Origin of the sequence: Chloroflexus aurantiacus J-10-fl, from assembly GCF_000018865.1 — a bacterium.
Classification (GTDB): domain Bacteria; phylum Chloroflexota; class Chloroflexia; order Chloroflexales; family Chloroflexaceae; genus Chloroflexus; species Chloroflexus aurantiacus.
The window spans coordinates 749730-865072 of sequence record NC_010175.1 but is presented as its reverse complement, the minus strand read 5'-3'; the positions used below and the strand labels follow the sequence as shown (position 1 = coordinate 865072).

The 115343-nt window shown below is 57.0% G+C and carries 72 protein-coding genes, 3 rRNA genes and 4 pseudogenes (2 of these 79 cut by a window edge); 44 read left to right on the top strand and 35 right to left on the bottom strand.

Annotated features, from left to right (window positions below; all coding sequences use genetic code 11):
- On the bottom strand, positions 1 to 7 hold the 5' end (the start) of the coding sequence (hemN, locus tag CAUR_RS03350) for an oxygen-independent coproporphyrinogen III oxidase (RefSeq protein ID WP_012256540.1). The gene continues 1367 nt to the left of window position 1, outside the view; the window shows 7 of its 1374 coding nt (coding positions 1-7); it begins with the start codon at positions 5 to 7; the stop codon falls past the left edge of the window.
- 940 nt (positions 8 to 947) lie between these two features.
- Here hemN and CAUR_RS03345 point away from each other — a divergent pair.
- The 6 genes from CAUR_RS03345 (at position 948) to CAUR_RS03320 (ending at position 10072) form a co-directional block, all read left to right on the top strand.
- The gene (locus CAUR_RS03345) at positions 948 to 1811 is read left to right on the top strand and encodes a class I SAM-dependent methyltransferase (RefSeq protein WP_012256539.1); all 864 of its coding nucleotides are present in this window, start codon (positions 948 to 950) and stop codon (positions 1809 to 1811) included.
- 53 nt (positions 1812 to 1864) lie between these two features.
- Complete coding sequence (locus CAUR_RS03340) at positions 1865 to 3133, top strand: glycosyltransferase family 4 protein (RefSeq protein WP_012256538.1); 1269 nt, start codon at positions 1865 to 1867, stop codon at positions 3131 to 3133.
- A gap of 39 nt (positions 3134 to 3172) precedes the next feature.
- A complete protein-coding gene (locus tag CAUR_RS03335; RefSeq protein WP_012256537.1) occupies positions 3173 to 3943 on the top strand; it encodes a LamG domain-containing protein in 771 nt (256 codons plus the stop codon).
- Between the two features lie 26 nt (positions 3944 to 3969).
- The gene (locus tag CAUR_RS03330; protein WP_012256536.1) at positions 3970 to 6309 is read left to right on the top strand and encodes a flagellar hook protein FlgE; all 2340 of its coding nucleotides are present in this window, start codon (positions 3970 to 3972) and stop codon (positions 6307 to 6309) included.
- Between the two features lie 567 nt (positions 6310 to 6876).
- Positions 6877 to 7650 carry a LamG domain-containing protein gene (locus CAUR_RS03325; RefSeq protein WP_012256535.1) on the top strand — a complete coding sequence of 258 codons (774 nt, stop codon included), beginning with the start codon at positions 6877 to 6879 and terminating at the stop codon, positions 7648 to 7650.
- Between the two features lie 79 nt (positions 7651 to 7729).
- A complete protein-coding gene (locus CAUR_RS03320; RefSeq protein WP_012256534.1) occupies positions 7730 to 10072 on the top strand; it encodes a sialidase family protein in 2343 nt (780 codons plus the stop codon).
- Between the two features lie 118 nt (positions 10073 to 10190).
- On the opposite strand, the gene CAUR_RS03315 is transcribed toward CAUR_RS03320, so the two are convergent.
- The 3 genes from CAUR_RS03315 to CAUR_RS03305 all read right to left on the bottom strand — a co-directional run bounded on the left by CAUR_RS03315 (position 10191) and on the right by CAUR_RS03305 (position 14651).
- Complete coding sequence (locus CAUR_RS03315; protein ID WP_242605044.1) at positions 10191 to 11099, bottom strand: nitroreductase family protein; 909 nt, start codon at positions 11097 to 11099, stop codon at positions 10191 to 10193.
- 27 nt (positions 11100 to 11126) lie between these two features.
- Entirely contained in the window at positions 11127 to 13475 is a 2349-nt protein-coding gene (locus tag CAUR_RS03310; protein ID WP_012256532.1) for an FTR1 family protein, read from the bottom strand.
- Between the two features lie 99 nt (positions 13476 to 13574).
- Entirely contained in the window at positions 13575 to 14651 is a 1077-nt protein-coding gene (locus tag CAUR_RS03305) for an EfeM/EfeO family lipoprotein (RefSeq protein ID WP_012256531.1), read from the bottom strand.
- Between the two features lie 260 nt (positions 14652 to 14911).
- Between CAUR_RS03305 and CAUR_RS03300 the strand changes: the two genes are divergently transcribed.
- On the top strand, positions 14912 to 16366 hold the full coding sequence (locus tag CAUR_RS03300; protein WP_012256530.1) for a glycosyltransferase family 39 protein: 1455 nt from the start codon (positions 14912 to 14914) through the stop codon (positions 16364 to 16366).
- Positions 16367 to 16523: 157 nt separating this feature from the next.
- On the opposite strand, the gene CAUR_RS03295 is transcribed toward CAUR_RS03300, so the two are convergent.
- Positions 16524 to 17165: a histidine phosphatase family protein gene (locus CAUR_RS03295; RefSeq protein WP_012256529.1), complete on the bottom strand. Its 642-nt coding sequence runs from the start codon at positions 17163 to 17165 to the stop codon at positions 16524 to 16526.
- Between the two features lie 109 nt (positions 17166 to 17274).
- On the opposite strand from CAUR_RS03295, the gene CAUR_RS03290 reads away from it, so the two are divergent.
- A complete protein-coding gene (locus tag CAUR_RS03290) occupies positions 17275 to 17670 on the top strand; it encodes a diacylglycerol kinase family protein (protein ID WP_012256528.1) in 396 nt (131 codons plus the stop codon).
- A gap of 98 nt (positions 17671 to 17768) precedes the next feature.
- Entirely contained in the window at positions 17769 to 19442 is a 1674-nt protein-coding gene (locus CAUR_RS03285; RefSeq protein ID WP_012256527.1) for an ABC1 kinase family protein, read from the top strand.
- Positions 19443 to 19468: 26 nt separating this feature from the next.
- Here CAUR_RS03285 and purN read toward each other — a convergent pair whose 3' ends face one another.
- Entirely contained in the window at positions 19469 to 20092 is a 624-nt protein-coding gene (gene purN / locus CAUR_RS03280) for a phosphoribosylglycinamide formyltransferase (protein WP_012256526.1), read from the bottom strand.
- A gap of 3 nt (positions 20093 to 20095) precedes the next feature.
- Positions 20096 to 21340 carry a phosphoribosylamine--glycine ligase gene (gene purD / locus CAUR_RS03275; protein ID WP_012256525.1) on the bottom strand — a complete coding sequence of 415 codons (1245 nt, stop codon included), beginning with the start codon at positions 21338 to 21340 and terminating at the stop codon, positions 20096 to 20098.
- A gap of 1211 nt (positions 21341 to 22551) precedes the next feature.
- On the opposite strand from purD, the gene CAUR_RS03270 reads away from it, so the two are divergent.
- Positions 22552 to 23013, top strand: a complete 462-nt coding sequence (locus CAUR_RS03270) for a GIY-YIG nuclease family protein (protein ID WP_012256524.1) — start codon at positions 22552 to 22554, stop codon at positions 23011 to 23013.
- Positions 23014 to 24823: 1810 nt separating this feature from the next.
- On the opposite strand, the gene CAUR_RS03265 is transcribed toward CAUR_RS03270, so the two are convergent.
- From CAUR_RS03265 to CAUR_RS03235, 7 genes are all read right to left on the bottom strand, one after another.
- A complete protein-coding gene (locus tag CAUR_RS03265) occupies positions 24824 to 25162 on the bottom strand; it encodes a hypothetical protein (RefSeq protein WP_012256523.1) in 339 nt (112 codons plus the stop codon).
- Between the two features lie 18 nt (positions 25163 to 25180).
- Positions 25181 to 26416 (bottom strand): hypothetical protein, encoded by a 1236-nt coding sequence (locus tag CAUR_RS03260; RefSeq protein ID WP_012256522.1) that lies wholly within the window; start codon positions 26414 to 26416, stop codon positions 25181 to 25183.
- Positions 26417 to 26434: 18 nt separating this feature from the next.
- Positions 26435 to 27052 carry a c-type cytochrome gene (locus CAUR_RS03255; protein ID WP_012256521.1) on the bottom strand — a complete coding sequence of 206 codons (618 nt, stop codon included), beginning with the start codon at positions 27050 to 27052 and terminating at the stop codon, positions 26435 to 26437.
- 9 nt (positions 27053 to 27061) lie between these two features.
- A complete protein-coding gene (locus CAUR_RS03250; RefSeq protein WP_012256520.1) occupies positions 27062 to 27601 on the bottom strand; it encodes a DUF3341 domain-containing protein in 540 nt (179 codons plus the stop codon).
- Positions 27602 to 27614: 13 nt separating this feature from the next.
- Entirely contained in the window at positions 27615 to 29075 is a 1461-nt protein-coding gene (gene nrfD / locus CAUR_RS03245; protein ID WP_012256519.1) for an NrfD/PsrC family molybdoenzyme membrane anchor subunit, read from the bottom strand.
- Positions 29076 to 29077: 2 nt separating this feature from the next.
- Positions 29078 to 32167: a TAT-variant-translocated molybdopterin oxidoreductase gene (locus CAUR_RS03240; RefSeq protein WP_012256518.1), complete on the bottom strand. Its 3090-nt coding sequence runs from the start codon at positions 32165 to 32167 to the stop codon at positions 29078 to 29080.
- A 72-nt stretch (positions 32168 to 32239) separates the two neighbouring features.
- Positions 32240 to 32899 carry a cytochrome c3 family protein gene (locus CAUR_RS03235; RefSeq protein ID WP_012256517.1) on the bottom strand — a complete coding sequence of 220 codons (660 nt, stop codon included), beginning with the start codon at positions 32897 to 32899 and terminating at the stop codon, positions 32240 to 32242.
- 630 nt (positions 32900 to 33529) lie between these two features.
- On the opposite strand from CAUR_RS03235, the gene ychF reads away from it, so the two are divergent.
- The gene (ychF, locus tag CAUR_RS03230) at positions 33530 to 34612 is read left to right on the top strand and encodes a redox-regulated ATPase YchF (RefSeq protein WP_012256516.1); all 1083 of its coding nucleotides are present in this window, start codon (positions 33530 to 33532) and stop codon (positions 34610 to 34612) included.
- Positions 34578 to 35966, top strand: coding sequence for a glycerate kinase type-2 family protein (locus CAUR_RS03225; protein ID WP_242605043.1), 1389 nt, complete (start codon positions 34578 to 34580; stop codon positions 35964 to 35966). Before ychF ends, CAUR_RS03225 begins: the two co-directional genes overlap by 35 nt.
- Before the next feature lie 1823 nt (positions 35967 to 37789).
- On the opposite strand, the gene CAUR_RS03210 is transcribed toward CAUR_RS03225, so the two are convergent.
- A complete protein-coding gene (locus CAUR_RS03210) occupies positions 37790 to 38962 on the bottom strand; it encodes a diphosphomevalonate decarboxylase (protein WP_012256513.1) in 1173 nt (390 codons plus the stop codon).
- Between the two features lie 576 nt (positions 38963 to 39538).
- Positions 39539 to 41020: an IMP dehydrogenase gene (gene guaB / locus CAUR_RS03205; protein ID WP_012256512.1), complete on the bottom strand. Its 1482-nt coding sequence runs from the start codon at positions 41018 to 41020 to the stop codon at positions 39539 to 39541.
- A 329-nt stretch (positions 41021 to 41349) separates the two neighbouring features.
- Here guaB and CAUR_RS03200 point away from each other — a divergent pair, with 329 nt between their 5' ends.
- Positions 41350 to 41787 (top strand): hypothetical protein, encoded by a 438-nt coding sequence (locus CAUR_RS03200; protein ID WP_012256511.1) that lies wholly within the window; start codon positions 41350 to 41352, stop codon positions 41785 to 41787.
- A 395-nt stretch (positions 41788 to 42182) separates the two neighbouring features.
- On the opposite strand, the gene CAUR_RS03195 is transcribed toward CAUR_RS03200, so the two are convergent.
- Positions 42183 to 44243 (bottom strand): hypothetical protein, encoded by a 2061-nt coding sequence (locus tag CAUR_RS03195; RefSeq protein WP_012256510.1) that lies wholly within the window; start codon positions 44241 to 44243, stop codon positions 42183 to 42185.
- Between the two features lie 410 nt (positions 44244 to 44653).
- On the opposite strand from CAUR_RS03195, the gene pcs reads away from it, so the two are divergent.
- Complete coding sequence (gene pcs / locus CAUR_RS03190) at positions 44654 to 50122, top strand: propionyl-CoA synthase subunit Pcs (RefSeq protein WP_012256509.1); 5469 nt, start codon at positions 44654 to 44656, stop codon at positions 50120 to 50122.
- Positions 50123 to 50206: 84 nt separating this feature from the next.
- Here the strand turns inward: pcs and CAUR_RS03185 are convergent, their stop codons facing one another.
- The 3 genes from CAUR_RS03185 to recN form a co-directional block, all read right to left on the bottom strand.
- The gene (locus CAUR_RS03185; RefSeq protein WP_012256508.1) at positions 50207 to 51229 is read right to left on the bottom strand and encodes an MraY family glycosyltransferase; all 1023 of its coding nucleotides are present in this window, start codon (positions 51227 to 51229) and stop codon (positions 50207 to 50209) included.
- Positions 51230 to 51317: 88 nt separating this feature from the next.
- Positions 51318 to 54551: an O-antigen ligase family protein gene (locus CAUR_RS03180; protein WP_012256507.1), complete on the bottom strand. Its 3234-nt coding sequence runs from the start codon at positions 54549 to 54551 to the stop codon at positions 51318 to 51320.
- A gap of 49 nt (positions 54552 to 54600) precedes the next feature.
- Positions 54601 to 56361 carry a DNA repair protein RecN gene (gene recN / locus CAUR_RS03175; RefSeq protein ID WP_012256506.1) on the bottom strand — a complete coding sequence of 587 codons (1761 nt, stop codon included), beginning with the start codon at positions 56359 to 56361 and terminating at the stop codon, positions 54601 to 54603.
- Positions 56362 to 58374: 2013 nt separating this feature from the next.
- Between recN and CAUR_RS03170 the strand changes: the two genes are divergently transcribed.
- Together CAUR_RS03170 and CAUR_RS03165 are read left to right on the top strand one after the other, a co-directional pair.
- Complete coding sequence (locus tag CAUR_RS03170; protein ID WP_012256504.1) at positions 58375 to 58755, top strand: EamA family transporter; 381 nt, start codon at positions 58375 to 58377, stop codon at positions 58753 to 58755.
- A gap of 16 nt (positions 58756 to 58771) precedes the next feature.
- Positions 58772 to 60574, top strand: a complete 1803-nt coding sequence (locus CAUR_RS03165; RefSeq protein ID WP_012256503.1) for an SLC13 family permease — start codon at positions 58772 to 58774, stop codon at positions 60572 to 60574.
- 187 nt (positions 60575 to 60761) lie between these two features.
- Here CAUR_RS03165 and CAUR_RS03160 read toward each other — a convergent pair.
- Positions 60762 to 61760 (bottom strand): annotated as a pseudogene (locus tag CAUR_RS03160) (IS701 family transposase).
- A 343-nt stretch (positions 61761 to 62103) separates the two neighbouring features.
- Here CAUR_RS03160 and CAUR_RS03155 point away from each other — a divergent pair.
- The gene (locus tag CAUR_RS03155) at positions 62104 to 62301 is read left to right on the top strand and encodes a hypothetical protein (RefSeq protein WP_044233428.1); all 198 of its coding nucleotides are present in this window, start codon (positions 62104 to 62106) and stop codon (positions 62299 to 62301) included.
- Positions 62302 to 63195: 894 nt separating this feature from the next.
- Here CAUR_RS03155 and CAUR_RS03150 read toward each other — a convergent pair.
- Complete coding sequence (locus CAUR_RS03150; RefSeq protein WP_012256502.1) at positions 63196 to 65862, bottom strand: tetratricopeptide repeat protein; 2667 nt, start codon at positions 65860 to 65862, stop codon at positions 63196 to 63198.
- A gap of 810 nt (positions 65863 to 66672) precedes the next feature.
- On the opposite strand from CAUR_RS03150, the gene CAUR_RS03140 reads away from it, so the two are divergent.
- The 5 genes from CAUR_RS03140 (at position 66673) to CAUR_RS03120 (ending at position 69081) form a co-directional block, all read left to right on the top strand.
- A complete protein-coding gene (locus tag CAUR_RS03140; RefSeq protein WP_012256500.1) occupies positions 66673 to 67191 on the top strand; it encodes a RipA family octameric membrane protein in 519 nt (172 codons plus the stop codon).
- A 251-nt stretch (positions 67192 to 67442) separates the two neighbouring features.
- The gene (locus tag CAUR_RS03135; RefSeq protein ID WP_012256499.1) at positions 67443 to 68273 is read left to right on the top strand and encodes an ester cyclase; all 831 of its coding nucleotides are present in this window, start codon (positions 67443 to 67445) and stop codon (positions 68271 to 68273) included.
- The gene (locus CAUR_RS03130) at positions 68270 to 68413 is read left to right on the top strand and encodes a hypothetical protein (RefSeq protein WP_157866372.1); all 144 of its coding nucleotides are present in this window, start codon (positions 68270 to 68272) and stop codon (positions 68411 to 68413) included. Before CAUR_RS03135 ends, CAUR_RS03130 begins: the two co-directional genes overlap by 4 nt.
- 134 nt (positions 68414 to 68547) lie before the next feature.
- The gene (locus CAUR_RS03125; protein WP_012256498.1) at positions 68548 to 68832 is read left to right on the top strand and encodes a cupin domain-containing protein; all 285 of its coding nucleotides are present in this window, start codon (positions 68548 to 68550) and stop codon (positions 68830 to 68832) included.
- A 39-nt stretch (positions 68833 to 68871) separates the two neighbouring features.
- A complete protein-coding gene (locus CAUR_RS03120) occupies positions 68872 to 69081 on the top strand; it encodes a nuclear transport factor 2 family protein (protein ID WP_157866370.1) in 210 nt (69 codons plus the stop codon).
- A 278-nt stretch (positions 69082 to 69359) separates the two neighbouring features.
- Here CAUR_RS03120 and CAUR_RS03115 read toward each other — a convergent pair.
- Both CAUR_RS03115 and CAUR_RS03110 read right to left on the bottom strand, forming a co-directional pair.
- A pseudogene (locus CAUR_RS03115) lies at positions 69360 to 70358 on the bottom strand (IS701 family transposase).
- 135 nt (positions 70359 to 70493) lie between these two features.
- Positions 70494 to 70982, bottom strand: a complete 489-nt coding sequence (locus tag CAUR_RS03110; RefSeq protein ID WP_012256497.1) for a pyridoxamine 5'-phosphate oxidase family protein — start codon at positions 70980 to 70982, stop codon at positions 70494 to 70496.
- A 555-nt stretch (positions 70983 to 71537) separates the two neighbouring features.
- Here CAUR_RS03110 and CAUR_RS03105 point away from each other — a divergent pair.
- Entirely contained in the window at positions 71538 to 72065 is a 528-nt protein-coding gene (locus CAUR_RS03105; RefSeq protein WP_012256496.1) for a hypothetical protein, read from the top strand.
- Positions 72066 to 73412: 1347 nt separating this feature from the next.
- Here CAUR_RS03105 and CAUR_RS03100 read toward each other — a convergent pair.
- From CAUR_RS03100 to CAUR_RS03090, 3 genes are all read right to left on the bottom strand, one after another.
- The gene (locus CAUR_RS03100) at positions 73413 to 74144 is read right to left on the bottom strand and encodes a winged helix-turn-helix domain-containing protein (RefSeq protein ID WP_012256495.1); all 732 of its coding nucleotides are present in this window, start codon (positions 74142 to 74144) and stop codon (positions 73413 to 73415) included.
- 1285 nt (positions 74145 to 75429) lie between these two features.
- Complete coding sequence (locus tag CAUR_RS03095; protein ID WP_012256494.1) at positions 75430 to 76206, bottom strand: winged helix-turn-helix domain-containing protein; 777 nt, start codon at positions 76204 to 76206, stop codon at positions 75430 to 75432.
- A gap of 310 nt (positions 76207 to 76516) precedes the next feature.
- Positions 76517 to 77560 (bottom strand): saccharopine dehydrogenase family protein, encoded by a 1044-nt coding sequence (locus tag CAUR_RS03090; protein ID WP_012256493.1) that lies wholly within the window; start codon positions 77558 to 77560, stop codon positions 76517 to 76519.
- A gap of 143 nt (positions 77561 to 77703) precedes the next feature.
- Between CAUR_RS03090 and CAUR_RS03085 the strand changes: the two genes are divergently transcribed.
- From CAUR_RS03085 to CAUR_RS03055, 7 genes are all read left to right on the top strand, one after another.
- Positions 77704 to 79125, top strand: a complete 1422-nt coding sequence (locus tag CAUR_RS03085; RefSeq protein ID WP_012256492.1) for an amidase — start codon at positions 77704 to 77706, stop codon at positions 79123 to 79125.
- Between the two features lie 45 nt (positions 79126 to 79170).
- On the top strand, positions 79171 to 80241 hold the full coding sequence (locus tag CAUR_RS03080) for a hypothetical protein (protein WP_012660479.1): 1071 nt from the start codon (positions 79171 to 79173) through the stop codon (positions 80239 to 80241).
- Positions 80219 to 80896 carry a class II aldolase/adducin family protein gene (locus CAUR_RS03075; protein WP_012256490.1) on the top strand — a complete coding sequence of 226 codons (678 nt, stop codon included), beginning with the start codon at positions 80219 to 80221 and terminating at the stop codon, positions 80894 to 80896. The genes CAUR_RS03080 and CAUR_RS03075 overlap by 23 nt, the downstream gene beginning before the upstream one ends.
- 17 nt (positions 80897 to 80913) lie before the next feature.
- Entirely contained in the window at positions 80914 to 81195 is a 282-nt protein-coding gene (locus CAUR_RS03070) for a DUF507 family protein (RefSeq protein WP_012256489.1), read from the top strand.
- A gap of 83 nt (positions 81196 to 81278) precedes the next feature.
- Entirely contained in the window at positions 81279 to 81932 is a 654-nt protein-coding gene (locus tag CAUR_RS03065) for a DUF6962 family protein (protein WP_012256488.1), read from the top strand.
- Positions 81929 to 82327: a FixH family protein gene (locus tag CAUR_RS03060; protein WP_012256487.1), complete on the top strand. Its 399-nt coding sequence runs from the start codon at positions 81929 to 81931 to the stop codon at positions 82325 to 82327. The genes CAUR_RS03065 and CAUR_RS03060 overlap by 4 nt, the downstream gene beginning before the upstream one ends.
- A 13-nt stretch (positions 82328 to 82340) precedes the next feature.
- Entirely contained in the window at positions 82341 to 83243 is a 903-nt protein-coding gene (locus CAUR_RS03055; protein ID WP_012256486.1) for a TlpA family protein disulfide reductase, read from the top strand.
- Here the strand turns inward: CAUR_RS03055 and CAUR_RS03050 are convergent.
- Complete coding sequence (locus CAUR_RS03050) at positions 83227 to 84228, bottom strand: CaiB/BaiF CoA transferase family protein (protein WP_012256485.1); 1002 nt, start codon at positions 84226 to 84228, stop codon at positions 83227 to 83229. The two genes, CAUR_RS03055 and CAUR_RS03050, sit on opposite strands and share 17 nt — an antisense overlap.
- A gap of 437 nt (positions 84229 to 84665) precedes the next feature.
- Here CAUR_RS03050 and CAUR_RS03045 point away from each other — a divergent pair.
- The 3 genes from CAUR_RS03045 (at position 84666) to rrf (ending at position 89480) form a co-directional block, all read left to right on the top strand.
- Positions 84666 to 86151 (top strand): 16S ribosomal RNA (locus tag CAUR_RS03045).
- A gap of 180 nt (positions 86152 to 86331) precedes the next feature.
- A 23S ribosomal RNA gene (locus tag CAUR_RS03040) occupies positions 86332 to 89271 on the top strand.
- A gap of 94 nt (positions 89272 to 89365) precedes the next feature.
- A 5S ribosomal RNA gene (rrf, locus tag CAUR_RS03035) occupies positions 89366 to 89480 on the top strand.
- The 16S, 23S and 5S rRNA genes sit together here, the layout of an rRNA operon.
- A gap of 201 nt (positions 89481 to 89681) precedes the next feature.
- On the opposite strand, the gene CAUR_RS03030 is transcribed toward rrf, so the two are convergent.
- Complete coding sequence (locus CAUR_RS03030; protein ID WP_012256484.1) at positions 89682 to 93266, bottom strand: CHAT domain-containing protein; 3585 nt, start codon at positions 93264 to 93266, stop codon at positions 89682 to 89684.
- Positions 93267 to 93438: 172 nt separating this feature from the next.
- On the opposite strand from CAUR_RS03030, the gene CAUR_RS03025 reads away from it, so the two are divergent.
- A complete protein-coding gene (locus CAUR_RS03025) occupies positions 93439 to 94983 on the top strand; it encodes an aldehyde dehydrogenase family protein (RefSeq protein WP_012256483.1) in 1545 nt (514 codons plus the stop codon).
- A gap of 24 nt (positions 94984 to 95007) precedes the next feature.
- Positions 95008 to 95856, top strand: coding sequence for an ABC transporter ATP-binding protein (locus CAUR_RS03020; protein WP_012256482.1), 849 nt, complete (start codon positions 95008 to 95010; stop codon positions 95854 to 95856).
- 214 nt (positions 95857 to 96070) lie between these two features.
- On the opposite strand, the gene CAUR_RS03015 is transcribed toward CAUR_RS03020, so the two are convergent.
- Complete coding sequence (locus CAUR_RS03015) at positions 96071 to 96259, bottom strand: hypothetical protein (protein WP_162015842.1); 189 nt, start codon at positions 96257 to 96259, stop codon at positions 96071 to 96073.
- A gap of 825 nt (positions 96260 to 97084) precedes the next feature.
- Positions 97085 to 98464 (bottom strand): annotated as a pseudogene (locus tag CAUR_RS03010) (IS4 family transposase).
- A gap of 885 nt (positions 98465 to 99349) precedes the next feature.
- Between CAUR_RS03010 and CAUR_RS03005 the strand changes: the two are divergent.
- The 8 genes and pseudogenes from CAUR_RS03005 (at position 99350) to CAUR_RS21430 (ending at position 108000) form a co-directional block, all read left to right on the top strand.
- On the top strand, positions 99350 to 99622 hold the full coding sequence (locus CAUR_RS03005; RefSeq protein WP_012660478.1) for a metal-sensitive transcriptional regulator: 273 nt from the start codon (positions 99350 to 99352) through the stop codon (positions 99620 to 99622).
- An 18-nt stretch (positions 99623 to 99640) separates the two neighbouring features.
- A complete protein-coding gene (locus tag CAUR_RS03000) occupies positions 99641 to 99865 on the top strand; it encodes a heavy-metal-associated domain-containing protein (protein WP_012256480.1) in 225 nt (74 codons plus the stop codon).
- Positions 99866 to 99981: 116 nt separating this feature from the next.
- Entirely contained in the window at positions 99982 to 102534 is a 2553-nt protein-coding gene (locus tag CAUR_RS02995; RefSeq protein ID WP_012256479.1) for a heavy metal translocating P-type ATPase, read from the top strand.
- A gap of 879 nt (positions 102535 to 103413) precedes the next feature.
- On the top strand, positions 103414 to 104052 hold the full coding sequence (locus CAUR_RS02990) for an HD domain-containing protein (protein WP_012256478.1): 639 nt from the start codon (positions 103414 to 103416) through the stop codon (positions 104050 to 104052).
- Positions 104049 to 105353 (top strand): diaminopimelate decarboxylase, encoded by a 1305-nt coding sequence (lysA, locus tag CAUR_RS02985; RefSeq protein WP_012256477.1) that lies wholly within the window; start codon positions 104049 to 104051, stop codon positions 105351 to 105353. The genes CAUR_RS02990 and lysA overlap by 4 nt, the downstream gene beginning before the upstream one ends.
- A gap of 69 nt (positions 105354 to 105422) precedes the next feature.
- On the top strand, positions 105423 to 106325 hold the full coding sequence (locus CAUR_RS02980) for an ROK family protein (protein WP_012256476.1): 903 nt from the start codon (positions 105423 to 105425) through the stop codon (positions 106323 to 106325).
- 26 nt (positions 106326 to 106351) lie between these two features.
- Positions 106352 to 107269, top strand: a pseudogene (locus tag CAUR_RS21435) (amidohydrolase); the annotation flags it as partial.
- A complete protein-coding gene (locus CAUR_RS21430) occupies positions 107263 to 108000 on the top strand; it encodes an amidohydrolase family protein (protein ID WP_338067504.1) in 738 nt (245 codons plus the stop codon). The pseudogene CAUR_RS21435 and the gene CAUR_RS21430, both read left to right, overlap by 7 nt.
- Before the next feature lie 534 nt (positions 108001 to 108534).
- Here the strand turns inward: CAUR_RS21430 and CAUR_RS02970 are convergent.
- The 3 genes from CAUR_RS02970 to CAUR_RS02960 all read right to left on the bottom strand — a co-directional run bounded on the left by CAUR_RS02970 (position 108535) and on the right by CAUR_RS02960 (position 111756).
- Positions 108535 to 109953 (bottom strand): tyrosine phenol-lyase, encoded by a 1419-nt coding sequence (locus CAUR_RS02970; protein WP_012256475.1) that lies wholly within the window; start codon positions 109951 to 109953, stop codon positions 108535 to 108537.
- A 237-nt stretch (positions 109954 to 110190) separates the two neighbouring features.
- Positions 110191 to 111330, bottom strand: coding sequence for an NAD(P)/FAD-dependent oxidoreductase (locus CAUR_RS02965; RefSeq protein ID WP_012256474.1), 1140 nt, complete (start codon positions 111328 to 111330; stop codon positions 110191 to 110193).
- A gap of 180 nt (positions 111331 to 111510) precedes the next feature.
- Positions 111511 to 111756 (bottom strand): sulfurtransferase TusA family protein, encoded by a 246-nt coding sequence (locus tag CAUR_RS02960; RefSeq protein ID WP_012256473.1) that lies wholly within the window; start codon positions 111754 to 111756, stop codon positions 111511 to 111513.
- 694 nt (positions 111757 to 112450) lie between these two features.
- Here CAUR_RS02960 and CAUR_RS02955 point away from each other — a divergent pair.
- Entirely contained in the window at positions 112451 to 113644 is a 1194-nt protein-coding gene (locus tag CAUR_RS02955; RefSeq protein ID WP_012256472.1) for a GNAT family N-acetyltransferase, read from the top strand.
- 22 nt (positions 113645 to 113666) lie between these two features.
- Here the strand turns inward: CAUR_RS02955 and CAUR_RS02950 are convergent, their stop codons facing one another.
- A protein-coding gene (locus CAUR_RS02950) for a carbohydrate-binding domain-containing protein (protein WP_012256471.1) crosses the window boundary here: on the bottom strand, positions 113667 to 115343 show its 3' portion. It continues 51 nt past the right edge of the window; 1677 of the gene's 1728 nt are visible here — the last part of the coding sequence; its start codon lies off the right edge, out of view; the stop codon is at positions 113667 to 113669.

Below are 115343 nucleotides of genomic sequence, written 5' to 3'. Positions count from 1 at the left end.
CACTCATAACAGCCCCTCTTGATAGTTCATTGTAGTACTGTTTTCAAACTACAGCAACCAGACAAAATACCTCTTCCGCACTTTTCTTTTCAGGCCCATGATAGTTTTCATTTTAGCATGATAGTCAATCTTTTGAATGTTCAGGCAAAAAGCCTCTCGGCAGTAGATTTGCGGTTTCTGCTGATAGAAATGGGTAAAAGTGTAGTTCCTTCTTTGCGATATTGGTTGCGAAAGTGCAACCATCATCTACCGATTTTTCCTGGATGATGGGTGAATCCAATCGCTCAGGGCGTTATGCTAGATGCACCTGTCAGACGGGTAGAAGCCAGAAGCTCTTTTCGTCCATCCACGGTGCAATTGTGTGCTGGAATGAAAACCGTTCCCGCTCAATGGGCGCGTGTGCGTGGTTTGGCAGCAGCCGGGATGCCACACTCACCGTGCGCACGCTCAGGTGCGTATCGTATCGCTTACCCTGCAGGCCGTAGCAACACTCACCATTGGGTGTAATCCCCGCTATTAGAACTTATTTCATAAAAGCTGTGCTATCGTGCTCCCGACCACCGCCTTGCCAATCACCAACGAAAGCCTATCCTGATCCTGGCCTGTTGGCAGAGCGCAGCTTCGGTCATGCCGGCATACGCTGGATTGGTTGCTTTGCCCTTCTGTCATACCTGTGTCGCACTGTTCGGAGTGCGGCAGCCATGCTCACGATCCGGCACGTGGCACGCGGTTGACCCTGCTGGTCACGCGGATGCTGGGTGTGTCTGTCACGATCATAGAGTCGGTCAGGCATGTAATGAGATACCTTCTGGCAAACGTTTTTGAAATAGGTTCTACTATCGGATTTCCAGCCTGATCAAATTGAGTTAGGGTTATCCTCAGCTCTCGCTTCTCATGCTATACTGTGATGCCGCATCTGGGCGGTAATCAATGTGATGGTGAGTTTCATGAAACGTTCTCAACGACGACCAATTCGGCTGAGCGCGTTGCGCTGTATTGCGTATGAGGTGGCGCTCAATGGCTGGCGTATTTTGCGCCGTACTGTTAACGATTTCAGCCTCTGGCGATTAATTGAATACCCCTGGGCAACCAAAGCCCTCGATGTCCGGCGTGGTGATCTGGTGGTCGATATTGGTTCGGGTACGTCATCGTTTCCCCATATGCTGGCCAAGGAGGGGGTAGACGTTGTGGTGCTTGAACTCGATCTTGATCGGGTGCGCTGGCAGAAGCAGAAACGAGCAGCGACGGCCCGCCCCGGTGATGGTCGGTTCTTTCCGCTGGTTGCCAGTGCCACAGCGATGCCGCTGCGCTCTGATTCGGTTGCACGCATTGCTGCGGTCTCTACCCTTGAACATATCCCGGATGATGAGGCGGTTGGGCGCGAGATCGGTCGCGTGTTAGCGCCTGATGGTATTGCTGTTATTACCATCCCGTATACCAGCGGCGAGCGTACCGGCTTCTTCGAGGGCATCCGACGTTTCAAGCGCGTGGCCCGTAACGCTTTTGTCCAGGAAGGTAAAGCCGGTTCCTTTTTCCGTTTCTACAACGAGGCGGATATTCATCGGGTATATGTGCAGCCGGCAGGTTTGCAGATCAGTCCTCTGCGTGGTTTTGGCCGTTCAATTCTCAACTGGCGCTACCATGAAACCCGGCTGACTCGATTCTGGCGTACCTTCATTCTGAAGGATTTACTCCTGGCCTGGATTGTGCACCCACTGGAAGAACGCTTTGATCGCAGTGATCCTCTCTATGTGATGTTTACGCTGCGAAAACCATCCTCAGCCTCCCTCAAACAGTCGGGAACAAAATGACTCCCGCCAGCGTCTTCATCATGGTAAGATGGGTCTGGAAGTGACATCGGCTTATGCGCATTCTGTATATCTTACCGCGCTACGATAGTGCGGCGATGGGTAATCGTATTCACACAGAGGTTATTCACGCCTGGCGTGAGTCAGGAATTACTGCTGAAGTGCTCAGTCTGGCGGCCAATCAGGCGCAACCCACCCGCACGGTTGAAGATGATATTGTTGTGCATCGTCTGCCTTCACGCGGCACGTTTGTGACCCAGGTGGTTAATCGGGTGGTGAATCCACTCTTCTCCTATCCGTATCTGGCGAGTGCAATCGTTGGCTTGCGCCGGTTTTTGGCAACGACGCCGCCATTTGATCTGTGTCACATCGAAACGGCGTTTCCGCTGGGGGTTGCCGCGCTGTTTGCCGGCAGGTATGCTCCACCGTTAGCTGTGACCTTGCCCGGTGCTGATGTGATGGCTGAACCAGAGTACGACTATGGCTATGCCCGGTTTCGGGCGGTACGTGCCTTACTACCGTTGGTGTTCCGGCGTGCTCTGGTGATCCGCGCCGACTCGCCGCAGATTCGCGAGCTGGCCATTGTCCGTGGTGCTCCCGCATCAAAGGTCACAGCAATTCCGTACAACATCACCGAAGATAGTTTTCCGCCTGCTGATATGCCGTTGAGCGAGATGCGTGCGCGCAGTCGCGCAATCATCGCGACTCGTCACGGCCTTGATCCAGAACGTCCGATCATTGTCAGTCTCAATCGTCTCCACCCATTCAAAGGGATCGCGTATCTGGTTGAGGCAGTACCGACAATCCGTGCTGCCGGTCTGGCACCGCAGGTCGTGATTGTCGGACCAAATCGCTCGACGCCACGCTTCGGCGATTACGGAGAATTTCTCCGTCGCCGGGCGCAAGCATTGGGAGTAGCGGCTGATGTTATCTTTACCGGCGCTATTCCCCACCACGATGCCCGCACCTATCTGGCTGGCGCTGATGTCGCTGTCGTTCCCTCGGTCGCCGAGTCGTTTAGTCGGGTTGTGATTGAAGCCTGTGCTGTTGGAACGCCGCCGGTGGTAACCCGCACCACCGGCGCCAGTGCGTATGTGGCGGCAGCACAGGCCGGCATTGTGGTAGAGCCACGTTCCGGGCCGGCTATTGGTGAGGCAATTGTTTCGTTGTTAAAAGATCGGGCTGTATGGCAGGCGTATAGCGCACGTGCCGCAGCACTGGCACCGCAGTTTTCTTCACAGCGGATCGCTACCGAACTGGCCGATCTCTATCGGAACGCCTTACGCAGTAAGGCGTTCCCTGAAACGGTTGCTACTGGCCGCTAAGGTGCGGGTTTTGCCATCCGTCATTGAGGAGGATTTTTCATGGCACAACGAAACCGTCTACTCTCGCTGCTGGCAGTGGCCGCGTCGCTGATCGCGGTGAGTGCTGCCCTGTTCGTCGCCTTTCGTCCCGGTCAGGCCGAGGAGGGTGGGCCGATTTTGCAATATCCCCCTGAGCCACCGGCCCCGACCATCGGCCCGAATCCCACGGTGCCGGCTGGTCTGGCCGCCGGTCCGCAGTTCGTCGCCGATTTTGCGACCGCTGATAGTCTCGCCGCCTGGCAATCCGTCGCCCTCGATTTTGTTTTGCCCGAAGATAGCCCCAACTGGGTTATTGACAATGGCCGTCTACGCCAGGACTTTGCCGGTGAGCTGCGCAACAGCTCGCTGGCTCAGGTCGCCTTGCTGGCTGAGCCTGTGGTGGGCGACGGTGTGGTGCGGGTCAGCTTTTACGACGAGTTTAACGGTGTGGCCGGCATCGTGGCACGCTACCAGGGCGAGGTTGGCTACGAGGCAAACTATTACCGGGTACGCCTGCTGAAGAGGGAGTACGAAGCGACACCGAAATACGTCCTGGAGAAGGTGGTCGATGGGGTAGCCACACCGCTGGCAGCGGTGGAGGGGCCGGGCTTCGCACCGAGCCAGTGGCACGTGATCGAGCTGGAGCTGCGCGGCGGAACGTTACAGGTTCGTCTCGACGGTAAGCTTCTGATGGAGGCAACCGATGGACAGCCGTTGCCAGCCGGACAGGCTGGTGTGTATACCCGTGCCATCGGTGGCATGCTGTTTGATGACTTTATCATCGCCCCGTAAGTAGCACATACCTGAGGAGTAGATCCATGTCGATGCTCGTTCGCACCTTGCTCGTGCCGCTCTGTCTGCTGGCACTTCTTGCCGGCATCTTGCCATCGGCAACGCCATCAGCCGCCCAAAGTGGTGCACGATTATTAGTCGAAACCGTTCTTCCCAACAGCTCAAATCTCAAGCTGCCACAGGTTGCAACCTACGGTGATCAGGTTCATGTCATAGGGATTGCTGAGTCGAGTGGTGCCTCCGAAGGGAAAGCCCGTGTCTGGTCAAAAACCGAGACTGCACTGGCCTTCCCTACCCCGTATACGTTAGGAAACACGTCACGCACGACACTTAATGCCGAGTATATCAACAGCGCCATTGCCACCTCACCGGTTGGTGATGTGTTAACCCTCTGGATCGATCAGGCGGCCAAGGTTATTCGGTTTCGGAAACGTGATGTTGCCGGTAACTGGGGACCCGTCACCGAAGTGACGCGAAACGTCGCTTTTCCGGTACGTCCAGCCATGACTGTCGTGAACGGTGGGAGTCAGAGTGGTCGCATCATTGCGGTTTGGCGTGATGATTTTACCGGCAGTGATGCCTCAATCTATTACACCTTCTCAGATACCGGTGGAGCTTCATGGGCGCCAGTAACCCGTGCTTTTGGTGTGGAAGCGTATCGGGCTGTGGTGCAGCTTGCTTCAGGTACGAATGGCGAGGTTGCCCTGACGTTCACCCGTGATACACCACGACCGCTGCACGTGATGGTGTCAATCTGGCAGGGGAATGGTTTCAGTGTGCCGGTTGATGTCAATCTTGGTGATCCTGCCCCCTATGCCGATAGCAGTGTCGCTATTCACAATGGTACCATCTACGTCGGTTACCGTCACGCCGATAGCGGCATCTTCTACGCCGAGAAAAATATCAATAATCTGTTCGACAATCAACCCTGGTCCACTGCACGTTTGACAGGCGAGAAAGGCGATGGGCAGGTCTCGGTAAGTACCGATCTCTACGGCAATTTACATATCTCCTTCATCAGGACGCCGGGTAGTCGCAGCCAGAATCGGTTAAACTATGCAGTACGCCTAGCCAATGGCACCTTTCTGGGACCGATTGAGTCGGCAAGCTCTGGACCGCTGTTTAACGCCTGGGGTGTCAGCAGTGCAAGTAATGGCTTCTACATGCACGTAGCCCACGAGTTCTTCAATGGTGATACCCCATTTCTCCGCTACGCTCTTTTCCAGGCCCCCGGCTCGCCATTCGGCTCAGATCCGCTCATCGAAGGTGGGGCAGCACGGGTTGGAGGAGACGGCCGCACGTCGGTGAAGGTAACGTTCCCCGGTTTGGGTACAAACCCGCAAAATATCAGTGTACGCTGGCGGTGGGAAGCGCCACCAACTGATACCGAGAATGACTCGGGTGGTTGGGTATTGCTGAGCGAAAACGCAACTGCCAGCACCGAATTGACGGTGCCGATCCCCGCTGCGTTTCTCAATGTCAACGATTGTACACCGCGCACGTTGTACACTCAGTTGCGACGGAATGGCACCGCTTCAGTCATTGATACAACCGAACGCAAGGCGAGTGTGATCATTGATACCAGCGTCGTTGCCACCGCCGGTGTAGCTAATCCGTTGTTGTACGACTCGTCGAGCTGGTATGCCGGTAACTATCGAGTTTACGATCTCGATCCCGGCAGTACACCAGTGTCACAGATATTGCTTTCAGTAACAGATGGCGGTGATTGTTCACAAATCAGTCGGGTGCGCGTTGCCAGTAATGTGGCTGCCCTTGCTGCAACCAGCGATCTTGACGTAGAGGGTACGTTAAACGCGATTATTCCGCTCCCTGGTGTCACCTTCTCGCCACCGTCACCGGATGGTAATTACCCGGTTGTGATAAGAATTTATGACCAGGTAGGTAATTCGCAAACGGTGACCCGTACCATTCGACTTGATCGGACGCCGCCGCAAATGTCGTTGAGCGGAAGTGAGATCATTACCGCTACTGACTCGCCGCTGGGAGACATTCTCCAAGACCTAACGTTCGATCTCTCAACTGCAACGATTACCGAGGCGAACGGTATTCAGGGTGTCTTGATTGCCGTCAGCCCAAGCGCAGTGTCTAATCCAGCTACTGCATCGACCCTGCAATGGATTGAAGCTCCGGTTGACTTCAACGGTGGTCAGTTCACAGTGTCGAGCTGGAGTATGGCGAATGCCCCCGGAGTAACAATGGCAATGACCAGTGTTACTGAACAGACCTTCTATCTCTACATTCGCCTGATTGACCGTGCCGGTAATATTGGTGATGCGGTGGTAGAGACGACGGCAACCAGCACGCTCACGCCTGTCCGAACCTATGTACCCTTAGTAACGCGCTAGTGTTTGTACGTAGGAGATAGAAAATAGGAGATGGTGGTGGTATCACGCGCTTGTACCACCATCACCGTTCGGGGCGGCTACCAGAGCCGCCCCGCTATATTACGACCCTCTGTGTTTTCGGTGTCGCTGTTGTGCCATGCAAACCGCGAAGATACCATACATACCCACTGTGAAGTCCTGATGGCCACCCAGTTGCTACTATTCTCTGTGTCCTCGGTGTCGCTGTGGTGCCATTAAAAACCATAGCCCCTGGATACATTCACTGTGACGTGCTTGCCCAACAGAGGAATACTCCTGTCTTTTTCGCTGCTGTCATCGATTTGAGAATAAACAAGACAAATCCACCAAAATCCCGCGTTACTTTTGGCCGCTCAGAACGGTTTTATACATGAGCAGGAGGGAAAACGGGTGTCTTGTACTACGATACTTTATCGTATCGTTGCCTGAATACAGTTGGCGCAAAAATTTTACCATTTTCAGTACTTTTTCGTTATATCCTATCCCTATCAACATTGCCGGCTACGTTGTACAATGCAGGTAGTCTTCATGTGTAAGGAGGAGTCTACGATGTGGTATCGCCAACCTCACCTGTTACTCACATCACTGCTGTTGGTGATGGTGGCAGTTTTCGGTGGTTTTTGGCTGGCACTCCGTCCCGGTCAAGCCGAGGAGGGTGGACCAATCTTGCAATATCCCCCTGAACCACCGGCCCCGACTATTGGCCCGAATCCAACGGTGCCGGCAGGTTTAGCCACCGGTCCGCTGTTCGTCGCTGATTTTGCTACCACTGATAGCCTCGCCGCCTGGCAATCCGTTGCTCTCGATTTCGTCTTGACCGAAGACACCCCTAATTGGGTCATTGACAACGGACGCCTGCGTCAGGATTTTGCCGGCGAACTGCGCAATAGCTCATTGGCCCAGGTTGCCCTGTTAGCAGCCGCGCCTGTGGTGGGCGATGGCGTGGTGCGGGTCAGTTTTTACGATGAGTTTAATGGCGTGGCCGGCATCGTCGCACGCTATCAGGGTGAGGTCGGTTACGAGGCAAGCTACTACCGGGTACGCCTGTTGAAGAGGGAATACGAAGCGACACCAAAATACGTCCTGGAGAAGGTGGTCGATGGGGTAGCTACACCGCTGGCAACAGTAGAGGGGCCGGGCTTTGCGCCTCGCCAGTGGCACGTGATCGAGCTGGAGCTGCGTGGCGGAATGTTACAGGTTCGTCTCGACGGCAAGCTTCTGATGGAGGTAACCGATGGACAGCCATTGCCTGCCGGGCAGGCTGGTGTCTATACCCGTGCCATCGGCGGGATGCTGTTCGATGATGTTATCATTGCGCCTTAGCCGATTGGATGTGGATAAGGTGAGGCGTGACCATTACTCAATAGAGCAAAATCACCGAACCCATCAGGAGAACGTTCCCATGTTGCGTACAACTTCGCTGATTACTGTTATCTGCTTCATTGTTGTTACGTTGGCCGGGTTGCTCCCTATTCCATCGCAGGCACAAGAAGGGGCCAGCTTCATCCGCGAAATTGATATTGCAGCCAGTAATACCAAATACCCCCAACTGGCTGTTGATGCCAATGGAGTGTATGTTAGTGCAACCGATGGCATTTCTGGCAGTGAAGACGGCACTGTAAAACTGTGGGTCAAGGGTGAAGAAGATGCCGCTTTTCCCGCACCATTATCGCTTGGTACTGTTGCTGCCGGGATTGCCCAGGACTGGGTGCAAACCGCGGTGGCAACTGCACCAACTGGCGAGGTCTACGTGTTGTGGATCGATCAGGTTGCCAAGACGATCAAGTTTCGTCGCCGTGAGCCGGGTGGAGCCTGGAATCCGGCAACATTTGAAATAATGCGTGGTCATATCTTTGCCGTGGAACCTGCAATGGCAGTCCGCACCAACGGCCAGATTGTCGCAGCGTGGCGTGATGATAAAAATATTAACTATGCCTTCTCGAATGATCGTGGCACTACCTGGTCTGCCGTAGGTTCAGTACCAGGTGCACTGGCGTATAAGTCTCAAACGGCAATGGCGGCTGGACCCAATGGTGAGCTGGCAATTACCTTCACTCGCGATACGCCACGTCCATTACACGTCATGGTTTCGCTCTGGACTGGTACAGGTTTTGGAACGCCTGTTGATGTGAACGGTAGCACGTCGGCGGTGTTTGCTGATGCCAGTGTTGCTTTCAGTGCCGATCCGGCACCAAATACGCGAATCGCGGTTGCATTCCGGGGAGCTGATGATGGCATCTTCTTCGCGGAAAAGCTGGTCAGTAATTTCAGTGGCCCCTGGTCGGCTTCTACACTGATCAGCGGAAAAGGTGATGGCCGAGTCAACATTGACTACGACCAGCGTGGGAATCTCCACATGGCATGGATTCGTCAGGGCACCAGCCGAAGTGTCAATCAACTCTTTTATGCCGTCAGGCCGGCGAATCAGGGCTTCTTGCCGGTGGTCAGTGCGCCGACCGTCGCGCCGGTCTTTAATGCGTGGGCTGATGCCCGGGTTGGTGCGCGAAGCTATATGCATGTCGTGCACGAATTCTTCCAGGGTACGGCTCCGCGTCCTCGCTATGCCCTCTTCCAGGCTCCAGGTGCTGCGTTCGGCTCACGCCCGCTCATCGAAAATGATGTTGCAGTGGTTGGTGGCGATAGTAAAGTGACGGTTAATGTGACCTTCCCTGACCTGACCACCTCGAATCTCCCCGATCAGGTGCGCTGGCGCTGGGGAGCACCTCCGACTGATACTGAAAATGACTCTGGTGGATGGCAGCCGTTCAACCCTAGTGGTCCAACCAGTGTGTTGACGGTGCCAATTCCCGAATCCTTGCGTACCGATGCCGGTTGTGTTGAACGTGTTCTCTACACGCAGTTGCGTCGGAGTGAGAATAATCTGATCGATCAGGTTCGCTCTGATGCGGTGATTATCGATGCCGGTGTTCTAGCCAGCGCTACTGTCGGAAACCCCTTCTCGCGCTTGAAGACCTCACCGTTTACCGGCATTACAACCGCTGATACGATTGGAGAAGGTGGGGCCAGTGATGGTCATCCTGACTACACTCGTGTGCCGGCAATCTACGTCGAACTGCGGAGTGTTGGTGATTGTAGTGGACTGCAAAATTTTGCGCTGGCTCCAAACGCAACGGCACTCAATAGCGTGAGTACACTGACCATTAGCGGCAATCGCTTTGCCAATATCCTGCCCTATCCTGATACGGTAGCTGAAGGACCGCTCCCGGTTGTCGTGCGTATGCGTGATACACTGGGCAATTCGATGCATCTTACGCGCACATTGATCTACGATGTCACACCGCCGGTACTCAATGGTGGTACCTTGCAGGTGCAGCCGATCCCGGGCAGTGCAACAATTATCGTGAATCTGGAGTTTAGTAATATTGCTGTAACCGATAATCTCTACCCTGGTCGCGGCTTCTGGGGCGTCTGGCTGGCCAATAGCCGGGTTCCGGTAGCTAATCCGGCAACTGATCCGAGCCTGGTCTGGTTCCCGGTTGCTGCCCCGGGTGACACCAATAGCTTTAACGTGGTCTGGAGTCTGGCTAGTGGCTTGCCGGAAGAACAGCTTACCCCTGGACCTTACTATGTCTATGCTCGCATCCTTGATGGTGCCGGCAATCCGAGTGTCAGCGGTAGCCCGACGACGACTGCTCAGCCCGCTGCGTCAGTCTTGCCCGCAGGTGTCATTACACTCGATCAGGTGACCTTCCCGCAGGTCTACGTGCCGTTACTGAATCGGTAACAGTGCGCTGACAGTGTTTAAAGCGCACAAATGACAGGGGCGCACAGATGTGTGCCCCTGTTATGCTGTATCAGCATACAACCGATAGTAAACACCAGCTCGCGAGACTGGCCTATCCCTATTCCTCGTGCCAGACGACTTTGTTTACCAGTGAACGACGGCGACCGCGTGGCCACTCATGAGCCGCAGGATGCCCAACGTAGAAGAAGCCGAGTAATCGGGTGCCAGGGGTAAATCCGACAACCTCTGCCACGTGCGGGTGTGTCGCACAGGCACCACTCGTCCATTTGCCGGCCAGACCCAGCGCACTGGCCATCAGGTGCATATTCTGGACTGCACAGCCGACGGCAATCAACTCTTCCCATTCGGGTCGCTTCGGATGGGCTTGCATGCCGATTGCAATCCAGACTGACGCCTGCCACACCCGGTTGCGTTGCCCCTCTTCACCGGGACTCCCGGCGGGCAGGTTGGGGTTGAGCAGACGAAATGCTGTACCAAAGGCTTCACTGAGGATTTGGCGTGCAGCACCGCTATAGACCACGAAGCGCCAGGGTTCTGTCTGGCCGTGGCTCGGTGCCCAGTTCGCCGCTTCGAGCATCAGCGTCACCGCCTCTCGTGCAATCGGCTCGGCGGTTAAATCTTGCAGCGCAAAACTGCGGCGATTGGCAATGGCATTGAGCAACAGATGGGGAAGTTCAGCATTGCGTATCGGCACTGGAGCCTCTACCTGAGCGCCGGCTTCCAGATGGTGACGTGCTTTCTGGGCCAGAGCAATGAGTGCCGGTCGAAGCTGTTCCGGGTGGGTGAGTGGTGGCTCAAATGGGATCAGGACGCTCGTTGTTCGTTCGTCGCCACTGACCTGTATCTCAATACCACCTGCTTCGAGGCGCGTTATCAGCGCTTGTTTGGCCCAGGCTATACCGGCCAGGCCACGAGCGTAGGCCAGTACAGCATCGGCGTGATCGCTATTCATGTGTTCGATTGCTGCCGCAGCAATCGGCGCAATCGGATCGGGCATCATGGTCATAGTCTCCTCTGCTTTTCTGTCTGATCGTCACGAATGGGCGATTACGTAGCGCTGTTGCTCACGTCGCTGCAAGTACTCGGCCAGATAATAACTGCCAATCACAAAGACCGCTGCTGCTGCTTGCAGACCAATCCCTTCCCAGGTAGGATACAACCCAAACCAGAATCCCGTCCAGTAGGGCAGGTCGAGCCAGCGAATCGGATGCAGCGGTAGCCAGCCGATCACCTGCAAGACATTGACCGTGTGACCAACCATTTGCAACAGCACTGCCCCAATCAGAATCCCGGTAACAATCAGCATCTTCTTGTGGGGCAGCTTTGCCTGCATAACAAAGACGGCCAGTCCCACGAACAGGGTGAGTGTCAGGCCGATACCGACACCAGCCAGAACAGTTGTAATGGAGCCTTCGAGGGTCAGTGCCTGCAAAAAGAGCACCGTCTCAAATCCTTCACGGTAGATACTGGCGAACCCCAACGTGATCAGGCCGAGCCATTGACCGGTTTGTCCACCGAGAATATGCTTTTTCTGCTGGTGGAAGGATGCCATCCAGTCTTTCCAGTAGACATCGTGAAAGAACCAGTTGGTGATCAAGAGCAAGACGGCAATTGCAATCAAGGAAACGATAGCCTCCAGCGTCTCACCCAGCCGGGCCATCGCCATTAATGCACTCTGCGCCAGAATCCACGTCAATACGGTTGCCAGCATCGCTACGCCGGCACCGATCCAGAGGGGGCGGCGGAAACGGCGTTGTCCTGGCGCTTTGAGACTACCCATCAGCGACGCCAGAATAAGTACTGCCTCAAGCCCTTCGCGGAAGACAATCACTGCTGCGTTGGTTGTGATCGCCAGTGGGGCATTGCTCCCGGCCAGTGCCTGTTCGGCTTCGGCTAATGCCTGGTCGAGCGCGGCACGGGTGGCGGCAATCTCAGCCGGACTTGCCCGTTGCTCGATGAGATAGGCCAGACCTTTGTGGTCATTCTGTCCGTACCAGAAATAGCCCTCGATAATCGGTTTGTACTGAGGAGCGAAGGCGATCAGCTTGGCTTCCGGGCCAATCTCCATAATCGCGTAGGCTTCCAGACGCGCCGATTCGGCAAGTGCATACTCGCCGGCACGTACTGCCTGTTCCATCTGATCAAGAGCTGACCGAATCACATCGAAGTCAGCACCGCTGGTTTGCTTTTGCCATTCGGGTGGCAAGAGAGTGCGTAAATCGCTGAGCAGCGCTTCTGTCGTTGAGCGAATTGTCGCTGGTTCGGCAATCTCCGTGCGGTTGCCGGTGTTGGCCAATGCGTTACCCAGCTCTGTGAAACGAGCGGCAACCGTGGTGGTCAGATCGGGATTGCGCTGTTCGAGCAGATCACGCAGGTCGCTAAAGGCAGCCATCGCACCGGCGTGAAAGGTGATCGCTTCGCGAATCTCTAAATCGACGGTAACCTGACCGTTTCGCACCCCTCGCTCGTACTCAATCGGCACGAGTTGCAAAAAGCGCAGCATTTGACCGCTCCGTCGCACCTGTTCGGCAGGGCTGAGTGGTGCAGCACGAAAGCCACGCAGAAGGTCTTGCACCTCTGCCAGCAGTGATGCAATCGGTTCACCGCGGTACGCTGCCTCTTGCAATGCGGCAAAGGCTGCCTGTGCTCTCATCGCTGCCGCTTCGCCACGCTGTTCAGCATAAGCAGGAGTCAGAATGGCGAAGTAGCCGGCGGCCAGCGCTGCTGTTTCAGCACGCCGGCTGGGAAAGCCTTGCTGATCGGCGGCGATGAGTGCCTGAAGTGCTTCATTGAGCCGGGCCTGATACGTGTCGAGCAGATCGGCGTTCACTGCGGCCAGCGCCTCCTCGGTTGAAAGCGCGCCGTTCGCGGCGGCGTATACCGCTTTCGTGGCATCGGCATTCGGGCGAGCAAACCGATTGGCATGGCGAAATTCACGCACTACCAGCCATTGTCGGGCGGTGAGTGTATCACCTTCGTGCAAAGCACCGCTCACCACGCCGTACCCACCGTTCAGAAGTGCCGTCCAGATTTGGGCGCGTGCCATTGCAAAACCGGGCATATCGGCAGTAGCCAGCGCATTTCCGGCAGCACGAAATCCGGCACGGATAGCGCTGTCTGCGCTGGTATTGTAGTGACCGATGGTTGGTGCCAGGGCGGTGTATTCGCCGTACAGTTCGTTCAAGTGTGCCTGGGCAGTTGTGGGATCGCCGGCTTCGTGGAGTTGAATGGATACCAGGGTCGCTCGAATATGCTCGGCGATCTGACCGGGTGATCGGGTTTGCGCTGATACTGTCGGTGCAATCAGGGCGAGAGCTATTCCCATCAGAGCCAGCAATATCAGTCCGTAGCGGGTAGTGGCACATACCGGCTTGAGCTTCATACAGGAACCTTCCTGATTCTCTGGCTGAACGTCTATCGGAATATTTGGCGCAGGCATGACCTGCGCCACCAGGCTTTCTCAGATAAGCGCGTGCAGGGCTTATTCCGCCAGGGTGACCCCAAGGGCGCCGGCCATCTGGCTGATCTGACCGGTAATGGCAGTGGCCCGATTTTGCGCCTCAGCGCCTAGCGTGTCCGCCTCTTCCGGGCTAAAGCGTCGCCCATTGCGCTCTTGCGTGTAAATATCGGCCACAAAGGCGCGCAGATCACGCAGACCGGTTGCGATCTGCTCTGCCTGGGCAGGATCGACCGCCTCTACCCGTGGGCGCACTTGCGCATAGACAACCTCAAGCCCGCTTAGAATATCTTGAATATCGGCCAGACGCGAAATGACATTAAAATCACGCTGCGTTGAAGCGTCACCCAGGACAAAGCGCGAATCGCGCCACGAAGCAAAGTATTCGCTCATAGTAGGAACCATCACCACCAGCGCGGTAAAGGCATCCGATTCGGTTGGTGTCCAGTTCTGTGCGGTGCTATCCAGATCGTTCGCCATTTGGGCCAGCAGATCGGCACTGGCTTTCAACACATTGGCATCGGGCAGGGTTTCGCCGAATTCAATCGTGCCATCGCCGTTCCAATCCGCGCTAACCGGCGCGGCAAAAGCCGGATCAGTACCCCATAGCGTGCTTTCAGTCACACCAAACAGGTTTCCTGGCTTGGGCAGGGTGCGTCCATCGGGCAAGACGAGGTCGAAAGAGACCGCGTTTTCAGGGTCTTCACTGCCGGCGGCACCGGCATCGAGATCAACGTCGAATTGAGCGAGTGCCGGTGTACCGGCGACGATACCTTCCATCTTCTCGTAGATTGGGCTGGCAGTAATCCACGCTTCACGAGCTGCGTTAAGGGCTGCAATCACCTCACGCTGCTGGTTTTGCCAGAGGCTGGCATAGTCAAAATTGGTCGCCTGCGCAAGGTCGTAGTAACGGTTACTGGCTGTTTGCAGGTCAGCGGTAGCCGTGACCAGCGCACGTGTCTGGCCGAGCAGATAATCTTTGATGCCGCTGAGGTTGCTGGTGACGGGAGCGGTAGTGGGGGTTGGTGTGGTGACAGCGCTACATCCGCTGAACAACACAATCCACACCACGAGCAAGGCAAGCCGTAACTGGCGCGCCATAGTTCCTCCTTTGTATTCGACAGGACACAGGCATCTGGGGTTTGCTCTTCATCGAGCACGTGTGAATGTTTGCGGTTAGCATACTCTAATAAAAGAAGTTTGTCAACTTAAAACAACAAAAATCCCTTTACCTTATTCCTGTCAGCAAAAACAGCGCTTCGAGCGTGTCTGACGATTCGTCGTACAATAGCAGCGGGCAGCCGTGGTGCTGTCGGAGGAAGATATATCAAAAGAATCTACAATCAGGAGTAGCGGGACGTATGCGCACGTTTTTTGCCGGCCGCGACCTGGGACCACTGGTCATTATTCTCATGTTTCTTATCCTCTTGCCATTTAGCCTGCCGCGCATTGCGCTGAGCGATGAGGTGCAGTATTACGCCTATCTGCGTTCGTTCTACTTTGATCGTGATCTCAATTTTTACAATGAGTATCAGCACTTTGCCGAGATTGGCTTGAAAAACGATGATCCGGCAGTATCTAATGCGCTGCTACGTTCTGATGATGCGAATCCCAATCCGGTAACCGGTAAGCTACGCAACGTGGCGCCGATTGGCTCGGCGTTGCTGTGGGCACCGGGTTTTGTGGTTGCCGATCTGTGGGTGCAGATAGCAAATGCGGGCGGGGCGGCAATTCCGCGTGATGGCTATAGTCAGCCGTACATCGTTGCCGTTTGTCTGATGTCGGCGCTGTACAGCTTGCTTGGGCTGTTATTGACCTATCGTCTGGCCCGCATCTACACCGGCCAGTTGCCGGCCCTGATCGCGACCATCGCCGTGTTTTTGAGTACACCACTGGTCTTTTACACCTATCTTGCGATGGCCTGGTCGCATGCCAATGGCTTTTTTCTCTTTACCCTCTTCCTTACGATCTGGATGCGGGGTCGCGAAGGCAATCTTGGCCTCAGCGATGGCCAACGCCACTGGAGTGTCTGGCTGGCACTGGGTGTCGTGGCCGGTTTGATGGTGATGACCCGCGAGCAGTTAGGTTTGCTGCTCCTCATCCCCGCCGTTGAGGCACTGGCGGCCTACATTGGTGCCCTGCGCCGTCGGCAATGGTCGCTGCTGCGCAGGCTGTTTGCCGGTCATCTCCTGTTTCTTGCCGTCTTTGTTGTATCCATCACACCGCAACTGGCGACCTACTGGGTGCTCAATGGGCGGATTGGCCCCTCTTCAACCGTGGGTGGTAAACTGGCGTTCGTGCAATTGGGACCATTACCGATCCTGGTGAGTCCCCGCTTTTGGGATACGCTGATCCATCCGGCTCACGGTGCGCTGCTCTGGAGTCCAATCCTGTTTCTGGCCTTGGCCGGTCTCGCCTGGCTATTTCGCCGCGATGGCCCGTTGGCTTTACTGCTACTGATCGGTTTTCTCGGTCAGGTATATATCAATGGTGCATTCGGCACCACCTGGCACCTGAGCGGCTCATTTGGTTTTCGGCGCCTGATTGAATGCACGCCGATCTTCGTCTTGGGGTTATCGGCACTGCTGGCCTGGTTACAGCCACGGCTGGGGTGGAAGCCACTGGTTGTTGGCGCTGCGCTGTTTGTGGCCTGGAATGTAGGTCTGATTGCGCAGTGGACGTTCGTTAGAACCGAGTTGCGACGTGGTTTGATTTGGGATGATATGCTCTGGTATCAGCTTCAGGTACCGTTGCAGATACTAAGTCGTCTGGGCGATATTTTGTTCAACCGCTGCCGTCTGACGACCAATTGCTGAAGCTGGTAGTGTCATCGGTCTGGGTGAAGGGATTGGGCGCGGCAGCATCGTTGCTGCCGGTGTCCGACAGATCAGGGTCGGGCTGCCGGAAATATGGCCGCTACCTCGCATGTGGAGTCAGTCTTTGAGGTTGCTCCCCAGTATCCTCTGCACGTGCCTACAGCGCGTGCTGCTGTTCACGGGTGGTGGCCAAATGACCGAGATGGCACGCCTCGCTCAGGCTCACCAGGTAGGGCAGATCATCACCGTATTCAATCACGCTGATGCTGGCGTTGGTAACCCAGATGCGATTGATGCGATCCATATTCATTCCCAGAGCATCGGCAACCAGAATCTTAACGATGACATCGTGGGTACTGATCAAGACCGTCTGTCCGGCGTGTTGGACACAAATCCGCTCGCGGAAGTCGAGTACCCGCTTGAGTACGTTCGAGAAGCTCTCGCCACCCGGCATCTGCGAACGGGTGGGATGCTGCCGCCATTCGCGCAGACCATCGGCGTAACGCTCCAGAATCTCGTGCAGATACTTCCCTTCCCATTCTCCGTGGTTGATCTCAAGCAGCGCGTCGTCGTAGATGATCTCAAGACCGGGATGGTGGGCTACAATCGCCTGCGCAGTGTGGGCTGCGCGTTGCAGGCGGCTGCTATACACAACGTCAATCTTTTCGTGTCGTAAACGCTCACCCAACGCTGCTGCCTGCTTGCGCCCCAATTCAGAGAGTGGCGCGTCCTGCTGGCCCTGATAACGGTTGATCCGGTTCCATTCACTCTCGCCGTGGCGAACAATGATCAGTCGCATACGCTTCATTACCTCACTGTGGAAGAAGTAGTTTTTGCAAGCGCCATTATAGCCGAGATGGTATCATTCGCGGCTGAGGATAGTCGCTGTCTGAACGAGGAAGAAACCTATGGCTGCGCCGATTGATCGGAGTACCCGCCGTCTCATTGCCGCCTTTCGCTATGCCTTTGCCGGGATCGGTCATCTGGTGCGTACCCAGCGTAACGTGCAGATTCATCTTTTGATCGGCGCGATTGCAGTCGCATTGGGTGTGACCTTACGTATTGCGCATTGGGAATGGGTGGTATTGACGCTGACGATTGGCCTGGTGCTGGCGGCTGAAGGCTTTAATACTGCCATTGAGGCGACCGTTGATTTAGCGACTCGTGATCGTCATCCGCTGGCCCGGATTGCGAAAGATGTGGCAGCCGGCAGTGTGTTGATCTGTGCGCTGACCGCGGTGGTGGTCGGAGTGCTGATCTTCGGGCCACGCCTCTGGGCACTCTGGCTGATTCTGAGTACGTGAAGCCGGTTTGCTCACCTCTTGGTCTCGAAACCGGGGTATACTACACTTACTGCTGCGTTGTTCGCACGAGTTTCTGCCTGTAGATAGCTGGTGTTCTCATGTGGCCACTTGTTCGCCAGGCCCGTCATCTTGGACGCTACCGCGAAATTGCTCAGGTGCTGGTGCATCACGGTTTTGGCTATCTGGTCGATCAGCTTGGGTTGAGTGGGCTGTTGTCGTTGCCCCGCCGGGTCATTTTGCGGGCACCGGCACCGCCACCACTCGGTAGTGCAGCCCGGCTGCGCGAGGCGCTGATCGAGCTGGGGCCGACGTTCGTCAAGCTGGGCCAGGCTTTGAGCACTCGTCCCGATCTTCTTCCAGCCGATGTGGTTGCCGAGCTGAGTAAGTTGCAGGATACGGTGCCGCCGTTTCCCGGCGATCAGGCGGTGGCCCTGATCGAAGCAACCTTTAATCGGCCACTTGATCAACTGTTTATTGCCTTTGATCGTCAGCCCTTTGCCGCTGCCTCGCTTGGTCAGGTACACGCTGCCGTTCTGCCTGATGGAACGCAGGTGGTGGTCAAGGTGCAACGCCCGGATATTGCCTCGCGCATTCAGACCGATCTGGCAATCCTGGCCGATCTGGCAACACTGGCACAGGAACGTCTGGCCTTCGCCGCCCAATACAACCTGAGCGAGATTGTGTGGGAGTTTAGCGCCATGTTGCGCGCCGAGCTTGATTACGTCCGTGAAGGGCGCAATGCCGAGCGCTTCCGCCAGATGTTTTGCACAAATCCGCATATCTATATTCCGCGGGTGTATTGGGAATATACCGGTAGCCGTATCTTGACCACGGAGCGGATTGTTGGGGTTAAGCTAAACGATATGGCAGGATTGCGTGCTGCCGGGGTTGACATGTCGCGCCTGGCGCGGGCAAGCCTTGATATTACGCTGGAAGAGATTTTTACCCACGGTTTCTTTCACAGCGATCCCCATCCGGGCAACTTCTTCGTACTCGATGGTGACGTATTGGGAGTAGTTGATTTCGGGCAGGTAGGCACGCTTGATCACGCCACGATGCAGGGCTTGCTCTGGCTGATGGGTGCGCTGGTCAATCACGATAGTCAGGGGCTGCTCAGATCACTCGAACGCCTGGAAGTCATACCCCGGCGAGCGGCAAATCTGGCGTTGCGTCGCGATCTGGAACGGTTCGTCGAGGGATTTGTGGATCGGCCCCTCGGCCTGATTTCGGCCCGCGAGACATTCGATGGCCTCACCACACTCCTACGGCGGCACCGTTTAACCATTCCCGGCCCTCTGGCCACGTTGCTCAAGACCATTGTGATGATGGAGGGGTTGGGGATGCAACTTGATCCGAACCTGAATGTCTTCGCTGCCGCCCGCCCGTACATTCAGCGCGCCCTTCGTGAGCAGATGAATCCAACCGCCCTCGGCGCTCAGGCGCTGGCAGGTGGTCGTGAATTGGGTGAACTGGCGTTTGATCTACCCATCCAGATCAGTCAAACTCTCCAACACCTCAACGATGGCGAGTTGCGCATTCAAACCCGCGAGCTTGAATTGCGCCGACTGGCCGCTGCGTTGATCGGTGCTGCCAATCGGCTGGCACTGGCGCTGGTTGTTGCAGCGTTTATCGTAGGGGTAGCAGCATTGGTCATTGCAATGCGTGCTTTGGACTGGTATGGCGTGTTGCCGTGGACACTGTTGTTCATCGGGATTGGTGGCGTGATCACCGGCGGAATTATGTTGACGCTGGCGTTGCTACGTCGCGAATGAGGTGAGTGACCGGTAGTAGTATCCGGTCACTCTCCGGCAAGTAAGCGGTTAACGGTGGCAACAATCAATCGTCGCTCGACCGCCTTTATCCGTTCGTGCAGCGACTCAACCGTGTCATCGGGTTGGATCGGAACCTCAGCGCGGGCCAGAATTGGGCCATCATCCACCCGCGGTGTCACGCGATGGATGGTACAACCGGTAACGGGCAAACCGAGCCGTAGTGCATCGGCTACCACGTGCGCACCACGCAATGCCGGAATAACCAACCCACTGGTGGTAGTCACGGTATCGCCGCCATCCGCGGGTAAGAGCGCGGGATGCTGATTAATCACCCGGTTAGGGAACCGCTCAAGGAATGCTGCCGAAAGCACCCGCATAAAGCCGGCGAGGACGATCAGATCAGGCTCGAAACAGGCGACAATATCGGCCAGCCGTTGTTCCCACTGCTGACGCTGCGGGCCGCGCGTTGCCCGTAGAGGGATATACGCCGCTGCCACACCGGCCTGCAATGCCCGTTGCAGACCGTAAGCTTGAGCACGGTCACTTGCGACCAGTACCACTTCACCAGCCAGATCACCGGCAGCCTGGGCATCAAGCAGCGCTTGCAAATTGCTCCCGCTGCCGCTCAACAATACTGCAATCCCTGGCACAACCTACTCCTGGCCGATGTCACGGCGAAAATGTTTGCCTTCAAAGCGAATCTGATCGGCAGCAGCGTATGCCCGTTCACGCGCCTGGCGCAGGGTTGAACCGAGACCGGTTACACCCAGCACCCGTCCACCGGCCGTACACAGACCATTTGGACCGAGCGTCGTGCCGGCGTGGAACACGAGCACCTGATCTTCGTCAAGCGCTTCCACACCGCGGATCAAATCACCTTTTCGCGGACGGTCAGGATAACCAGCAGCACACAAGATCACACAGACCGCGTATCCCTTGCGACGGCGCAGCAGGTTGGGTTGCATGTGGCCGGTAGCACAGGCATACAGGGCACCGAGAAAATCGCCTTCCAGCAGCGGCAACACCGTCTGTGCTTCTGGATCACCAAAGCGAGCATTAAACTCAAGCACCTTTGGGCCATCCGCGGTCAGAATGATCCCGGCGTAAAGGAGACCCCGGAAAGGTGTGCCCCGTGCAGCCAGCTCATTGACAACCGGCTGCATACAACGATTGACAATTTCGTCCAGTAAGGCCGGTGTAACCTCATCAACCGGTGCAATCACCCCCATGCCGCCGGTGTTGGGACCGCGATCACCCTCTTCTAGCCGTTTGTGGTCACGTGCAGGTGGCAACGGCCAGAGCCGCTCGCCATCACAGAGAGCCTGTACCGAGACCTCGCGCCCGTATAGTCGTTCTTCAAGCAAGAGATGGTGACCGGCGGGAATCGCACTTAACTTCGCAATCGCGGCCAGGGTCTCGTCAACCGTTTCCGCAACGATCACACCCTTACCAAGGGCCAGACCGTCAGCCTTCACCACCCACGCTTTACCGCTTTCACGGGCAAATGCTGCTGCCTCTTCAGCCGAGGCAAAGACATGACTCTGGGCGGTTGGCACACCGGTAGCGGCCATAATCTCTTTTGCAAATGATTTGCTGCTCTCGATCCGGGCCGCTGCTGCGGTTGGGCCGAATGCCGGAATACCGGCAGCCTGAAAGGCATCGACAATACCATCCGCGAGGGGGTTATCGGGGCCAACGACCAGGAGGTCAATCTTTTCCTGTTGGGCCAGATCGATCAGGGCCGGATAATCGGTGAGAGGAAATGGTACATTGCGTCCGTAGCGCCCTGTACCAGGGTTACCGGGAATGGTTAACAGTTTCGTAAATCCAGGCGAGCTGGCAATTTTCCAGGCCAGGGCGTGCTCTCGTCCACCGGAACCAATGAGTAATACGTTCATAGTCCTATCAATCACGATGGTCGGCGTCTTACAAGCCAGTGCGACAAGTATAGCATGATTAAGATGACTGAGTGACAGGGTGTTCAGGTGACACAGGATCACCGACGAGTGTTGGAGCGCGACGAATGGCGTCGGCCTTAATCCACTTCTACGCGAGCGATGGCGGGGTATCATCGGTTGGGGTGTGGAAGCCAGGCGTTCGTATTAGTCGAGTAGATCCCCCAGCCGATGGCATGCCTCAACCCGGTCGCTGGCGATCTGAACGATCCGACTGCACTCCACTCATACTTCCGGGACGGACAGAATATGTGAGTTAATCCCAAATTTGCTCAACAAAGTGCATCGTTCAGGTGTGATACCGGCGAGTAGAGGCGACGCATGCGTCGCCTCTACTAACGTCCAGCGGTGCATCGTCCAGGTGCAGCATCGGGATGATCGTTGGCTGATATGACATAACTTCATATTCCACCAGATTTGATAGAACACAACGTCTATCGCAGCAGGAAGTGCCAGCGCAGCTCTTTATGCGCCGTTCTCCCGCGTTGCTATGCATTACCTACATGGCACCCAGCAGCCGGTATAACACCTCATAGCACATCGTGATGGATACGGTGCGTCGTGAGTCACACACACCATGCGGTCATGCGCTCCGCAGCGTCCTGCTGCGTTATCAGCACGCCATCGCTGCCGTTCCTGTGGTGCGGCCCTCCCGTGGCATGCATCTCCCCGCCACGGCCGTCAGGTGCCGGATGTGGCCGCTGGTGCGCAGGCTGGACGCCTGCGCCACGGGCTGGCATACCGTCCCCTATAGCCCCACACTCCCCGCTGCTCGGTGCTATCCCGCCAGCGGCACGCCCTGCCAGGGCTACCCAGCAGCACGCCCGGCCCCAATCCCCGCCGGCAGGCCAGCCCCGAAGGGGCTTCGAGGAAGTGAGGCAGGGTTTTAACCCGCCGACTCGCCGCCATCACCCCTGCTCCCGCACGCAAGCTATGCAGTCTTCGAGTAATGCATAGAGCGTAGCGGGAGAGGGGCCGGGGGTGAGGGTCCTCAGAGCAACCTTGAGACCTCGCTCCTGCACGCCCTGACACCTTCTGTCCATCCTTGAACCAATCACAGCGAGCCACTGGCAGAAATATCCAGGATATGTCACGATGTAGGTGAACCGACTCAGACCTGACGATAGGCAACACGTGGAAGCAAAATCTTGCTTATGAAACTCCTTATTCTAACTCCGGCAATGGTCGAACATACCCCTGATCTACGCACGGAAGGAACCTACCTTTTGCACCTGTGGCTCAATCATCAACTGACACAGATCGCAATTGGTCGCCTGGGAAGGTTCGACTTCGCCCCTGGTCATTACTACTACGTTGGCAGTGCATTTGGTACCGGCGGTCTGGCCGCACGATTACGACGGCATATCGCCATTGAAAAGCGCTTTCACTGGCACATCGACTATTTGCGTCCTCACGCCGAGATACGCACAATATGGGCTGCACCCGGACGAGATCGGCTTGAGTGTCGCTGGTGTAAAGAATTGGCTAAAGTGCCAGAACTGATACGTCCGATCAGCGGTTTTGGTGCTTCTGACACTGGGTGTGGTGGTCATCTCTTTTTTGCGGCAACGGCGATAGCAGAAAGCAGTATACGCGAGCTACTACTGACAGGCTGATGATGCTCTTCCCTGTTTTCAGGAGCGGACAGAATATATGAACTAAAACAACTTCTGCTGCATCAGGACGACCCGGAATCGGCTTCTAGTCTAACTTATTTCATAAAAGCTGTGCTCTCGTGCCCCTGACGATCACACAGGCACATGAACTCCTGCCAATCACTTACGACAGTATATCCTGCTCCCAGTCTGCCGGTATGGTAGCGAGGAGGGCTAACGACCATCGTCAGTGCCATCACTCGTTGGATTGGTTATCTTGCCCGTTTGTCATGTGCGTGTCGCAGGGTTTGGAGTGCGGCAGCATGGCTGCCGCAGCAGCCGTGCTCACGATCCGGCGCGTGGTATGCCGTTGACCGTACTGGTCACGGGGATGCTGGGTATACTCGTTACCATCGTATAGTCGGTCAGGCATAAAAGGGATAACTTCCAGGAGACGTTTTTTGAAATAGGTTCTACCCTCTGGCAGCGCAATTCAAGGACGGACACGACATATGAGCTAATCCCAAATCCTGCTCAACAATGCGCATCGTTCAGGTGTGATCCCTGTGCCGAAGCGGTATCACGTGCGCTATCAGTCAGTTACAAGTGGGTTGTTGTTAGTCGTAGGGGCACGACATGCTGTGCCCCTACGCCAGGCGTCGTTCAAGGGCAGCATCAGGGTAATTTATTGGCTGTTGTGTCATGACTTCTGTTCTACTAGATTGAGTACAACACAATATCTACCGCATCAGAAAGCCGCAATGCAGACCTCTGCTCTCCCCTCTACCGCGCTGTGCTATGCATTACCCATACGCCACACAGTAGCCGGTATGATGTATCGGTCGGGTCACGGGTCACGGGCCACCGGGGATGTCCTGACCGTGCCCGGTAGGGGCGTACGGCTGCGTGACCCTACCCATGCCGGTGCAGCATGCTGCCGCCATCCCCAGGACGACAATGGTCGCCGGCTGGCACCTGATGATGTCCGTGTAGGGGGCAGCAGTGCCCAGGACGGGGTATGAGCACCCATCGGGAAAGCGTCCAGCCCTACTCTGCCCGACACGACGCCACCGTCCGCCACCACTGCACCATCCAGGTTCTGTCGGTGCGCCCTGGCGTGATAGGCGGATGCACCGGACATCTCCGGCATCACGACCGTGCTGGTGTCATGCAGTGATGCCCAGGGGAGCGCAGGCTGCGATACTCCCTGATGATACACGCAGATGGCACCTATCGCGTTATGGGTAATGAAAAGCGCGCTGTGGGAGAGGGGTCAGGGGTGAGGACCCGCGAGGCGGCGGGCTTAAAACCCTGCCTCAATTCGTGGAAGTCCCTCCGGGGCTAGCCTGCCGGTGGGGAGCAGGTGCCAGGTGCACTGATGGACAGCCTCAGCAGGGCTTTCACCTCGTGAGGGAGGGCATCAGCCCGCACGACCAGATCGGCGGGTTGGGTGAGGCGGAGGGGGGATCATACCTGACCATAGGACAGGTGTCCACCCTGTGTACTGGCGGCCACGGCAATCACCTGACAGGGTGGCGGGAATGCCGGTACGTGGGCTTGCATCCCGCATCATCGGGAGCCACCACATGTTACATGGGCATCCTATTGCCTACCACGTGACTTATGGGTCGTGCATAGATAGACCGTGCTACGGGAGAGGGACCGTGGATGAGGGCGTTCATCCTACAGCCAATCTCAATCTCTGTTATACGTGCGCAGGTTCGATTCGCTCCTGAAGTGTCCGTAGTAGTTATGCTGCACCACGAAACAGCAGGAGGGACGAATCACTGTTCGCCCCTCCTGACTCGCGCTTTGCCGCTACGACACGAGACTACTCGCGTACCGGTAGTCCCCGCTCGACAATCAAATCCATCGCCCGATCTATCGGAATATGCACCTTACCCTCCATCGTATAGCCGTAGCTATTGAGTAATGTGCGTGCATCATTGACATACGTTCGATACGTATTCCCGGTAACCGGTGCCGGTTGTGGGGTAAAGGGCAGACGCCCGGCCAGCAACACGACCAGACTCAACACCAGGAACACCATCAGACCGGCGATCATCAGGCGACTCAGTGATGGCTCTGCCATTGTGCGAGCCGTGCGAACCGGCTGTGCAGGTCGTCCGGCAGTATATCGTGATGCAGAATAGTTCGGGCGATAGCTCATACTTCACACTCCTCTACGTTAGTGGTGACCGCTGTTCTGTAACTGCTCCATATTTGGATCGCGCAGCGGTAGCAGTGGTGCCTGTTGGACGTTTGCAGCGAACAGAGCAATGACCAGGCCGATCAGCCCGATAGGTGCTGCCACGTCGGTAATTGCAATATCCCACAGATGTTCGCGAAATTCGGGGAGGATAATCCAGGCCATATCAACAAAGCGCATCACCACAATCCAGCCCGCAATCGTCGCTAGTGTGTTCAGGTTGCGCTTCGTACCGCGGAACAGCAAGACAAAGAACGGTAACGCGAAGGCGAAGAGCATCAGGGCCAGCGCGACAAAAACCCAGCCGTGCTGCGTCCGGTGAACATACCAGGGCGTAAACTCGGCCACATCACCCGACCAGATAATAACCAACTGACCGTAGGACATATACGTCCACAGCACGGTGAAGGCAAATATCAATTTCCCGATGTCGTGGATCGGTTTAACCGAGACATACTCGCGGAAGAGCGCGGCATCACGGACGCGGCTCATCATCAAGGCCAGAAATGCCAGCGTCATCAACCCGGCATTCGCCATATAGTGCGCACCGTAGATGGTCGAGAACCAGTGCGGATCGAGTGACATTGCCACATCGAACGAGAAGAAGGTCACCGTGATCACAAACAGCGCAACACCGATGCCACTCAGACGGCGCATCCGGGTTGCCAGCTTCTTCGCATCACCGCCGGCATCCTGCTGTCGCGACCATGCACGCAGGGTCAGAGCCAGAGCCGACCAGATGATGAAAAAGATCGCGATTCGGGCGGTCACCCACAACGGGCTAAGCCAGGGGACCTTGTGGGCAATGATAGGATCGAACTCGGCGCCACCAGGGGTTACCACTTCCGGGTTGGCCCACTCGTAGAGCGGATGCTCTAGCCCCAGCGCCTTGTACGTATCAAAATAACCGAGGGCAATCGGAATGAAGAGCAAGCCCATAATCGGCAACGTAGCAGCACCGGCTTCCAGCATCCGGCGTACCGTCACCCCCCACGCGCCTCCGGTCAGGTGCTGCACCATCAGAAAGCCCAGGCAGCCGAGAGGGATCGTCATTGCCACGTAGTAACCATAAATGTACGACTCGAAAAACGAGGTCGGACTGAGAAAATAGCCGGCGGCCAGAACGCCGATACCAATCACAGCAGCGGCCAGGCCAAGCATCTGTACCTGGCCGAGCTGGGGAATACGGGTCTGTGAGATACTTGTCGTCGCCATGGATTCTAACCTTCCAGCCTAATTACCAAGCTGTGCACGCTGATCGGGAGGAACATCATCAATAGTTGCATTTTGGCTCAACTGCAAGGCCCGGATATAAGCGGCAATCGCCCAACGATCTTCGGGGGTAATCCGTGATGCATAACCGTACATCGACTGATACCCACCATTCTCCGGATCACCGCGGTACACGCCATTTGTAATCACCACAAAGAAATGGCTGAGAGGCGCTTCGCGCAGGCGCTGTTGATGGAAGTTGGCCGGCACGATACCGCCTCGCTCAGCAACCATACTTGCCCCGTAGCCAGCCTCGCCATGACACACTGCACAGTAGATGTTGTACTTCAGTTGGCCACGTAAGAGCAGATCTTTGGTTACCGGGAAGGGCATTGCATCCACTTCCTGACCATCGATCAGACCGGTGTAGAGAAACTCGTCGGTCTTTACTACTTCAAACGGTGTCGTGCCGGGAACATTTGGGCGCGACGAACGGCCATCAGCGAAGAAGCTGCTCGGCTCATAGGTGGTGTACTTCTGCTGATCGTACATATCCTGGTGACATGCAGTCAGCAGCAGCACCAACAGGCCGACCCAACCGAAGCGAATCATGCGTGATGTCAAGCGAGGCTTTTGCATGGGTGTCCCTCAGTATGCCACCTCAGAGACCTGCATCGGGTTCAGCGAGCGCAGGAACTGTGAAGTGCGCGAACGATCAAACAGCGGATCCGTTGCTTCAATACACAAGAAGAAGGCGTCTTGTGACGCATACTGGAAACGTGGCACGTTAAACACCGGATGGTACGGTGACGGTAGACCATTAAGTACAATCATGCCGATGGCTGCCGCAAACGAAGCCAGCAGAATCCCGCTTTCAAATGTGATCGGGATCATGGCCGGCCAGTTGGTAATATCGAGCGGGCGACCGCCGACATTGAGGGGATAATCAACCAGATTTCCGATGTATTGCAGAATAAACCCAGAGGCAGCCCCAATCAGCCCAAAGAGCAGCACCAGGCGAGGCACACCGGTATCGCCATGGGCAATCTCCTCAATCACCTCTTCAATTGGGAAGGGTGAAAAGGCATCCATCTTCGTATAGCCGGCTGCCTTAGCCTTGCGAGTTGCTTCAATTAATGCCTCTGGCGTGGGAAACTCAGCCATCACGCCGTACACATCGTTACGCATCGCCTCACTCCTTTTAGTCTGCTGTCGCTGCACCATGCGCCGGGCTTTGCTCGTGCCCGTGGCCGTGCGCGCCATGCCCTGCCCGCTGCTTTGCCTTCTCCGTTTCCTGATAGAGGAACAACCGCATCTCAAAGATGTTAATCATCGGCAAGACACGGATGAAGAGGAAGAGCAGCGTGAAGAAGAGGCCGAAGGTGCCAATGTAGAGCGACCAGTCCCAAATCGTGGGAATATAAATATCCCATGACGACGGCAAGAAGTCGCGTTCGAGCGAAATCACGATAATCACGTAACGCTCAAGCCACATACCGACGCTAACAATCAAGGAGATAATCAGCAAGGCCGGTATATTCTGCCGCACCTTCTTGAACCAGAGCGGCTGAATCGCCACTGCGTTACAGAAGAGCAACCCCCAGTACGCCCACGAGCTTGGTCCAAACAGACGGTTGTACAAGAGGTATTCCTCGAACTCATTACCGCTGTAGAGCGAGGCAAAGACCTCCATGAAGTACCCGTACACGACAATCATCCCGGTCGTGAGCATAACCTTCGCCATCACATCAAGATGGTGCAGGGTAATGTAGTTCTCAAAGCCGTAGAAGGTGCGTACCGGGATCATGAGCAGGAGTACCATCGCGAAACCGGCGAACACGGCACCGGCCACGAAGTAGGGTGGGAAGACGGTAACCTGCCAGCCGGGCACCTGCGAAATGGCGAAGTCGAGCGAAATGATTGAGTGTACCGACACCACCAGCGGCGTTGAGAGACCTGCCAGCAAGATCGAAGCCATCTCGTAGCGGTGCCAGTGACGAGCCGATCCGCGCCAGCCAAGGGCAGCAATGCCGTACAGTCGCTTCACCCAAATATTCTTCGCTCGATCACGCAGCGTAGCGAAGTCGGGGATCAGACCTACCAGCCAGAACACCAGCGACACAGTTGCGTAGGTCGAAATTGCGAACACGTCCCAGGCCAACGCGCTGCGGAACTGTGGCCACATGCCGTGGGTGTTGGGGTACGGGATCAGCCAGTAGAAGAGCCATGGCCGCCCAAGGTGCAGAATCGGGTAGAGACCGGCACAGGCCACTGCGAACAGCGTCATTGCCTCGGCAAAGCGGTTGATCGAGTTGCGCCAGCCCTGGTTGAGCAGCAACAAGATTGCCGAGATGAGCGTACCGGCGTGACCGATACCGATCCACCACACGAAGTTGATGATGTCCATGCCCCAGCCGACCGGGATATTGATACCCCAGATACCGACGCCGCGGATGAACAGCCACGTCACCGACACAAAGAAGATCATCAACATGAAGAATGCCACGCTGAAGCCGGCTAGCCAGCCCTTTGGTGTCTTCAGCGGCGGCGTAAGGGGTACATCACCGATCTTCGCAGAGATCGATGTGTAGGTTTCTCCCGGCAACAGATAGGCTTCGCCATCGTCTTGTGGCCGGGTGCGGAGTGGTTGCGCCTGTGCCATCGCTAGCCTTCCACCTTTTCTAGTTCCTCAGACGGATTGCGGACACGGGCCAGATATGTCGTGCGCGGGACGGTGTTCAGGAAGCCCAACAGGCCGTAGTTGTGCCCTTCTGCTTTCCATTTTGCGACCCGGCTGTTGCTGTCATTAATGTCACCAAACACAATGGCACCGGTTGGACACGCCTGCTCGCAGGCGGTCTGAATGGCGCCGTCGCTAATGACATACGATGACTGACCGGCTTGCACTGCCGCTCGTTTGGCTGCAATACGTGCTCCGCTAATGCGCTGGACGCAGTACGTGCACTTCTCCATCACACCTCGGATGCGCACCGTCACATCTGGGTTGAACGCGAGCTTGAAGGTCTCGGTCGTGGTATCGCTGTATTGCAAGAAGTTAAACCGCCGTACCTTGTACGGGCAGTTGTTCGAGCAATACTTTGTACCGACACAGCGATTATACACCATGTTGTTAAGACCTTCGTAGTCGTGAACGGTAGCCGCAACCGGACAGACAACCTCACATGGCGCTTTTTCGCACTGCATACAGTTGACAGGCATCATGTAGATCGAGGGGTTATCAAGATCCTCACCTGCAAAGTATCGATCAATGCGTATCCAGTGCATTTCACGGCCACGCGAGACCTGATCTTTGCCAACGACGGCGATGTTGTTTTCAGCCTGGCAGGCTACGACACAGGCGTTACAGCCGATACAGGCGTTCAGGTTGATGGTCATTCCCCAGGCGTTGCGACCGGTATAGTCATCGCCGGGTTGAAGCGATTGATAGTTCGGCGTTTCTCGTCCGTATTCCTCTTGATAGACCTCTTTGGCAATGTACTTCGGGTCTTCCTTGAATTTCTTAAATTCACCAACCCGATAAATATCGCGTCCTTCGAGTGTCCAGTGATCTTGCGTGCTGACCAGCAGATAGGTGCGACCGGTGTTGGTTACGCGAGCACCAGCGCCAAACCACGGGCTATCACTGGTACGGATTGGGTAGACATCGATACCGACGTTGTTGCCCACCCGTCCGGCATGGGTGCGACCATAGCCGAGATTGAGTGTGATCGAGTCTTCGGCGTGACCGGGTAGGAGCCAGATCGGTATCTCGATGATCCCACCGCGATACTCAATGCGGGCTATCGTGCCGTTGACTTTCGAGAGCTGCTCAAGATATTGCTGCCGCTCACGATCATCGGCTTCAGTCCCAATCAGGCGGTCAGCATTGAACGGCAGACCAAGCAATTTGATGGCTGTGCGCGGACTCATCAAAGCCGCATTGTCCCAAACCAGTTTGGTGAGTGGACGTGGTAGCTCTTGCAGCCAACCATTATTTGCATAAAAGCCATCGAAAAGTGATGGGTCTGGCCGGAATACGATTTCGACGCCATCACCGGGCTGAGGAATCGGTGTCGCCCGGATTGCTCCCTCATTTAACGTTGGTTCGATAACGGGGGCAACCGTCTCGGCAATGACGCCGTTTGCCAGTGCCACCTGCCAGCCGGTTTCGCCAATTTGTTCCAGCCAGAATGAACGTACCAGATCATAACTCTCTGCTTCTGGCTGGCCGAGCATTGCCGCCAGCAGTTCGTTAGCGGTTTTTCCACCGTAGAGGGGTTCAATCAGCGGTTGCACAATACTGGCCGTACCGTCGAAGGCACGAGCATCGCCCCAGCTCTCCAGCGGGTGCGCTTGCGGAATGTGCCAGGTGGCACGTGCCGAAGTCTCGTCAACAAACTGGCTCAGATGAATAGTTAGCGGTACGCTCGCCATGCGGTCGGCGAAGCGGAGATCACCGGGCGCGTTGTAGACCGGATTCCCGCCAATCATGATCAGGGTTTCAACCCGACCGGCAGCCATCTCGCTGACCAGTGCCACCAGCTCTTCCGTCTGATTGGTTGGTCGGGCTTCAACCGGTTCGTGGTAGAACACTGTCTGGCCCACATTTCCCAATTCAGCATTGATCAAGTGCGCCAGTGCGTGGACGATAGGCGGCTGTTGGTCGCCGGCAATCACCACCGACTGACCACGATGCTCTTCCAGATCGCGGGCAATCGCACGCAGAAACTCTTCAGCCTTTGGCGACAATGTAGCCGGTGCGCCACCGACACCCAGCTCGTTCGCCAGGGCACCGGTAAAGGCAGCAATGGCATCGGCACGTAGTGGCAACCGGTGATCGGCAGCCGTGCCGGTGGTTGAAGGGCTGGCCTCAACCACGTACAGCCGGTTCATCGTCGTACTATCTTTACGCACCTTTCGCCTCTCGGCAAAGGCGCGGGCATAGGCGACAAAACCAGGGCCAGGGGCCAGAAAATCGGCATCCAGACTTACCACAACCTGAGCTGCCGACAGATCGTAGCGCGTCGTAACATCACGACCGAACGCCAGCCGGGCACCGGCAACCACATTGTCGCGGTTGATCGGCTCATACTGATACCAGCGGGCCTGGGGGTAGGCTTGCAAAAACTGCTCAATCTGGGCCGCTAACGATGGTGAAGTGATAGTCGTAGTGAGCAGGCGTACCCCCGCTCCCTGGGTGGCCCTGGCCGCAGTCAGAGCATTGCCGAGCGTGGTAGTAAACTCAGCCCATGTAGACGGCACACCTTGCCGCAACACTGTCGTCGAGCGGTCAGGGTCATACATGGTAAGAATCTCGGCCTGCGCGAAGAGATCGGTACCGCCGAGACTGGCCGGGTGGCGTGGGTTGCCTTCTACTTTCGTTGGCCGCCCTTCATTCGAGCGCACCAGAACACCGGTACCATACCCGCCAAGGGTCAGCGTCGAAGCAAAATATTGTGGTATGCCGGGTACTCGTCCCTCTGGCTGGCGATCAAACGGCGCAATGTACTGGCGTGGTTGATACGTACAGGCAGTGACACCGGCCAAAGCGAGGGAAGCTCCCATCAGCTTCAAAAAGGTACGCCGGCTGATTCCATCCTCCAGCTCGCTTGCACCACGCGGAAATTCACGCTCGATCAGCTCACGAAAGGCTGGCGCATCGGCCAATTGATCAAGCGAACGCCAGAACTGTGGGCCGCGAGCATCCCGCAATTGGGCACGAATAGCTTCGAGATCGGGTTGTTGCTGTGTCATAATCTTCTACCAATACCGTTGATAGCGATTCCAGCGGGCACGTAGATTACACCGGTCGATCAACCTGGCGAATCAGCGGTGACATACGTAACAATTGGTCAACTGATCAGGTGGCATGATGCCGTATTCCGCTACAAGCTGGCGACCGATCTCCAACTGGTTGGATGGTGGTACATAATCCATGTTGTACACCTCTTCGCGCGGTCGCACGTACAGCTCTGGATTGCGGTGGCAATTCAGACACCACCCCATATACAGGGCCTGTTGCTGCCAGACCACCGGCATATTGTTCACCTGACCGTGGCAGGTCGAGCAACCAATACCCTTGTTGACGTGGATCGAATGGTTGAAGTAGACAAAATTCGGCAGGTCGTACACCTTCACCCATTCAATCGGCTTACCGGTGGCATAGCTCTCGCGCACCTTTTCCAGGAGCGGGCTGTAGGTCTTGATCTGGGAGTGGCAGGTCATACAGGTTTCGGTGGCCGGAATGTTGGCAAAGTACGACTGATCAACTGAGGTATGGCAATACCGACAGTCAATCCCGACGACATTCACATGCAGTTGATGACTGAATGCCACCGGCTGCTCAATGGCCACGTTTACCTGTCGGAAATAATTTGACCGAAAGTAAACGCCGAGAATAAGAATCCCTTCAACGACGAGCAGAACGAGGGCGAAGATGCTCAAACGCGACAGAAGGTTGGCATTGCGGGGAAAAATCTGTGCCATGCTGCATTACCCTATCCAGGAAGTGAACTGCACGGTGTCACCTGTTCAGCTATTATAGAACCGTTTTGCTTTTGCGTCAAATACCTGGACGCCGGATTATTTTTCATTTCCTTACAGAATGCTGAAAACGCGAATCGTACAACGTGGTTTAGGTGACAGGTTTTTGCATATTTTGCATAACCTCTCGCTCTTATAACCCTTGATACGTGCCTGGCCAGACCCAGACATCGTGGTGTTGTTGCACCTCTCTTCTCTAATCATATCACAATTTTTTGTGCAAGCAGCGTGCAATTTCGTGACAAATGTCGCGAGGAATATGTGACATGGCGGTTCAAGTGGAACACCAATAAGAACCTCTCTCCATCTCCCACCGTTGCCTCACGTTCCAATCCAGCCCCCTCTTTCTACTTCCCAATACCTCCCTCCCATCTCCTCCCTCCTACCTTCTATTTCCTATCTCCTCCCCCTATTTCCTATTTCCTATCTCCTCCCCCTATTTCCTATTTCCTATCTCCTCCCCCTATCTCCTATTTCCTATCTCCTATCTCCTCCCTCCTCCCTCACTGCCTGCTCCCCATCCAGTTATGGTATAGTGTTCACCAATACACGACATTCGCACGAGGACATGCGATGAAAATAGCGATTATTGGCCTACCAAATAGTGGCAAAACAACCGTCTTCAATGCCCTGACACGCGGCCACGCCGAGACAGCCGCGTATTCATCGGGTCAATTAGAGCCAAACCTGGCAACCGTTAAAGTTCCCGATCCGCGGCTGGAAGTTCTGGCGCAGATGTTCAAGCCGCGCAAGATTACCTATGCCGATGTGCAATACGTTGATATTGGCGGCTTGAGTGGAAGTGGCCGGGCTGGAGGTGGCCTGCCACCCGTCTTGCTCAACTACATCGCCTCTGCCGATGCCCTGCTGCACGTGGTGCGCGCATTTGACGATCCGGCAGTACCCCATCCAAATGGTTCGGTCGATCCGCAACGCGACATTGCCGCAGTCGATCTGGAACTGGCTTTTTCCGATCTCGGCATCATCGAACGGCGTCTGAACCGATTGAACGCCGAGATTCCCAAATTGCCGGCCAAAGAGAAAGAGCTGCGCACTGCCGAACGCGATCTGTTGCAGCGTTTACGCGAGGCACTCGAAGCCGAAACGCCAATCCGGGCGCTCGAATTGACCGAGGACGAGGCGCGGCTGATTCGCGGCTACCAGTTTCTCACCGCGAAACCAATGCTGATTGCCCCGAACATCGGTGAAGCCGACATAGCCAATCCACCGCAGATTACATATCCGCATCGCCAGAGTGCGGTTGAACCGCTGTGCGGCAAGATCGAAGCCGAGCTGGCGCAGCTCGACGATGCCGAAGCGCAGGTCTTCATGGACGACCTGGGCATCACCGCTCCGGCCCGTGATCGGGTGATTGCAGCCAGCTATCGCCTGCTCGGACTGATCAGTTTTCTCACCGCCGGCCCCGACGAGGTGCGGGCATGGCCGATCCCGAAAGGTACGCCAGCAGTCGAAGCAGCAGGAACGATCCATTCCGATATTCAACGTGGCTTCATCCGGGCTGAGATTGTTGCCTACCACGATCTGATCAACGCCGGCAGCATGCACGAGGCGAAAAAAGCAGGGCTGGTACGGATGGAAGGCAAGCAGTACATTGTGCAAGATGGAGACATTTGCCACTTCCTCTTCAATGTCTGAGCGATTGTTGACGGCGTCGCTGCGGGCGGCCTGGTGGGGACCTGCGGTTACGCGGATCATGGCTGCTGCCCTGGCCGCGGCTGATCCGTTCCAGGCCACGCTCACCGCTCTGCAGCGCGACGGCGACTGGCTGATGGTCGGCGAGCGCCGCTACGATCTGCGGGCGTTTCAGCGTATCTGGCTGGTCGGTGCGGGCAAAGCCGGTGCAGCAATGGCACAGGCTGCGGTTCAGGTACTGGGAGATCGCCTGCACGGCGGCCTGGTCGTCGTGAAAGATGACGGTGCCCCACTGCCTGACCTGCCGGGTATCACCCTGCTACGCGCCGCCCACCCGACCCCAGACGAACGGAGTGTACTGGCCGGTCAGCAACTCGCGACCTTGCTCGCCGGGGTCACCGCACACGACCTGGTCCTGGCCCTGATTTCCGGTGGTGGTTCAGCACTGCTCAACCTGCCGGTACCGGGGGTCACCCTGGCCGACATTCAGATCCTCACTGCCGAACTACTGGCCTGTGGCGCACCGATTGGCGCTATCAACACCCTGCGCAAGCATCTCGATCAGATCAAAGGTGGCGGACTGGCGCGCATGGCGGCACCGGCAACACTCATTACCCTCATCCTCTCCGACGTTGTCGGTAGCCCACTTCAGGTCATCGCCTCCGGGCCAACCGTCGCCGATCCAACCACCTTTGCCGACGCCCTGGCGTTTCTCGAACAGTACGAATTAATGGAACGGTGTCCACCGGCTATCCTGACGTATCTGATGGCAGGTTCCCGTGGCGACCATCCAGAGACATTGAAACCGGGCGATCCCTTGCTCACGACGGTGCAGAACATTCTCATCGGGAGCAACGCTCAGGCCGCCCAGGCCGCACTTATTGCCGCCCGCGACGCCGGCTTCAACGCAATGCTCCTGACCACCTACCTGGAGGGAGAAGCTCGCGAGGTGGGGCACGTGCTGGCCGGCATTGCCCGCGAAATTGCCACATCCGGCCATCCACTGGCAACGCCGGCCTGCGTGATTGCCGGCGGCGAAACAACCGTAACCCTGCGTGGAACCGGATTGGGCGGACGGAACCAGGAGCTGGCGTTGAGTGCCGCCATCGCCCTCGACGGCCTCGACCAGGCCGCCGTCATTGCCCTGGCAACCGATGGCGGCGACGGACCAACCGATGCTGCCGGCGCAGTTGCCACCGGCACAACCGTCGCTCGTGCCAGAGCGATAGGCCACGATCCACTCACTCACCTGCGGCGCAACGACGCCTACCCCTTCTTCGCCGCCCTCGACGATCTCCTGCGCCCCGGCCCAACCGGCACCAACGTCAACGATCTGGTGTTTATTGTGGTCGGATGACAGCTTCATCCAGCGGTTTCAGCCTTCTGCGCTATAGCATGCCCGCCATCCACCCCTGCGGCCTCGTCACACGCGAGAGCGTTTCCCGCTTTCGATATGGGGGGCGTCAGTTTGGGGGAGTATCATATCTAGTGTAACATCAAATCTTGACTGACACTGTACATTATTCAGGTTGTCAGACCCATGATAGAGCCACTGTCAGGCGTGTCATTAGCAATCCGCCAGTGGACCAGCATAGACGCTCAAACTGGTTTACGGGCAGTTGCGTGCAGGGTCAGCGCCAGGGTAATGGTTGACGAGCGTGTAATGTTGGTGCTGCGTTCAATAGTGTTATACGACACGCGCCCTCACCCTTACCCGTCCCCGCCGGGGCAGGAGTCTCCGATGCAGGATGGATCCCGCTTTCGCACGCTGGTTCAGGTTTGCAATACCCCAATGAGTCGTATGTTCGTGCTTCCATGGGGGACACCCACACACATGCCTGTGCATCGCAGTGCAGCGATCCGACGGGCGGAAAACGTTTTGAATTGACGAACGATTTCCGGCAATCCCTGACGTTTAGCAGACGTGCTGGAAGGGGCGAATTCCGGCGGGGCGGGTGTCGTTGGCACGGGTTCCGTCGAGGCGGATTCCGGCGGGGCGGGTTTAGAACCCGCCCCTACAATCATAATGATCCCGTGGACGTGGTTTGGCATCACCACCAACGCATCCAACACCACTCCATCCACGTGATTGGGCAGGTCACACCACGTGCGTTGCACTATTTCTCCCAAGGCATTCAACCGCATTGCTCCATCTACCACCTCCCCGAACAGGCATTCACGGTTCTGCGTGCAGATGGTCACAAAATAGGCTCCAGGCTGCGCATAATCGTACCCCTTCAGGCGAATTGATCGGCGGTGGTAGGTGGGGGTATAGCTCATTTCAGCCTCGCTTTTGGTAAAGTGTAGTTTAGTAGTTGCTTGTTGTGCTTAGCTAGCCGGTCGAGGGATTGGAGTGTCAGACATCATACCATCCTCTCAATGATCGCCTCCGCATCCTTCACCCGTATTCGCCCCGAATGAGTTTTGGTAAAAGTGCATCACGCAGTGCGGCGAGAGTGCGGGATTCTGGGATATTGATAATTATCCGAATCGATGGACGACTACACGAACTTGTTAAAAACTCTACCATAAGTTCTGGTGGAAGAGTGAGTCTGTAGTGGGCCATTTGGGCTGCCTGTTCGGCGGTTATGCTGCGCTCCAGCCACAAGACGTTCAATATCAGTAGTTCGTCCGGTCCGATCTGTCTGCCTGTCCTCGTCCCTTCGGAGACGGCCAGAAAATATAAGCTAACGCAATGTCTTCCTTATCAGAGTCTCAATGCAAACTCTGATTTCCCTTCTTACACTTTCCATCACCGACGCACGTGCATACCCTCTGTCCATACCAACGTTCGAGGCACACGGTCGTGTGCTCCGACCAGGCGTCTCCATAACGCATCGGCGTCGCCATTCCCGTTACTCCATACCTGTGCCCGGTATACCCCTTGGCAATGGAAACGTGCGTGCTTCATCTGAAACAATCAGATCAAATGTTAACCGGTATAAGAGCCTGTTTCAAAAAACATTTACGAGAAGTTATTTCATTGATTCCTGACCGCCTCCATGCTCATAACAATCACACCCAGCATCCCCGCGACCAGCACGGTCAACGGCGGGCCACGTGCCGAATCGTGAGCATGGCTGCCGCACTCCAAACGCCGCGACACACGCATGACGAGCGGGAAAGGCAACCAATTCAGCGAGTGGTATGAAATTAGTTCTACTCTCTACAACCTACCCGCTACACCCCTTCAAGTTCTGACAATGCTTCTTCAACCGGAATCACGTGGGCAGGTCCTCCGATGGGGGCGACTACGGTTTCCAGGTTCAGGCCAAGGTCGTGGATCGCGGCGACGACGGTCGGTGCGTGATCGCGGTGGGTGATGAATACGACCGTCGGCCCGGTGTCGGTGCTGGCGTAGACCGGCACGCCACGGGCACGCAGGTCGTTGCAAAGCCGAAAGAGGGTGATGTTTTCCGGTTCCCAGCCGATGATTCGCTGCTCACGCGAACCAGACATGGTGACGCCGTGCAGGCGCATGCTGTCGAGTTCGGCCAGTTGTCCGATGGTCTGCCAGTCGCCCCGACGCACGGCACTGATACACTCGCGCACTTCGTCGCCGCGGGCCAGCATCCAGGAGCGAAAAAAGATGCTGTTTGGCGCATCGTGATGAGCCTGTTCGGTTTTCAGGCCGATCCGCGAGTCGATTGGCACGGTGATGAGGGCAACATCGGCGAGTTCGTTGTGCTGGTCGAGCCGCACGGCATAACTTTCAGTGGGGGAGATGCCGGGGTAGCTGAGCCAGAGTGCCAGGCCGCCGGCAGTACTGCGACACCCCGAACCGGCCAGCAGGCGGGCAAGGGTGGAGAGAAAGCGGGTGTGGCCGGCCAGTTCCGGGCCGAAGAGGGCGCTGATGGCCGCACAGGCCAGGGCCGCTGCTGCCGAAGCACTGGTGCCCAGTCCTTTGCCGGCCACCTTTGTGCGCAGTACATTGCGCGAGATGACCCGGGCACGACTGCTTATGCCGGCCAGTGAACGTACTGCATCGAGCACAGTAACCACGCGCTCAAGTTCGCGGCCCTGGGCGGGAATACCGCCGATTATGGCAGTGTCGGCCGGTAGTGCTGGATCAAACTCAACCAGGGTGGTCGTATGCGCCGCAGCATTGTTTAGCGAGATCGAGGGCAGAAAGGCAATCCGTTGTGTCCAATCGCTCAGGCCGTGATACTTCAGTACCCCTTGCATCGGGTAGGCACGGGCCGCTGCCATCCCTTGCGCACGGGCAGGAGGTAACGGCGGTGGAGGGGGTGGTAGCAGGTTGTGCTGTTGTAATTCAGCCAGAATCTGTTCGTGGGCGGTACGCATTGGTACCACGAGATCGCTTACATAATGTGGAATGGTAGACTGGTTCATAGTTTCTGGTGCTTTCCCGTGTTGAGATGAGAATCTGCTTCCAACTATGTTTACCCGATGAAGGTTGTGATTCCGGCGGTCTGCATCAGGTTTACGCTTGCAACCGCTGGCTTATGGTAACCCAGGTTGCCACCTATACTGTGAGCAGGCCACGTGAGGGCTGACTGCCAGGATGAACAGCATAACGCTGTGCGCAACATCGGGCGACGTACCTGTATGAACGATGTGGGTAGCAGCCAGTTCCGTAGACGCCCTACGTCACGTCCGCTTCACGGTAACAACTCGGGTTATGCCCATCCTCTGTGTCCTCCGTGCCTCTGTGATGACAAAGGTAGCAACCTGGCTTATGGTAACAAAGCAGTCAGATGATCGTGATGATCACGCCCGTTGTGCCTGTGACCGGCAGAATGACCGGTGCACTGTGCGCCGGCGATTGAGCGTGGTAGCTGCGGAAGTATGGCTTCCGCACGCCAAACCACGCGATACGTGCATCACGACGCGGAACGGTTTTCTGGTCAGCCTCGCCAGAACGGGTGCGCTGTGGTCAAACAGCGCACCTGGTTGCGTAGACACCGCTTACTGACGACCGCCATAATTCGGGGCCTGCTTGGTAATCACTACATCGTGCGGATGGCTTTCGATCTGTCCGGCAGTGGTGATCCGAATGAAGCGGGCATCGCGGCGCAGGGCTTCGATGTTGGCTGCTCCGACATAGCCCATCCCGGCGCGCAAACCACCTACCAGTTGGTAGACGGTATCGCTCAGTGGCCCTTTGAACGGCACCATGCCTTCGATGCCCTCGGCAACCAGTTTGCGCGCCTCGGTCACATTGGTCTGGAAGTAGCGATCACCACCACCGCGCTGCATAGCGCCGATGCTCCCCATTCCACGGTAGCTCTTGTAACTGCGCCCCTCGTACAGGATGAGTTCGCCGGGACTCTCTTCGGTGCCGGCGAAGATCGAGCCGATCATCACGCTGTGGGCACCGGCAGCAATTGCCTTTGGAATATCACCAGAATATTTGATACCGCCATCGGCAATGATTGGGATGCCGTAGGGTTCGGCGGCGCGTGCGCAATCGAAAATTGCCGTGATCTGCGGCATGCCGGCACCGGTGACGACTCGGGTCGTGCAGATGGAGCCTGGTCCCTGTCCGACTTTGACCCCATCGACCCCACGCTCGATCAGGGCAATGGTTGCGGCAGCAGTTGAGACATTGCCGCCAATGATCTGAACCCGTGGGAACAATTCGCGTAATTTGACCACGGCATTCAATACGCCACGCGAATGGCCGTGAGCGGTATCGATGACCAGCACATCAACCCCGGCGCGCACCAGTTCGGTCGCCCGCTCGATGTAATCGCCACTAACGCCGACGGCTGCGCCAACGCGCAGCCGTCCCATGTCATCTTTGCAGGCGTGCGGATACTCGATCCGCTTCATGATGTCTTTGACGGTAATCATGCCACTCAGCTTACCGCGTTCGTCCACAACCAGTACCTTCTCGATCCGGTGGCGGTGTAAGACCTCCTTCGCCTCTTCGAGCGTTGTGCCTTCGGGCACCGTCACCAGATTCCGCGATGTCATCAGATCGCGAATCGGGCGGTTACGATCGGTCTCGAACCGCAAATCGCGATTGGTGATGATCCCGACCAGATCGCCATCGGCAGTTGTGACCGGAACGCCGGAAATCTTGTATTCGGCCATCAGATCGAGTGCATCGCCCACTGTGCGGTCGGGCGGAAGGGTGATTGGATCGGTGATCATACCGCTCTCTGAGCGTTTCACCTTGCGTACCATTTCGGCCTGACTGGCAATGGGCATATTTTTGTGAATGATCCCGATCCCTCCCTCACGGGCCAAAGCAATTGCCAGCCGGTGCTCGGTAACGGTGTCCATCGCTGCGCTGACGATGGGGATATTGAGGCGAATGTTGCGGGTGAGCCAGGTTGAGACATCGACTGTGGCTGGTAAGACATCAGATTCTGCCGGAATGAGCAACACATCGTCGAACGTCAATCCTTCGCGGGTAAATTTTTCTTCCCAGGCAATGCCCATAGTGACCTCCACATCATAATGATGTACAAAAATCCCCCGCGGTCGGCGCAGGGGGATCGAAGACTACCGCATTGAGACGGTACCGTGCGCATTGGTGGATACCGTTTCGCCTGTACTATACTCCGAGCTGACTGCCTCGTCAAACCGGTGCTGACCCGGTGGCAATCTATCCTGAGCCACCGGGATGCCTGATAGCGCTATGTCACGACAATCTACAGTATAAATCCCATAACCTGGCATTGTCAGGTCGTGAAAGGTATTCTCGCCGTTACGCCAAAATGCTATGATAACAATAACACAGTGCAGCAATGTGGAGAGGAGTGGCGTCTATGATGAAGCGAATTCTCCGTAGTTTGGGTTTTGTGGCCGCGAATGTGATTGTGATGATAATTTTGCATGGTAATTCAAAGCAGTTCTGGCCAAAAATCCCCTACCTGAGCCTGCGGAATGAGAGCATTGCCGAGCATACCCGTCTCCTCTTTAATACAATGGCGCTGGTCACGCTCGGCCAGGCCCTCATCGGCAAATTACCACGCGAGCGCTGGTTGCCGCGTGGGATTGTGCTGGCAGTCTTTCCGGCGTTACTACCGGCGCTCATCTTTTTCGGGCAGCGGGTGTTGCGTTTGCAGGGTGATGCCGGCGAACGGTATAACTTGAGTCTGGTGCCGCTGTTGCCGATAGCGGCGTCGGTGGTAGAAGAGGTGCTAACCGCGAAGTTCAATCCGCCCGCTGCTGAACCGCACGCCGATTACAGTCATCTGGTCTAGGTAGAGAACTTATTTCAACCTGAGTTGCTACCTTTGTCACCATAGAGGCACAGAGGATGGATATAACCTGAGTTGCTACCGTGAGGCGTGACCTGGCGCGTCTTTGGGAACTGGCTGCTCCCCACATCGTTCATGTAAGTACGCCGCACGGTGATATGTGCAATGTCGTGCTGTTCATCCTGGCAGTCAGCCTCTGTGGTCTGCTCACAGCATAGGTCAACTTGGGCTAAGGTAACTGCTGGCGTCTGCTTCACCGCCATTCAGCGAACATCACATCACTCCCACGAGTAGGGACACCGACCCCGCCGCGTACCGGTGCTCCCTGCTCGTCGCGTACAGTGAACGTCACCTCCTGACGCGGGCGGAGGCCGCAGATGCGCGCATTTCCTGCGGCGTCAGTCAAATGCACTGCGTAGTCGCAATCCGTCTATCGAAACAACCCAACCATTGGTATTGACACCCCTGATCTGGATCAAAACGCAGCCTGCATCTTCCGCTTCGCTGAGCTTCACAAACCGTAGCCGCGGTGGTTCGGGGGGAATGGTTGGTGTTGGCGGTGGCGGCACGTCTGTATTGTCGATCAGCCAGCGTTCGATATAGCCACTCCGACCACTCAGGCTCTGATCATTACTGGTGCGAATGCGTATCCAGTACCATCCGGCAGGTTGATCACTCAAAATCTCAACTTCATCACCATTGCGGATCGGGTCACTTAAGGCACTGGTCGTCGCCGGTTCGGTGTACAGGCGAGCAAACGGCCCCAGTCCATCTTCTTCAATCCGTCCGGTATAGCGATATTCGGCACGGACACCGGCTACAGTGCGTACACTGATGTAGTCGCGCAGCGTCACGGCTGCGCCGGGTACCGGCGTATCGTTGAGTTCGAGCGTGAACGGGATTGCACCGGCCAGCGGGATGGTGAGATCGGGTAAACGCAGACGAAGCTCGTTGTCGCTACTACCATCGACAATTGTCAACGCAATCGGTTCATAACCGGCTGCGCGCAGAGTCGCCGTGCGCACATCGGCCAGCCTGGCACCCTGTACCGTAAATTCCAACGGTGTTGATCTGATGTACAGATCGGTGGGAACGATGCGGTCAATCTGAAACGATAGCACATACACCGGTGACGGTTGTGGGGTGGCCGTTGGTGAAGGAGTAGGTGGTGCAACCGTTGCTGTTGGTGCAACAACTGCCGTTGGTGAAACGGGAGTCGGCTCCGTAGTTGGGATTGATGATCTGTTCAGGCCAATTGTGGCCAGGACGGCAAGTAGCACAATGATCACAACCCCAATCCCAACCGGTACCGACCAGTTCAGGTTCGTGGATGGCGTTGTTGCTTTCAGGTCGGCCAGCTCTCGTTCGAGTGAGTCAATCGTCCGCATGACCTGCCCTACCCGTGGATCGTGAGCCGGCAACCGGTCGAGCGCACTACGGTAGGTGGCGAGGGCCTGTGCCGGCTGTCCCTGTTCATGGAGGGTAGTGGCATCGGCGATGAGCTGACCAACCGGATCGACGAGCGAAGGTGGCGATGGTGGAGGAACAGGTGCTTCTACCGTTGCCATTGCCGGCGACGGCAGAATCGCTTGCCATTCTTTGAGCTGCGGGCAGTTCATCGGGGTTGAACTTTGCCAGAGGCGGTCGAGCATTTGCGCCACCCCAAGTCCCCAGCGGCGCGCCAATGCCTCACGCAGAATGTGGTACCGTTCACCGGTGCTAAGCAGGTCATCGTGCGCGAAGAAGCTATCGCCGGCAGCGGCATTCCGCACCTCTTCATCACACCAGCCAAGCAGTTCAAGAATCAGCAGAGCACCGTTGAAGCGATCTCCAGCCAGCCCTTGCGCCGGAACAGGGTGGTGATACGGACTCACCGGTTGGGGAAGCGGTAAGCGTAGCACACCTACACCATGCATTGTCTCCAGATCGACAAGGGCGATAGGAGCCGCTGCACCTGGATCGATCAATCCCGGCAGCATCACATGCGCTGCCTGCAAGTCACCGTGAACCAGACCTCGTTGCTCAAGTGTGACCAGCAGATCGGTTAGCGCGCGAGCCAGACTCAAACTCTGCGCGGCACTGAGTGGCCGCCGATGGTGAATCAGTTCCTGCCAGGGCGGGCCATACACCCACGGCATCAGAATCGCGTACTCTAGTTCAGGTCGAGTCGTCGTAAGAGCTGGTTGGTTTGCCGTGGTAATGATCATCCGTCGTGCTACCTGTAAACCGGGAATGGCGCTGAGGGGCTGAATCTGAGTCGCGTGGGTGCTGAGGGTCTGATCGCGAATCTGCTCTTGTATCTTCAGGGCAACGAAGCCACCGGCGGTGCGTAGCTGGACAACCCGGCTGTATTGACCTTCCTGGATAAACGGACGACCGGGAAGGGCCGGGTGAGCACACACTTGATAGCTGATGCCGTCAATGATCAGTTGTTCGTCTATAGCAGGCTGAAAGGACATGGGTTTGGTCACAGTCTGAGCAGTTGCAGGCAGTCAAACACGTTCGTAACTACGCTGTAGATGATATAAGCAGTATACCATCTTGCTACGCTCTCGTTGATCAGGTTGAATGCTTTGAGGAAGGTCAGGCGAATAGCCATGCCTCTTGTTTCCAGAACATGGCATGGGGATGGATCGACGGTACCCTGTCGGATGCATGCTATGCGTGGCATTCATATCATCAACCAGAATTTGATCTTGAACTACACAGCAATTCTGCGCGTTATGCAAGTGTCTTCGGTCAGATGGTGAACAATTCTCAATTGTTGAGGTCTTGACGAATTGCGTTATACACTGTAGGCTATAGTATGCACCCCTTGTTATCTATATCACAACCGGTCTATTAGCATTTGCGTCAAGGAGGATGGTCGATGATCGACACTGCGCCCCTTGCCCCACCACGGGCGCCCCGCTCTAATCCGATTCGGGATCGAGTTGATTGGGAAGCTCAGCGCGCTGCTGCGCTGGCAGATCCCGGTGCCTTTCATGGCGCGATTGCCCGGACAGTTATCCACTGGTACGACCCACAACACCATTGCTGGATTCGCTTCAACGAGTCTAGTCAGCGTTGGGAAGGGCTGGATGCCGCTACCGGTGCCCCTGTAACGGTAGACTATCCCGCCGATTATCAGCCCTGGCAACAGGCGTTTGATGATAGTGAAGCGCCGTTTTACCGCTGGTTTAGTGGTGGGTTGACAAATGCCTGCTTTAATGAAGTAGACCGGCATGTCATGATGGGCTATGGCGACGAGGTGGCCTACTACTTTGAAGGTGACCGCTGGGATAACTCGCTCAACAATGGTCGTGGTGGTCCGGTTGTCCAGGAGACAATCACGCGGCGGCGCCTGTTGGTGGAGGTGGTGAAGGCTGCGCAGGTGTTGCGTGATCTGGGCCTGAAGAAGGGTGATCGGATTGCTCTGAATATGCCGAATATTATGCCGCAGATTTATTATACGGAAGCGGCAAAACGACTGGGTATTCTGTACACGCCGGTCTTCGGTGGCTTCTCGGACAAGACTCTTTCCGACCGTATTCACAATGCCGGTGCACGAGTGGTGATTACCTCTGATGGTGCGTACCGCAACGCGCAGGTGGTGCCCTACAAAGAAGCGTATACCGATCAGGCGCTCGATAAGTATATTCCGGTTGAGACGGCGCAGGCGATTGTTGCGCAGACCCTGGCCACCTTGCCCCTGACTGAGTCGCAGCGCCAGACGATCATCACCGAAGTGGAGGCCGCACTGGCCGGTGAGATTACGGTTGAGCGCTCGGACGTGATGCGTGGGGTTGGTTCTGCCCTCGCAAAGCTCCGCGATCTTGATGCAAGCGTGCAGGCAAAGGTGCGTACAGTACTGGCGCAGGCGCTGGTCGAGTCGCCGCCGCGGGTTGAAGCTGTGGTGGTTGTGCGTCATACCGGTCAGGAGATTTTGTGGAACGAGGGGCGAGATCGCTGGAGTCACGACTTGCTGGATGCTGCGCTGGCGAAGATTCTGGCCAATGCGCGTGCTGCCGGCTTTGATGTGCACAGTGAGAATGATCTGCTCAATCTCCCCGATGACCAGCTTATCCGTGCGCTCTACGCCAGTATTCCCTGTGAACCGGTTGATGCTGAATATCCGATGTTTATCATTTACACATCGGGTAGCACCGGTAAGCCCAAGGGTGTGATCCACGTTCACGGCGGTTATGTCGCCGGTGTGGTGCACACCTTGCGGGTCAGTTTTGACGCCGAGCCGGGTGATACGATATATGTGATCGCCGATCCGGGCTGGATCACCGGTCAGAGCTATATGCTCACAGCCACAATGGCCGGTCGGCTGACCGGGGTGATTGCCGAGGGATCACCGCTCTTCCCCTCAGCCGGGCGTTATGCCAGCATCATCGAGCGCTATGGGGTGCAGATCTTTAAGGCGGGTGTGACCTTCCTCAAGACAGTGATGTCCAATCCGCAGAATGTTGAAGATGTGCGACTCTATGATATGCACTCGCTGCGGGTTGCAACCTTCTGCGCCGAGCCGGTCAGTCCGGCGGTGCAGCAGTTTGGTATGCAGATCATGACCCCGCAGTATATCAATTCGTACTGGGCGACCGAGCACGGTGGAATTGTCTGGACGCATTTCTACGGTAATCAGGACTTCCCGCTTCGTCCCGATGCCCATACCTATCCCTTGCCCTGGGTGATGGGTGATGTCTGGGTGGCCGAAACTGATGAGAGCGGGACGACGCGCTATCGGGTCGCTGATTTCGATGAGAAGGGCGAGATTGTGATTACCGCCCCGTATCCCTACCTGACCCGCACACTCTGGGGTGATGTGCCCGGTTTCGAGGCGTACCTGCGCGGTGAGATTCCGCTGCGGGCCTGGAAGGGTGATGCCGAGCGTTTCGTCAAGACCTACTGGCGACGTGGGCCAAACGGTGAATGGGGCTATATCCAGGGTGATTTTGCCATCAAGTACCCCGATGGTAGCTTCACGCTCCACGGACGCTCTGACGATGTGATCAATGTGTCGGGCCACCGTATGGGCACCGAGGAGATTGAGGGTGCCATTTTGCGTGACCGCCAGATCACGCCCGACTCGCCCGTCGGTAATTGTATTGTGGTCGGTGCGCCGCACCGTGAGAAGGGTCTGACCCCGGTTGCCTTCATTCAACCTGCGCCTGGCCGTCATCTGACCGGCGCCGACCGGCGCCGTCTCGATGAGCTGGTGCGTACCGAGAAGGGGGCGGTCAGTGTCCCAGAGGATTACATCGAGGTCAGTGCCTTTCCCGAAACCCGCAGCGGGAAGTATATGCGGCGCTTTTTGCGCAATATGATGCTCGATGAACCACTGGGTGATACGACGACGTTGCGCAATCCTGAAGTGCTCGAAGAGATTGCAGCCAAGATCGCTGAGTGGAAACGCCGTCAGCGTATGGCCGAAGAGCAGCAGATCATCGAACGCTATCGCTACTTCCGGATCGAGTATCACCCACCAACGGCCAGTGCGGGTAAACTCGCGGTAGTGACGGTGACAAATCCGCCGGTGAACGCACTGAATGAGCGTGCGCTCGATGAGTTGAACACAATTGTTGACCACCTGGCCCGTCGTCAGGATGTTGCCGCAATTGTCTTCACCGGACAGGGCGCCAGGAGTTTTGTCGCCGGCGCTGATATTCGCCAGTTGCTCGAAGAGATTCATACGGTTGAAGAGGCAATGGCCCTGCCGAATAACGCCCATCTTGCTTTCCGCAAGATTGAGCGTATGAATAAGCCGTGTATCGCGGCGATCAACGGTGTGGCGCTCGGTGGTGGTCTGGAATTCGCCATGGCCTGCCATTACCGGGTTGCCGATGTCTATGCCGAATTCGGTCAGCCAGAGATTAATCTGCGCTTGCTACCTGGTTATGGTGGCACGCAGCGCTTGCCGCGCCTGTTGTACAAGCGCAACAACGGCACCGGTCTGCTCCGAGCGCTGGAGATGATTCTGGGTGGGCGTAGCGTACCGGCTGATGAGGCGCTGGAGCTGGGTCTGATCGATGCCATTGCTACCGGCGATCAGGACTCACTGTCGCTGGCATGCGCGTTAGCCCGTGCCGCAATCGGCGCCGATGGTCAGTTGATCGAGTCGGCTGCGGTGACCCAGGCTTTCCGCCATCGCCACGAGCAGCTTGACGAGTGGCGCAAACCAGACCCGCGCTTTGCCGATGACGAACTGCGCTCGATTATCGCCCATCCACGTATCGAGCGGATTATCCGGCAGGCCCATACCGTTGGGCGCGATGCGGCAGTGCATCGGGCACTGGATGCAATCCGCTATGGCATTATCCACGGCTTCGAGGCCGGTCTGGAGCACGAGGCGAAGCTCTTTGCCGAGGCAGTGGTTGACCCGAACGGTGGCAAGCGTGGTATTCGCGAGTTCCTCGACCGCCAGAGTGCGCCGTTGCCAACCCGCCGACCATTGATTACACCTGAACAGGAGCAACTCTTGCGCGATCAGAAAGAACTGTTGCCGGTTGGTTCACCCTTCTTCCCCGGTGTTGACCGGATTCCGAAGTGGCAGTACGCGCAGACGGTTATTCGTGATCCGGACACCGGTGCGGCGGCTCACGGCGATCCCATCGTGGCTGAAAAGCAGATTATTGTGCCGGTGGAACGCCCCCGCGCCAATCAGGCGCTGATCTATGTTCTGGCCTCGGAGGTGAACTTCAACGATATCTGGGCGATTACCGGTATTCCGGTGTCACGGTTTGATGAGCACGACCGCGACTGGCACGTTACCGGTTCAGGTGGCATCGGCCTGATCGTTGCGCTGGGTGAAGAGGCGCGACGCGAAGGCCGGCTGAAGGTGGGTGATCTGGTGGCGATCTACTCCGGGCAGTCGGATCTGCTCTCACCGCTGATGGGCCTTGATCCGATGGCCGCCGATTTCGTCATCCAGGGGAACGACACGCCAGATGGATCGCATCAGCAATTTATGCTGGCCCAGGCCCCGCAGTGTCTGCCCATCCCAACCGATATGTCTATCGAGGCAGCCGGCAGCTACATCCTCAATCTCGGTACGATCTATCGCGCCCTCTTTACGACGTTGCAAATCAAGGCCGGACGCACCATCTTTATCGAGGGTGCGGCGACCGGTACCGGTCTGGACGCAGCGCGCTCGGCGGCCCGGAATGGTCTGCGCGTAATTGGAATGGTCAGTTCGTCGTCACGTGCGTCTACGCTGCTGGCTGCGGGTGCCCACGGTGCGATTAACCGTAAAGACCCGGAGGTTGCCGATTGTTTCACGCGCGTGCCCGAAGATCCATCAGCCTGGGCAGCCTGGGAAGCCGCCGGTCAGCCGTTGCTGGCGATGTTCCGGGCGCAGAACGACGGGCGACTGGCCGATTATGTGGTCTCGCACGCGGGCGAGACGGCCTTCCCGCGCAGTTTCCAGCTTCTCGGCGAGCCACGCGATGGTCACATTCCGACGCTCACATTCTACGGTGCCACCAGTGGCTACCACTTCACCTTCCTGGGTAAGCCAGGGTCAGCTTCGCCGACCGAGATGCTGCGGCGGGCCAATCTCCGCGCCGGTGAGGCGGTGTTGATCTACTACGGGGTTGGGAGCGATGACCTGGTAGATACCGGCGGTCTGGAGGCTATCGAGGCGGCGCGGCAAATGGGAGCGCGGATCGTCGTCGTTACCGTCAGCGATGCGCAACGCGAGTTTGTCCTCTCGTTGGGCTTCGGGGCTGCCCTACGTGGTGTCGTCAGCCTGGCGGAACTCAAACGGCGCTTCGGCGATGAGTTTGAGTGGCCGCGCACGATGCCGCCGTTGCCGAACGCCCGCCAGGACCCGCAGGGTCTGAAAGAGGCTGTCCGCCGCTTCAACGATCTGGTCTTCAAGCCGCTAGGAAGCGCGGTCGGTGTCTTCTTGCGGAGTGCCGACAATCCGCGTGGCTACCCCGATCTGATCATCGAGCGGGCTGCCCACGATGCACTGGCGGTGAGCGCGATGCTGATCAAGCCCTTCACCGGACGGATTGTCTACTTCGAGGACATTGGTGGGCGGCGTTACTCCTTCTTCGCACCGCAAATCTGGGTGCGCCAGCGCCGCATCTACATGCCGACGGCACAGATCTTTGGTACGCACCTCTCAAATGCGTATGAAATTCTGCGTCTGAATGATGAGATCAGCGCCGGTCTGCTGACGATTACCGAGCCGGCAGTGGTGCCGTGGGATGAACTACCCGAAGCACATCAGGCGATGTGGGAAAATCGCCACACGGCGGCCACTTATGTGGTGAATCATGCCTTACCACGTCTCGGCCTAAAGAACAGGGACGAGCTGTACGAGGCGTGGACGGCCGGCGAGCGGTAGCGCGGATGGGTATTGAACAGGTAACGGACGGAAGATCGAACCTTCCGTCCGTTATCTTTTGGCCGTCGAAGCGTGCTGAGCCGATTATCGTTGCCGTGGTTGTCCCGATGGGCAGACGCGCTCGAACCAGATGATACCACCGACGGCTATCGTCACCAAACCGGCGAAGACCAGGTAAGCCTCTGAAGGACGCGCCTGCGTAATGTACACTCCCACCAACCCGCTCGCGCCGGCCAGCAGGTAGCATGTGAGCACAGCTTCACGCTTTGTCATCCCCAGCGCGTGCAGGCGATGAGAGAGATGATCTTTGCCTGCGGTTGTAAAGGGATTCACCCCGCGCCGGATACGGGCGACAGTCACCAGTGCCAGATCGAAGAGTGGTAAGCCGAGCACACATACCGGTACCAGCCAGGTCACCAGGGGGATGTTGTTCAGAAAGCGGAGTTTAATTGCCAGGGCAGCCAGAATAAACCCGATAAACAGGCTACCGGTATCGCCCATGAAGATACTGGCCGGATTGAAGTTGTAGCGGAGAAAGCCGATACAGGCACCGATCAATGCCGCCGCCATCGCCCCAACCAGTACCTGCCGCGGTTGATTCATGGCCGCCAGCAGGAGAAAAAACGCCGCCGCGATAATGGCAACACCACTCGATAGCCCGTCCATGTTGTCGAGAAAATTGATGGCGTTGGTAATAACAACCACCCACAAGAGCGTCACCATCCAGTTGAGGATCGGCTCCGCGAAGAGTTGCACCTGGGTACCGCCGAGCAGCAAGACGGTTGCCGCCAGGATTTGACCGCCGAGCTTGACAAGTGCCTTCATTCCCCAGCGGTCATCGGCCAGACCGAAGAGCGAGACAATAGTAGCGCCGAGCAAGATGCCGATCAGTTCACGAATATGCGCCAGGTCGCCGAACAAGAGCAGGGCAGCCACAAACGCGGCATAGATCGCCGCACCGCCGAGGAGCGGGATCGGTGTGGAGTGACTATCACGGCTGCGTGGGATCGCAATGAAGCCACTGCGCAATGCGGCCCGTCGGGCCAGCGGCGTCGCCAGGATCGAGAAGGTAAGGGCGGCGATGAGGATTAAGGCAATACTGGCCATATCGCGGGTTCCCCGGTCTTGCAAAGGAAAGCAATCTCTTGCGAACCTGTCCTCTCGCCTTACGATGTGGCAGTATGGTGTGCAATGATCATTGTCGCACCTGTTCCAGTACCGTAATGAGCTGTTCGACCTGGGCTGCTTCGTTGTTGCGACCACTGCTCTTAAGTATCGAGAGCAAGCGTTGCGCTTCGGCGACAGCCGCATCGTACTGAAGCGTTTCGCTCAACACCAGGGTGTATTGCTGGCTGAGCGCAGTATTGGTGGGCTGGATGGCTACGGCACGGGCGTATGGTGCCACCGCACCGGCGATGTCGCCGGTCTGGACTGCCAGGCGGGCGACGGCGGCATACAATCTGCTCGCCTGGTCGGATAGTGCCGGCAGTTCAATCGCCCGTTCGGGCTTCCCTTGAGCTTCGGTGAAGATTTGGTCGGCGCGTTCGGCCTGCACAGCGAAGGCCGAACGAAGCTGGCTTAGTAAATCAGGCCGGCTCTGCAACGCACGAGCAATGCGATCGAGATTATCAACCATCTGCTGCGGTGACCGTTCAATAGCCTGAACGTAGAAGGTTGTCGCAGCGTCCAGATCGCCGGTACGGAAGCGCACCAGGTCACCCCGCCGCAGCGCCGTATCGCCGTAGCGCGGATCGAGACGGGCCGATGTCTGCAACAGTTCATCAGCCTGCTGGAAGAAGGCACTGGCCTGCGCCGTATCGCCGTTCGTCGTTGCATATTCGGCCAGTTGCATCAACACACCGGCGCGCTCGTTGATCAGGGTGACATCACGAGGTGCAATCTCTGCCACCCGTTCGTACCAGTCAAGCGCCTTGTACAACCGTTGGACATCACCCGTCCAGCCGTACCAGAAGGTGTTGATCCGTCCTGAATTGGCATAATGATCTTTGTTCAGCGGGCTGATCTGATGGGCACGGAGTAGCGCTGCTTCGGCATGAGCCAGCAAACTGAGGGGTGTCGAGCGTTGAACAAACGCCGTGATTGCCGGTACGCTATCAAGACGGAGTAAGGCGTCAAGATCGGGTTGACCGGCGTCACCGATAGCGACACCCTGATTGCGCAGCCCGTCAGCCAGCGTCATCAGCGTGCGGGCAAGGTGGAGATAGTAGAAATCCTCGGCGGGATTGGCCCGAATCGCGCCCAGATATTCATTCAGCGCAGCCAGGATGATCTGCGCGGATGGGTTACTCTGTTCGCTGTAACTCTGCGCCTGCTGAAAGCGCATATCGGCGTAGACCGGTTGGACATTGAGCCACCAGACCAGTGCAACGGTGATCAGGCCGATCAGGCCGGCCATCCCGAACGTTGCGCCATCCGGTCGCTGAGCGCCGATCTGGCGTGCCGGTATTCGTTGCGGATTGCGCCGGGCAGGCTGGCGTCCGCCTGTCTTTGTCGGCTGGGCTGCCGGCTCTGGAACGGGTATCGCTGCCTGAGCATCTTCTATCTGCTTCGCTGCCACACTCAAGCCCAGCAACATCCAGAACATCATCAGCGTTGCCACAATCGGAATGCCGGTCAAGCCTTCAACCAGATGGGCTGTGATCGCACTCAGCACACCAATGATCAGCAGGTGATGACGCCAGCTCATCGAGGCTTGTAGTTGCCGCCAGCAAAACAGCACCAGGCTTCCGATCAGCCAGCAGTAGGCGGCTAACCCTAAGAGACCTTTCGTCACGACCTCATCGAGGAAGGCTTGATGCGAGCGGTCTGGTGACGCACCCCGCGCTTCGACATTAGCCAGCGACGGCGGATAGAAGCGGTTGAACGCGACAAACATACTCTCTGGCCCCCAACCGATGATCAGCCGCAGCGGATCACTGGTAATCAGGCCGAGCGTACCGCCGGCGTGCTCGTCACCTACCCAGATCAGACGACGCACCAGCCCGGTACCACTCTCCACCTCCAGCAGTCGCCCCATCCGTCCCACATAGGGAATCTCGCGCAGACGGTTGAAGAAGGGCGCATCCGACAGATTAAACGCGATCAGGAAGCCACCAACGATCAACGTGAGAGCGATCCAGCCGGCCAGCATCTGACCCAGACGGCGACTGTTGCGTTCATCACCGGTCGCCGCCAATCGTCGTTTCCCAAACCAGAGCGCGAGCGAGATAAACAGAAAAAGACCAGCCCCCAGGCCGATCCATGGGCCGCGACTCTGACTGAAGAAGATCGTCAGCAGGATCAGCACCAACGCCAGCGCACTGGCTACCGCCTGCAACTGCCAGGTCAGCCGCGACGGTTCAGATGGTATCTTTCCGGCGAGACGTAATCCATAGCCGGCCAACAACGCTACCACCGCCCCCGCAAGCCAGAGCCACCAATCCAGCGCATTGGCCGCGATCTCGGCAGAGGCAACCTGCTGAACACCGGCGGTTGCATTGTAGGCAAAGCTGATCCCAAAGCCGAGCAGGAACAACAGGGTCACCACTAGCGGCCAGCGCGGTAGGGCCGCACCACGGTCGACGGTCAACAGCCACCACAGGGCCGTCGCACAGCCAACAGCCCCTGGAAAGAGCCACCAGTACCGAAAATCAATGGTGCGAATAGCAACACTAAACTTGACCGTCGCGAGAATGAGCAGGGTACCGGCCAGCCAGATCAGCAACTGGCTGCCTGCCCAACGCCATTCAGTTGCCGGCTGGCTCGCGCCCGGCGCCTGGCGGGCAGCCGCCAGTGCGGCCACCATGCGGTAGAGTGCCAGGGGCACGATCATGATCAGATAAGCGGCCACAAAGATCGAATTGCCCAGGGTTGAAGCTACACGCGCAATGACGTCGCCGCGCCAGGGCAGGGGATCAAGCTGATAGTGCTGCATGATCCCATAGATTGCCACCACGGTACCGGCTGCCAGATTAAGCGAAATAAAGCGCTCGCGTTGGGTGGCTGTGCGGAGCGTGGTTGCGATCAGCACACCGAATATGACATACGAAAGAAACGTATACAACCCCTGCATCCGCTGGTACGACCCCCACAGACTGGTCGCCGGTGTCACAGAGGTAATCGTTGTGAGCACAAAGACCGCGGTATAGCCTGCTACCGGCCAGAACAGCGGATGCCTGCGCAGCGCCGTCCAGTTCCAACCGGTTGTGGTCTGCCCGGCAGGACTCCGGCGATTGATCTGGTCGATCAGCCAGACCAGTGCCGCAGCCAGCCCGATCAGAGCCAGCGAACGCAACACAGCAGCTTTATCAGGTTCAAAGTGGCGCGCCGAGTAGAGGTTGAAATAGATCGGCACCAGCGTCAGTGCCAGCAACCAGCTTGCCTCGATAATCCGTGCGCTCCACCGGCCAAGAACACTATGGGAAGGCATAGCGAGTGTAGTAGCCTCTCTTCATCAAGTGATACACAGGGAACAATGGCTAACGTTCCGGAATTAATTCAGCCTGGCGATGCATCTGCCACGCCTGCGCCCGTTCGAGAATCTGACGGGCATTGGCGCGGCTATGATCGTTCGGAACACCATCAAGCATCGCTGCAATCTCATCAATCCGTTGTTCGGCGGATAATACCTCAACCGCTGTGCGGGTACGCCCGCCAACGACTTCCTTGCGAATATGGTAATGGGCATTGGCGAACGCAGCCACTTGTGGTAGGTGGGTGATACACAACACCTGATGGCGGCGACTGATCATCCATAACTTCTGCCCAACCACATGACCGGCGCGGCCACCGACCCCAACATCAATTTCATCAAAGACCAGGGTTGGCACTTCATCAACTTGCGACAGAATCGACTTCAGCGCCAGCAACAGCCGGGCACTCTCGCCACCTGATGCGATACGCGCCAGTGGTTTCAGCGGCTCACCAGGGTTAGGCGAAATTAGAAACTCAACCCGGTCGATACCGTTGCGATCACAGGCCAGGCGCCGACCATTGATCAGCGGCCCATTTGGATCATCCTGGTGATCAATCTGGACGGCAAACTGAACATTTGGCATCGCCAGGTCTTTCATGGCCATACTGATCTGCCGACTCAACTCTTCACCGACCTGCTTCCGCCGTTGCGATAGTTCGGCGGCCCGGCGCGCCAGCTCTTGCAGCAGAGCATGTTCTTGCGCTTCCAGAGCCGCAATCTGGGTTGTAGCACTACTCAATTGCTCGATCTCGTCGCCAGCGCGAGCAGCCTGCTCGATCAGCGTCGCCAAATCAACCCCATACTTGCGTTGCAGATCGCGCAGCACCGTCAACCGATCCTCAATCACCTCAAGTCGGCGCGGGTCAACATCAAGATGCGAGCGATAGCTCCGCAGGGCAATCACCAAATCTTCAAGCTGGTACTGAAGCTCAGTAGCCTGCTGGGCGAGCGGCGCAGCCCGATCATCGAAACGGCTCAATTCATTCAACGCATCAACTGCCAGCGCCATCGCTTCCGAAGCCGGTCGCCCACTGCGGCCCTCGCCACCGCTATACAAAGCTCGATACGCCTCATCGGCCAGGGTTGCAATCCGGGTCGCATTCTGCACGATACTGCGCTCGCGCAACAACTCCTCTTCTTCGCCTGGCCTGAGCTTTGCTGCCGCCACATCATCGCACAACAGTTGCAACTCCTCGATGCGGGCCTGGCGTCGCGCCTCACCGGTGCGTAAATCGTTCAACTGCGCCTGCACGGCACGCAAGGCAGCTAACTGATCGGTCACCTGTTGCCGGAGCGGCAACAGATCGCCGAAGCGGTCGAGCAGATCAAGATGCGTGCGTGGATTAAAAAGCGATTGCCCCTCGTGCTGCCCATGAATATCGATCAACCGGCTGCCAATCTCGCGGAGCACCGCACTATTCACGGCTCGACCATTGACACGAGCCACACTGCGCCCCGACTCAGCCGACATCTCACGGGTCAAAATAAGCTGACCGTCGTCTTCATCGTACAGATCATATTCAACCAGCAGAGGCACCAGGTGAGGGCAATCATCAAGACTAAAGACCCCCTCAACGCGGGCGCGCGCACAACCGGCGCGCACAAACGTTGGATCAACCCGGTCACCACGCAGGGTACCGAGCGCATCAATAATGATCGACTTACCGGCGCCGGTTTCACCGGTCAGCACATTGAAACCCTGCTCGAAGCGCAGATGCAGTCGGTCAATAATCGCAAAATCCTGGATCTGCAACTCAATCAGCATACGGCAGGCACTGCTCGCGTAGGCATATCTGCACGATTGTTATCACTGTTGTGCATTGTACCACAATCGATTGGTAGCGGGGGCATTACGGCGATGATAGATGCGGGAAGCGAAAGGTGAATCACGCAGAGATGTTCACCAACAAATACGCGAACTTATGTCATAAAAGTGGTGCTATCGTGCTGCCAGACGGTCGTCCAGGTGCATGAACGTTTGCCAATCACACACGACAGCCTACCCTACTGTTGGCCTGTTAGCAGAGAGAAGCTCTCATCGTGCCATCACGCGCTGGATGGATTGCCTTGCCTGCTCGTCATGTGCTTGTCTCGAAGTTTGGAGTCACGATCCGGCGTGTGGCATGCCGTTGACCATCCAGGTTACGGGGAGTCTGGATATGCTGGTTACGATCACAGAGTCGGTTAGGAATGAATGAGATGCCTTGCTGTACTGGTAGACGTTTTTGAAATAGGTTCTAGTAGAAACGTTTCCCCCAAGTAAGATCCACCGCCTGCATTTGCCCGCTTCACTTGCTCTCTTTAGCAATACTGGCAGCTAACAATATTACTCATCTCACTTTCGTCTAATATCTCTTACCAGACCGTTAGACGGCCTCCGCTCTATGCTTACAACGAGAGCGAAATGGGGAATGTCAGTCTTTTCCACGCTTCTGCACTTCCTGCTGGAGCTTATCATGCTGCTGCGCTCATCGTCAAGAGGTGATCATGCACGCCCAAAACTCCTAAAGTGCGCAAACCTATCCGCACCGAAGCAGCACATGCGCAGCGGAAGCGACATAAGGCCAGGGTCAACCGCTGTCCACAGGGAGACCGACTGACAACGCAGGGTGACAAGACCGCTGCCAGTTACGTCCCTGATCGTCGATAAACCGTATGCCACGTCCATTTCCTGCACTGTGGACAGCGCTGCAGCCGTCGTGGGCTACCCCTGGCCTTCCAGCGGACGCCTCCGCTGTCCCAGATAGAGCGTTCAAAGCCGCAGGGACAACGCATCATCCAGCTTTGCGACTCAGCGCGCATCGCTTCTGCCCAGGCTTGGGGTAGGATAGCGGTCCAGAACTTTTGCACGAAGGCCATAGTTGCTCTCCTCCAGGCCGGTTACCCTGTCTCAGGCAACAACGGTCTGCTGCCTGATACAATTGGCGGGATCGATAGGGCATTGGTGGTTTTTTGGGGATGGATTGCAATTCACCAGGCGGCGATATCCCTGCGCTGCATCGCACGGGTGGGGCACAATCGGCTGGGTGCAATGGTGAGAGGTAACCTGGCGGTGAATGCAGGGGCTATGCCACACCCGGACACGCGCCGTCAATGTAACCTGCCCAACCGCGACAGTGTCGGTATGTGCTGCCTCATGCGATACTTCGCCGATAACAGGCTGAACATACAAATGTGTTTTGTATGCCATTGTCTGCCATACGGCAACCCCTATCAAGCCTGCTTGCGTCACCAACATGCTATGTTGACACGGTCGATGATATTCTTGATGTCGTCGATCAAGAGGGTCCGAAGACATTCAGAAGATCGGTGGTTCTGAAGCTCTGGACGAGCCGTATTTGCAGATCGTGCCCCGCGAATGATCCGCAAGCACGCCGACTGGCTGGTCATTTTGTTTACGTTTCTGCCGCTGATCATCTCCAGCGCGGCCGTTCCGATTCACAGGTCGCGACTCTGGTTATGAGTCATCTGCGCCATAATAGGCGATCAGACCCTGGAAGACTTCTTCACGGCAAGCCGCAGTTTGCACCAATGATGCCAAAGTGCTATAATGCAGCGTAATCATTACCATATCCACGCAATAAATCTCGCGGTCAACCGCTGCATCTTCGGCTGATAAATTCTATCAGGCGATCCTGCGGGCTAAGGGAGAAGCTAATTTTGTTGACGCCGGATGCATCGCAGTGTATCCGGCGTCACTCAGAGAGCAGATTGAGATAGGGGCATGCGCCGACAGAGTGAGGAAACCTCGATGAACACAACCTCCTGGCTCTTTTGAGTGCTACTCCCGGCGGTCTTCGCGGCACTCAGCCCGATCTTCGCTGAGATTGGCGTCCATGGCATTGACTCTGATCTTGCTGTCCTGATCCGCACCGCAGTCATCCTGTTCGTGCTAGCTGGCAGGCAAATGGTTCAACCTGCTCACGCTCAGTGGCAAGACCCGGGCTTCCTGATCCTCTCGGGTCTGGCCACTGGCACCGTGTGGGTGTACTACTTTTGGGCACTGAAGATCGATGAGGCGTCGAAGGTTGTCCTGATCGACAAGCTTAGTGTCGTACTGGTAACAATCTTCACCTTTCTGTCAGAGCGATCCTCGTCGCCGAATGGCTGGATATCAATGGTGCAGGTGGGCGTTGTAGTCCTGGTCTTGCAAGCCTAGCGGTGAGGTATTGATAATGTCTGTGCCACTCTTAAGTACTCCAGAGTTGGTGCTCTTTATAATCACGCTTATCGGACTTGGATTGATCGTTAGCAATCGGCTCCGCGCCGACCTTGCCGCACTTCTGGTGTTAATCGCTCTCGGAGTCACCCGCGTGCTTACTCCGCAGGAAGCCCTGAGTGGCTTCAGCAATAGCGCCGTCGTCACCATCGTCGGGCTCTTCGTCATTACGGCGGCACTAGAGCAGACCGGCGTGGTTGCGTGGCTCGCCTCCCGCCTGGCTGCGCTCAGCGGCCAGGACGAGGGTCGCATGGTTGCTGTGTTCATGGCTGCGGGGGTCATCCTTTCACTGGTGGTAAACAACATCGCAGCCGGAGCCGTGCTGCTCCCTGCTGCGGTACGTATCGCACACCAGAATCGGGTGCCGCCATCGAAACTGCTGATCCCGCTCTCGTTCGGCACCTTGCTCGGCGGTATGGCCACTCTCTTCACGACCGCAAACATCATTCTCAGCGGCAATCTGGTGGCCCAGGGCCAGCGTGGGCTGACCATGGGCGACTTCCTTCGCTCTGGCGGGCCGCTGGTCGTCACCGGTATGATCTATATGCTGCTCGTCGGGCGCCGGCTCTTGCCAGCTCGCGAGAGTGTTGGGAGCACCGCTGTCTCCACAGTAGATCTTCGCAGCATCTACCGCCTCGACGAACGCCTATGGGAAGTGTGGGTTCCAGAGGGTGCCGATGTGGTTGGTAAAACCCTGGCTGAGAGTGCAATCGGCACACACACGGGAACCACTGTGCTGGCGATCTGGCGCAGCCACGAAGCGAGGCTCAACCCCGCACCAGATGATCGGTTGCTTGCAGGTGACATCCTGCTTCTGTTAGGGCAAGAAGCCAACGTTCGCCAGCTCGCGTCCATCGGCCTGCAGATTGGCCGCAACGGTGTGTCCGATCTGAACCGGAACGTACCAATCGAGCTTGCCGAGGTGGTGATCGGGCCACGGGCGCCTGTTATCGGCCAGACGCTCAGGCAACTCCAGTTCCGCACCAGGTTCGGGCTGACTGCCGTGGCTCTCTGGCGCGATGGACGAAGCTATCGCACCAATGTGGGCGACTTCCCGCTTGAGACTGGCGACGCGCTGCTGATGACCGGCTCGGCGACGCGGGTACGTCAGCTCGCTGCTGAGCCCGGCTTCATTGTGCTGGATACACCCCATGTTGCCCCGTCTCCCGGACGGAAGGCCTTCTGGGCGGCACTAATCACTGCTGTGGTGCTGCTCATTGCTGCGGTGGGCTGGGTTGCGACGTCCGAGGCGATGCTGGCCGGAGCTGCGGCGCTGGTACTGGCCGGCTGCATCAGTATGGACGATGCCTACCGTGCAATAGAGTGGCGGGTTGTGGTACTGATTGCAGGGTTATTGCCAATTGGCACAGCGCTTGTCTCGACCGGCTTGGGTGCACGCTTGGGTTCTATCCTCACTGAAAGTCTGGCAGCATACGGTCCACTTGCGCTGATTGCGGGGTTATTCCTCGCCACCGTGCTGGTAACGCAACTGGTTGGGGGGCAGGTCGCTGCGTTGATCATTGGCCCTATAGCAGTCAGTGCCGCGATGAGCGCAGGCACCAACCCACAGGCGGTGGCAGTGGCGGTAGCCATGGGCTGCTCCGTCGCCTTCCTCACTCCGATTGCCCACCCGGTCAACGTGCTAATGATGGGCCCAGGTAATTACCGCTTCGGCGACTTCTTCCGTGTCGGTTTCGGGCAAACTGTGGTTTGTTTCATAACTCTGCTGTTGACCATGCCTCTCGTGTGGCAACTCTGAGCCGCCCTCTCCGATATCCACCACACCTGTATACGGACTGGACTGGTTGCGCTGGCCCAACAGTATGCCCGGCCAGTCGAATAGCGCTCGCTACGACTGAGCCTGACCAGTTGCTCGATTCAAAGTTCGACCCGGTAAGCGATAGGTGCTCGCCAGCTACACAGAGCATGTTTGAAATTTTCAGGAATTACGCAGTTGAGAGCTGGGTAGAGCGTGGATGGGCCAGGTAGGCTCGTATCGCCTCACGGACAATGGCGGCTGTGGCCTCAAACCACGACGTGCCTGTCCGCAACCGGTGACATTCCGGGCGGAGGAAGGCCCGCAGCGCCAGACCGATATGATTCCGCTGGGCACGAGCGGCGCGGTACTGGGCGCGTTCGATGCCGCAGTCCTGCGTGCTACCGCGATGGTACGCTTCGATGCGCCATCGAGAGCGGGCGTACTCCGCCCACTGGTCAGCACCCATCGCCAGGTCGCTCGTGGCCCAGTCGTCACTGCCACCGGCTGGGGTGGCCAGCGCGACCACCGTGCTGACGCCATCGCCCGTCAGATGCACGACCGCGCCCGCAGCCGGAATCGGTACGTCCCTGATCGGTCGGTTACCCGACCCATCGGGATCAACCAGACGATTGGCGTTCAGGTGGGTCAGCCACGGCCAGTGGAGCGAGCGCACCAGGTTCAGGTGCTCCAGGCTGGCATACCAGCTAGCGACGGCGAGCAGGCGAGGCAGAAACCCGCGTGCCGCCGCTGCCTGCACTATCGCCCGGATGTGGTCGTGCTTGGTCAATCCGTCGTGTGCGTTGTCGTAGATGCGGACGTCGCAGGGCAGGTGGACGTTCCCATCAGTCCACAGCATACTGATCAGATTGATACCCACGACGACTCGCTGATGGTTGCCCAACCACTGGCGCGTGACGAGCGCAATCGCCCGGCTCTACGGCGTGTCCAGCGTCGTGTCGTCGATCATCAAGCAGCCCGTGGTCACCGACACACAAGGGCGAACCGCTTCCCACACGGCAGTGCCATCCGCACAACACCGGTGCAGCAGACGCGTGGAGGCAGCATGCGCCGGACCGTTTGTGGGCGCTCCCGGATGGCAGCGTGCTGCTTCGGTCGTGCTGACCACGTGCTGCGCTGCGACGAGAACGTGGATATAGTCCAGTTCGTCACACGTTGGTGGGTTCATCAGCGCACACCTCCATCATCAGCCAGGAACACGGTAGACGGAGCGACGAGTGCAACAAGCGAGGACACGGTTTGTAGCCTCACGTATACACCATCAGTCGGGAACTGCGTAACTCCTGATAGATAACCAACCAAAAGTACCTGCGATGTGGTCAAGCAAGACATTCTTGCGCTATCGAACGCATGAAAAGCGCTAACGCTTCAAATTAATAATGCATCTACCGTAGCCTAATCTATTGAAAACATATGTTCGTCTAAAATCAACCCAAAAATGTGTGCAACTATTTGACCAATATTCCGGTTTTATATATACAAGACTATTTTCTTCAGACAAGGAGATTGATATGCGCCGGAGCTTGATGAGATTGGGCCTACTCACCCCTCCACCGCCGCCTGCACCACCATCACCGCCGCCAGATGTGCCTGATCAGCAAGCATTGTGGTTAGAGGCACAATGTGAGCAAGATGGACGATTACTAGCGTCAACGCCATTCTGGCATCCAAAAGCAATCCGACGCATGTTGCGATTACCAATGGCGTGAAAAAACCAGCAGGTTTAAAGCCTCACCTTGACACCTGGAAATCCCAGAGAGGCTATCATAACAACGTAGGTTGCTGCGTCCTGTTTTCTTGGCGGAAACACCACAGATACTCGATTGAAGTCAGGCAATTCCCTGCCTGACCTCTGAAATTCATGCAGGGAGAAGTGCGATCACCATCACCATACAGGCGTGGTCGGTCGCAACCCGTCGCCCGCAGCGGCGGCAGGCGGCAATGGCGGGCTGAGCGCACGAGCAGCCCCATCCGTGACGTCAACTCCCACCACATTCCCACGGCAGCAAACGCGCCATTACCCAACAAAACCGACTGGGCCGCATGCCCGACAGCATCGAGCTGCACACGTAACCAGACAATGAACGCCAGGCCAGACTGCCACGCCGTACCAGACAGTGTCGCTGCCGGTCAGGCGCATGCAGGAAACATCGGCAGGAACCGCACCGAGATCGTCCGTGTGAACCCGTCCACCATCGCCGGCAACCAGGACCGGGCAGGCACCGCTGGGCCAGGCGCATCCCGCGCTTGAAGATGGGTGTACACGTGGCTTGCAGTCAGCTCCTCCCCGGTACTGTCTGGCTGGTGCATGAATACCGAACTATATCAAATATTGACTCCACTGTGCATCGTGTGGGTTGTCAGTCTTGTATCGGCGCACTGTCAGGGTGTCACCGGTGAATCGCTGGAAGTTTGTCACCAGCACACGAACCGCTTCACGGGCAGTTGCGTTCAGGTGTAGCGCCAGAGTAATGGGTTGCGAGCGTGTCGTGATTGCACTGCATCCAGCGGTGCCGTGCGATACGCCCTACCCTGCCTCGCTTTCGGGGGTAGTTCTTTAATGGCGTGTTGTGAGTCAAAGTCATCCGTGATCCGAGTACAGATCAGGATCGCCCAACCAGGAGGATGTGTGCCTGAGTTACAGCCTGCTCTAGCGGCCATACCTGACCGATTTGCCAGAAAGCGCTGAAGTCGTCCGGCGGCATGCGCAGACGAAGCGTATCGATCTCCTGTTGCGTCCAGCGAGATTCGAAGCGAGGTGCCCACAGACCGCTTCCCTGGCGAAAACGTCTGGCTGCACTCCACAGGCAGAGAGCGTGTACCGGCTCTTGCATAGCCAGCGCAACGGCAGCCGACAGTTCGATACCCGTTATCATGGCGGGTCGATCATGAAGCACCGCCAGAATCTGCAGCGCCTCTTTCAGATACTCCCTGGCCGCCGGGACATCTTGCTGGTGGAGGGCGATTCGCGCACGATTGAGGTCAGATGCGCAACGGAGTTGGCGATCGATTGTGTCCTCGATCAAGCGATCGGCGGCAGCCTGGTGGGCAACGGCGGCTGCCAAATCATGATTGGCAAGGGCAAGCCGAGACAGATCGAGCAACAACTCGGCCACACTATGCGCATCAGCCACCTCCTGATAGATTGCCAGGCTGGACTGAAATGCTGTGATGGCAGATTCCAGATCATCTTCGTGGTAAGCAAGACGGCCAAAGTCCCGCCAGATTTGCGCGATGTACCGACGGTCGCCCAATTCGGTAAAGATGCTCAGTGCTTCCTGTAAATAAGCACCTGCCTCTCGATAATTGGCTTGTGCTGTTGCGCTTTCGCCCAGGCCGCGCAAGGCATAGGCAATTCCACGCTGATAGTTGAGTTGACGGGAGATGAGCAGTCGCTGCTCAAAGAATCGCGTCGCCTCTTGCAGGTTGCCTTGAAACGCCTCGATCCATCCCATGACCCCATAGCCATCGGCAAGGCCGCGCAGGTCATTCAGTTCTGCTGCCAGTTGCAGTTGCTCCCCGGCAAATCGAGCCGCAGCGTCCAGATCGAGCTGGAGCCGTGCGAGCACGCCAGCGCCATACAACAGGCGGATGCGCACCTGCCCGGATGGAGCAGTACGCGTGAGCATTTCCTCTAGCCAGCGGCGCCCCTCGCAATAATAGCCACGCACCAACCAGAAGCGCCAGATGCGGGATGCCAGCAACGCGGCAAGTTGGGCTGGTACCCCGGCGTGATCGCAGCCCCAACTTAGGGCGGCGCGTAAATTGTCGTGTTCACGCTCCATCCGATCCAACCACGATTGTTGCAAAGCGCCGGATAAACCCGCCTCCGCCGTTTCTACAAGATGCGCGTAATAGCGCAGACGATGTTGCTGAATGCGGGCTTCTTCTTCCTCGCTTAGCATTGTCAGAAGGTACTCGCGTAGCGGCTCCAGCAGTCGATACCACGCTTCACCTTCGTTCCGATGATCGACCGTAATGAGCGACTTGCTGACCAGGCGATTAAGTATGTACAACAGTTGATGGGTGGCGCTAAATCCCGCTTCGCCGGCAATTGCTTCTGCGATTGCCAGCGACCAGGTGCCGCGCAAGACAGCCAGATAGCGCAACAGTGTACGTTCGGGGTCGGTAAGGAGGCGATAGCTCCATTCGATGGCGGCACGCAACGTCTGGTGGCGGGGCAATACACTGCGACGTTGATCCACCAGCAAGCTGAAGTCCATTTGCAGATGCTCTGCAAGCTGCTGCGGCGCCAGGGTGGACATCCACGCTGCCGCCAGTTCGATTCCGAGCGGGATACCGTCGAGCCGCTGGCAGATGGCGGCCACTGCCGCCGCATTGGTGTCAGTCAAAGTAAAGGCGGGAAAGACAGCCTGACTGCGCGCTACGAAGAGTTGGATCGCTTCATACCGCATGATCTCGGTGGCGGAAGGGGAACTGCTGCGCCAGACTGGAGGAAGGGACAGCGGCTGAACGTGGTAATGAACTTCACCCGGTACAGACAGAATCTCGCGGCTGGTTGCCAGGATCTGCAGTGACGGGCATCGCTGCAACAACTTCAGCACTAGAGTCGCAACCGCTTCTATAAGGTGTTCGCAATTATCCAGGACAAGCAACATGCGCCGGTTACTCACAAAGTTGCTCAATACATCGAGCGGATGATCGGTGGCGCCGCAACGTAATTGCCAGCGTTCGAGCATAAGTTGTGGCAGCACATGCGGCTGCTCCAACGCCGCAAGCTCGACCCAATGCACGCCGTGTGCGTAACCAGGTGCCACCATTTCCGCCACACGCAGCGCCAATCTGGTTTTGCCACAGCCGCCAATGCCAGTGAAGGAGAGGAGGCGCACATCTGGGCGCTGCAAGAGAGTGCACACCTCTGACACCTCTTCGATACGCCCAATAAAGGAGGTAAGTTGGAGCGGCAGCGCCGGTGTGGGTGAGTACGCAGGCGACTCAGCAAAGGTGGACTCTGTTGATCGGGCGCTCTCAGACCGAGACGAGGGTGTAGATGTGCAAAGGGCTAGCCAACGCGCCACCGTCTCCGGCTCCGCCTGGAGTTGTAAGGCCGGCACAAAGAGCGCCAGCAGCGAATGACGGTCGAGAGGACGTTCGTTATTTTCGATGCGGCTAATGTGCGATTCGCTGTAGCCGGTAGCGATCGAGAGTTCGCGTTGCGACAGGCGAGCGCGACGGCGCAATAACCTTAACGCCTCTCCACACGTGGTGCAGGTGTCCAACGCAACATCTGTTGCAGACACAGGACACATCCTTTCGCGAACAAGAACCGTGATGGTGCAGATTATAGCGCACCTTACACCACGTTGCCTCGCCGTTTTGGCAAGAAATGGCAAAAAAGGCAAGTGGGTCTGTGCTATCGTTGTACGCAATCAGAAGGTCGCATATGTCTGGGTTGGCAGGAACAAGTGAGGGTAGCGTGTAGAGACCGTTGTTAGCGTGCTGAAGATTATCCATACCCTCACTTCTATTCCGATGGTGTGTCCCTGCTGCACTCTCGTCGCCGTCAATTAACGCATCTGATTGGGGCTGCCGTTGGGCAGGCGGGTAGGTACTTATATCGACCCCTCGCTTGTCATGTGTCAAGACACTGCTCTCGTATCAGGACTGGTGCCAGTGCTGCTGAGAGGAATGGGGATGAAGGACTGACAATCAACCCGATCCTCGGACTCAAGCTTCTGCTTCTCCTGATCATTGCTGGACTGTTGACATACGTCCATGCGCTTCTCCAGCCGCGTATTAACGCGCTGTTCGTGCGGGCAGGCGGCAATCCTGTGCCTCATGACCTCGACCGACAGATTGACGCCTTTCGCTTACGCCGCAAGCGCATGGCCTTGATCTGCATAGTTGTTGTGATCACGATTGCAATGCCTGGCGTGCACGTGTGGATATCCTTCCCATCGTGGTTGACCGTCGTCCTGGTGATTACCATTGGCGTGTTTACGTGGCGAGCCTACAGCAGCGTCAATGCATATGGATGGGTTTACGTAGTATGGTGAGATATTTTGCTGGCGTGTACTTGCCGGTGGATGGTGCAAGTACTGCACATAGAAGGATTGGAAATGGCATTCTTACCAAGAGACTATTTGCAGCGAGAATATGAGCTACGAGTGAACTATCTCAAAGACCATTTAAGCCGAATGTGGATCCGTTTCAACTTCTTCTTGACAATCAACACCGGTCTCTTTGCTATCGCCGTTGCCCAGAGTACCCTAGAGCTGTGGTTGCTTGCCAGCATTCTGGGCATCGTCATGAGTATCTGTTGGAATCAATTTGCGGCGACCGACAACTATCTGGTGGACGTCTACCGACGGCAAATAGCCCATGCCCATTTCTTGCTTACTCAAGATGCGGCATTCGATGGGATTCGGGCTGTTCAAGTTCCGCCTGAACTGAAGACGTGGACGTATACCGGAGCGATCGCCACCGAATACTTTGATCCGACTGACCGACAAATAAAGCCCATACGACAGAGTTTTTTCCAGCGGCGTATTCCCTGGCTCAGTGCAACCGAGCTTGGCGTCATCATCTCCTCACTCTACGTATCTGGTTGGTTCGTGTTGCTGATGGTTAAGGGTTGACAAAGCGGCGCGGGAAATTGGCGCTGCACCTCTTCTACGGCGTTTGAACTACTGTCAACCGGTTTGTAAGGCTCTGCAAACAGAGGAAGGAAAACACTCTATATAGCAAGATAGGTCCTTAAATAAGGAGGAATTCATGTCAACGTAACCGATCAAAGAGCTTGTCAATCGTGAGTTTCAAGTCTGGAATAAAGGCACGATCAAGGTGATTGATGCGATCTTCGCGCAGACCTACCATAAGGAGAAAGCCCATGTCGCCCCATGATGCAAAATCTGTGATCCGTCGCTTCGTCAAAGAGGTGCTCAATGACAAGAATCTGGCTGTGATCGATGAAATCTGCCCGCCCGATTATGTTGAACTTGACCCCTTACCTGGTCAGGGTCCCGGAGCTGCCGGCCTCAAAGCCTTTCTTGGCGAATCTTTCTTCAAGGCCTTCCCTGATCTCGTATGGGTGAATGAGGAGATGGTGGCCGAGGGGGAGTATGTGATGGCGCGCTCGACCTGGACGGGCACGCACCGCGGCGAATTTCTGGGCATCCCTCCCACCCATCGCGCTGTCAAGGTGGCGGCCTGGACTATCGATCATGTCGTCGATGGCAAGTTTGTCGATAGTCGCATACTGGTCGATGCGTTGAGCCTGCTGCAACAGCTCGGTGCGCTGCCAGCCTGGCCGCCGCCGCCGAAAACCTTTCAAGCCATGGTCGACGCAGCCTATCGCAGCGTGCCAACTATCAAAGCCGCCGATCTTCACCGCCGCTTGAAAAGAGAGCCAGACTTGCTCATCATTGATGTGCGCGACGCAGCAGAAGTCGCCCAGACCGGTGCGATCCCCGGCGCCATCAATCTTTCTTACGGCACACTGACCTACGCGGCTGATCACACAGCCCCGGAAGACTGGCGCGACCCCCGGCTGGCCGACCATGCCAGACCTATCGTGACCACCTGTGGCCTTGGGCCGTTAGGCGCGTTGGGCGGCGGACTGCTCCATGAGATGGGCTTCACCAATGTGCAGATTCTCGAAGGCGGTGTGCAGGCATGGATCGATGCCGGGCTGCCAGTAGTAAAGCCTGGTGATCAGTGATACTGAAAGTTCCATTGCACGGTGATCTCCGGCTGGAAGATTGTCGGCGAGCAGCGTTGAGCGTAGAGGCAATTCGCACGCTCACCGGCGCCTTGATCGAGAATTTCAGGACGGAGGGCTGGCTAGACATGTTTCGTTAACACTAACCATTGCCGTAGAACTCATCTCAATCAGGCAAGGAGAAGGCTTATGACCAACCAGATTGAGAACATCATAGGCAAAAACCGATGTTCCCGACAAGGCGCAGCGGTCACTCGAGAACGGCAAGATTGATGTGATCACTGTCGGAAGGCTGACATTCTACCGCGAAACCCTTAAACCTGGCTGGCAATGGTCGAAGAACGTCAAGCCTGTCGTTGGCGGGGAAAGTTGTCAGCGATTCCATGTGAAGATCTTCCTCACAGGTCGTCAACGAATCCGCATGGATGACGGTACCGAGATGGAATTTGGTCCAGGAGATGTAGCAATCATGCAGCCGGGACTCGACGCCTGGGTTGCCGGTGATGAACTGAATGTGTTGATCGAACTTGCAGACATCGTCCGGCGACTAAAAGAATAAAGGAGGTGAATAACCATATCCGACACCATGCATGCAGATATGCTGACGACATCCCCGCTTGAAGTGATTCAACGCTTCAACGATGCCAGCAACCGGCATGATGTTGACGCCATGATAGCCGCAATGACCGATGACTGTGTATTTGAAAACACCTATCCAACGACAGATGGCGAGCGTTACGCGGGACAGGTAACCGTCCGTGCCTTCCGGGAGCGTTTCTTTGCCGCCTCGCCCCACGCAACCTTATGAAATTGAGGAAAGCTTTGCTTGTGGAGGATCGCTGTGTGGTGTGCTGGCTCTATCGGTAGGTTGAACAGGACGGCAAACACCGACACGTCCGGAGAGTAGATGTTTTCTGCGTGCGGGATGGGAAGGTGGCCGGATTGCGCGACACACGCGCAATCCGGCCCAAATGTGGACGTTCGGCCCGTCTTGACGCAGACTACCGTCAACGTTGGGATGTGGAATAGTGCTTCAGTTGGATGGATACTTGCCGTCGATTGGTGGTGCATTATGATAGTCAGGAGTTACGTAGTTGAGAGCTGGGTATAGCATGGATGGGCCAGGTAGGCCCGTATTGCCTCACGGACAATGGCGGCTTTGGCCTCAAACCATGACGTGCCTGTCCGCAACCGGTGACATTCCAGGCGGAGGAAGGCCCGAAGCGCCAGATCGATAGGATTCCGCTGGGCACGGGCGGCGCGGGGCTGGGCGCGTTCGATGCCGCAGTCCTGCGTACTACCGCGCTGGGACGCTTCGATCAGCCACCGGTATCGGGCGTACTCCGCCCACTGGTCAGCACCCATCGCCAGGTCGCTTGTGGCCCAGTCGTCACTGCCACCGTCTGGGGTGGCCATCGCGACCACCTTGATGAAGCCATAGCTCTTTAGATGCACGATTGTGCCCACAGACGGAATCGGTACGTCCCTGATCAGTCGGTTGCCCGACCCATCAGGATCAACCAGGCGATTGGCGTTCAGGTGGGTCAGCCACTGCCAGGGCAGCGAGCGCACCAGGTTCAGGTTCTCCAGGCTGGCATACCAGCGGTCGAAGGCAAGCAGGCGAGGTTGAAACCCGCGTGCGGCCGCTGCCTGCACCATCGTCCGAACGTGGTCGTTCTTGGTCAACCCGTCGTGTGCGTTGTCGTCGATACGGAAGTCACCGGGCAGGTGGGCATTCCCATCAGTCCACAGCATCCTGATCAGATTGATACCCACGACGACTCGCTGATGGTTGCCCGACCACTGGCGCGTGACCAGCTCCATCGCCCGGCGCTACGGCGTGTCCAGCGTCGTGTCGTCGATCATCGAGCAGCCCGTGGTCACCGACACACAAGGGCGAACCTCTTCCCACAAGGTGGTGCCATCCGAACGACACCGGTGCAGCAGACGCGTCTAGGCATCATGCGCCGGATCGTTTGTGGGATCTCCCAGATGGCAGCGTGCTGCTGCTGTGGTGCTGACCACGTGCTGCGCTACGACGAGAACGTGGATATAATCCAGTTCGTCACCTTTCGGTGGGTTCATCAGCGCACACCTCCATCATCAACCAGGAACACGGGAGACGGAGCGACGAGTGCAACAAACGCGGACACGGGTTATCGCCTCACGTATACACCATCAGTCGGGAACTGCGTAACTCCTGATCCTATCATTCCGGAGTCACAAGACAAACTTCGTCGGGTCTTCAGTGAATGCTGTCCAGGCAATGACCGTGTGGGGAGTAATTGCGAACAGGCCACCGTTATCCCACTGATGGGGATCAGGCGCATAGCCCATCGTAGCGTATTTCGTTGTATAGGCTTGCGCTACGAGGGTGGCTACTTCAGGGGCAGGTGTGTCGATGGCACGGGCAATCCCTTCGACAATCACAACATCCTCGCCGCTTTCCAGATGAATCACAACGTGAGGGTTTGTCGCAATGTTTCGCGCGTGGCGTGTTGCCGGGCTGCCGTCAAAGTAGAGCTTGCCATCCACCCAGACCGCCCACTTGGGCACAGCATGCGGACGGCCATCTGGCCGTACCGTGCATAACCAGTAATTGATGGCGTGAGTCAGGCGTTGTTCGACATGACTCCAGGGTAGCAATTCTCTAGCACGTTCGACGTATCCCGGCGGGAAGTGGGGGCGAGTAATGCGTGGTGAACTCATTGGCTTTTCCTCCCTAATACGTTGCAATGATTTCGCGTAGGGGCTGCTCGACTTCCCAGTTTTCTAGCACTTCTTCGATATTCAGAGCGAATATACGTATAGCCATTTTACCTCCGTATAATCCGATTACTTGGCGTTCTCCAGGGGAAAAACATAACTGATTTGTAGTGGATACAATGATGGCGTGTCTTTTGTGAACAGTTCGATGTAAAGCTTATGCAACAAGTACAAGGGGCATCGAGATGGGCTATCTGTTGTGATACGTACAGCCAGCAGAATGCAATTCTACACCTGTTTGCTGTAGTATACCTGTCGTATGTGGCATGCGCAAGAAATTATCTAGTGTTTGACAATTTGCATCCAATGGCTGTCTTCTGTAAGGGACAGAAGTGTCCCACGCAAAAGTCGGTGTGTCGGGTACAAGAGATTCATTCAACCTATCGTGCTAAAATTCAGCACAAAAGTTCTTGACAGCTCAATACGCCTCTGTTATAATTCCGAACAAGTGAGCGATTGAACTTTTGTTCTAAGCGTGTATTTCAGAGGAGGCCCGCCATGGCAGTGACCAGTCGTGAAATCCGCTCACCACGTCGAATGTCTTCGATTGCCGTGCCCAGGCCGGCACTCGGCAATTCTGCATACATCGTCACCGGTCTGCTGGCAGTTCTTGCCCTGTACGTATTGGTGAGCGCTCTTGTTGGGTGGGGGCAGACGCTACTCGATGATTGGAGATACGGACGACCACGTACATTCCATCTCACGGCAGAAGTGGGGCGGGCCGAGGAGACAGTCGGTCCTACCCGTCTGATCGCAATGAATCTTGACCGTCAGGTGCTTATTCTCGAGATTCCCGGTGGTGATGTGAACAAGACCCGAACAATCGTAGGTCCGTATCTGGTTGGTGCAAATGAGGATCTGACACCGATCACGATGCGTCTGGCTGATATGAATAGTGACGGTCTGTCAGATTTGATTGTTGGTATCAAGAATGAGGAGATTGTCTATCTCAACCGTGGTGATAGTTTTGGTCTGGTAACCGCTGAAGAGCGTCAGCAGATTTTGCGCCAGATGCCTGGCCGATAAATCTGGCTGGTATAAATGTATCGCAACCCAAGTTGCCACCTGCACTGTGAGCAGGCCACGAAAGACTACCTGCTATGATGAACAACACGACGCTGCGCACAACATTGTGCAGCGTGCCTGACCGGTATGCATCGTTTGGGTAGCAGCCAGTTCTGTAAACGCACTACGTCACGCACATCTGGTATGCCTATCCGCCGTGTCTCTGTGGTGGTATAAGGTGGCACCTTGGGTGACGATCTATCCGCGTTCATCCGCCTCACCCGCGTCCATCCGTGTTCCACACCTCCCCCGTAGCGCTCAACGACCAGCACCGCTGTAGTGACGTAAGGTGGCAACTTGGATTATCGTAAGATTACCGGTACTCGCACATGCTCAATGGCGAGTCGAGTCAACTCCATCCTTGTGCTATATTCATGGACGGATAGAAAATATGAGCTAACGCAGCTTTTGCCGCATGGGGAAGCCCTGAAGCAGGCCGCGGGTTCCCGAATCTCCCGAACCGTTCAGGAGCGGACAGAATATTTGATCGAACACGTCTTCTACCACATCAGGAAGCCATAGGTAAAGCCTCTAGTGTTCCTATCAGGAATCACCAGCGTTGCTCTCCACACGCTCCTTATCCCTTATTGCAGTAGAGGAGCGTGTGGAGAGGGCTTTCAGTTCGCCCTCAAACCCTATCTCACGTGTCCTTTTGCAAGTTCTGTCCGCTCCTAAACTCGCTGATAGGGGATGTCGCTACACTGGATGCACGCATCGCTCGAAACTATTTTCGATGTGCTACCTGCCACGCCGTATCCACGGTATTCCAATTCTCTCAAGCTGCCCGGACTGCCAATCCTGACGTGGATCCATTCTTTGGAGATACCCCATGCTGTGGAGGCTTGTGTGTGACAGGCACCCACCAGTTCTTCCTTTCGCAGCACGACAATCTTGCACAAGACCACAACAACAATATAATCACAATGGCTCCTGTTCAAAAAAAGTGGTGCAGCCAAACCAACTAAGAGCTACAACGGGGAGCTATACCACACCCACAGCTCGGACAAGTTAACGCTTGCAGATAGCAATAGCCCCTTAACTACAGTGCACTGCGCACATCTCAAAACGGTCAACCATCGGTGTTTACTGCGGTGTAAGGGCTGCGTAGTCCCCTATTGCACCGAGTTTGAACATGAGCCAACCACAATTTGTATAACGTACTGTCTACAGAAAAGCATTTGTCTGCCTGAGCAAATACCTTTCATGATAGCGAGCGCTCATTGCGTTGATGCGAGGTTACCATCATTCCGCACACCGACATCGTATTCCTCGATCACGAGCGTATCTCTACTGCCGGGTTCCCTCGTTTCATCGTCGTTGCTGCTCCGGCAAAAAAGCCACCGGCGAGCGTAATGCATAACCAAATCCACGAATCGAACAAATAACCGGTTTGTCTGGGTCAACCTCCAGCTTTTGGCGCAGATAGTGGATACGCGCTTTGATTAGCTCGCGGGCTTCCGAGCGCGAGAATGCATGCGGATACAGAACCGCAGCCAGTGCTTCAAATGACGCTTTCTGGTGCGGTGACTCGGCAAGACAACGTAAGAGGGCAATGTCACCTTTGCTCACTTTAATGACGGTGTCGGCAATAAAGACGCTCCCTTGATAGGGATCGACCAGCAATGGTACCGGTACCTCATAGGTCGCCTGCGCCTGTGGTTCGGCGAGGTGTTTCCGCTTTTGTGCTGCGTGCAGCGCTACTTGCTGTTGGATGTGGTCGATGATCGCCTGGACAGAACCCGATCCACCACGTTCCGACAGGTGTGATTGATAGCATGGAGAGGGGGAACTCCCGTTGTACCATATGGTGATCACATTCGGGCATTGTTGCACATACCTTGCTGCTATGCGCCAGTGGACCGACGATAACAGGTCTACATTGAAAATCAACAGATCAAAGGTGCGTGTTTCCAAACAATGAAGCGCAATTGCAGGGTCACTCACCGCCAAAATAGCCCAATACGACTGGCTCAGGCCACAAATCAGGGCATCACGGCGGTGCGAATCACGCTCAACCAGGAGAGCGGTTCCATGGAACATGATGACAACCTCGTGATGAATTCATTGTGTATGGGGCTAATCATACAATAATTCGACGAAACTTGCAATCAACCATAACTCCTACCAATATTTAGTACTACCTGTCGCTACGCAATTCATGTTTTTGATAGTATATACTCGTGCCTCACAATCATTAAATATATAAATTCCACGTCGATATTGATCGATATGGAATGGGAGTCAAATATTTTTGGCATAGATAGATTGGACTCATTATCAATATCTACTCAGTATTATGTACGCAGTGTGTATGGACTGTACCGCTTGTCCATGACCGGCAATAACCGTCTTGAGTGGGGGTAATCCAGGCAGTCCGGATTCTGAATGAATTTCCCTACGTAAAACGATACCGATGATAGCTATACCACAACTGGTATCAGCACGTAAATGTTCTCTTGCTATGGATGTGGCTTGTTGCGATTTGCGCCATATACCGCTGAGGTGCTGCCGACGGTGCGATATGCGTTATTCACCCGTTGCTCTTATGCTGTAGCAGCTCACGGAGGCCGACTACCAGGATGAACAACACGACGGTTGCGCTCAATGTCTTATGGCGTAACCGCAGGGATCAATGAGGGCAAGAGCGTTCTAAGCAAGCTGCCGGTCCGCTTGACGGACGTGCGAGAGGACGACGGCAAAGAGCTAGCCACGGTGGCACGGGACACCTGGCATTTTTCTGAGGACCGGGAGCACGCAGATGCCGGCCTCAGCACGTACATCTAGGTAATCGAAGGAAGCATCCTCCAGGCTGACGGTATCGCTGTAGCTGCCTGAGGTAACGACGAACTCGACCGGATAGCCGTTGTGGGTAAACATCAGGTGAATCGTGATCCTGGAGAAGGAGCACTACTTGCTGGCTGAATAGCTGCGATCCATATGTGTCCTCGGTGTCTCTTTGGTGAGAGGTGCACCACAGAGGCACCGAGAGCATAGCGGGTGAGAGAGAACCTATCAGGAGCAACCCGGAGTGCTTATAGACATCCTCTGAGTCTCTGTGGCGAGAGGTGCACCACAGAGGCAACGAGAGCACAGCGGGTCGTAGCGGTACGTAAGGAAGCAACCTGGAGTGTAATACCAGACGAGCAGTACAAGGACCGCTCATCAGTAGCAGGAAACGCAACCTGTCTCAGAGCAGCGTCTCGTGCGACGACGTGTGCATCGAGTGGCGCCGTGTCGTGTTACGTCGTAGCTCCTCCAGGAATATCCCGTGGCGCGTGCCTGAACTGGACATGCGTTGCTGGCAAAAGCCATGTGGCGATAGGAACTATGGTAGTGCTCCGTCACGTATCGCTTCTTCAGAGACCGGTATCTCAACCTCGTGTGATCCGGCTGGCTCCAGCGGCGCGATCACGAGCCGAAAGCCGACCCCACGAACCAGGTGCAGATACCGTGGGGCGGCAGGATCAGCTTCGAGCTTGCGTCGCAAGCGCTGTATCCGGCTGCCAATCAGCCGGCGCAGTTCATCGGTGTCGTAGACATGCAGTCGTGGATACAGCAACCGGGCGATCTCGAGAAAGGTGCAGATACGGCCATTCGCCTGGTACAGGTAGTCAAGGATGATCAGTTCGCTCTCGCTGAGCGTAATCACCCGATCATCGATCTGCACGCGCTTCTGGATGGGGTCGAGGCGAAAGACTGGCTGCTGCTGCGGTGCTGGCACCAGATCAAGGCGATAGGCCAGCTCGCGCACGACTGCGAGCATAGTGGTATCTGGGGTAATGTCCATCGGTGTAGTGGGCATCCACATCACGTGGGCCGATGATTGCGGTGGGCGCAGCGGTGCCGGCGAGTCATCGACCAGCATAATGACGGTTTGGTCTGCCGATACCGTGGCGAGGAAGCGCGATAGCGCTGCGGAAGTATGTTCCAGATCGGAGAGATGTAGAATGCACAATGGCACCACACAATGCTGGACAATGTGGGTGGCCATGTCGAGATTGGTTACATTGAGCACGGCCCAGTACCATTGATGCAAAGTATGTATCAGGTTCATCCGGCGTGTGTGATCCGGTTCCAGGAGAAGTGCAACCCCGCGATGCATGATGGATATACCTTAATACCTTACGTTGTTACAGCATCGATTTGTTAGGCAGATTATAAAAGAGATGATAGGTTTATGCAACTAAAGATATTGATATATAACTATGTATACTTACCCTGAATTCAGATTAAAAACTCACTGGCTACGATACAGAACACGTCGCCGGGCATCGCCGTCAAGTGAAGACGTATCGTGTCAGTCTGATCTCATTGGCTACTGTTTCCGCCCATCATAGCCGGTGCTCCGTCTTTCTGGCTGCGCAATGTGCTCTTCAGGCGGAGCACGAGTCCGATCAAGATAATGCCTTCAATCAACCTGTTATCTGCACTCCGGGCACCTCACAGATCAGATCTGGCCCATACAACCCTGCCGGTGTATGAAAACCTGCCTCGTAAGTACCTGCCAGAACACGGCGCACAATGAGCAACGCTGTTGCCACCGTAAGCGAATATCCTTCAGGCCCGATAAGCCGACCGGTAACTCGCTGTCCGGTTCTGTCGGTGACTTCACCGACGATGATACTCTTTCCTTTTGCCCGTGTTGTGGTATCCGGGCCATCAAGCGTATGGCGTAGCCAGTTCTGGAGACTGGTGCGGATTGGTTTGAGGTGGATCAGGGGAAGTATGGCGCGTACCAGGCCGAGCCACGGCAGGTTTCGGCGCGAAATGGCGACAAAAACCTTGATGTTGGGAATACCAGTCGTGTAGTAGGCCGTAGCAACATCGCCCCACGGAATACTCACACACGGTTGTGGTCCACGCCCGAAATCAAAGGTTCGCACCTCATGGAGTGGTGGTGTGCTGACAAGCCGCCCGTCTCGCCGTTCGCATCCGCGATGGGCCATGGTCAGCATTGTGATGGCTGTGCCGCGTGAGATGCTGCCGAGCGCCTGAAATGCCAGCACCAGATTGTTCGCACCCGGTAGGCGACGTGCCAGATGCGCCGCCAGACAATCGGAGGGTACGACATCAAAGCCGACCCCTGGCATAAGCATGACTCCGGCCTGGCGGGCAGTCTGATCCTGACGTGCCAGTGCTTCAAAAACACTTATCTCACCCGTGATGTCAAGATAGTGGACACCACTGTTCAGACATGCCTGCACCATTGGCGCACTGGTCTCCTGGAATGGGCCGGCGCAGTGGAGAACGAGCTGCATGCCTTCAAGCGCACGACGCAGGGCTGCTTCATCATCCAATCGGCAGATGGTAAAGGGTAGATGCAGTTCATTTGCCAGCGCCGTTATCTGTGTTGCATTGCGCCCGGCGAGCCGTGGTCGCAAACCTGCCTGCACTGCTGCACGCGCGATCAGTCGTCCGGTATAGCCGTTGGCGCCGTAGATCATCCATTCAGCCATGGTTGTTGCTCCGTATTGACGTTGCGGTACCACCTTCCTATTATCACCCATCCCGGCGGGTGCAGCGTTGCCGGCACGTGTTGTACGTCAGTCTGCTACAATTGCTGCGCAGCAACGCTTTTGATCAGGGAAGAGGTACACCTATGACTGATACCGGGCTATGTCTCCAGCCGGCTACCACTATTGCGCACCTGATTCGACAACGCGCTGTTTCGGCGACTGAAGTGCTGGTTGCCCATCTCGAACGCATCGCCACGCTGAATCCGCTGGTCAACGCTATCGTGACCCTCGACATTGATGGTGCCCAGGCTCGTGCGCGAGCGGTTGATGAAGCTCTTGCCCGGGGTGATGATCCTGGTCCGTTAGCCGGTTTGCCGGTCGCTCACAAGGACCTGGCCGAGACGAAGGGGATGCGAACAACCTATGGTTCTCCGATTTTTGCTGATTTCGTTCCCGATTTTGATGCGCTGATCGTTGCCCGGCTCAAAGCAGCCGGCGCGGTCACGGTTGGGAAGACGAATACCCCGGAATTTGGTGCCGGTTCGCAAACCTTCAACCCTGTCTTTGGCCCTACCCGCAATCCCTACGATCTGAGTAAGACGTGTGGGGGGAGTAGTGGTGGGGCTGCCGTTGCCCTGGCTTGTGGGATGATTGCGATTGCCGACGGCAGCGATCTGGGCGGATCGTTACGCAACCCGGCCGGCTACTGCAATGTCGTGGGCTTTCGTCCTTCGCCGGGAAGAGTGCCGGTCTGGCCTGACCCGACCCCTTTTCTACCGTTTGCTATCGATGGCCCGATGGCACGCACGGTTGCCGATATTGCCCTGATCTTGCAGGCTATCGCCGGCCCCGACTTGCGAGCGCCGCTCTCGATCAGTGAACCGCCCTCGCTCTTTGCCCAACCACTAGAGCGTGATTTGCGCGGTGTACGTATTGCCTGGAGTCCTGATTTGGGTGGATTACCGGTTGATCTGCGGGTGGCTGAGGTTATCGCTGCCCAACGCGATGTCTTCACCCAGATCGGCTGTATTGTTGAAGAGGCAACACCCGATCTCAGTGATGCTGACGAGGTCTTTCAAGTCATGCGCGCTTTCCGCTACGAACTGACCCTTGGCGAGTTACTGGATCGCGAACGTCACCGCATCAAAGACACTGTGGTCTGGAATATTGAAGCCGGACGCGCCTTAAGCGGGCCGCAAGTTGGGCGAGCTATGCGTCTCCACGCTGCTCTCCTGGCCCGTGTGTATGAATTCATGCAAACCTATGAATTCATCATTGCCCCGGTGAGCCAGGTGCCACCGTTTCCGGTTGAACAACCGTACATTACCGAGATTAACGGGATACCAATGCAGAACTATATTGAATGGATGCGTTCGTGTTACTACATCTCTGTCTGCAACCTGCCGGCCATTTCGGTACCGGCTGGCTTTACCCGCGATGGACTACCGGTTGGGATCCAAATCATCGGCCGTCCACGTGCCGATCTAAGCGTGCTCCAACTGGCGTATGCCTTTGAACAGGCGACGCAACACTGGCAACGCCATCCCCAACTGGCAACAGGGTGAAATTGAGAGTGCTATAATGCAGATGTGCAAACGACATCAGCGCCAGTGAGAATACCACCTGTCTTGGGGCGGCCACAGATCATCTTCTTCTGTGAATTGGAAGGGCCGCCCCTGCTTGAGTTACTTGCTACGCCAGGACTACTCTCATTCCTGGCGGCGGGCGAGTATGGTGTTGCCGTTGCGCTCCACAACCTGTCACACGAGACAGCGCAGGCGATTACGACGCTCAATCAGCATCGGATTCCGGTTATTGCGTGGCTGCTCTTGCCGGCAGAAGAGGGTTTCTGGTTCAACCTGCAAAATTATCCACAGGCCATCGAGCGTTACCGGTCGGTACGGCAGTGGGCACAGGCACACCAGTTGCAGTTCCAGGCCATTGGTCTTGACATTGAACCGCCGTTGGGTGAAGTGATTGCCAGTCGCCGCCGTGGTATTCGTGATATTGCCCGCCGTATCTGGCTGGCGCACGAGAATGTGCTCTACGAGAGTGCGCGTGCTGCCTATATCGATCTGATCGCTGAGATTCATCACGACGGCTACGAGGTTCATACCTACCAGTTGCCACTCATCGTAGATGATCGCCGTGCAGCAACAACGACGATTCAGCGTGCCCTTGATATCGTCGATCTTCCGGCTGATGTTGAGGTGCTGCTTTGCTTTAGCAGCGTTCCCATCAACCAGTTGGGTAACGATCTTGGTGGTGCTCTGATCGATAGTTATGGTCCTTCTGCCGATGCAATTGGGGTCGGATGTATTGTGGGCAGTGCCGTGCGGGCCAGTAGTGCCGAAGATCTGCCACCGTTGACGTGGGATGCCCTGGAACGAGATTTACAACTGGCGGCGCACTATACCGATACAGTCTACCTCTTTTCGCTGGAAGGATGTGTTGAACGAGGGTTATTACCGCGTCTGCAACAGATTGACTGGACAGCAACGCCACGACCTGATGTTAGCCGGCGTTTGCTTGTCAAAAGCCTGCGCGTGCTGCTCCTGGTGGTGATGCTCGCAATGCGCTTTAGCCGTCCACTGCTCGCCTGGTCGGGCTGGATTGTGGCGGCGTTCTTGCTCATTCGCTTACGTCAACAGAAACGCTATGACAACCGATCTTCCTCTTGATGTTGAAACGGCATTACGTGCCGAAATGGTTCTTTGTGGTCGTTTACTCTACGAACGTGGGCTGGTGGTTGCCGGCGACGGTAATCTCTCGGCACGCCTGCCAGATGACACCATCCTGATTACCCCTGCCGGCCTGGCTAAGGGGATGTTGACGGTTGACGATCTACTCGTCATTGACCTCGATGGTCGATTGGTGCGTGGTGCACCGGGCCGCCAACCGTCATCAGAGCGCTATCTCCATCTCTTTGTCTATCGTCATCGGCCCGACATCATGGCGTGTATTCACGCCCATCCGCCTACAGCGGTCGGAGCAACCCTGGCAGGTGTCAGTCTGGCCGAGCCATTATTGCCGGAAGCGCTGATTGCCCTTGGCCCGATCCCAACTGCCCCATACGCACTGACCGGTACGACCGAGATGGGGGCAGCTATTGAGCCATTTGTTGCCGATCATGAAGCGATCTTGCTTGCCTATCACGGTGCCGTAACATACGGCACAACATTACTGCAAGCCTTTCACCGTATGGAGCAGATTGAACACTGCGCACGCACGTTGCTGGCAGCTCATCTGTTTGGGGGAGCACGTCCTTTGCCGCCAGAACGACTCGCCGAATTGCAGGAAGTGCGACGTGCCTTTCGCGCTGCTGGTCGGATTTAAGTGACGAGGAGGATGGTATGAAGCTCTCACCAGCAAAAGTTGAGCAATTAGCTGCAATGCTGGTTGATGTTTTGGCCGAGACAGATGGGGTTTTGTTTCAGGCCAGTGACCCCGAATTGCGGGCAGCGATCCGCGAGATCATGACCGATGAGCTGGAGGTCGAAGATCGCCTGAATGCCGAGGTTCATCAGTTACTGCAAGCGTATAAATACGAGATTACGCAAGGCCGCCTTGATTACGATACCCTCTTTCGGCGTATACGACAGCGGCTGATCACTGAGCGCAAAATTGTGCTCTGATGCTGTGATTCGGCTGTCGTCTGTTTGTTGGGGAAGCCATACATTGCTCTCGTTTGGGCTGCCCTAACAGAAAGATTCGGTATATGTTGCAAATAGAGTCAGATCAGCGTGAACAAACAACTGCGGCAACCGATCTGATGCTGGCTATCGCAGCGCTGGCAGCAATTTGGCGGTTACGCGCAGGTACCGGCTGGCGTGCTCGTGTCTGGCAGGCAGCCTTTGCTCTGCTGGCGGTCAGTAGCCTGCTAGGCGCAATCATTCACGGTTTGCGCCTCTCGGCACATACCCGTGAACGGCTCTGGCAACCGCTGAACGTTCTGCTTGGCTTGACGGTGGCCCTCTTCACCACCGGCGCCGTAAGTGATCGCTGGGGAGAAATGGTCGGACGCCGAACCTTGCCCGTCCTTGCCAGTGCGGCTCCTGCGTTCGCCTGGTTCAGTCGGCGCCTCCAGCGGGGGTTTCTTGCTTTCATTCTGTATGAATTGGTGGCAATGCTCGCAGCATTGAGCATCTACATCGATCTTGCCTATCGTCGGCGATTTCCAGGTGCCGGATTGATCACGTCCGGTATCCTGATCACCATCCTCGCTGCTGCCATTCAAACCAGTTCACTCGAAGTACGGTCAGGTAAGGTTATCATTGATCACAACGGTCTATTTCATCTCGTGCAACTGGTGGCATTACCATTGCTTGTTGAAGGAGTACGTGCCGGGTTAAAACCGGATCGTGATGTATGAGCTATTGGATACGAGCATTTTGTTTCCTGGTAGCCGTGCTGGTCGTTGTTGCGTGTAGCAGTGGAGCAGCACCGGTACGGGAAACCCAAACTGTCGATGGCCTGACGATTACCCTGGAAACGCCTGATCGTCCACGTATCAACACTGCGGTCGATTTTGTTGTATTGCTGCATGATCAGCAAGGAAATGCGATCAACGACGCTTACGTCTATCTCGACCTCGACATGCCGGCGATGCCGATGGGGGTCACGCGACCGGTAGCCACTCCGGATGGGCCGGGGCGCTACTGGGCACGTACTGCATATACAATGGAAGGGTTATGGGAAATTACCGTCGTGGTTGAATGGGCGGCGAACACCTATCGGGCCACCTTTCAGCGCGACGTTCTGCAATAAGATGGAGTTCATCATGACGCGCCAGCATCTTTCTGTGTTCTTGACTGCCACGTTGTTGATGCTCGTTGTGGCGGGGTGTGGTCAACCTGCGGCAGCACCAACCCCTGCGGCATTGCCAATTGCACCGGTGATCGCAGCATCCGAGCTGGTCGTTGGTGTTAATCGCCTTCCGTTTGGTTTACTGCAGGGTGGTGTACCGCTGAACGATCCTGACCTGACCCTCGATGTGACCCTATATTACGTTGGCCCCGGTGGTGATCGCACAAAGCCGGTAGCGACAACCCAGGCAGTGTATCGTGGTCAGGGACTCCCGGTCGGTCTCTACGTTGCCTACGCCACCTTCGACCGGGCGGGTGGTTGGGAAGCCGAAATCACCATTCCGCAAACCGATGGGCCACAGTCTTCGCGTATTCGTCTTGACGTCAGTGAACGTGCGTTCGCCCCGATGGTAGGCGACCGAGCGATCCCCGTGCAGAATCTGACGGCTGCTGATGTGCCTGCACTTGATCAGCTTACTTCTGATCCGCGTCCTGACCCGGACTTCTACCAGATGACGATTGCCGAGGCGATGAAGGCTGGCAAGCCGTTCGTCGTCTCTTTTGCGACACCGGGTTACTGCCAGACAGCGGTATGTGCACCAAATATGGCAGTCCTGAAGCAACTCAAGAGCGAATTCGGTGATCGGGTCAATTTCATTCATGTGGAAGTCTATCCGTACCCATTTGGCGAGTCATTTCAGCAGGCCAGAATGGTCGATGCAATGAAAGAATGGAACCTGCGCACCGAGCCATGGACATTCCTGGTTGATCGCGATGGCATTATCCAGGCCCGGTATGAGGGCGGTATCACGTTTGCCGAACTACGACCGGCGATTGCCCAACTTGCAGAGGGGCAACCGGTCAATCCTGCACCGTAAATAGCGAGCCGAATCCCGCATCGGGCATGATCGAACGTTCGCGCGCTGCGTCCAGAGGAGTCAAAACGGGCGATACACACGTGTCTAATGAATCAAAGATAGCCTGCCATTCGTGCAGCGGTCGTTGGCGAAAAATGTCAGACAGAGCGCTGATCACCATTGGTTGTGCTGATCGATCATATTGGAGTGGGATTAAATCTGGTCGTTCGATAACCGTACAGACACGTTGCCAGAAATGCGCTTCCAGGGCTGCTACGGCCAGATACCGGTGGTCGGCAGTCTGGTAGAGGCGATAACAGGCGAATTGACCGTTGAGCGTATCATCAGTCAAGAGACCGGCCAGGGCCAGGGCAAGGGCAGGCATATTCAGCCACTGCGCAGCACTCAGCAGTGATGTTTCGATCCGCCCGCCGCGATTAGACGTGTGGCGAGCTAACAATCCTGCGAGCACCCCGGCTGCGGCGGCCAGACCACTCACCATATCAGCCGCATGCACTCCTGGTGTGCGCGGATCATCTGCACTTGCAGCGAGAACACCGGCAAGAGACTGGGCATTCAGGTCATGCAACGCCATATGGCGATGAGGGTGTTCAGGTGGTAAACCACTGATCGCCACAATCAGCAATCGGGGATTGGTTTCCAGCAACGTTTCATCTGTCAGACCAAGTCGACCAAGCGCACCGGGACGGAGACCATCGATCAACACATCAGCAGATCGGATCAGATCATACAGCTTCGTCTGGTCGGCGGGTTGACGCAAATTTAGCGTGTAGCATTGCTTTGTGCGGTTCAGGATCGCAAATAGCGGATGCTCACCACTATGATCAGAGGGTGGGAAAGCACGCATTGGGTCGCCACCTGGACGCTCAATCTTCACCACCGTTGCGCCGAGACTGGCCAGCAGCGCACCACACAGGGGGCCTGGAATATAGCTGGCAATTTCAACCACTGACACGCCGTCTAGGATATGCGAGAGTTTCAGCATAGCACCTCATCAATCATGCTTACCCGGATCATCTTCATCGTATCACAACCGTGAATGGTCAAAAAAGTTGTAAAAAATCCATTCAACCGATCAAACGAAGAGGGGCGTTTTATCTCTTTCTGAAGGGATGAAAGTTGATTTTTGAAGACCTCTTGACAACCTACGACCGACGTGCTATACTACGCGAGCTGGAACGAACGAGGTCTCACTCGCAGACAGCGAGGTAGACCAAACAAGTGGAGAGCGAAACCGAGCGAAACGCGCTGAAGACAATTCAGAGACGTCGCCAGGAAACTTCAGTAACGCTGAACTTTCCTGGTTTTGTTTTCTCCGACGTTCCGCGCAAGCACCTTCACAACTGAATGACGAGAATAGCCGAATTAAGCACCACGTCAATTCGGTGAAGGGAAGCAGCGAAATGCTGTAACTCAACACCAACAATGTAGAGTTTGATCCTGGCTCAGGACGAACGCTGGCGGCGTGCCTAATGCATGCAAGTCGAACGCAGCAGGCGTGCCTGGCTGCGTGGCGAACGGCTGAGGAACACGTGGGTGACCTGCCCCGGAGTGGGGGATACCCCGTCGAAAGACGGGACAATCCCGCATACGCTCGACGGAGGAAAGCCGCAAGGCGCTCTGGGAGGGGCCTGCGGCCCATCAGGTAGTTGGTGTGGTAACGGCGCACCAAGCCAATGACGGGTACCCGGTCTGAGAGGACGACCGGGCAGACTGGGACTGAGACACGGCCCAGACTCCTACGGGAGGCAGCAGCAAGGAATTTTCCCCAATGGGCGCAAGCCTGAGGGAGCAACGCCGCGTGGAGGACGACGGCCTTCGGGTTGTAAACTCCTTTCGGGTGGGACGATGCTGACGGTACCACCAGAAGCAGCCCCGGCTAACTCTGTGCCAGCAGCCGCGGTAAGACAGAGGGGGCAAGCGTTGTCCGGAGTTACTGGGCGTAAAGGGCGCGCAGGCGGTGGGCTGCGTCGGCGCTGAAAGCGCCCCGCTTAACGGGGCGAGGCGCGCCGATACGAGTCCACTCGAGGCAAGCAGAGGGTGGCGGAATTCCGGGTGGAGCGGTGAAATGCGTAGAGATCCGGAGGAACGCCGGTGGGGAAGCCGGCCACCTGGGCTTGACCTGACGCTGCGGCGCGACAGCGTGGGGAGCAAACCGGATTAGATACCCGGGTAGTCCACGCCGTAAACGATGCCGGCTCGGCGTCTGGCGCACGTTGGTGTGCTGGGTGCCTTAGCTCACGCGGTAAGCCGGCCGCCTGGGGACTACGAGCGCAAGCTTAAAACTCAAAGGAATTGACGGGGGCCCGCACAAGCAGCGGAGCGTGTGGTTTAATTCGACGCAACACGAAGAACCTTACCCGGACTTGACATGGTGCTGCATCCCCTGGAAACAGGGGCGCCTTTGAGGGTGCACCACAGGTGCTGCATGGCTGTCGTCAGCTCGTGTCGTGAGATGTTGGGTTCAGTCCCGCAACGAGCGCAACCCGTGTCGGTAGTTACAGGTGTCTACCGAGACTGCCGCCGTGACCGGCGGAGGAAGGCGCGGATGACGTCAAGTCAGCATGGCCCTTACGTCCGGGGCGACACACACGCTACAATGGCCACGACAATGCGTTGCCAAGCCGCAAGGTGGAGCTAATCGCCTAAACGTGGTCTCAGTGCAGATCGGGGGCTGCAACTCGCCCCCGTGAAGGCGGAGTTGCTAGTAACCGCGTATCAGCCATGGCGCGGTGAATACGTTCCCGGGCCTTGTACACACCGCCCGTCACGTCATGGGAGTGGCCAATGCTTGAAGTCCGTGTGCTAACCCCAGTCGGGGAGGCAGCGGCCGAGGGCAGGGGCCGCGACTGGGACGAAGTCGTAACAAGGTAGCCGTACCGGAAGGTGCGGCTGGATCACCTCCTTTCTAGGGAGTTATCCCTATACTAATTGCTGTGGTGTTCGGCTACTCGTCATTCAGTGTGGGTGCGATTGTCGTACCTTGACAACTCACGCGATTGTTGAGAGAGAACCTGCATCATCACCATCCCTGGTGCGCGTTGTCCACCCGTGCACCAGGTGCCGTTCGGCCCATTGGCCGTGACGGACGGAAGACATGATGAGCACACGATGGATGCCATGGCGCTGCGTGCCGAGGAAGGACGGGGCACGGCACCGATATGCTCCGGGGAGCCGCGTGCAGGCTGTGATCCGGAGGTCTCCGAATGGGGCAACCCGCTGCCGTCTGGCAGCGCTCCGCATGCGCGGAGCGGGAACCCGGCCAACTGAAACATCTCAGTAGCCGGAGGAAGAGTGAACGACACCCGTAGTAGCGGCGAGCGAACCGGGTGACGCCTAAACCGTGCGCGTGCCAAGGGAGCAGCCGTTGCGCGCACGGGGTTGGAGGACGACCCACGCCCATCCTGCTCGATGGGCCTCACGCGACCGCGCTAAGCAGAAGCAGTGTGGAACCCTGCACCAGAGAGCGTGAGAGTCGCGTATGCGTGCGCCTCAGTGTGAGGGGTCGTTCCTGAGTAGGTCCGGGCACGAAGAACCCGGGCTGAAGCCGGGCAGACCACTGTCCAAGGCAAGCTACACGCAGTGACCGATAGCGCACAGTACCGTGAGGGAACGGTGAAAAGTACCCCGGTGAGGGGAGTGAAAGAGACCCTGAAATCGTGTGCTTCCACGCCGTGGGAGCCGGGCAACCGGTGACCGCGTGCCTTTTGGAGTATGATCCGGCGAGTAATCCTCGGTGGCGTGGTTAAGGCAGTGCCAGCCGGAGCCGGAGTGAACGCGAGCCTGAACAGGGCGAGCGTCGCCGGGGATTGACCCGAAACCGTGTGAGCTACCCATGGCCAGGCTGAAGCGTCCCTAACAGGACGTGGAGGGCCGCACCGGTGTCTGTTGCAAAAGGCTCGGATGAGCTGTGGGTAGGGGTGAAATGCCAATCGAACACGGAGATAGCTGGTTCTCCCCGAAATGTATTGAGGTACAGCCGCGGCAATGGCACACCCGGAGGTAGAGCACTGTTGTTGTGCGGGGGCTTCACCGCTTACCAAGCGACGGCAAACTGCGAATGCCGGGTGTGTGCACCGCGAGTGAGACGGCGGGTGCGAATATCCGTCGTCGAGAGGGAAACAACCCAGACCGCCGGCTAAGGTCCCCCAGTGGTCGCTAAGTGGGAAAGGTTGTGGCGCCGCTTAGACAACCAGGAGGTTGGCTTAGAAGCAGCCATCCTTGAAAGAGTGCGTAACAGCTCACTGGTCAAGCAGCGCTGCGCCGAGGCTGTAACGGGGCAAAGCGACCCACCGAAGCCGCGGGTTGACCGGAAGGTCAACGGTAGGGGAGCGTCGTGACCGCAGGGAAGGGACGGCGGAAGCCGCACTGGAGCGGGCACGAGTGCGAATGCCGGAATGAGTAACGGAGAAGCGATGTGGCAATCATCGCCACCGAAAGTCAAAGGGTTCTGCCGCACGGATGCACCGCGGCAGGGTAGTCGGGCCTAAGGGGACGGCCACGGCCAGACCCGATGGACAACAGGTGAATAGTCCTGTACCGTGGAGTGGTCGCTTGACCAATGCCGGATGCTGAGGGGTAGTCGCCGCGGCGAGACGAGCGCCGTCCAAGCCGGTAGGGAGCAGGGCGAAGGAAATCCGTCCTGCGCTGACCGAGAGGTGAGTGAAAGGGGGTTGGGGAACCAACCGCCAATGGCGAGGCGCCTGTGCAGCCACGAAAGGCCGGCTCGGGAGACCACCCACGCCCGTACCGCAAACCGACACAGGTAGACAGGTCGAGGAGACCAAGGTGGACGAGTGACCCCCGGTTAAGGAACTCGGCAAATTGACCCCGTACCTTCGGAAGAAGGGGTGCTGCGTGTAGGGTGAAGCCCCTGGCGGGTGGAGCCCGAGGCAGCCGCAGGGTCCAGGCCCGGGCGACTGGATACCAGAACCACAGCTCCCTGCTGAAGCCGGAAGGCGACGTATAGGGGGTGATGCCTGCCCAGTGCCGGAAGGTTAAGGGGAGGGGTGAACGCTCCGAACCGAAGCCCCGGTAAACGGCGGCTGTAACTATAACAGTCCTAAGGTAGCGAAATTCCTTGTCGGGTAAGTTCCGACCCGCACGAAAGGCATCACGATCTGGGCACTGTCTCGACCGGGGGCTCGGTGAAATTGCAGTGGCCGTGAAGATGCGGCCAACTCAGAGCGGGACAAAAAGACCCCGTGGAGCTTTACTACAGCTTGCCATCGGGCCGTGCAGGCGGATGCGTAGGATAGGTGGGAGGCGGAGAAGGCGGACTTGCGGGTCTGCTGGAGCCGACGGTGAAATACCACTCTTCGGTCTGCGCTGCCCTCACCGGCGGAAGGCTGGGACGGTGGCTGGCGGGTAGTTTGACTGGGGCGGTCGCCTCCTAAAGGGTAACGGAGGCGCGCAATGGCGCCCTCAGGCGGGATGGTCATCCGCCGTGGAGTGCAACGGCAGAAGGGCGCTTGACTGCGAGGCAGACAGGCCGAGCAGGGATGAAAGTCGGCCGTAGTGATCCCACAGTACCGGGTGGAAGGGCTGTGGCTTAACGGATAAAAGCTACCCCGGGGATAACAGGCTCAGACCGCCCAAGAGTTCATATCGACGGCGGAGCGTGGCACCTCGATGTCGGCTCGTCGCATCCTGGGGCTGGAGTAGGTCCCAAGGGTTGGGCTGTTCGCCCATGAAAGCGGCACGCGAGCTGGGTTCAGAACGTCGTGAGACAGTTCGGTCTCTATCCGCTCTGAGCGCGTAGAGCAGTGCGCGGGGCTGGCCCTAGTACGAGAGGACCGGGCTGGACGGACCGCTGGTGGAGGAGTTGTGGGGCGGCCTGCAAGCTCCGTAGCTATGTCCGGGAGTGAGAACCGCTGAAAGCATCTAAGTGGGAAACACGCCGCAAGACGACTGCTCTCACAGCGCAAGGCTGGTAAGCCCCCCGCGAGATGAGCGGGGTAAGCGGCCGGAGCTGGAGGCGGGGTGACCCGTAGAGGCGACCGGTGCGCAGGGGCGAGGGCTTCCGTCCGTCGCGGCGAGGGGGCCGGGACGGGAGCGTGGTGATGGTGCAGGCAGCAAGAAGGACAATCGCGTGAGGGGTGAAGGGACGACCTTCAACCACTGGGTGTGTGAGGAGCGCGGTGGACCCACCCCGATCCATCCCGAACCGGGTCGTGAAACATCGCAGCGCCGATCCTACTGGCGGCTCTCCGCTGGGAACCTAGGTCCACGCACCCAACCGATGATGACCCCCGGCAACCAGATACGGTTGCCGGGGGTTGTTTGTTTGGTGCACGCGCTGTTTTTTGTCAACTCTTGCTCAACGGTGTGCGTCATTCCAGGGACATGTCCATACTGCAATGCCGGCGGGTGTGCCACCAGCGACACGCCGGTGGATTGTTGTCGGCGTGGAAGGAAGCGGCTTGTAATACGGTCATCCTATCGCTGTAAGTTCGAGCGTGTGACGTACCACTGGGTACGCAGTTCAAGGGGCAAGTGCTGGCAGTATTTGTCCAATTCACTTAATGTTTGCTTATCGCCGATCCATGCCAGGGCTTCAATGGCTTTTCGTTGCAGGTAAACAGGTTGATCGCTATTGTTTGGCAGGTCGAGCTGAAATGTACCCAATGCGAAATTTGGTAAAGCCTGCCGCCAAAGCGCAATCTCTTCAATGAGCTGCTTAACGGTAATATTCTCGTGACCATCAGCGAGAGTAATTGGGTGGTTTGCGGCAGTGTTACCAATCCAGGCCAGTGATTGTAGTGCGCGGGCTTTAACGTTTTGACGGGGGTTGGTAATGAGTAGTGAGATAAGCCACTCGATAACGACCGGCTGATTGATACGTAAGCGACCGGCAAGATAGGCTATCTGTTGGGCTGCCGGATCGGGCATGCTAGATTTGCGACGAATCAATGTGACAATGAGTGGCACAACATACTCCGGGTCAAAAAGTGTCAGCGCGTCAGCCGCCGCCCACATCGTGTCGATCCAGTCGTCGCTAATTCTGGTGGCAGTCGTATCTGATGGTGCAGTAATAACACGCAGAAGAAAGCGTGCATCACATAATTGCTGTGCTGGAGTTGTACTGACATCGGCCAGTGCAAAGGCAGCGATTGCCCGTTCAGAGGGTAGGGGTGATACGCTAATATGACGACGCAAGTCACTGCGGCCTTGATCTCCTCTCAACCAGCAATCCATTAACTCGATTAAAGGCCGATCATCACGCAATTGCTTAATTGAAATCTTAGTTCGATCAAAACCTTCAGTAGATTTTGCATCTCTTGTCCTTCGATTAAACTGCGGGAGGTAAAGATCGCGCAATGCACGAGCGGCGGCAATGCGGATGTTTGTATACTCGTAGCGTAAACCGCTACTTGTCTGGCGTACTTTGTCAATCAATATACGGCGCAATTGCTGATGGACCTGTGGGTAATTGAGCTTTCCCAGTGATCTAACCAGGGTTTCACGGCGTGTAACATCAGGCTCGCGTTGTTCATCAAGTTGCAGTAAACACGTGTCAATCAACTCGTTACGTAGATCGACTGGTAGGTCTTTCAGTCTGGATGGCGGCAAAACCTCTAAACAGCGGGCAGCAAGGACAGCTATACGGTTATTGCCAGCGCGAAGTGAATTTGCAATATACTGAAGTAATTCTGCTGGTTTGTCTAGGAAACTGATCAAGGCGTACAAGACATCTTCCCACCAGCGTTGTAGACTCACATCTGCACAAAGCGCAATAATATCAAGTAAACGCTGGTTGCGATCTGGGCTTGTATAGAGCGCCTGGGCTGCACAATACGCAGCAACAGCTCGATTTGTAAAATTGATGGCGTGTTGCCCGGTTATCGTGAGGAGTTGCGTATTGCTCAGTTGGCGAAAAAGGTCTTCTAAACTGTAATCGCGATTGCCTCGTACCTGGGCAAACAGTGTGAAAACCTCGTTGATTGAAAGGTATTCTTTCATCTGCCAGTATAACTGCCATGCGATGCTGTAGAGACTTGTCCGGGCAATGTTGCCCATCTGGTAACGAGTATCGAGATTACGCAGTTCCTGATCAAGAAAACCTTCAATAATTTGGTGGTAAGAGATATTTTGTTGAACGTCAGTTGTGAGACGTTCGTAAATAAGTGTGAGCATCCGTGGATCACTGGCAAGGTGCTGCAAGCGATTTTCTCGGATTCGTTCGATGATGCGTCGTGCATCGCGATGCTTACGTTGTCGAATGTGTAAGGTGATACTCTCTTCATCGAGTGGCTGGAGAATTAAGAGTTTGATATTCTGATCAACAGTTTGTGAGATAAATGTCTGTGGGGCAGCGACTACAAAACTCTGATCGGGCAGGTACTGGCGAAGGGTTTGCAGGTCGCGCAACAATTCCTGCCAATACGCTTCTGGTACCTGATCCAGATCATCAAGGAGAAAAGCCAGTCGAGGTCGTTTGTGAGGGCCGCTGGCTCTACCCTGAAAGAGATCGTGAACATGATTAGCGAAAGTGGGGTGTTGGCGGTTAAGTTGTTCGACAATATGATCGCGTAGTCGCAAGTCGCCACGTGTCTGCTCGTAACCGGTAAGTGAGACAAGGACACCAACGGGTGTTTCGATATCGAGCAGGGCGTCACGTGCTAAATCGTGGCAGACACGTCGCAGAATGGTTGTCTGACCCGATTGACGGTTGCCGGTGAGAACCATGCATTCGCCACTGCCGGTGCGGACAACCGACTTGATGTTTTCCAATAATGTGTCACGAGCTGATCTGCTCTGCAGAGGGTTTTCAGGGCGATGTTGCATCAGGTGGCTGTATTGATCGGCGGGGACAGAAATGCATTCGACGTCGATATATTCAGTGCCGGCCCACCGCTGTATGTTGTCCTGTTGTAAGAGCCACTCAATGTATCTGAGGAGTTCACTGGGTTGGAAGAGACGTCCGCTCGCCAGCCGCGTATACAAAACCGGTGTACTCCAATGAATGCTGTCGGTACGATAGATACGACGGCGAGCTGTGGTGACGGCCAGATCAACGATGCCGTTGCGCAGTAGCATTTCCGTCAGATGTTGAGTAAATGTGCGCGCCAGCTCAATAGCGACCAGTCGTTGCATGGCCAGCACGGCGGGAATGCCGCTTTCTGCAATCAGGCGTGCAGCTAAGTTGCTCAGCGGGGCATGCAGATCAACAGTTGCACTGTTACAGGCGATGAGGGCGATCATTGCCGGCTTGTGTGTGGCCGGTAATTGGGTGAGAAGCCTGATAAGCTCTTCACCATCGAAGAGCCGACCTCGCCGCTGTGGGCCGTGTTCAAGCAGGAGGCGAGTACCACGTTCTGGAAGAAACAGGGCATGACCAAAGTAGAGAACTACATCGTAACCCCGCGCTTCCTCGGTCTGAAGTGAGCCGCGTTCAAGGGCAAGGCGAAGTTCGGCCTCTTCAGCACGGGGTAAGATGTCGAACTTTAACTGGCCGGTATCAACAAATGGGCGAAAGCGTTGCCGAAAGTCGCGTTCGGTTGCCGGGCGATCAAATGGCGATAATTGCCAGCGATCAAGATCGGTTGGCTCGCTGAAGATGAGTAGTAAGCGGATCGGATGATGATCAATTGGTTCAAAAAGGGCAAATTGTTCACTGTCGATATACCGTGAGAAGAGGATTTGATCGCTCGTGGTCAGGGGGATGAGCTGGCTTTGATTGTCGGTTGCAGGGAAGTGTAAGAGTTCCCAGGGGATGGCCTGTAATTCGGCATCCTGCGGATCGAGAGCAAGGCGTAGCCGGAGTGGTTGCTGTTGCTGTGCGGCAGTACGCTGTGAGACGCGAAACTGGTGGCTCAGCCGCGTCGGAAAGAGGCGGCGGAAGAGTTCCTGACCGTAGCGAGTGATGTCGGCAGGGTTGTTTGGTTCGGGAGGGGTAAGGTCAAATTGTACTTCTTCTTCTGAGACGATGCGACGACCATCACTATATTCAACTTCAATAATGTATTTGTTTGAGGGTATGGCACCTCGTCTCTGCCGTCGTGGACGAATCAGGATGTTCATATTGCTTACTCTCTCAACTTAACCATTGTTGCTGTATAGTGTAGCACAGGAGCTGCCTGAATAAGAGGTGGTATATTGTATGTCAACATATTTAGCAGTTTGTGAGAATGATAGTAACCGGCATGATATACTGTGATTGTGCTAAATATCACAGTACCGGAAGAGGGATGGCATGAGCAAAATCATCGCACCAGAGTGTGAATGGTCGCATCTCCTGGCACAATTACGATCTGTTGTACCAGAGGCCTTTAACAGTGAAGGGCACGTTCTCAATTTGATCGAGGGAACGTGGGGATGGCCGGGGCATGGTAAGCATTACAGTACGCCCATTGATGGCACGGAATTGGGCCGCATGCCCATGATTGACCTCGAAACGGCAAAGCGGGCTGTGCGTTTTGCCGCTCGTGAACATGAGACCTGGGCACGAACTGATCTCGATGAGCGACGGCGACGGGTGCGGGAGACGGTTGATGGCTTACGACAGCACCGCGATCTGATCGCATATCTGCTGATGTGGGAGATTGGCAAGCCATACCATCTGGCGTGTGATGATGTTGATCGCTGTCTTGATGGTGTCGAATGGTATATTGATCAGATCGAATGGATGCTGAGTAACCGCCAGCCGCTCGGTCTGATATCGAATATTGCCTCGTGGAACTATCCGTACTCGGTGTTAGTCCACGCGGTATTGGTGCAGGCACTGGCCGGTAATGCCGTCATTGCCAAAACCCCGTCAGATGGTGGCTTGTTCGCGTTAACGCTAGGTTTTGCGATTGCCCGTCGGGCTGGCCTGCCTGTCTCGCTGGTCAGTGGATCGGGTGGTGCGCTCAGCGATGCTCTGGTACGGAATGCCGATGTAGCGTGTCTGGCGTTTGTAGGCGGGAAAACTAACGGACGTGATATTGCTGCGTCGCTCTACGACCGCAACAAACGCTACATGCTGGAGATGGAAGGGGTGAACTGCTACGGCATCTGGGATTTCTCTGATTGGGCGAGTCTGGCTCAGCAGATTAAAAAGGGCTTTGCTTACGGTAAACAGCGGTGTACGGCCTACATCCGTTATGTTGTTCAGCGCCGACTCTTTCCCAAGTTCCTGGATGTGTATTTGCCGGTTCTAAAGAGCTTGCAGATCGGCAATCCGGTACTGGTTGATCGGGCTGGTGATCCGTTGCCACGGCTCGATTTTGGCCCCCTCATCAATGCGAGGAAGGTTGAAGAGCTACGTGTGCTCTACAGCGAGGCGCTGGGTGCCGGTGCGGTTTGTCTGTACGAAGGCGAATTGAACCCAGAGCTGTTTTTACCCGATCAGGACATTTCGGCCTATATGGCGCCGATTGCGTTGTTGAATGTGCCACGGAATTGCCGCCTGCACCACAACGAACCGTTTGGCCCGATTGATACGATTGTGATTGTTGATAGTATCGAGGAGCTGATCAGCGAGATGAATATCTCGAATGGGAATCTGGTGTCCTCGATTGCGACCGATGATCTCAGGTTGGGCCAGATGATTGCAAGTGAGTTGCGTGCATTCAAGGTCGGCATCAACCGTATGCGCTCGCGTGGTGATCGCGATGAGGTGTTTGGCGGGATGGGCGCATCCTGGAAGGGTTGTTTTGTGGGTGGTAAGTATCTGGTTGAAGCAGTGACAGTCGGCGCGCCGGGAGAGCGGTTGTACGGTAATTTTCCCGATTACACGCTGCTGCCAGAGCAACGGTAACGAGAGGACGGGCAGACGCAGGATATGCTGATAACACTTGCTGAACCGGCTACAGATCAACCGGTGGTGAAGCCGCTACAACCTGCTATCGAGATACACGGGGTCACCAAGTGCTACCGTACCCGCACAGGCGATGTGCAGGCGTTGGCCGGCATTGATGTGGTGGTGGCGGCTGGTGAAGTGGTTGCCCTGGTTGGGCCAAGCGGATGTGGCAAGAGCACGTTGCTGCGAATTGTAGCCGGTTTGGAACAACCCGATACTGGCGATGTGCGTTTGTTTGGTCTCGCGCCTGCACAGGCACGGCGTGAGCATCGCTTTGGGATTGCCTTTCAGGCGGCGGCACTGCTGGAGTGGCGTGATGCAGCAGCGAATGTGGCCTTACCGCTTGAGCTGGCCGGGTGGCCGCCTGCGGCGCGAGCCGAGCGGGTAGCTGCGTTGTTGGCGCGAATGGGATTGAGCGATGCAGCAGGGCGATTGCCGCGTCAGTTGTCGGGTGGTATGCAACAGCGGGTGGCGCTGGCCCGGGCGCTGGCGCTTGCGCCACCCGTGCTGTTGCTTGATGAACCGTTTAGTGCGCTCGATGAACTCACCCGTGAGCAGTTGCAGGGTGAGCTGCTCGATCTGCTGGCTACAATTGAACCGCGTCCGGCAGTGCTGCTGGTGACCCATAATCTTGCCGAAGCGGTATTGCTGGCTGACCGGGTGGTTGTGTTGAGTCGGCGACCGGCACGGGTGTTGGCGGAAGTTGTCGTTGATCTGCCCCATCCGCGACGGGCTGACGCACGAGATGATGAACAGCTTCATCGGCTGGTTGCCAGGTTGCGGACGGTGCTGCGGCGCGATCAGGATGAGGTGATGGGGAGTGGGGAGTAGGGAGTGGAATGCATTATCACCCCCCTCCCGACCTCCCCCGCTGGGCTATGCATTACCCACATGTCACGCTGCGTTAGGCCGGGCTGCAAGCGCTCCCCGTGGCGGCTCCCCGTGGCGCAGGCTTCCAGCCTTCGTGGAGGCATCCTCGCCTCCGCCGGCAGGTGCTGGCCGTGGCCGCTGGTGCACAGGCACGAATCTCGTGCAACATAACCGTCTACGCCCAGGGATCGCATTCATGTCTGACCGACTCGCTGATCGGCACGAGCACATCCAGCACCTCCGTGACCAGGATGGGTAACGGTGGGCCACGCACCGGATCGTAAGCACGGCTGGCGCGGCAGCATGGCTGCCGCACGCCAAACGTCGCGCCACGGGTAATGGTGGTCGGCAACGGTATCGACACTGAAACGTGATCCCACTGTGCGCAGAGCTGCGGGGTAACCGCTGCGACCTCCACGTGATCGCGAGCACGGCTGGCGCGGCAGCATGGCTGCCGCACTCCACACCGCGCGACACGCGCATGACGAGCGGGTAATGCAATCCATCCAGCACGTGCTGGCACGGCTGGAGCGGCGCACTGTCACCGGGCCAGTCGTCCACAACAGCACCCATTTGTGGGTAATGCATAGCGGGGGCGGGAGAGGGGAGGGCAGACGTTTGATCCAGGGCTTCCTGATAGGGTAGACGTTGTGTTCAATCATCTGTCCTGGCCGTCCGTGAATGCCGCCAGGGGCGGGAGCTTGCGCCTGGCTCCTCCCTCCAGCACTGGTACCGGCACCATGCGCGCCGGAGGCGCGCGCTCCCAGCTTCCGACTGGGGAGCGCGCCCGTCATCACGCCCCCGACCCGCTCCGGCACGCGGGCAATGCAGTATTCGAGTTATGGGTAATGCATAGCCGCTGGGGGGAGGAACGGGGGGGATCGTGCTGCAGAACGTCGCTGATGGCGCTGATGCAGGTGCTGTGTCAAGCAAATCGCCCCCCCCGTTCCTCCCCCCGCTGGGGGGAGGAACGGGGGGGATCGTGCTACCGAACGTTGCCGATGGTGCTGACGCAGGTGCTGTGTCAGGCAAATCGCCCCCCCTCCTAACCTCCCCCCGCTGGGGGGAGGAACGGGGGGGATCGTGCTACCGAACGTTGCCGATGGTGCTGACGCAGGTGCTGTGTCAGGCAAATCGCCCCCCCTCCTAACCTCCCCCCGCGGGGGGGAACCTATGCATTACCCATAAGTCATGTGTCAACCAAGACAGGGTAGATTGAGCACAAGAGTTGCCAGAGCATGGCGAGGTCGTGCAGGCGGCGGAGGCCACGCCAGATAGTCGTCACCCCCGGCTCGCCATCGCGTTTCCGTCCCAGGAACCCGCCTAAGTGGGCAATCCATCGTATCGCGTCACGCAGCGTCGGCGGTGTGGCCGGTGGGATCGGGGTATGGTGGTGGATACAGGAGAGTACTTGCCACTCGTGCGGTTCCAGGGCACGCTCACCCGAGGCCGTGGGGTGCTGCCGTGCCTCATACGTGAGCCACAACAAGCGCCACGCGACGATGCACTAGGTTGCCAGAGCGCGCTGAATCCGTGCCGCGTGTTCCAATTGCAGGTCCTCCAGCCGACACCCGCTGTTGAGGACGTCGTGATACCGCTCCACCACCCACCGATACTGGTACCAGCGGATGCACGGGAGCGCCTCGGCCAGCGTGGTGACCGGCAGCGTGGTGAGCAACAACCAGCAGATGGGAGGGACGCCAGGGGGCGGCTGCTCCGCTTCGGCCAGGATGACGTGCACCGAGCGCGGGGACAGGGAGGCCCGCTGCCGATGATGGCGCGGGGGCAGGATGGTCAGCGGTGTTGTGCGCACGGTGATAGTGGCTTGGCGTGGCAGTCGGTCATGCACCCGCTGCACCGGAATGGTCACGTACCCGCACACCGGGCTGCATCGGATGGCCTGCCAGAGATACCGGGCCTCATGGGTTACCCGACGATGGTGGGTCGCCCGGATCAGGCGATGGTCGCCTGGGCGACGTGGTGCGGCAACCAGGTCGGAGCTATCCGCTTCCCGATCCGCCACGGTGATCACCGTGACGTCAGGCGGGACGGCCTGCTGGGTGGCTGCGAGCGCCGTCAGCCAGCGCTGGCTCTCCTTGTCCGTCGTTGCCCGCTGTCGCCGCCGATGACGCTTTCCAATCTCGTCTGGGTTGCGGGTCCACACTGCTTGATGGATGAACCCCAACGGCACCCCGTCGCTGCTCACCGCGAGTGCCGAATGAACCTTCAACCCCCGCTGGCTCGCATTGTCCAACAACCCCAGTCCGTGGGTGGCTGGATGATGCGTAACGTTCAGCTCCGTCGTGTCTTGGATGACCAGAATCAGCGGATGCGCACGCACACGCTCGACGGTTGCGTGATCGTGTGCCGCCCGGATTGCGTCCGGGGTAACCCGTTCCGAACGCCAGAACCGATAGGCCCCTTTGGTGGCTGCCCGACTCCCACACGCTTGTGGCACGCTGGCGGTCGGCTGCGCAGCCACTGCCGCGACGAGACAGATCAGCCGCCGATTCAAGCGGGCATCACCGAGTCGGGCGTAGCGCAGGTCGTGTTCAGCCCATGCTGGCATTGTCGCGTCACCCTGCCTCCTTGTTGATGACTCCGCATAAGACTACCACAATCTGCACGTGAGCCCGAGATGTGGGTAATGCATAGGGGGGGAACGGGGGGATCGTGCCGCAGAACGTTTCTGATGGCGCTGACGCAGGTGCGGTGTCAGGCAAATCGCCCCCCTCCTAACCTCCCCCCGCTGGGGGGAGGAACGAGGGGATCGTGCTACCGAACGTTGCTGATAGCGCTGATGCAGGTTCTGTGTCAGGCAAGATGATCGGGACGAGCACACGAGTCTTATCTGCAACCGGCAGAGAGACCGATGTGTCGGGTCAGGTGGTGGGCGCACCGGAGGCGCGTGCGCCCAGGGCAGATCGTGTGCGCACGTTGTCGCTGTGGCCGGTGGGGAGCGGTGCGACCGCCGATGGATCAATCCACCACGAGGCACCGGCGTTTGCCGTCTTGCTGCGTCGATGAAGGAGGAGGGGCGGGTTCCCAACCCGCCCCTACCAGGTGCGCCGGAGGCGCGTGCGCCCAGGGCAGATCGTGTGCGCACGTTGTCGCTGTGACCGGCGAGGAATCCGCTGAGCCTCTCCCCTATCTCCTATCTCCTACCTCCTACCTCCTATTTCCTCCATCCCCTCCTTGCATCACGAAAACTCGTGTGGTATACTGCTTGTGTACCCCCCTCCCCCCTGGGGGGGAGGGAAAAGGGATGGGGCTGTGACCTGTCTGATCGGGACTCTCTTGCCGCGAGTTGTTGTGTTTCACGGGATGATTGATGAGGTAGACGACGGCTTTACGGCTTGAGATGGGCGATGGCGGTCAAATCTCTCTAGGACCATGGGGCATGCTGGCGAGTACTACCACCCAAAGGCTGTTTTCACTCGAAGAAGGGTTGAATATGGATCAAGACCAAAAACAGCAGATTCTCAATCGTCTGAATATCATTGAGGGTCATATTCGCGGCGTGAAGCGCATGGTCGAAGAGGACGCCTATTGTATCGATGTCCTGAATCAGACGCGGGCGATTGCGCAGGCGCTGGCAAAGCTGGATGCGCTGATTTTGAACCGTCACCTCCATAGTTGTGTGATCACGGCTATTCGGAGCGAGGATGTTGGTGAGCGCGAGCGGGTGATTGCTGAGTTGATGCAGGTGTTTGAGCGTATTCATTAGCCAATAAGGAGATGAGCAATGGTAACTGAGCAATTCCGTGTTCCTGGGGTGTCGTGTCAGCACTGTGTGCACGCGGTGCGCAAGGAAGTCAGTGCTTTGCAGGGGGTCAGTCAGGTTGAGGTTGATCTGAGCAGTAAGATTGTGACCGTCGTTCACGATGATGCGGTCGATATTACCGATATTGTGTCTGCGATTAAGGAAGCGGGATACGAGGATGTAACGCCGTTGGGTACGGCTTGTTAGCCTCTAGCTGTCTTCATTCGCAACGATGTTCAGAGGCGCACATCAGTGCGCCTCTTTCACTCAGATGGTGGAGATAGGCTGTACAATCGCAGTCTGTCGAGGAAGGAGTTGTTACCATGGCCGAGCGTGAAGTGATATTGCCAATCACCGGGATGACCTGTGCAAGCTGCTCGGCGCGGGTCGAGAAGGCGTTGCGTAAGGCACCGGGTGTGCTGGCTGCCGAGGTGAATCTGGCCGGTGAGCAGGCGCTGGTGCGCTACGATCCGGGGCTGGTTCAGCCCGAAGCGTTGCAGGCGGCGGTGGAGCAGGCCGGGTATGGGGTGGTTGTCGATGAGATCACGCTGGCGATCACCGGGATGACCTGTGCCAGTTGTTCGGCACGGGTCGAGAAGGCGTTGCGTAAGCTGCCGGGGGTGTTGGCGGCGGAAGTGAATCTGGCCAGTGAGCAGGCGCTGGTGCGTTATGTGCCGGGGATGGTTGAGCGCACCGATCTGGTGGCGGCGGTGGAGCAGGCCGGGTATGGGGTGATTTTGCCGTCTGCTACCGATGAGGCCGCTGAAGATGTGGAGGCGCGGGCACGTGAAGCAGAGATGACGGTGCGGCGGCGGCGATTGCTGGTTGGTGTGGTCTTTGGGCTGCCGCTCTTCGTGTTGTCGATGGCGCGTGATTTTGGTCTGATTGCCCCCTGGTTAATCGGTGAGGGGGCGGCGATGATGGCGACAATGCGTGATGCGGCTATGGGTGAGATTATGGCCATGGTCGCTGCCCGCGATGACCTGCTCAACTGGCTCTTTCTGGCGCTGGCGACACCGGTGCAGTTTTACTCCGGTCGCGATTTCTACCGGCATGCGTGGCGGGCATTGCGTGCCCGTACCGCCACTATGGATACGCTCATTGCCCTCGGTTCGTCGGCTGCCTATTTCTACAGTCTGGCAATGTTGCTCAGCGGTGCGCCCGGCCATGTCTATTTCGAGACGGCGGCATTGATCATTACGCTGATTCTGGTTGGGAAGTATCTGGAGGCGCGTGCGAAGGGGCAGACGAGTGCCGCGATTAAGGCGTTGATCGGGCTTCAGCCGAAGACCGCACGAGTGGTGCGGGGCGGTCAAGAAGTTGATGTGCCGCTCACCGAGGTGCGGGTAGGTGAGATGATTATTGTGCGACCGGGGGAGAAGATTCCGGTCGATGGGGTGATTGTCTCCGGTGAGTCGACGATTGATGAGAGTATGCTCACCGGTGAGAGTTTGCCGGTTGAGAAGCGCAGTGGCGATCCGGTCTTCGGGGCGACGATTAATCGCAGCGGTAGTTTTCAGATGCGGGCGACACGGATCGGTAAGGATTCGGCGCTGGCGCAGATTATTCGTCTCGTGCAAGAGGCGCAAGGCTCGAAAGCACCGGTACAGGCGCTGGTTGATCGGGTTTCTGCTGTCTTTGTGCCGATAGTGATTGTGATTGCGTTGATTACCTTTCTCGGCTGGTTGTGGGCCGGGGTGGGGTTGACCCAGGCGCTCATTTTTGCGGTGGCGGTGCTGGTGATTGCCTGTCCGTGTGCGTTGGGATTGGCCACGCCGACTGCAATTATGGTTGGCACCGGTACCGGTGCGTCACACGGTATTTTGATCCGCAATGCCGAGGCTCTGGAACGTGCGGCAAGTCTGCACGCGGTGGTGTTCGATAAGACCGGTACCATTACGCATGGTCGCCCCGCAGTGACCGATGTTGTGATGGTGGCCAGGCCGGTGCTGGCGCAGGGAACCCAGTCCGACGGCACGGGAGATCAGGTGTTGCTACAGATTGCGGCGGCGGCTGAGAGTCGCAGCGAGCATCCATTAGGGGTGGCAATTGTGAAGGCGGCGCAGGAGCGTGGTCTGGCTGTCGAGCGACCGACGCGCTTTCAGGCTGTCAGTGGTGCCGGGGTGGAAGCTGAGGTCGGTGGGCAGACTGTGCTGGTGGGAACGCTGCGCTGGTTGCGTGAGCGAGGGGTTGAGATACACGCTTTAGAGGCTATCGTCGATCAGTTGCAGAATGAAGGGAAAACCGCGATTGCGGTGGCCGTTGATAGTGAGGCGTGGGGTGTGATCGCGCTGGCCGATACGGTCAAACCAACCGCTGCGGAGGCGGTAGCAAAGCTGCATCAGGCCGGGATTGAGGTTGCGTTGCTGACCGGTGATAATCAGCGCACGGCAGCAGCGATAGCGGCGGCGGTCGGTATTCCGGCAACAGCCGTGTATGCTGAAGTGAAGCCGGATGAAAAGGCGGCGATTGTGGCTCGCTTGCAGCAGAGTGGGCCGCATGGCAAACCACGCCGGGTAGCGATGGTGGGTGATGGGATTAATGATGCGCCGGCGCTGGCCCAGGCTGACGTGGGGATTGCGATGGGGAGCGGTACCGATGTGGCGATGGAGACGGCGGATATTACGTTGATGCGCAGCGATCCGCGGGGCGTGGTGCAGGCAATTGCCCTCAGTCGCGCCACAGTACGCACCATTCGCTGGAATCTCTTCTGGGCGTTTGCCTACAATGTGTTGTTGATCCCGGTGGCGGCGGGTGTCTTCTACCCGTTGACCGGCTGGCAGTTAAGCCCGGTGCTGGCCGCGGCTGCAATGGCCTTCTCGTCGGTCTTTGTGGTGACTAATTCGCTCCGTCTGCGGCGTGTGCGGATGGGGTGATGATAGGAGCAAGTCTTGACGGAAGGTTAAACAGCCGGACCGGTCTACAGGCGTGTTGCCTCCGTGAATTGTGGGGGAACCGCTGATACACGCACGTGATCGAGAGCAGGGCTGCTGCGGCAGCCCTGCTGTTGCATTCCATACTACGCGCCACGGGCAATTCTGTCCGGTAACGGTTGTGATCCCACGGTGTGCGCAGCGGGAAGGCCGGGTCGGCGTATTCGCGCTCAGGGGCAGTGCTGGTGTGATCGTTGGCTAGCCTGACAGACTCCACAATCGTGATGAGCACACACAGCATCCCTGTGGCCAACAGGGTTAACGCTGTACCACGCGCCGGATCGTGAGCACGGCTGGCGCGGCAGCATGGCTGCCGCACTCCATACCGCGCGCCACGGGCAATTCTGTCTGGTAACGGTTGTGATCCCACGGTGTGCGCAGCGGGAAGGCCGGGTCGGCGCATCAGCGCTCAGGGGCAGTGCTGGTGTGATCGTTGGCTAGCCTGACAGACTCCACAATCGTGATGAGCACACACAGCATCCCTGTGGCCAACAGGGTTAACGCTGTACCACGCGCCGGATCGTGAGCACGGCTGGCGCGGCAGCATGGCTGCCGCACTCCATACCGCACGCCACGGGCAATTCTGTCTGGTAACGGTTGTGATCCCACGGTGTGCGCAGCGGGAAGGCCGGGTCGGCGTATTCGCGCTCAGGGGCATCTGCGATCAAGTGTTAGTGTGCAATGACTTCTGTGACACCAGATTTGACATAACGAAAGTTCACCAGTATGCGTTGCCTGGACAGATTGTATAGCTTTCGGATAAACGTGGTATGATGAAGGAACAGGGTACTCGTTCCTTCATCTATGATAAGAGGAGCCGTGATGCTCACCGATACAGCTCGTCAGATTATGCATGAGTGGATCGCCTCGGATAGCCTGCGGAAGCATTGCGAGGCGGTTGCAGCCTGTATGACTCATTTTGCGACAAAGCAAGGGGCTGACGTCGATTTATGGACAGCGGTTGGGCTGCTTCATGATCTCGATTTCGAGCGCTACCCCCACATGCCGGAGGCCGGGCCGGCTACAACTGCGATTGCCGAGGCGCTGTTGCGGGGCGAAGAGGTACCTGCCGAACTGCCGGGGCACCCGTTCTACGGTGTTGCCTATCTACGCAGTGCCGGGTGGTCGCCTGAAGTCTTGCGCGCTATCCTCAGCCATGCCGATTATAGCGGGATCGCGCCTGAGTCGCCGCTGGAGCGCACGCTGTATGCGGTTGACGAGTTGAGTGGTTTTGTGACTGCGGTAGCATTAGTGCGCCCTGACAAGAGCATCTATAGCGTTGAAGTTTCGTCAGTGCGCAAAAAGATGAAAGATAAAGCCTTTGCTGCCAAAGTCAGCCGCGAAGGTATTGTGCATGGCGCTGAAGTCATTGGTATGGAGCTGGATGCGCTGATCGGCGAGGTGATTGCTGCACTGCGCGCAGCCGCGCCACGGCTGGGTCTGGCGGGGAATAACGCATGACACTGGCGTCGCATGTCTGGCCGGAGACGGTAAGTGTTGTTGATGGCCGTTTGTGGATTGGCGGCTGCGATACGGTTGCGCTGGCCGAACAGTTTGGAACTCCTCTGTATCTGCTTGATGATCTGACGCTGCGCGGTGCGATGCGTGCCTATCGGCAGGCATTTGCCACCGCCTACCCTGGCCCGTCAATCGTCCATTACGCCGGGAAGGCGCTGTTGAATACGGCGCTGGCCCAGATCGTGGCGCAAGAAGGACTGGGGTTGGATGTCGTTTCAGCAACCGAGTTGTTGGTGGCGCAGCGAGCGGGTCTACCGATGGATCGGGTTCACCTGCACGGGAATGCGAAGAGTGATCAGGAACTGGAGCGGGCGATTGCGTGGCGGGTTGGGGCGATTGTCGTTGATAACCTTGACGAATTGCAGCGACTCTGCGCGCTTACATCCCATCTCACCACGCCGCAGGGCGTCTTGTTGCGAGTGGCGCCCGCTATCGAAGCGGATACGCACGCGCATATCGCTACAGGGAGCGCCACGGCAAAATTCGGCCTGCCCCTGGAGGCGCTTGATGAGGCTGTCGCTCAAACCCTGGCCGCACCCAGCCTGCGCTGGTTGGGATTGCATGCGCATATCGGCTCGCAACTCTTTGCGCTTGAACAGGTGACGGCGACCGTTGAGGTGTTGGTGGCGCTGGCTGCGCGGATACGGGATCGCTTTGGTGTGGCGCCGGTTGAACTCAGTCCTGGCGGTGGTCTGGGTGTGCCGTACACTGCTGATCAGCCGGCAACCGATATTGGTCGTTATGCGCAGGTGGTGAGTGCGGCGTTGTGTGCAGCCTGTGAACGATACCGGTTACCGTTACCACGCTTGACCGTCGAACCAGGCCGTTCCATCGTTGCCCGGGCCGGTGTGGCTTTGTACCGCGTGGTAGGTCGTAAAGGCGAGCACTGGGTGCATATTGACGGTGGTATGGCCGACAATATTCGTCCGGCCCTTTACGGGGCGCGCTATAGTGCGGTGCTGGCCAATAAGCCGGCTTCGCCGCCAGCGATGACGGTTAATGTCGGTGGACGTTACTGCGAGTCGGGTGACGTGTTGTTACGCGATATTGCGCTGCCGACTGTGCAGCCGGATGATCTGCTGGCAGTGGCAACAGCGGGTGCCTACACGCTGAGTATGTCCAGTACCTATAACCTGGTACCGCGTCCGGCCCTCGTCCTGGTTGCCGATGGACAGGCACGTCTGATCCAGCGTCGGGAAACAGAAGCCGATGTGCTGGCCCGTGATCTGTTGCTGGATCGGTGAAGCATACGTCTGTATCGTTAGATCGTAGCAGGTGCGATCTGAACTGCTCGTGGTAGAAGCGAGGTTTGTATGACGCATGCCCCTCTCTACGGTGGGATTGAGGCCGGTGGAACCAAGTGGGTTTGTGCGATTGGCACCGGGCCGGATGATATTCGGGCTGAGGTGCGTTTTCCAACCACGACACCTGCCGAGACGCTGGCCAATGCCATCGCCTTTTTTCGTGCCCACGAACCGGAACACCTGGCGGCCATCGGCGTGGGTTCGTTTGGGCCGGTCGATCTCAATCCGGCCTCGCCGTCGTATGGCTCAATCACGACGACGCCGAAGCCGGGATGGGCGCACACTGATGTTGTGCGGACACTGCACCAGGCCCTTGGGCGACCGATAGGCTTCGATACTGATGTCAATGTGGCGCTCCTCGGCGAACGGCAATGGGGAGCAGCGCGTGACTGCGATGTGGCGGTGTACATCACAGTCGGTACCGGCATTGGCGGCGGGGCAGTGGTTGGTGGGAAGCTGGTACACGGCTTGATCCACCCGGAGATGGGGCATATGCGTCTGGTGCGTGATCCGGCGCGTGATCCCTTCCCCGGTATCTGTCCGTACCATAGCGATTGTCTGGAGGGGTTGGCTTGTGGGCCGGCGCTTAAGGCACGCTGGCAGACTCCGGCTGAGGAGCTGCCGGCTGACCATCCGGCGTGGGAACTCGAAGCTGATTATCTCGGTCAGGCGCTGGCAAATCTGCTCTGCATCCTTTCGCCGGAACGCATTATCATCGGCGGTGGGGTGATGAGTCAGCCGCAGATGTTTCCATTGGTGCGGGCTGCGACGCAGCGCTGGCTGAATGGTTATTTGCAGCATCCTCACATTCTCGATCACCCTGACAGGTTGATTGTGCCACCTGCACTGGGGCAACGGGCCGGCGTGTTGGGGGCAATTGCGCTGGCGATGCATACGGCAGGCGGGGTATAGACGGCCCGGTATAGAAAGGAAGCGTTATGCTGATAGCTCGCGATCTGGCTCCTGATTTGATCATCTACAACGCTGTCGTGTATACGCTCCACCGGGAATTGCCACAGTGTAGTGCCGTGGCCTGCAAAGATGGTCGGATCGTGGCAATCGGTGACGATGCCGCAGTGCTGGCGCTGGCCGGTCAGTCAACCCGGCGGATTGACCTGAACGGGCGGGCGGTTATCCCTGGTATTCACGATGCCCACAACCATATGCTGGAGATGGGCCTGAAGTTGCAGCGGATCGGCCTCGATGATTGTACGTCCATCGCCGGTATGGTTGAGCGGGTGCGGGCGGCGGCAGCGGTTACCCCACCTGGTCACTGGATCATTGGAGAGGGCTGGAACGAGTCACTCTTTCAAGAGGGCCGATTACCCAATCGTCACGATCTCGACGCGGCGACGACAGCACATCCGGTGCTCCTCAAACGGTTCTTCAACATGGATGTGGTGAATTCGCGAGCACTGGAGTTGGCCGGTATAACAGCCAGTACGCCTGAGCCGGCAGGTGGCAAGATCGAACGTGAGGCGGACGGTACACCCAGTGGGATTTTGCGGGCAGCGGCGAAGGAACTCTGCCGGCGCCTGATCCCGCGTCCGACGCAGGATGCGTGCGTTGAAGCGCTGGACATGGCCGGTCGGGCGTATCTGGCGTATGGAATTACCAGCATTCTCGATCCGGGCCTGCAACCATGGGAGATTCAGGCTTATCTGGCGGCGCGACGTGCCGGTCGTTTGCCCGTGCGCGTGAATCTGCTCATCTCGTGGCATGGCTTTCGCGAGAGTGAAACGCGCAGTGAACTCGATGCCCGTGCCAGGGCACTCGGTGGTCTGAGCGGTCTGGGTGATGAATGGCTTCGCATTGGTGGCCTGAAGATGGCAATTGATGGCGGAACGACATCGCATACGGCCTGGATGTTTCAGCCCTTTGTAGGCGAGGATCGGTCTACGATTACAACCGTCTCGATCCAGCAGACCTGCGCGAATTTTTTACCCTTGGGCATACGCTGGGCTGGGACATCGGCATTCATGCGATTGGCGACCGGGCACATCACGAGGCGGCCCGTGCGTTTGCTGATGTGCTGGCGGCGCATCCGGCAGAACATCGCCATAATCTCATTCACGGCTATTTTGCCACCGACGAGAGTCTGCAACACATGGCCCGTTATGGGTTGGCCGTGGTGATTCAGCCAACCTTCATCTACTATGAAGGCGATGATCTGTTCCGCGATGTTGGCCCTGATCTGGCTGCCCGCTACAAGCCGATGCGAACCTATCTTGATCGCGGGATTCGGGTGATTGCGACCAGCGATGTGCCGAGTACCGTTCACTTCAATCCGTTTATTGGGTTGTACAGTTTAGTCACCCGAAAGACCTGGAAGGGAACACTCATCGCACCGGATCAGGCGGTTAGTCGTGAAGAGGCGCTCTTTGCCTACACGGTAGCCGGTTCCTGGTTGACGCGCGAAGAGCATCTGAAAGGCCCGCTGGCGCCCGGTTTTCTGGCCGATATGGTGGTGCTGGATCGCGATTACTTCACCTGTCCGGTTGAAGAGATAAAAGAGATTCAGGTTGAGATGACGATCCTCGGTGGCCGCGTGGTGTATGCTCGTGAAGGGATGATTGGTGAGCGGTGATGAGATAGGCCCCTACCCCGGCCTGTCCCGCACGCGGGTATGCATCATCGTTATGGGTAATGCGTTGGGGAGGGGGGTAATGCAGATCACGCCCTGATCCTCTCGTGAGAGACCGGCGCTGCCCGGTGTCCGGGAGCAGTGAGCACGGCTGGCGCGGCAGCATGGCTGCCGCACTCCATACGGGCGGGGATGTGGGTAGGTCAGCACGCGAGCGGTTGTGATGGCGGCGTGCGTTGTCAGACCGGTGAGAGGGAGACATACCGGGCACGACCTCCATCATCCCGTGTGGTGAGGGGGAGCACGCCCTCACCCCGGCCCGCCCCGGTGGGGGCGGGAGCACGCCCCCTCCAGAGCGATACCGGCGCTTACGCAGGGTGGGGTGTCGCTCAGGTGTGGAGCCTGGGTGATGGCAAAAACAGCGTGTGCAGTAGCGGGTCTTATAAGGGGGGCGCACAGCCGTGCGCCCCCTGATGTTGGGCGACAGGGAAGGTGACTATACGTCACCAGTATTTACCAGTATTTACCGTCCGGTCGTCATTCCACCGGTTCAAACCGGGCCTGGAAGAAGCGGAGGTACCGTGGTTCGTAGACCATCCGCAGGCCACGGGCCTGATGACGTTGATCGTACACTGCCTTCACCGACTCGGCCACAACATCCATGTGGGCCTGAGTATAAACACGGCGCGGGATGGTCAGCCGGGTTAATTCCAGTTTGGGATAGTAGTTCTGCCCGGTCTTGGGATCGCGTCCGGCGCTGGCAATACCGCGTTCCATAGCCCGCACCCCTGAATCGAGGTACAACTCGGCGGCCAGGGTCTGGGCAGGGAAGAGGTCTTGCGGCAGGTGCGGATAGAACCGGCGTGCATCCAGAAAGATCGCGTGACCGCCAATCGGAACTACGATGGGGATGTCCCAGTCGAGGAGCAGTTCGCCGAGGTAGCGCACCTGACCGATGCGGGCACGGATGTAATCCTCTTGCAGCGACTCCTCAATCCCGACCGCCAGCGCCTCCATATCACGCCCGGCCATGCCGCCGTAGGTGTGCAACCCTTCGTACACCACCACCAGATTGCGGGCTTCATCGGCGAGTTGATCATCGTTGAGCGCTAACCAGCCACCGATGTTCACCAGCGCGTCCTTCTTTGCGCTCATCCATGCGCCATCGGTGTAACTGCAAAACTCGCGGACAATCGCGGCGATTCTTTGTTCGGCATAGCCGGGTTCACGTTCTTTGATGAAAAAGGCATTCTCAACCAAGCGTGTGGAATCGAGAAAGATGCGCAACCCGTACCGATCACATAATGCGCGTAAGGCACGGACGTTAGCCATACTGACCGGCTGCCCACCAGCCATGTTGACGGTACCGGCCAGACTGATATAGGCAATCTGTTGCGGGCCAACCTTATCAATCAGCGCCTGTAGTTTGTCGAGATCGACGTTGCCTTTAAACGGATACTGGCTTTGGGGATCGTGCGCTTCGTCAATAATCACATCAACAAAGATGCCACCGGCCAGCTCCTGGTGCAGGCGGGTGGTTGTGAAATACATATTGCCGGGAACATACTGCCCACGGCGGATAGCGACCTGACTGATCAGATGCTCGGCGCCCCGCCCCTGATGGGTGGGAATAATGTGGCGGTAGCCATACACCTGTTGGACAGTTGCTTCCAGGCGATAAAAACTGCGGCTCCCGGCGTATGCCTCGTCGCCCATCATCAGGGCTGCCCATTGCCGGTCGCTCATGGCATTGGTACCACTATCGGTAAGCAGATCGATATAGACATCTTCAGAACGCAGCAGAAACGTGTTGTAACCGGCAGCCTTCAGCGCCGCCTCGCGTTCGGCCCGGCTGGTCACGCGCAGCGGCTCAACCATCTTGATCTTCCACGGCTCGGCCCACGACCGCCGACCGAATTGTTGCCCCATTGTACGGGGGTAGTCTTGTTCCTGCATAGATGCCTCGCTGCAATTGCTACCAACGCCATTGTTGTGGGTTCAGCGGTACGACACCTCCGATAACCGGGCACGCTTGTTGTGGGTCTGGATGGTGGATGGAGAGATCGTGCAGGTACCATCTCTCCATCAGCCAGTGTGTGCCCGTGCCAGCTACCCGCCCACTGCCAATCAGACGAGGGTTGAACGCCGGTCGTAGTGATAACCGTGCGGTATCGTCATGGGGTGTCGATGCGATCACACGATACCGGTTGGCACTAAATGCCAGTAGGCGCGATTGAGCAGAGCCTTTTCGTAGTGATAATACGCACTCGGTTTGGGTGGTTGCGGCGGATGATTGTAATCGAAGACCAGTTGCGTCGCCTGCCCATAGCCGGTTTCGAGAAAACACATCACCTGGCCCTGATACCGTTCGTCGCTCGGCTTACCTTTAATCTCGCCGATAATCCGGTGAGCGATGACTTTGGCCTCGAAGTGGGCAGCAGCGCCGCTCTTACTGACCGGCAGATCGGTGGCATCACCCAGGCCGTAGATGTAGGGAAACTGTTTGTGCTGGAGTGTTTCACGGTTGGTGGGCAACCAGCCCTGGCCATCCCCCAGGCCCGACTCGCTGATGATGCGTGCGCCCCGATGCGGTGGCACCAGCACCAGCAGATCGTAAGGCAACGTTGTTCCTTCGAGTGATGAGATGGTGCGCTCTACCGGATCGATCTGTTCGGTGTTGAAGAAGAGTTCGTAGTTAATCCCCCGTTCTTCCATCATCGGGGTGACAAACTGGGCCACGCTCTCAATAGTGAACACCCGGCCAATCGGCGATAGATAGGTAATCTCGGTCTTCTCGCGCAGGCCACGTTTCCGCAGTTCATCCTCAAGCATAAACGTGAACTCCAGTGGCGCGGGAGGACACTTGTAAGGAATATCGGCCACGCCGATCACAATCTTTCCACCGTTAAACTCACGCAGTGCGGCGTGGAGACGGAGCGCAGCTTCGGCGCTGTAGAAATGGTGCGCCCCTTCCGTGTAGCCAGGGACAGCAGATGGTTCAAGGCGTGCACCGGTAGCGATAATCAGGTAATCAAACGGTATTTGGGTGCCATCTGCCATCTCGACATACCGCTCATTCGGTTCGATACGCACAGCATCACCGACAATCAGGTCTACTGAGCGTCGCAACAGTGAGCGTTCACTGCGTTCCCATCGCTCTGGAGGTGGGCCACCGAACGGGACATACAGCCAGCCTGGCTGGTACACATGCTTACCGGTACGATCAATCAACGTAATTTGTGCCTGCTTGCGCGTCAACTGTCCGGCCAACAGATTCGCGACCAGAGTACCGCCGACGCCACCACCTAACACAACAATTTGTTTCGTCGTCATTGTAGTTACCTTCTAAGAGCTTAGCCGCGCGACCATACCGGGTTGCGCGAAGGCAATGCCTTCGCACCGGTCAGTGAGACGCATGCGGACAGGCTCCAGGTACAGATTAAAACCAATATACACCTTGCGCCGCATTATTTTGATGGGCGCGTACTCGTATCGAACCCGGATCAATGTGCATCAACGCACTTTCCGCACAACAAAACGGGTGAAGCCTTGTTCGGGGAAGGCACCAATAAACTCGTGACCGGCCTTCTGCACCCAGATCGGAATATCCTTGGCTGAACCAGGGTCACTCGATAGGACGGCGACCACTGAACCGAGGGGAACACTCTTGATACCGCGGATCAGTTCCATCATTGGCCCAGGGCAATGGCTACCACGGGCATCGATCTCTTTGTCGATAGTTACGTTTGGGGTTGTCATAGTTGCCTCCTGCGGTCAACACTGACCGATTGCATTTCTTGTGATAAGAATAGCATTTTGCCTGGAGCTTAAACAGAAAGAAGTGACAACATATTCTGTACGAGTTGCAACTATTGCGGGGTGGGTGAGGAGGTAGGAGATAGGAGATAGGAAATAGGAAGTAGGGGGGAGGAGAGAGGGAATAGGGGTGGTTGAGCAGGGGAGGAAATAGGAGAGAGGAGGTAGGAGATAGGAATTAGGAAGAAGCAAGTAGGAAGTAGGGGCGAGAAAGCAGGGGGAGGTGAGCGAGGATGCAGAAGCTATGCTTTTATGCTTCTGCACGCCAAACCATGCGATACGGCATTGGCGGGCGCGGGAGGGGTGGGTTGGGGGCAATGAGTGGTTGATGGTGATGCCGGTGACAATCAGACTGACGTTGTATTGACGTTATAATAACCCAAGTTGCCACCTATGCTGTAAGCAAGCCACGGAGGCTGGCGGCCAGGATGAACAGCACGACGTTGTACTCAACACCGTATAGCGTAACCGCATGAATGATTTGGGGAGCAGTCAGCTCCCATGGACGTGCTATGTCACGTCTCACGGTAGCCATCCGGGTTATCCACATGCTCTGTGTCCTCCGTGTCTCTGTGGTGACAAAGGTAGCAACCTGGGATGTCCATACCATTGACCGGCAATAGCACCTGGCTCCATTATGACAGACTCCACACTCACTGCGCATTATCTCGACCCAACAGCACCGGACTGGAGCGCAACCATTGATCGATTGTGGCAACAGTCGGGTGCACCGCAAAACCCGACTCTTCTCCCGCCCCATTTTGTCAAGAGCACCTTTCCCCGTATGGGCGGAATCGTGGTTGAGTTTCGGGCAGGCGATTGCACGGTCGGGTTTGGGATGCTGTTTCCCCGCACAATTATCAACGGTCAGCGTCATTACACCCTACGGCTCCACGAGCTACACGAACGATTGCCCGATGATGTGCTGCGAGCACTGATTGCTGCAACGCCGGCCACGGTGTATCGACCAGCCGATGGGGTGACGTTTGCCCCTAAACGACCACGTCCAGCCGGTCTCTGGATTGGCACGCCGCAGGCTGATGATACAACGGCGATTACAGCGCTCTACCGTAGCGTGTGGGGTAGCCAGCCCTATCCAACCGACCTGTTTAGCGCTGAGTTTGCTCCCGGCACGGCGCTGGTGGCGACGGTAGATGGTCAGGTGGCCGGGTTTTTGCTCGGTTTCTGGCGTTTCGGTTGTCATCCTATCGCCGACAACGAGCTGGCAATCGAGTCGCAGGTGATGGCGGTTGATCCTGCGTATCGCAACCACGGGTTGGCAACACGCTTGAAACAGGAACAGGCTCGTCTGGCGCTGAGTCAGGGGGTGCGCTGTATTCACTGGACGGTTGATCCCTTGCAGTTGCCGAATGCACTGCTCAATTTCAATCATCTGCATGCGGTAGCCGGTGAATTTGTGCGTGGCTACTATCCGGTACACAATGAGTTGAATCTGGTAACAGCCTCTCGGTTTGGGATCACCTGGCTGCCGGCCAGCGCGCATGGTAGTAAGGGTTTACATAATCAACGGGATCGTCTCCTGATCACCGATCTACCGGATATTGCCATTCTCAACGACGGCCCCCGTCTGTTGCGGGCACCCCATGCGCCGGCGCAGATTGCGATTGCCATTCCCCAACAGTGGACAGAGCTTCAGCATCGGGATCGGAACCTGGCAATTGCGTGGCGCGATGCAACGGATGAACTCTTTGCGCGGTGGATTGGCTGGGATGCGGGAAAATACGTAATCTACGCTGTCGCCCGCGATCCCGCCGGAACTGGCTATCTGGTCGGAAAACCGGCGGGATCGTGGGTGTGGGAAGAGGGTTAGGCCATTTCAAGGCGTGATGTTGCTATGGACGTGGCGGACGCATCGGGTTTCCCGGCCCGCCTGGCCCTGTTGTCGTACCCACTCGCGTAATGATGTCGTTCTGCACGAAGCTCGTGTTGACCGCTCCGCCAACCACAACCTGATACTGTTCGCCCACTGTTAAACCGGTGCCTGAGTAGACGAGTGATTGATACGATTTATCTGGTGTCAGGCTAACAATTGGTTCGCCAGCAGCATTCACGATAGCAATTGATGTTCCTGCTGTCTGCACCGTGCTGAGGTTGATCAGCACAGCGGGTTGGGTCGAGCTGGTATCTGGTGCCATCGCCATACCGGCACTACCAACGGCGATCAATTGACCAGCGCTTATGGTAAAAGCCCGGTCATAGTCGAGGGCAGCATTCATGGACTCTGTTGGCCCGTATACCACCATAACACCACCACTCATCGTGATGCTACCATTAACATCGATCCCATCGCCACCGGCATCTACTGTTAGCGAGCCGCCGGTCATGGTTAGCGTCCATTGTCCACCACCCATGCCACCGAAACCGCCACCCTGGGCACCGCTGCCATCGGCAGCGTTCAGCGCATCATCGCTGGCAATGATCGTGATCGTACCGCCATCAATGCGGATGTGCTGACCCTCAATCCCTTCATACGAATCTGTCACATTCATTTCGCCAGCCGTGATAGTTACCTGCTGTTCAGCGTGGATTGCATCGTCAGCGGCGGCAATCGTGAATGTGCCACCATTGATAGTAATTGAGGTATCGGCGTGCAGACCATCTTCAGCAACATCAAGCCTGATCTCACCATCGTTGATGATGATCTGTCCCGCTGCTTTAAGACCCTTCGCCGATGCGTCGGCAGACAGGGTGGCTGTGCTGCCACCGCCGGCTATAATGTCAAGCATTCCTCCTTGTACCACAATATCTGCTGCGGCCTGTACCCCATCACCGTTCGCCGTTATTGTTACCTGGCCGCCTTCGATCATGATCACCCCCTGTCCATCAGCATCGGCAGTGAAGCCATCACCACCGGCTGTCATGTCGATCTGACCACCACGCAGCAGGAGATACTCTTTGCCGCGCAACCCATCATCAACAGCCGTTACCTGAATATGCCCGTCTTCAATGACCAGCCCTTTCGTGGAAGCAATACCGTCGTTGAAATGAGCTGCAACAATCAACTGTCCCTGACCGGTAATCACCAGATCGGCATCACTGTAGAGCGTTGCATTCGGCGCACTACTTTGATCGGCTGTTCTTGCTTCATCGCTGAGGGTATTGATGCTGCCATCGACCAGGACAATGGTCACCTGACCGGCACGGTCGATGTAGAGAGGGGCACTCTCCACGCTATGAATTGTCACGCCGTCAAGATAGAGCGTAACGTCGTCTGTCGCGGCGGCATTCACAACAATGCTTCCGGCCTGGAGCTGACCACTGATTCGGTAGGCACCGCCACTCGTGATCGTTGCGACAGTTCCATTGACCTCTACACCGGTACCGGCACTGATCTGATCACCGTGCAATTCAATCGGGATCGCTTCGGCTGCGGATGTCACAACGACCGCAGCGGCTGGGGTCAACTGTGGGATGTTTGTCGTTGTGGCGGGCTGTTCTGCCACCGATTCGGCTGTGATCTGTGTTGTAGTTGTGCTGCTCGTTGAAGACACAAGGGGGGCACTGCAAGC

Excerpts from the sequence above, each read along its gene's own strand:
- CAUR_RS03345 (WP_012256539.1), top strand. The coding sequence starts at position 948 with ATGAAACGTTCTCAACGACGACCAATTCGGCTGAGCGCGTTGCGCTGT.
- CAUR_RS03340 (WP_012256538.1), top strand. The coding sequence starts at position 1,865 with ATGCGCATTCTGTATATCTTACCGCGCTACGATAGTGCGGCGATGGGT.
- CAUR_RS03335 (WP_012256537.1), top strand. The coding sequence starts at position 3,173 with ATGGCACAACGAAACCGTCTACTCTCGCTGCTGGCAGTGGCCGCGTCG.
- CAUR_RS03330 (WP_012256536.1), top strand. The coding sequence starts at position 3,970 with ATGTCGATGCTCGTTCGCACCTTGCTCGTGCCGCTCTGTCTGCTGGCA.
- CAUR_RS03325 (WP_012256535.1), top strand. The coding sequence starts at position 6,877 with ATGTGGTATCGCCAACCTCACCTGTTACTCACATCACTGCTGTTGGTG.
- CAUR_RS03320 (WP_012256534.1), top strand. The coding sequence starts at position 7,730 with ATGTTGCGTACAACTTCGCTGATTACTGTTATCTGCTTCATTGTTGTT.
- CAUR_RS03315 (WP_242605044.1), bottom strand. The coding sequence starts at position 11,099 with ATGACCATGATGCCCGATCCGATTGCGCCGATTGCTGCGGCAGCAATC.
- CAUR_RS03310 (WP_012256532.1), bottom strand. The coding sequence starts at position 13,475 with ATGAAGCTCAAGCCGGTATGTGCCACTACCCGCTACGGACTGATATTG.
- CAUR_RS03305 (WP_012256531.1), bottom strand. The coding sequence starts at position 14,651 with ATGGCGCGCCAGTTACGGCTTGCCTTGCTCGTGGTGTGGATTGTGTTG.
- CAUR_RS03300 (WP_012256530.1), top strand. The coding sequence starts at position 14,912 with ATGCGCACGTTTTTTGCCGGCCGCGACCTGGGACCACTGGTCATTATT.
- CAUR_RS03295 (WP_012256529.1), bottom strand. The coding sequence starts at position 17,165 with ATGCGACTGATCATTGTTCGCCACGGCGAGAGTGAATGGAACCGGATC.
- CAUR_RS03290 (WP_012256528.1), top strand. The coding sequence starts at position 17,275 with ATGGCTGCGCCGATTGATCGGAGTACCCGCCGTCTCATTGCCGCCTTT.
- CAUR_RS03285 (WP_012256527.1), top strand. The coding sequence starts at position 17,769 with ATGTGGCCACTTGTTCGCCAGGCCCGTCATCTTGGACGCTACCGCGAA.
- purD (WP_012256525.1), bottom strand. The coding sequence starts at position 21,340 with ATGAACGTATTACTCATTGGTTCCGGTGGACGAGAGCACGCCCTGGCC.
- CAUR_RS03270 (WP_012256524.1), top strand. The coding sequence starts at position 22,552 with ATGAAACTCCTTATTCTAACTCCGGCAATGGTCGAACATACCCCTGAT.
- CAUR_RS03265 (WP_012256523.1), bottom strand. The coding sequence starts at position 25,162 with ATGAGCTATCGCCCGAACTATTCTGCATCACGATATACTGCCGGACGA.
- CAUR_RS03260 (WP_012256522.1), bottom strand. The coding sequence starts at position 26,416 with ATGGCGACGACAAGTATCTCACAGACCCGTATTCCCCAGCTCGGCCAG.
- CAUR_RS03255 (WP_012256521.1), bottom strand. The coding sequence starts at position 27,052 with ATGCAAAAGCCTCGCTTGACATCACGCATGATTCGCTTCGGTTGGGTC.
- CAUR_RS03250 (WP_012256520.1), bottom strand. The coding sequence starts at position 27,601 with ATGCGTAACGATGTGTACGGCGTGATGGCTGAGTTTCCCACGCCAGAG.
- nrfD (WP_012256519.1), bottom strand. The coding sequence starts at position 29,075 with ATGGCACAGGCGCAACCACTCCGCACCCGGCCACAAGACGATGGCGAA.
- CAUR_RS03240 (WP_012256518.1), bottom strand. The coding sequence starts at position 32,167 with ATGACACAGCAACAACCCGATCTCGAAGCTATTCGTGCCCAATTGCGG.
- CAUR_RS03235 (WP_012256517.1), bottom strand. The coding sequence starts at position 32,899 with ATGGCACAGATTTTTCCCCGCAATGCCAACCTTCTGTCGCGTTTGAGC.
- ychF (WP_012256516.1), top strand. The coding sequence starts at position 33,530 with ATGAAAATAGCGATTATTGGCCTACCAAATAGTGGCAAAACAACCGTC.
- CAUR_RS03225 (WP_242605043.1), top strand. The coding sequence starts at position 34,578 with ATGGAGACATTTGCCACTTCCTCTTCAATGTCTGAGCGATTGTTGACG.
- CAUR_RS03210 (WP_012256513.1), bottom strand. The coding sequence starts at position 38,962 with ATGAACCAGTCTACCATTCCACATTATGTAAGCGATCTCGTGGTACCA.
- guaB (WP_012256512.1), bottom strand. The coding sequence starts at position 41,020 with ATGGGCATTGCCTGGGAAGAAAAATTTACCCGCGAAGGATTGACGTTC.
- CAUR_RS03200 (WP_012256511.1), top strand. The coding sequence starts at position 41,350 with ATGATGAAGCGAATTCTCCGTAGTTTGGGTTTTGTGGCCGCGAATGTG.
- CAUR_RS03195 (WP_012256510.1), bottom strand. The coding sequence starts at position 44,243 with ATGTCCTTTCAGCCTGCTATAGACGAACAACTGATCATTGACGGCATC.
- pcs (WP_012256509.1), top strand. The coding sequence starts at position 44,654 with ATGATCGACACTGCGCCCCTTGCCCCACCACGGGCGCCCCGCTCTAAT.
- CAUR_RS03185 (WP_012256508.1), bottom strand. The coding sequence starts at position 51,229 with ATGGCCAGTATTGCCTTAATCCTCATCGCCGCCCTTACCTTCTCGATC.
- CAUR_RS03180 (WP_012256507.1), bottom strand. The coding sequence starts at position 54,551 with ATGCCTTCCCATAGTGTTCTTGGCCGGTGGAGCGCACGGATTATCGAG.
- recN (WP_012256506.1), bottom strand. The coding sequence starts at position 56,361 with ATGCTGATTGAGTTGCAGATCCAGGATTTTGCGATTATTGACCGACTG.
- CAUR_RS03165 (WP_012256503.1), top strand. The coding sequence starts at position 58,772 with ATGTCTGTGCCACTCTTAAGTACTCCAGAGTTGGTGCTCTTTATAATC.
- CAUR_RS03155 (WP_044233428.1), top strand. The coding sequence starts at position 62,104 with ATGCGCCGGAGCTTGATGAGATTGGGCCTACTCACCCCTCCACCGCCG.
- CAUR_RS03150 (WP_012256502.1), bottom strand. The coding sequence starts at position 65,862 with ATGTGTCCTGTGTCTGCAACAGATGTTGCGTTGGACACCTGCACCACG.
- CAUR_RS03140 (WP_012256500.1), top strand. The coding sequence starts at position 66,673 with ATGGCATTCTTACCAAGAGACTATTTGCAGCGAGAATATGAGCTACGA.
- CAUR_RS03135 (WP_012256499.1), top strand. The coding sequence starts at position 67,443 with ATGTCGCCCCATGATGCAAAATCTGTGATCCGTCGCTTCGTCAAAGAG.
- CAUR_RS03120 (WP_157866370.1), top strand. The coding sequence starts at position 68,872 with ATGCTGACGACATCCCCGCTTGAAGTGATTCAACGCTTCAACGATGCC.
- CAUR_RS03110 (WP_012256497.1), bottom strand. The coding sequence starts at position 70,982 with ATGAGTTCACCACGCATTACTCGCCCCCACTTCCCGCCGGGATACGTC.
- CAUR_RS03105 (WP_012256496.1), top strand. The coding sequence starts at position 71,538 with ATGGCAGTGACCAGTCGTGAAATCCGCTCACCACGTCGAATGTCTTCG.
- CAUR_RS03100 (WP_012256495.1), bottom strand. The coding sequence starts at position 74,144 with ATGTTCCATGGAACCGCTCTCCTGGTTGAGCGTGATTCGCACCGCCGT.
- CAUR_RS03095 (WP_012256494.1), bottom strand. The coding sequence starts at position 76,206 with ATGCATCGCGGGGTTGCACTTCTCCTGGAACCGGATCACACACGCCGG.
- CAUR_RS03090 (WP_012256493.1), bottom strand. The coding sequence starts at position 77,560 with ATGGCTGAATGGATGATCTACGGCGCCAACGGCTATACCGGACGACTG.
- CAUR_RS03085 (WP_012256492.1), top strand. The coding sequence starts at position 77,704 with ATGACTGATACCGGGCTATGTCTCCAGCCGGCTACCACTATTGCGCAC.
- CAUR_RS03075 (WP_012256490.1), top strand. The coding sequence starts at position 80,219 with ATGACAACCGATCTTCCTCTTGATGTTGAAACGGCATTACGTGCCGAA.
- CAUR_RS03070 (WP_012256489.1), top strand. The coding sequence starts at position 80,914 with ATGAAGCTCTCACCAGCAAAAGTTGAGCAATTAGCTGCAATGCTGGTT.
- CAUR_RS03065 (WP_012256488.1), top strand. The coding sequence starts at position 81,279 with ATGTTGCAAATAGAGTCAGATCAGCGTGAACAAACAACTGCGGCAACC.
- CAUR_RS03060 (WP_012256487.1), top strand. The coding sequence starts at position 81,929 with ATGAGCTATTGGATACGAGCATTTTGTTTCCTGGTAGCCGTGCTGGTC.
- CAUR_RS03055 (WP_012256486.1), top strand. The coding sequence starts at position 82,341 with ATGACGCGCCAGCATCTTTCTGTGTTCTTGACTGCCACGTTGTTGATG.
- CAUR_RS03050 (WP_012256485.1), bottom strand. The coding sequence starts at position 84,228 with ATGCTGAAACTCTCGCATATCCTAGACGGCGTGTCAGTGGTTGAAATT.
- CAUR_RS03030 (WP_012256484.1), bottom strand. The coding sequence starts at position 93,266 with ATGAACATCCTGATTCGTCCACGACGGCAGAGACGAGGTGCCATACCC.
- CAUR_RS03025 (WP_012256483.1), top strand. The coding sequence starts at position 93,439 with ATGAGCAAAATCATCGCACCAGAGTGTGAATGGTCGCATCTCCTGGCA.
- CAUR_RS03020 (WP_012256482.1), top strand. The coding sequence starts at position 95,008 with ATGCTGATAACACTTGCTGAACCGGCTACAGATCAACCGGTGGTGAAG.
- CAUR_RS03005 (WP_012660478.1), top strand. The coding sequence starts at position 99,350 with ATGGATCAAGACCAAAAACAGCAGATTCTCAATCGTCTGAATATCATT.
- CAUR_RS03000 (WP_012256480.1), top strand. The coding sequence starts at position 99,641 with ATGGTAACTGAGCAATTCCGTGTTCCTGGGGTGTCGTGTCAGCACTGT.
- CAUR_RS02995 (WP_012256479.1), top strand. The coding sequence starts at position 99,982 with ATGGCCGAGCGTGAAGTGATATTGCCAATCACCGGGATGACCTGTGCA.
- CAUR_RS02990 (WP_012256478.1), top strand. The coding sequence starts at position 103,414 with ATGCTCACCGATACAGCTCGTCAGATTATGCATGAGTGGATCGCCTCG.
- lysA (WP_012256477.1), top strand. The coding sequence starts at position 104,049 with ATGACACTGGCGTCGCATGTCTGGCCGGAGACGGTAAGTGTTGTTGAT.
- CAUR_RS02980 (WP_012256476.1), top strand. The coding sequence starts at position 105,423 with ATGACGCATGCCCCTCTCTACGGTGGGATTGAGGCCGGTGGAACCAAG.
- CAUR_RS02970 (WP_012256475.1), bottom strand. The coding sequence starts at position 109,953 with ATGCAGGAACAAGACTACCCCCGTACAATGGGGCAACAATTCGGTCGG.
- CAUR_RS02965 (WP_012256474.1), bottom strand. The coding sequence starts at position 111,330 with ATGACGACGAAACAAATTGTTGTGTTAGGTGGTGGCGTCGGCGGTACT.
- CAUR_RS02960 (WP_012256473.1), bottom strand. The coding sequence starts at position 111,756 with ATGACAACCCCAAACGTAACTATCGACAAAGAGATCGATGCCCGTGGT.
- CAUR_RS02955 (WP_012256472.1), top strand. The coding sequence starts at position 112,451 with ATGACAGACTCCACACTCACTGCGCATTATCTCGACCCAACAGCACCG.